Genomic DNA, 113,658 nt, shown 5'->3' on the forward strand with positions numbered 1-113,658 from the left:
TCCAGCTACATGGAATACAAGCTGGCGACCAACGGTGCGACGGTTACGACCGGCTACAGCGTGCTGTCGCTCGACATCACCAACATGACGATGGGCGCTCTGGCAGAAGCCATCTCGGGCGTTGACGCAACGCTTCTGCAGATGACCGACGCTGCTGCCGATCTCGGTGCGCTCAACAGCCGCGTTGAACTGCAGCAGAACTTCGTCCGCGACCTCTCGGACTCGATCGAGAAGGGCGTTGGCCGCCTCGTCGATGCTGACATGAACGAAGAGTCGACCCGCCTGAAGGCTCTGCAGACACAGCAGCAGCTCGGTATCCAGGCGCTCACGATCGCCAACACCAACTCGCAGAACATCCTGTCGCTGTTCCGCTAAGCGAACGACAGGCAAGACGGGCGACTTTTCGCCCCTCTTGCGCACACAGCAGAAAGGTCGCACGCCCAACGGGGTCGTGCGGCCTTTTTCGTTTTGCGCTTCAAACTTTCCCAGGCGTGTCAGGCAGGGTGCGCGATCCGCCTTTAACCTTTCATCCATATTCCCTTATTTTTGTTCACCTTTGTTACCGACTTACTAACGGCGTTAACCATTTGTTAACCACGCAATCGTTACATATTGGTTAAGAGCGAAGGGTCGCCTCCAGGGCAAAACAGGGGCGATTCGCATGATGCCAGTCCCATCGCTGCCGGTTCTGCACTCCGGAATGTCTTCAGAAATTCATTCCGGGCAGGTGACCAATGACCAGCATCATGACCAATACCGCCGCCATGGCGGCGCTTCAGACCTTGCGTTCCATCAATACCGACATGGCCGAGGTCCAGGATCGGATTTCCTCCGGCTACCGCGTGCAGACCGCTGCGGATAATGCCGCCTACTGGTCGATCGCGACCACCATGCGCTCCGACAATGCGGCGCTGTCGACCGTCGAAGACGCACTTGGCCTCGGTGCAGCCAAGATCGACACGGCCTATGCGGCGATGAATTCGTCGATCGACGTCGTCAGCGAGATCAAGCGCAAGCTGGTTGCCGCGCGCGAGCCGGGCGTCGACAAGCTGAAGATCGACAAGGAAATCACTGAACTCAAGAACCAGCTCCTGGCTGCCGCGCAGTCCGCATCCTTCTCCAGCGAAAACTGGCTCTATAACGCGAATGCGGCTTCCGTCGGCACCAAGTCGATCGTTGCCTCGTTCAACCGCGATGCCAACGGCAACGTGTCGGTCACCACGCTCGACTTCGACACGGCGCAATCCATGCTGATCGATACGGCCAACGCGAGCCGTGGCCTCCTGACCAGAAGCTACGACGCCTCGCTGCTCACGTCGCCGGTCGGCACCTCGGCCAAGCTTTTCCACCTGATCGGCGCACCGGTGACCACCCCGAATGCGACCTCGTCGGAAGTCAAGCTGACGGCAGCGACCACCGACGCCCAGATGGACGACATGATCCGCGTCGTCGACCACATCCTCGGCCAGTTGACCGATGCCGGCTCCACGCTCGGCGCCATCACCAAGCGCATCGACATGCAGGAAAGTTTCATCGCCAACCTGATGGATACGATCGACAAGGGTGTCGGTCGCCTGGTCGATGCCGACATGAACGAGGAATCGACGCGCCTCAAGGCACTGCAGACGCAACAGCAGCTCGGCATCCAGGCGCTCTCGATCGCCAATACGAACTCCGAGAACATCCTGCGCCTGTTCCAACAGTAAGGCGCATCGGCGGAGAGTGGCCGGCTGCGCCCGGCGGATCCGCCAAAACGCTTCCGCTTTCCCGGAATGGGGGCGGCAAAGTTTGAGTTCTGCCACGTCGTCGGTCACGGCACCCGGTGGAAACGGTTGGACCGCGCTAATTGCCCTGGCGCGGTCCAACACATTCATTTTCGCACAAGTTTGACCGAATAGCCTTCTCTCGCAGTCCTGTCGCATGACTGCCGGCCAAAATGAATCTTGGCCGCCGCCTGCATCGGATCGCTCCGGGAACGACTAGCCCGAACATCGCCGATGTACGTCAAGAATGTTGGGTTCTTCGCATCCGCGGCTGGACCCGTGGGAGACATGTCAGCAGTGCCAGGAGCCATGGAAATCCGCGCCAGAGGGTGCCGTCTCGTGATCAGACGGGGATTGCCGCATCGCTGCGCCGCCGCGAGTGACCGGTCATGAGTGCGATGCTCTCCCGCTACCTCAAGGATTTCAGCGCGCCGAAAGTCGAGCTGTCGCTGATGCCCCAAAAATATTTCCCCGATCTGGACAGCGACTATGCCGATGGCGACCGCCTCGGCGCGAGGCCAGCCATGCCAGAGATTGACATCGACGCGGAGCGCCGACGCGCCTTCGCAGAAGGCCGCGCCGAGGCGACGGCCGAGCTCGTCTTCGAACACGAGCGCCAGATTGCCGACCTGCAGGCGGCCCATGCGGCCGAGCTCGCGGCCTTGACCCAACGCCTCGAAGCAGAGACCGCCAACCGCCTGGCAGAGCGTTTTGCCGACATGGCCGACAGTCTGGTGGCCGCGCTCGGAGACCAGACCGCTCGGGTTCTTGCGCCGGTCATGGAGGATGCCCTCCTGCAGCGCGCCGTCGCCGATATGGCGCAGATGATTAAGCAGGGCCTGGTGGCCGGCGAAGGTTGCACCCTCGTCGTCAAGGGCCCAACCCAACTCTTCGAGGCGCTGAAGCGCCAGCTCGGGGAGGACATGCCTTTGTTCCGCCACGTCGAAACCGACGACATCGATCTCGCTGTCGAAATGGACGGTGCGATCCTGGTGACACGCATGGCCGCCTGGGCCGATACCGTCCGGAAAGTTCTCGCATGAGCGACGAAAACCATCACAACGGCAAACATGAGATCATTATCGTCAAGCGCCACAACGGTGGCCATGACGGGCATCACGGCGGCTCGTGGAAGATCGCCTATGCCGACTTCATGACGGCAATGATGGCCTTCTTCCTCGTCATGTGGCTGATCAACGCTGCCAACGAGGAAACGAAGGCGGCGATCGCCTCCTATTTCAATCCGGTGCAATTGACCGACCAGAAGCCTGCCGAACGCGGCTTGAAGGATCCGGCGAAGGATGCGCAGGGCGAGGAGACGCAGCAGCGCTCCAAGGTCGATGGCGAGCAGGAAAAGTCCGGTGGGTCGGCCAAGACCGGCGACCAGTTGACGGCGACCTCGGGCGAAGAAACGAAGTATTCCGACGCAGACTTCTTCGAGAACCCCTATTCGGTGCTCTCCGAAATCGCCCGCGAAGTCGGCCAGCAGGCCAACATCAGCGTGAAGGGTGAGGGCGGAGCGGCTCAGTCCGGTCCGGCAACCGGCGCCGACGGCGGCGAAGCCTATCGCGATCCGTTCGATCCGGATTTCTGGACCAAACAGGTCGAACTGACCGAAGCGGGCAATACGACCAAGAGCGACGTGGCGCTCGCCGCGGCATCTGCGATGCAGGCAGGTGGCGCGCCCGCGGTCGACAAGACCGAGGATGAAAAACAGGCGGAGCAGGCGAAGGCAGGAGACGGCACGGACAAAACGGCCGAGAGCGACGCCGGCGACAAGCCGAAGACCGACACGGCCGAGGCGACCGCGGAGAAACAGGCCGAAGAACTCCAGGCCGAGCTCAAGAAGGAGCTTGCCGGTGAGGCTGGCCAGCTGGCGGAAGGCCTCGTCGTAACGCCGGCCGAGGGCGGTCTCATGGTTACGATCAGCGAGCGCACGGACGCGCAGATGTTCGCCATCGGTTCGGCCGTGCCGCAGAAGGAACTGGTACTGGCGATGGAAAAGATCGGCCATCTGCTCGCCGAGCGGCAGGGTGCTGTCGCGATCCGCGGCCACACCGACGGTCGCCCGTTCAAGGACGGCACCTATGACAACTGGCGGCTCTCCGCCGCACGCGCCCAGAGTGCCTATTACATGCTCGTTCGCGGTGGTCTGAAGGAAGACCGCGTCAGCCAGATCACTGGCTTCGCCGACCGGCGGTTGCAGATCCCGGCTGATCCCTATGCGCCGGGCAACCGGCGCATCGAGATCCTGCTGCAATCGGCTCCGGGTTAAACATGATGCTGAGACGCCTGCGATCGATCCTGATGACCTGCTGCGTGCTGGCGACCCCGTTTGCAATCGGGAGCGCCAGGGCGAACGATATCGAGGAACTCGCACCCTTCAAGATGATCCGGTCGCTGCAATATGTGCAGGACTCCGTGGTGCTCGGCGATCACTCCGCGATCGAGATGCAGCGTTTCATGCTCGGGGCGATCGACAAGCGGTTGCGCGCCGCCGATGCCTCGGTGTTTAGCGACCCGCGCAACGTCGATGCGGCGCTTGTCTATGCGATGAGCGGCGGCAATCCCGAGACGCTGAAGTACCTTTCGGATCATGACGTGGCCGGCAATTTCGATTCCCGCGTGACCGAAGCGCTACGGCAGTATCTGAACGGCAAGGGTGGTCTGATCGTCGAGAACCTGTCCAAGGCTGCCCCGGAATATCGAAACGCCCGCATCGGTCCGTATCTCTATCTCATTCTTGGCAATGCGACGTCGCAGCAGGATCCGGTTGCGGCGATGAAGTACTACGACTGGGCGCGTTTGACGGCTCCCGGCACGATCATCGAGGAGGCGGCCTTGCGTCGCTCCGTGTTCCTTGCGGTGCAGGCCAACGCGCCGGACAAGGGCTTTCACTACGCGCTGACCTATGCGCGCCGCTACCTGACGTCTCCCTATGCCAGCCAGTTCGCCGACGTCTTCGTCGAGCTTGCCGTCGCGCATTTCGACGGAGAAGCCCAGGGGCGGATCTCCGAGATTCTCGACTTCATGGACGCGCCGCGCCAGCGCGAGGTCTATCTGCGTGTCGCCCGGCGCGCAGCGATTGCCGGCAAGCAGGCATTGGCGAAACAGGCTTCTGAGCGGGCAGAAGCGCTTGGTGCCGACGGCGCGATGCAGCCGAAAGTGCTCGCCGGTTTCTATGCGGGCCTGGCGTCCGTTCCCTCCAGCGACGTGTTCGCCGCGACAGCGAGCATAGCAGCGATACCGGATGCGGAGCTTTCGCCACGCGACCGCGCGCTGCGTGATGCCGCAAGAGCCGTCGCAGATGCGGTCGTCAGGCCGCCGAATGATGAAAGCCTCACGCAAGCGTTTGCGTCTAAACCCGATAGACCGGTCGAAGCCGACATCTCGGAAGCGGGTGAGGAGACAGGCAGTGGCCTAAGCCCCTTCGGCAATACGCCGATCCCGGTGGCCGCAGCCGAAGGCACGGCGGAAATCGACGCTGGCGCGGCCGGCGATCCCGAACACGACGGGTTCGTGGCGAAGGGGAGGTCGAAGATCGAAGAGATCGATGCTCTCCTGAAGGGAGAAGGGAAATGAGGGCTCTTGATGATAGCCTGCGTGGTCTGCCCCCGGCCCCTGCCGGCAAGGGAAATGGGCGCGCCGGCGGCAAGGAGCAGGCGGATGGCGCCTTGGGCGGTGCCTTCGAGGACGCCGTGGCAAATGCTGGACGGCAGAAGGCGAATGATCAGGCGGGAACCGGCAAAGGCCTCGGCGACACCGCTGCCGGCGACGACACGGAGGCTGGAGCCTTGATCGACAAGGACAACATTGCCAAGAGCGCCGGCAGGCACGGCGCGGCGGCGCGCAGCATTGCCATCGGCCGCGACGAACAGGCACTTGGCGAACACGCGCCCCACGACCGTTTCCCAGCAACGGAACGCGACCTTGGCGCGCGTCGCACGGCGAACAAGGCCGATACGGCCAAGGCGAACGCGGATCCGGCCGGTTTGAGCAACGCGACCGTCCCGGACGAACTCGCAGAGCGCATTGCCGACCTTGCGGAGCGGCTGGCAAAGGCGCAGGCAAACGGCGAAACGACGGCGGCAGGCGACGCCGATGCCGCCAATGGCGAGGGCGGCGAAGCGACGTCGGCATCGAAGATGGATATGGATGACCTGTTGACGCTGCTCGGCGGCGGCCAGGCAGTCGGGCAGGCTCTCGGCGAAACGACCAAGGCCGGCCGTCAGCCGGCGACTGGCACGGGCGAGGCTGCAGGCATGCATGTCGCTGGGACCGGCGAGCACGGCGCCAAGGCCGAAGCTACGGCAGGCGAGGCCGATACGGATCGGCTCTTCCGCTTCGCACGGGCCGACGGCAAGGGACAGGCCGTAACCATGAGCCTTTCCAAGGACGGAGAGGCTGCTTTCGACGGCACCCGTTCGCAGGCTGCCAAGGTCGAGAACGTCACGGTACTTGAGGCTCGGCGCTACCTGGGCATCTCGGTGAATCCGAACACGAGCGCCGTGGCGGACGCGATCGCAGGCGAAGTCGGCGCCAGCCCGTTGCAGCCGAGCGCGGCACTCAGCCAGCCAGGCGCCTGGACCCAGGCCGGCAAGACGCTGAACACGCTGAAGATCCAGCTCCATCCGATCGAGCTCGGTCTCGTCACCGCCACGCTGAGGCTCAAGGACGACGAATTGCAGGTCGAGCTGAAGGTGGAGACCGGCGAAGCGTTCCGGCAGCTGCGCGACGACCAGAGCGAGATGGTGAAGGCCCTGCGTGCGCAGGGCTTCGCGGTCGACCAGGTCAACATCGTGTTCAATTCGGGCGGCGACACGTCCACGGGCGGAGGCTCGCAGGCTCAGGCACAAGCCCAGGCCGGGCAGCAGGGACGCGAGCGGGCTGACGGCAACGCCCAGGGACGTCAGCAGCGACAGGACGACGGCCAGGCTTCGATGGCGGAAAGGTGGGTTGGCAATGGCGGGACGGACGATGCGGCTGCCGGCACTGAGCGCTCTCGCACTGGTCACGTCTACATGTAGTGCCTTGGCCAGCGCCGGCGTCTGCGAACGCGAGATCATGAACGCCGCGGCGAAATACGACATCCCTGCCGGGATACTCTATTCCGTCGGGCTGACCGAAACTGGCCGCAAGGGCTCGCTGCAGCCCTATGCGATGAACATCGAAGGCAAGGCCTATTTTGGCACCAGTGAACAGGACGTTCTCACGCAGTTCGGCAATGCCCGTGCGCAGGGCGCCAAGCTCATCGATCTTGGCTGCATGCAGATCAACTATTACTTCCATGGCGAGCATTTCAGCTCGCCGCAGGAGATGCTTGACCCGCGCAAGAATGTCGAATATGCCGCGCGCTTCCTGGCCAATCTGCACGCCAAGCATGAGACTTGGACCATGGCTGTTGCCCGCTATCACGCGGGCCCGAACAACGACCCGGCGCAGAAGAAATATGTCTGTCGGGTGATCGCGAATCTCGTCGCGACGGGCTACGGCAAGTGGACGCCGAACGCCACGCAGTTCTGTCAATGAACAACCCATAATTGCATTTTTGAAGGCGTTGCCGCATTGTGGCGACAATGCGTGGACAATGTGACGGCAAGCGGATTTGTCGCAGTCCGTTAACTTTTCCACATTATTTTAGTGCCGATGTTAACGGGGTGCCACTAGATATAGATCAAATCGGCGAAACATGGTTAATCAATTATTAATTCCACCCAGTAACTTCCTCTAGTTGTTCATGAATCCTTCGATTCGTACCTCTCGATCAGTGCGGAGCCATACTGATTCGGAGGCGGGCGAATGATCGTAGTGGTTGATGAAAGAGAGCTGGTGAAGGACGGATACACGTCCCTCTTCGGGCGTGAAGGAATTCCCTCGACGGGCTTCGACCCCAGGGAGTTTGGCGAGTGGGTAAATGCGGCGGCTGATTCGGATATCGATGCCGTCGAGGCCTTCCTGATCGGCCAGGGCGACGCCACCTTCACGCTGCCTCGTGCCATCCGCGACCGGTCGATGGCGCCCGTCATCGCCGTCAGCGACACCCCCTCTCTCGAAAATACGCTTGCGCTCTTTGATTGTGGCGTCGACGACGTCGTGCGCAAGCCGGTTCACCCCCGCGAAATCCTCGCCCGCGTCGCCGCAATCCGCCGCCGCCTGAAGGCGATTACCAACTTCACCGACATCGGTCCGATCCGCGTCTTTGCCGATGGCCGTGATCCGGAGATCAACGGCGACGTCTTCGCACTGCCGCGTCGCGAACGGCGGATTCTCGAATATTTGGTCGCGAACCGCGGCCGCCGCGTATCCAAGTCGCAGATCTTCAACGCGATCTACGGGATCTTCGACGAGGACGTCGAAGAAAACGTCGTCGAGAGCCACATCAGCAAGCTGCGCAAGAAACTGCGCAAGAAGCTCGGCTTCGACCCGATCGATTCCAAGCGCTTCCTTGGCTACTGCATCGACTGGAACTGAGCGCCACGCGGTTGAGCGGGCGCCGAACCAAGACAGGTTCACGCAAGGCCCGCTTCCTAGTGTCGCCGTAACAAGGAAATGAGGATCCGATATGAGTCTCTATGGCAGCATGAGAACGGGCGTGTCCGGTATGAACGCCCAGTCCAACCGTCTCGGCACGGTCGCCGAAAACATCGCGAACGCGAACACGACGGGCTACAAGCGCGCCTCAACCGAGTTCTCGTCGATGATCCTGCCTTCTGGCGGCGGCAACTACAATTCCGGCGGCGTCGAGACCCAGGTGCGCTACAGCATCTCGCAGCAGGGCGGCACGAGCTACACGACGTCGGCAAGTGACTTGGCCATCAACGGCGGCGGCTTCTTCATCGTCCAGGGCAATGGCGGCCAGAATTTCCTGACGCGTGCCGGCTCCTTCGTCCCCGACAAGGACGGTAACCTCGTCAACACCGCCGGCTTCACGCTGATGGGTTACGAATACAAGGCCGGCGCTGATCCGACGGTCGTCGTCAACGGCTTTGACGGCTTGACGCAGGTCAAGCTCAAGGACGAAGGCCTGGTGGCCTCCGGTTCGACCAAGGGCGCGATGGAAGCCAACCTGCCGTCGGGTGCAGCGATCGGCGACGAAAAGCCGACCTCGCTCGTCGTCTATGACAGCCAGGGCAACACCCGTATCCTCGATTTCGTCTACAAGAAAACCAACGTCAATGAGTGGTCGCTGGAGATCCGCGACCGGGCGACTTACTCGGCCGGCCCGCCGATCACCGGTGTGATCGGCTCTCAGGTCATGACTTTCGACGCGGCCGGCAAGCGCACCGGCGCGGTCCCTGCCACACTGACGACGACGGCTATCAACAACCTGCCGGGTACCGGCGCCAATCTCGGCGCGCTGACGATCGACACCACTAAGACCACGCAGCTCGGCGGTGACTTCACCAGCACCGGCGGCGGCATCGACGGCAGCAAGCCGAGCAAGATGTCGGGCTTCGAGATCGACAAGGAAGGCATCGTCTACGTCAAGTACGGCGACGGCAACCTCGTTCCGAAGTATCGCATCGCGCTGGCGACCGTGCAGAGCCCGGACAAGCTGCAGCCGGAATCGGGCAACGTCTATTCGCAGGGCACCGATTCCGGCGTCATCGTCACCGGTTTTGCCGGCTCCGGGGCATTCGGCAACATCCAGTCCAAGGCGCTTGAAAACTCCAACGTCGACATCGCCAACGAACTGACCTCGATGATCGAGGCGCAGCGCAACTACACGGCAAACTCCAAGGTGTTCCAGACCGCCTCGGACCTGCTTGACGTGCTGGTCAACCTGAAACGGTAATTGAAAGAGATACGGTCCGCGTCATGTCGCTGTCCTCCGCAATATCCATCGCACAGCAGGCCTTCAGCAATACGGCGCAGCAGACCGCGACCGTGTCGAAGAACATCGCGAATGCGGGCAATGCGGATTATTCGCGTCGTCTCGCTCTCTTGGGCAGCACGCCGAACGGGGCGCAGGTCGTATCCATTTACCGGGCCCAGAACGAGGCGCTGCTCAAGCAGAGCATCGCCAGCATCGGCGAAGCCTCGGGCCAGGCCCGGCTTCGCGACGGGCTGGAACTGCTGAAGTCGGCGCTCGGCGGCAACAACTATGAAACGGCGCCGTCGAAGCTGCTCTCGGACTTCCGCAACAGCCTGCAGACCTTGGCCGCGACGCCGGGAAACAAGACGATCGCGGCGACGGCGGTCTCCGATGCGCAGGATCTCGCCGACTCGCTCAACAAAACCTCCACCACGGTGCAGGACCTGCGCAAGGATGCCGACAAGGAAATCGCCCTTGAGGTCGAGAAGCTGAACGGCTTGCTGGCGGATTTCGAGAAGGCCAACAACGCCGTCAAGTCGGCGACGGCCCTAGGCGGTGATGCCAGCGACGCGCTCGACCAGCGCGACAAGATCCTGAAGCAGGTTTCGGAGATCATCGGCATCTCCACCGTCACGCGCGGCAACAGCGATACGGTGATCTTCACCACCGACGGCACGGTGCTCTTCGAGAACATTCCGCGTCAGGTCACTTTCGCTCCTACCACCACATTCGACGCCACCGTCACAGGAAACAAGATTTTCGTCGATGGCGTGCCGATCGCAGCCGGAACCGGCGCGGACACGACAGCCAAGGGCAAGCTCGCGAGCCTGGTGCAGCTGCGCGACGATATCGCGCCGAAGTTCCAATCGCAGCTGGACGAGATCGCGCGCGGTCTGGTGGAGCTTTTCAAGGAAGGCAACCCGCCGGCTATCGCGTATCAGCCCGGCTTGTTCACCTGGGGAAGTGCTGGCGTTCCGCCAACGGGCACCGTCGTCCCCGGCATGGCGTCCAAGATCACCGTCAACGCCTTGGCCAAAGCGAACCCGTTGCTGCTGCGAGACGGCGGCTTCAATGGCGTGGTGTCGAACCCGGGCGGTGCGGCCAATCCGAGCCCCGGCTATACCGCGCTGCTCGACGGCTTCATCAACAAGATGGGCGAGAACATGTCGTTCGCCCCGTCGACGGGCCTCGATAGCAATAGCAGCCTTTTGAACTTTGCGACCGGCTCGGTCGGCTGGCTCGAGCAGACACGCAAGACGGCCTCGACCGCGGACGACAACAAGCAGGCAATGCTTGCGCGCACCCAGGAAGCACTCAGCAAGCAGACGGGCGTCAGCATCGACGAAGAACTGTCGCTGCTGCTCGATCTCGAACAATCCTACAAAGCATCGGCCAAGCTGGTCAGTACCGTGGATGCCATGATGGCAGCCCTTATGGAAGCCGTGAGGTAATCATGAAGACGTCCTACGTTTCTAATCTGGCGATCCAGAGCGCAATGCGCCTGACGATCCAGCAGAATCAGTCGGAGCTGCTCAAACTCACCCAGGAGCAGACCACCGGCCGCCACTATGACGTTGGCCTGGCGCTTGGTGCGACGGCGTCGCGTTCACTCAACCTTCAGCGCGAGCTGGACCGGCTGAACTCGATGAAGAGCACGAACTCGGTCGTGACCCAGCGTCTCTCCGGTTCGCAGGGCGCGCTCGAGACCATGGCGAAGGCGGCGGAAAAAGTGCGCGACACGCTCGTCACCTACAAGGGCAACGATGCTGCCAGCCAGTTGAAGATCCAGAAGACCGAGATCATGGGCGCGCTGCAGACCTTTACCGCTGCGGCCAACACTTCTTTCAATGGCGAGTTCCTGTTTTCGGGCATCAACACGGATGCCAAGCCGGTTGCCGACTACGACACGACACCGCCGTCGGCCGCCAAGACTGCTTTCGACAATGCACTCTCGACCTTCATGGCTGCGCAGGTTCCGCCGCTGACCGGCATGAACCAGTTCTCCGTCACGCAAATGCAGGACTTCATCAAGAACACCGTCGAACCGATGTTCACCGGACCTGGCTGGGATGCCAACTGGTCCGACGCTTCGAACCAGAACATGACGAGCCGGATCAGCACCAGCGAAGTCATCGAGAGCTCGACCAACGCCAATACCAAGGGTTTCCGGATGTTCGCGGTGGCAAGCGTGATCGCCGCTGAACTGATGGACAAGAACGTAACGCCCGAGGTGCGCTCGGCCATTGGCGTCGCAGCCCTCGACTACGCGGAACAGGGGATTGCCGGCCTCAACGCGGAGCGCAGCTCGCTCGGTATCTCTGAAGCGCGCGTCAAGAAGGCGAATACCTCCATCGAAGCGCAGCTCAAGCTCGTCAACACGCATGTCGCCGACATCGAGGGCGTCGATCCGATCGAGACATCGACCCGGATCAACACGCTAAAGGTGCAGTTGGAAACGTCCTATACACTAACGTCACGACTACAGCAGATGAGCTTGCTCAATTTCCTCTAGTATGGGGAACCGGACAAACATGAAGGATGTCTGAATGTATCAGTTTTCCTATGCCGAGATCATGGAGGACGGCGTCGCCGACTCCAAAAATCGAGAACGGCAGGTACTCGATCGCTCGATCGCGCTCATGGAAGCAGCGAAACAGCAGAAAGGGTATTCGAGAGAGGCCATCGAGGCCATCTACTTCACCCGGCGCCTGTGGATCCGCTTCATCGAGGATCTGCGCGCTCCGGAAAACCAGCTCAACGAAGAGCTGCGCGCCAATCTGATTTCGATCGCCATCTGGATACTCAACGAGACAGAGAAGATCCGCAAACGCGAATCCTCCAACTTCCAGGGCATAATTGACATTACCACCATCATCAGGGATGGACTGAAATGAAGAGCACACTGCGTATTTCGCTGAAGTCGGGCGAACGGATTTTTGTTAACGGTGCGGTGCTTCGCGTTGACCGCAAGGTCGCAGTCGAATTTCTGAACGACGTGACCTTCCTGCTCGAAAACCACGTGCTGCAGCCGGAAGACGCGACGACGCCGCTGAAGCAGCTCTACTTCATCGCGCAGATGATCCTCATCAATCCGGAAGGTGCGGAACAGTCGACCGCCATGTTCCGCAAGTCGGTCGTCATGCTGCTCAATTGCTTCAAGAACGAAGAGATTCTTGCCGAACTGAAGCGCGTCGACGGTCTCGTCACCAACGGCCGCGCATTCGAGGCGCTGAAAGCGATCCGTGGCCTCTACGCGATCGAAGACCGCATTCTCAACACGCAGGAAATCACGCCGGCGACGGTCGAGCAGATTCGCAAGGAGATCGCACCGTGGCGGTAAGCGGCGTCAACAACAACAGCTACACCCCGATCGTTTCCGGCCAGGATTCGGGCGGCGACGCGGCCAAGGCATCGCTCAACTACGAGAGCTTCCTGAAGCTGCTGGTCGCCCAGATGAAAAACCAGGATCCGACGCAACCTATGGATGCGACCCAGCAGATCGCCCAGCTCGCGACCTTTTCGCAGGTGGAACAGACGATCAAGACCAACAAGAACCTCGAGAGCCTCCTCCAGCGCACGTCGCTGAGCGAAGCCGATGCCGTGATCGGACGCACCGTCACCAGCGAGGACGGCAAGACCACTGGCGTGGTTAAGGAAGTGAAACTATACTCTGACGGAATCATTGCGGTGCTGGATAGCGGCAAGGAGCTTGTTATCGGCCCGGGCGTCAAGGTGAAGTGAACCATCCATGAATGAGGCGGATGCCCTCGATATCGTACAGGCCGCGATCTGGACCGTGATCGTGGCCTCGGGGCCCGCCGTACTCGCCGCGATGATCGTCGGCGTCGTCATCGCCTTCATTCAGGCGCTGACGCAGGTTCAGGAAATGACGCTGACCTTCGTGCCGAAGATTCTTGCGGTCATGATCACGGTTGCCGTTTCTGCGCCCTTCATCGGCGCCCAGATCTCCATTTTCACCGACATCATCTTTTCGCGCATCCAATCCGGTTTCTGATCCGCTCGCAGTGCGGGGCGATCTGCACGTGCGGCCGTGAAACCCTCGCGCAAGCTTGGGCCGCTATTTCCATCTCTAAAGTGGGGCAGCGCGTGTGAATGCTGCCTTGTTCTCATGATGAGACGGAAGAGACATGGCACAACAAGCAGCGCTGATCATCCCGAAAGTCGCACCGAAGGGCCGCGACGTCGGCTTTGCGCTCGGCATCGTGATGATCCTGTCGATCCTCTTCCTGCCCATTCCACCGTTCCTGATCGACATGGGGCTGGCGTTTTCGATCGCCTTTTCGGTTCTGATCCTGATGGTCTCGCTGTGGATCCAGCGCCCGCTCGAGTTCTCCTCATTCCCGACGATTCTGCTGATCTCGACCATGGTGCGTCTGGCGCTGAACATCGCCACGACCCGCGTCATCCTTTCGCATGGCCATGAAGGTCATGGTGCTGCCGGTGGCGTCATTTCGGGCTTTGCCAGCCTCGTCATGTCCGGCGATTTCGTCATCGGTCTGATCGTCTTCCTGATCCTGATCACCGTGAACTTCATCGTCATCACCAAGGGTGCGACGCGTATCGCCGAAGTTGGCGCGCGCTTCACCCTCGATGCGATCCCAGGCAAGCAGATGTCGATCGACGCCGACCTCTCGGCCGGCCTGATCGACGAAAAGGAGGCCCAGCGCCGCCGCCGCGAACTCGAAGAGGAAAGCTCCTTCTACGGCTCGATGGACGGTGCCTCGAAATTCGTGCGCGGCGATGCGATCGCCGGCCTCATCATCACCGCGATCAACATCTTCGGCGGCATCATTATCGGCTATCTCCGCCACGGCATGCCGATCGGAGAAGCGGCCGACGTCTTCGTCAAGCTCTCGGTCGGCGACGGTCTCGTCTCGCAGATCCCGGCGCTGATCGTCTCGCTCGCCGCCGGCCTGCTCGTGTCGCGCGGTGGTACTTCGGGTTCGACCGATCAGGCCGTCGTCGGCCAGCTCGGTGGCTATCCGAAGGCGCTGATGGTCGCCTCCGGTCTGATCATTCTCCTGGCGGTCGTCCCCGGCCTGCCGTTCCTACCCTTCGCCGTTCTCGGCGGCGGCATGGCGTTTCTGAGCTGGCTCGTGCCGCGCCAGATCGAAGCGGCCAATGCGGCCCGCCGCGCCGAGGAGGCCGCCAAGGTCCAGCAGACCAAGGAAGGCGAGGCGGATTCCGTCAAATCGGTGCTGAAGACCGCCGAGATCGAGCTTCTCCTCGGCAAACAGGTCTCGACGCGCCTGCTCGGCGCCCACCAGGAACTGGCCTTCCGCGTCGGTAAGATGCGCCGCAAATTCGCCGGGCAATACGGCCTCGTCATTCCCGAAATCAAGGTGTCCGACGACATCAGCATTCCGGACAAGGCCTATCATATCCGTATCCACGGTACGACGATCGCCTCGAACACTGTGCGTGTCGGCGAAGTGCTGGTGGTGACAGGCGGCGGCCGCCGGCCGAGCGTGCCGGGCGACGAGATCCGCGAACCCGCCTTCGGCATGCCGGCGGTTTCTATCCTCGAAACCTTCACCGAAGACCTGAAGCGCGAAGGCTTCCACCCGATCGATAACGTCTCGGTAGTGCTGACGCATTTGAGCGAGGTCATTCGCAACAACCTGCCGCACCTGCTTTCCTACAAGGACGTGAAGGTGCTGATCGAACGGCTCGATCCGGAATACCGCAAGCTTGCCGACGAAATTTGCACCTCGCACATGTCCTATTCCGGCCTGCAGGCCGTGTTGAAGCTGCTGCTTGCTGAGCGCGTCTCGATCCGCAACCTGCACCTGATCCTCGAAGCGGTTGCCGAACTTGCGCCGCATGTGCGCAAGACCGAACAGATCGTCGAGCACGTGCGCGTGCGCATGTCGCAGCAGCTTTGCGGCGACCTCGCCGACAATGGCGTCCTGCGCGTGCTGCGGCTCGGCAACAAGTGGGACATGGTCTTCCACCAGGCACTGAAGCGCGACGCCAAGGGCGAAGTCGTCGAGTTCGACATCGACCCGCGCCATCTGGAAGAATTCAGCGAACAGGCGACCAAAGTTATCCGTGAACATCTCGATCGCGGCATGCCCTTCGTACTGGTAAGTTCGCCCGAATCCCGCTCTTATGTTCGCATGATCATCGAGCGTCTCTTTGCCACTTTGCCCGTGCTCTCGCATGTCGAGCTTGCCAAGGGCCTCGAGATCAAGATCATCGGCTCAGTTTCATGATCACCGACCCGGAGGGCTCGGTGCTTGCGCTGTTCGCGGCCTTTTGCCGGATCGGTGGTTGCATCATGATCATGCCCGGGTTTTCTTCTGCCCGCGTTCCAATGCAGGTCCGGCTGTTCATCGCGGTCGCGGTGTCCATGGCGATCCTGCCGGTCATGTGGACGGACATCTATCCTGAGGTGACCGGCAAGGGGCATACCTACATCTACCTGATCGCCGCCGAGACGGCCGTCGGCGTGGTCATGGGGCTCGTCGCCCGCTACTATGTGCTCGGGCTGCAGTTCGCCGGCGCGGCGATCACCATGTTGATGGGCTTCAGCTCCCCGCCCTCGTCGGATGTGATTGAAGACACGCCGGAAAACCAATTGACCAGCCTCATCAGCTTCGCCGGGTTGATGGTGCTCTTCATGCTCGATTTCCATCACGTGATGATCGAGGCGATCGTGCAATCCTATCGCGCCATGCCGATCGGTACCGCCTTCGATCCGCAGGGCGTGCTGATCACCCTCACGGACTCGCTGGCGCAGACCTTCATGATCATGCTGAGGCTCGCGAGCCCCTTCGTCATCTACGGCCTGCTTTTCAACGTAGCGATCGGCATGGTCAACAAGCTCGCCCCGCAGATCCCGATCTACTTCATTTCGCAGCCCTATCTGATCATGGGCGGCATGTTCCTGCTCTATCTCGGCATCGCCGCAATGCTGCGCCTGTTCGGCGACGGTTTCGCGCCGGTCATGCAGGGAGGATAGCCAGATGAAGACCCGTTCGCAGAAGCTCAAGCGCCTGGTTGCCGTCCAGCGCCATCTCGAGCAGATGGCCGAGGCCGACTATGTCGAGATGGTGCGCCAACGCGAGGCCTTGGCCGAGACGATCGACGTGGTCGTCGATGCCATGGGTTCGGCCCATCCGATGCATCGCATGTTCTCCGGCCACTATTCCTCGCAGGTCGGGCGCCTGGTGCAGAAGGACCAGATGTTGCTCGGCATCCAGCAGACGCATGAAGTGCGGATGCTGAGGGAGCGGGCAAAGGCCGACCGGCTCGAGGAAAACATGAAGGAAGCGCGCCAGTCCGAGGAGCGCGAGGAAGCCGACAACTCCATCTATGACCTGATCGATCAACACGTTACCGGGCAGGCGCCAGCTTCCGGTAAGGTTGACGGGCGATAGTACGCCATCCGGGGATGCTCCGACGGTGGAGCGATGCCGGTCCGACTATTGCCTTTGTGCGTCGCCCTTGGTCGATGCAGGCTCGATTTTGAGAGGATTCGTCATGGCCATCTCTCCGCCCAGCGATCTGGTGATGGATGTCGTGCGCGCCGCCGACCCGACCGAGGTGCAGGAAGCGCAGGCGCGGCTGAAGGCCAATCGTGCGGCTTTCAAGGCGACGAGCCTCGCGGAAAACGGCAACGGTTTCACCGCCGCCGTCAACATCCTCAATTCTTCCGACGGCTCGACCGGGCTCGGCGACATCAACAACCGCGTCGAGCAGAAGAAGATCCCTGAAACCTATCGAAAGTTCGAGGCCATGGTGCTGCAGAACTTCGTGAAGTCGATGTTGCCGACCGACAGCGAGAACGTGTTCGGTAAAGGGAACGCAGGCGATATCTGGAAGAGCATGATGGCCGAGCAGATCGGCGACGTCATCTCGAAGAGCGGCGGCATCGGCATCGCCGATCAGCTGGCGAGCGGCAGCGCGACCGATCGGGTCCAGGCCTCGCTCGATGGCAACAGCCGAAACCTCGCCGCAAGCCTCGTGCAGGAATATGAGCGCAAGACGCTGACCGGCTTTACGCCTGAAGACGACAAGAACAAGCAAGCTTAATTGGGAGTTGATTCATGGAAGCTGTGGCATCCAATGACGTCCGGATCCAGAACGTGCTCGGGCGACTGGAAATGATCCTCGACAACGAGAACAGCCGCATCGGTCTCGACCCGGAATTCGACATCAAGACGTCGAACGCGCACAAGAGTCGTTGCCTCTACGAACTGACGATGTTGCATCGCGACATGTTGCCGGGAGAGACGTCGTCGACCTTCTCCTCGCATGCTCGTCACCTGCGTGACAAGCTGGCGATCAACTCGCAGAAGGTGGAAGCGCATCTCGAAGCGGTGCGCTCCGTCGTCGATCTCCTGAAGACGGCTGCACAGGATGCCGATGCGGACGGCATCTATTCCGAAGCGCAGTTCCGCTATAGCGATTTCTGATGCTCAAGCTCATTCTCACCGGGGTCTGGGTCTGCGCGGTCACGCTCGGATCGGTCTATTTTTCGATGCAAAGCGCTTCGGCGCCCGTCGTCACGGACGGCGAGGCCGCTCGTCGCGCGTCGGAGCAATATGTTCCCGGTGAGATGATCACCATTCCGGTGATCAAGGAAGGCTCGGTCCAGGGCTATTTCCTCACGAAGCTTTCCTTCTCTGCGACCAAGGAGGGGATCAACAATCTCCGTGCTCCGCTCCGGCAGATGGTCACCGACGTGCTTTACGATCTGCTCGTCGGCTCGAAATTCATCGATGTTGCCGATACCGGCACCTTCGATCTGCCAACCTTCAAGACCACGGTGAAGGATGGCCTGAACAAGAAGCTCGGCGAAGAGGTGATCACCGAGGTGCTCGTCGAACAGCTCGAATACCTCACCAAGGACGACGTCAAGCGCGTTGCCAACAGCCAGAACGTGCCGCGGCAGAAGCCGGTTCCGATCGTCGACAAGAATGGCCATGTCGCCAGCGACAAGCTGCCGGAAGGCGCGGTCAAGGCAAGCAGCTCGCATTGACCGGAGAAACGCGAGCGCTTTGTCCGCTCGCTTTCCGACCTCGACCATTTCATTTTTGACGTCGGGGAATTCCGGGCGGAGGCCGCTGCAGGCTTTTCGTGGAAGCGCTCCTGCGAGCGCGACTGCCGTCAGTTTTTCTCCGGCGTGCGGTACTGTTCGTTGACGAGGCCAAATTCGGCCATCAACCGGCCGATCGCCACATAGAAATGATAGAGCCCGGCGCTTGCCAGCCCGCTCTTGCTCCAGAGTTCGATGCCGCGCGGGATCGAAGCGCCGAGCAGCGCCAGCGATTTGCCGAAGGTCCGCATCCGCCCGCCGAAACTTGGGTCGCGTCGATGCTCGAGCATCGTCGAGATCGCGCCATTGCGCAGGCTGCGCGCCCGGATCCAGGATGCGCTCGTGCGGCGCGCCGGCACGGTTTCGGCGACCCAGGCATCCGCCGCCCAGGCGAAGCAGAAGCCCTGTTCCTTGCTGCGGCTGTAGAAATCCGCATCGCCGCCGCCGATGAAATTGAATGCCGGGTCCAGGAACGGCCGCGGCATCATGTCGAGCACCGGCCGGGTAACAAGCACGTTGCCGGAGGAATAGAGGATCGGCACCGGTCCGGTCGTGTCATAGTGGGGCGTGAAAACCGGGTGGCGCTTCCACTTCTGCCCGCCGTCGCCCTCGAAGACCGGGAGCTGCGGCCCGCCGACCATGTCGGCGCCCGTCGTTTCCTGTACCGTGATGAGGCAATCGAGCCACTCGGGTGCCGCGACCTCGTCGTCATCGATGATCGCGATCGCCTTGAGGTTCGGATAGGTTTCGAGCGCCATCGACCAGCCGGCATTGTACGCATGGCAGTTGCCACGCTGATGCGCGACGATGACGATCGATTCGGAGGGATGGCCCAGGAAAAAGTCCTTGGCGGCCTGAGCGCCGGCCAATCCTTCATCGTCGTTCTCCACGACGACCGTGGCGAAGGAGACATCAGGCCTCTGGGAAACAATGGTTTTCAGCGACTTGACGACGTGTTCGGGCCGGCGAAACGTCGGCAGCACGACGACGAGTTCGATGTCGCCGGCGTCCTCCAGCTCTGTCCGGAAGTAGACGGAAATGTCCTGGCCGGTCGACGTCATGGCGAAACCTGTGCAAGCAAAATTGATGTGCAATACAACAAATCTTCCTAAACAGATGCTGAACCCGGACGGCAGATTTTGAAAGGGGGCTTTAAGCGCTCTTTCACCCCATGCTGTTAAAGAAGTGCCCAGCTCCATTCATGACGTGTGGCAAAATGCATCTTGTCCTGGTTTCCTCGCTCGTTCCCGTCGCCAATCCGGCGTCCGGCTTCGACATCGCCAACCGGGCCGTGCTCGACGGCCTTCGTGCGCTCGGTCACCGGGTCAGCGTCATCGGTTTTCTCCAGCCGGGACAAATACCCGCGCTCGATTGCGAGATGCACCTCCTCGGCGAGCTCGAGGTTACCAATGCCAAGGTCGGCACGCTTCGGAAACTGCGCTGGCTCGCGACCGCCTTCCTCAACCGCACGTCGGTTTCATCCGGCAAGATGCTTACGGTATCGGCAAACCGGATCCAGTCGATCCTCGACAGCCTCGCCCCATTCGATGGGTTGGTGCTCAATTCGGTGCAATTGCCGGCCGCGTTCGCGCAGGTCTTCCGACCCTATCCGTCGGTCTATGTCGCCCACAATGTCGAGGCGGATTCCGCCTTCGAGAGTGCCGAGCGGGCAAAGGGCACCATCGAGCGCTTTCTCTTCCGGCGCGAAGCGCAATATCTCGAACACTACGAGCAGCACCTGGCGCACAATGCCGTCGCCGTCTGGACTTTTGCCGAGGCAGATCGTTTCGGTTTCGGCCGTGCCGTCAGTGAGCGTGCCTTCGTTCTGCCGCTGGTAACGGGTTGGGACGCGCCGGCGACCCCGAACGGCGAAGCTGATCAAGACCTCCAGCACGATCTCGGCCTGATCGGCACATGGAGCTGGCGACCGAACAGGCTGGGCCTCGACTGGTTCCTCGCCGAGGTCGTTCCGCATCTGCCGGAGGATATGACGATCGCGATCGCCGGGCAGATGGATGGCGTGCCGACGGTCTCCCATCCCGGTGTCCGCTTCGCAGGCAGGGTGCCGGACGCGCGCGCCTTCGTCACCGAAAGCGCGGTCGTCCCGCTCATCAGCCGTGGCGGCACCGGCGTGCAACTGAAGAGCCTCGAGACCTTCGAGCTCGGCATGCCCTGCGTCGCGACGCAGGCATCGTTGCGTGGCATCGATGCTATCCCCGACAATTGCTCCGCGGCCGATGATCCCGCGGAATTCGCGCGCCTCTTGGTCGACAAGGTTGCCAAGGTGCGGGCCGGCGATCGTCAGCGTCTTGACGGCTCGGTCTTCCACCGTGCCCAGAAAGTGCGGCTGATGCGGGTGATGCGCAATGTGCTGGCGGGCCTTGCGCCTGCGAGCGCTGCGGACGGGCCGTCGCTGCCGCCGGACTTGACGATTCATGAAGGGGGACGATCGTGACGAAAATCGTTGCCACAAAGAACGTTTCTCTATCGCGGCGTCTGATCCTCGGAATGCCGGTCGTCGATCTCGGCTGGACGAAGGCTTTCGCCTTTGCTGCAGAAGCGCTTTCGCGGCCAGGCGGACAAACGGTCCTTGCCTTCCTCAATGCCAACAATGCCAACCTGATGATGCGCGACGGAGAATACCGTGCGGCGCTGGCGCGCCAGGTTGTCTTTCCGGATGGGCACGGCGTCGATATCGCTTCCTATCTTTTTTACGGCCGCATGTTTCCTGCCAATCTGAATGGCACGGACTTCGTGCCGTCGCTGCTGACCTATATCGAAAGACCGCTGCGCATCGCCATGATCGGCGCCAGGCCGAAGGTGCTCGCGCGCGCCGCCGAGAATTTCCAGGCGCACGCACCGTGGCACGAGTTTCTGCCGGTTTCCGATGGTTTTTTCGACCGGGAACGGTCCCGGGAGATTCTCGCTGAAGTCCGTGCGTTGAAGGCCGATATCCTTTTGGTCGCGATGGGCAGTCCGGGCCAGGAGAAATGGGTCGATGCCCATGTCGGCCCCCAGGACGCCCGGCTGGTCATTTCCGTCGGCGCGCTCTTCGACTTCGTCGCGGAGGAGTTTCCGCGGGCGCCAAAATTCCTGCGCCGGCTGCGGCTGGAGTGGTTCTTCCGTCTGGCGATGGAACCGCGGCGCATGTGGCGCCGCTACGTTCTCGGAAACCCGCTTTTCCTGTGCCATGTCCTCTGGCACAAACTGTCTGGACGCTCGCGCGAAACGATCGCCGACACCAACCTTCGAACGGGGACATCGTGAACGGTCCGACCATGCGCACTGCGGTTGTCACAGCGTCCTATGCGAACGATTTCGAGCGTTGCCGGCTCATGTGCGAAAGCATGGACCGCAAGCTTCAGGGCGATTGGAAGCACTATCTGCTGGTCGCCGATTTTGACGTGACGCTCTTTCGGCAACTCGAAGGCGCGCGGCGGGTGGTCGTCAGCGAGGGCGATCTTTTGCCCTGGTGGCTGCATCCGGTTACGGATCCACTATCCGCCGGTCGCAGGAAGGTATGGCTCAGTCCCTTCGGTTTGCCGTTGCGTGGCTGGCATGCGCAGCAGCTTCGTCGCCTGGCGCTCGCGCGGCATATCGACGAGGCGGCGATGTTTGCGGTCGACTCCGACGTCGTGTTCCTGCGTGCCTTCGATCCCGCCAGCCTCTGGCAGGCGGACCGGCTGACGCTCTACCGCAAGGATGGCGCGATCGACGCGCATATGCGCTCCAACCATCTCGAATGGCTCGCCCATTCCGATCGCCTTCTCGGCATCGGCCCCTGTAACCTGCCGGCCAATGACTACATCAACACGCTGATCGCCTGGCGCACGGACACGTGCCGGAAGCTGCTCGACCACATCGAGGCGCAGCACGGCCGCAATTGGGTTCGGGCGATCACGCGGACCCGCGCCTTCTCCGAATGCACGATCTATGGCCGCTTCGTCGACGAGGTACTCGGCGGGGAGGGGCATGTGCCCTCCGATGCCGCGCTCTGTCACGTGCTCTGGTTCGAGGACAGCTACCGGCAGGACCTCTCCGGCCTCAGGGACTTCCTGAAGGATATGGAGCCGCACCAGATCGGCATCGGCGTTCAATCCTTCGTCGGGCACGACCTCGATGACATCCGCAGGGCGGTGGTCGAACTCGCCGCCTGAGGGTTCGACCGGCGTCAGATGACGCGTTCAGCCGGCTTCCGGAGCGCCGTGTAAGTCAGTACGAAGGAGAGGGCGTAGAGCGCGAAGAAGATCGCGTTGAGCGACGGCGCCCAGGCGGTAACATCTGTCGTTGTCCGCAGCAACAGCACCAGCAGAGCCACCTTGACCACGCCGGCGATCAGCAGGTTGAGCATGCGCCGCACCGTCCGGCCCGTCGCATAGAGCAGTTCGGAGTGATACTCGATCAGGTTGCGGAACGAGGGAACGAGAAGGATCATCGCGATGATCGGAGCAGCGGCCGATACGTTGCGGCCGAGGCCGTTCGGGAAGATCCAGAGATAGAGAGCCATGGCCGCCATGGCTGCAAGCGAAGCCAGCGCCACCAGGAGTTCGATCGACAACCTGATCCGCCAGCGCGCGATCGCCTCGGGCGTACGCATGATGCGCTGGACGAGCAGGGTGTTGAACGACCGCACCGGAAGCGCCGTCAGGTCTGCAAGCCGCATCAGGATGGCATAAAGGCCGGAAACCGCCGGACCGCCGATGGCAAGCACGGCGATCTTGTCGAATTCCGACTGAATGTAGAACAGCACCTCGGCACCGGCGACGGAGACGGAATCGGACCAGCGCCGGAAATAGAGCCTGGGCTTCCAGCGCAGCCGGACGCGAGGGTAGAACCACAAAAGCGCCACGACGAGGCCAAGTGCATTCGCAGCCAGGTAGAAATAGGACCAGGCTTCAAGCGTCTTCCAGGATAGGAAAGTGAAGAGCAAGGCAGCACCGGTGCGGATCGCCGTACCGATCACCACGAGCAGCGCCCCGCGCCCGAAACGGCCAAGGCCATTCAGCACGATGACCGCAGTTTCCAGTCCGCGCCAGCAGATGATTTCCGCCAGCATGAAGGCAGAAAAGGCGCTCGCCGTCATGTCCCGGGAAAAAAGGGCGAGGAAGGTGAGGGCGCAGATAATCGCGATCAGCGGCAGCGAGAGCACCGCACCCACCAGGAAGCCGGCGCTGTAGGTCCCGACCAGCAGGGGCTTTACGGTGGCGACCCGGTAGAGCGGCGACATGAAGCCGAAGGCAAGCACGCGCGAGATCATGATGCCGGCCGCTGACGCCGTGGCAAAGAGACCAAAATCGGCGATGACAAGCGTGTTCGCGACGGCGATGAAGTAGACGAGCGACAGCACAAGCCGCCCGGCCGAACCTCCGGTCATGGAGAGGTAGGCGTGGATCAGCGCCTGGTGGCGGAGATAAAGCGCTTTGACGCGATGAGGCACGGCCGACGTTCCAATAGCGCGTCTCCCGGCACGGCCGTCGGAAGCGCTCTATCTCTTTGTTTATGCTGAGTTCCGAGCGCAAGGCGCGTGTCGCATTTGCTGGAACTGCTTTGCTGCCTTCCGTCATAGGCGGGAAAGCTTAATAAGGCGTGAGATCGACCCGTTTGCGTGCGCCGATCCACAGAAATTAACCATTTGTTTTCCATGTTTCCTTAGGTTGGCTTCACTATTCGGAATTCGCCGTCTCGGCAGCCGCGGGATCAGTCATGTTCAACATCGACGACGAGAAACGCCCGGTTCCGCGTGCATCGTTGCTCGATTTCGTAGCCGAGGACACGCGCGGTTCCGCGCGCGCGCAAAAGCCCCGTGCGGTCGGCGCTTCCGCGGCCAATTCTCCTCTGCTCAATCGCCTGTCCGCAGCCGAAGGCCAGTCCGGCCAGTCCGGCGCTCGGGAGGCGACCCGTTCCGCGGCGCAAGCGACTATCGGCGAGAAAGCCTCGAAGGGAGCGAGTGGAGCGGCCAAGCATCGTACCGCCCTGAGCGGCATGGGCGACAGGCTGGTACAATGGTTGGCCGATAGCCGGGACGATGCCCAGGCGGCAGCCGCGCCCGCCACCGACGCACCCGGTGACCGTCCTCTCGTCGACATCAAGACCGTCCTGCGCTCCGTCTGGCAACTGCGCAAGATCATTATTGCGACGACTACGCTCGGTGCTGTGGGCGGCATACTGCTCGCACTTTCCACACCCAGCGTCTACGTCTCCGAAAGCAAGCTCTACATCGATCCGCGCGAGGTGCGGCTGACGGATTCCGATCTGTCAAAACAATCGCTGGCGACCGAAGGCATTCTCGCGCTCGTCGACAGCCAGCTTGAAGTGCTGCGCTCGCGCACCGTCATGGAGAAGGTTGCAACCGGCCTCGACCTCGAGAAGGATCCGGAATTCGCAGGCAAAGCTGGCGGCGACGCGTCCGCCCGCATGCTGAAGAAGCTGAGCGAGGCCATCCAGGTTTGGCGCGACCCGAAGACCTTCATCGTCACGGTCGAGGCGCAGACGCGCGACCCGGAGAAATCTGCGCTCATCACCAACCGGCTGGTCGAAACTTTTCTCGGTGAAGAAACCGCAGCGCAATCCGGCTTCTTCCAGAAAACAACGGTGGCGCTCGACGTCCGCATCAAGGAATTGAAGGCCGAGCTCGATGCGGCCGAGAAGGCGGTCGAGGACTATAAGGCGAGCTACGACATCGTCGGCGCCGGCGGCGAGCTGATCGCTGACAAGCAGCTCCTGAGCCTCAGCGACCAGGTGGCCGCCGCCCGCAACCGCATCGCCGAAGCAAAAGCGAAAGCGGAAGCCTCCGGCAAGGTGCAGCTGAACGATGTTTTGACCGGGGCCTATCCGGAGGAAATCAGCTCGCTGGCGCTGTCCGAACTGCGCAAGCAATTTGCCGCGACCAGGGCGCAATTGAGTGCGCTTGACGCGAGCCTCGGACCACGCCACCCGCAACGGATCGCCACCCAGCAGGCGCTGGAGGCCTCGCGCTCCGAAATCGGCAACGAACTGCGCCGCATTGCCGCCGCGGCCGGCACAGAGCTTGATCGCGCCCAGCGCACCGAGCAGGACCTGCTGCAGCAGCTTGCGGTGCAGAAGGCGCGGCAGATCCATTCTTCCTCCGAATTCGTCGAACTGCGTGAGCTGCAGCGGAAAGCCGCGGCCACCCGCGCAATTTACGAATCCTTCCTCAAGCGCGCCGGCGAAACGCGCGAAGAGGAAAAGCTGACGGCGAAGAACATCCGGGTGATCTCGAAGGCCGAGCCTGCGCTGCAGGCAAAAGGCCCCTCCCGCAAGATCATCGTGATTGCCGCCACCATGGCCGGATTCTTCGCCGGCTTCGGCCTCGGCGTTTTGCTGGGCATCTACCGCAGCATGCGCGGTTTGTTTGCCGGCCCTGGTGCAGAGCCGCAGCGCGATCAGGGTCCGGAACCACCGGAGCCGGAGGATGATCCCAAACCCCCGCAGCGCTCGCAGCCGCAGGCCGATCCCACTCCTGCCAAGTCCGATCTACCGCCGCCGTTCAGCCCTGCGGCGCATCATGCTCAATCGCTGACAGCCGCCTACGCCGCTGCGCGTCGTGGCGAAGCTGAAGGGGCTATGGTCCGGCGCACGCCACCATACGCGGAAGCGGAGAACGATACCGAAATCGCCAAGGTCCAGGAAGATCTTCGAGCGCTGAGAACCCGCGTCGAACACTACTCCCTTCAAAAGCTGGCACGCGGTTAAGCCATCGCCGACGGGTGGGCTCTATTCCCCGACTGTGCGACGTTGCGATCGCTCTCTCATGATTTTGAGCGAAGCCGTCTCTCCTCTCACCCGTGAAAGGAAATGCCGCGCGGTGGAACGAAACATCCGCCAACCTCGCCGCCGCCTCTTGCATTTATGCGTTTGGAACAGCATAGGGCGCTTTGAGGCCATCGCCTTTTCCCGGGCGAACTAGAGTGTGCCGCGTGAACAGGAAGCCAGGAGGAACATGCCGTGACGACTGTGATTGATGGCAAGAAAGTCGCCGCTTCGGTCATCGAGACTGTGAAGGCCGCGACCAAGGCGCTCGAGACGGATGCCGGTGTTCGCGCAGGCCTTGCCGTCGTGATCGTCGGCGACGATCCGGCAAGCCACGCCTATGTTTCCTCGAAGAGCAAGATGGCCAAGGAGTGCGGCTTCCTGTCGATCCAGCACACCCTGTCGGAGGCAACCACGCAGGAAGAACTCGCCGCGCTGGTTGCGGAGCTCAATGCGGATCCCTCCATTCACGGCATCCTCGTGCAGCTGCCGTTGCCGAAGCACCTGAACTCCGAGCCGATCATCCAGTCGATCCTTCCGGAAAAGGACGTCGACGGCCTGCATATCGTCAATGCCGGCAAGCTCGCGACGGGCGATCTCGAAGGCGGTCTCGTCTCCTGCACGCCGGCCGGCGCCATGGTGTTCGTGCGCCAGACACACGGCGATGACCTCTCGGGGCTGAACGCTGTCGTCATCGGCCGTTCGAACCTCTTCGGCAAGCCGATGTCGGCGCTGTTGCTCGCCGCCAATGCGACCGTGACGACGGCGCATTCGCGCACCAAGGACCTGGCCGCCGTCTGCCGCAATGCGGATATCCTCGTTGCCGCCGTTGGCCGCCCAGAGATGGTGAAGGCTGACTGGGTCAAGCCCGGCGCGACGGTGATCGACGTTGGCATCAACCGCGTGCCGGCGCCGGAAAAGGGCGAGGGGAAATCCAAGCTGGTTGGCGACGTCGCCTTTGCCGAGGCCGCCGAGGTCGCAAGCGTGATTACCCCAGTGCCGGGCGGCGTCGGCCCGATGACCATCGCCATGCTGATGGCCAACACCGTGATTGCCGCTCACCGCAAAGCGGGCCGCAGGCCGCCGCGCTTCTAATTCCTGCTCACATCGAATGACGAGACGCGTCGCGATTGCGGCGCGTTTTCATTTTTGCGGAGCGGGCCCGGTCGAGGCGCGCACGATCAGTTCCGCGCGCCAGAGTTCCTGTTCCGGATAGTCGCCCCGTTTCAGGATGCCGCCGATCAGCCGTGTGGCAATCCGGGCTCCGGCCGCCCTGAGCGACGAGCGCGTCGTCGTCAGCGGAACGCTGAAATTCTCGGGCTTCAGCATCGGCAGCACGTCGTCATGGGCGATCAGCGAGATGTCCTCGCCGATTTTCAAGCCCGCCTGATTGATCGCCCGGACCGCGCCGAGCGCCAGCACCGTACTGGAGCAGAGCACCGCGGTCGGCGGCTGCGCATGCTGCAGGAAGCGCTGCATGCTGCGGTAGCCGTGCTCGTCGGTCATCAGCGAATGTTCGACCAGCGCCTCGTCGAGCGTGAGGCCGTGTTCGGTAAGCGCCCTGAGCATTCCCTTCTGGCGGCGGATGGAAAAAGTCAGATACTCCGGGCCATTGATCAGCGCGATCCGTTGATGCCCGAGTTGAATGAGAAGTCGCGCCGCATCGTAGAAGGCACTGGTGTTGTCGATGTCGAGGAAGGGGTAGTCGCGGCTTTCGCCGATCGAGCGCCCGTGGACGAGAAACGGGATCGACAGCGACTTCAGCATGGCGATGCGCGGGTCGTTGGCGCGCATATAGGCAAGGAACAGCGCATCGACATTGCCGCTGGCTGCCAGCCGCCGGAACGTCACTTCCTCGTCCTCCGGCGCACTCGGATTGAGCACGAAATGGAAGTCGTGCTTGACCGCTTCTTCCGCAAGCCCCGCCAGGAACTCGCCGAAGTGCACGTCGGAATCGATACCGGGCGCGATCGGCATGACCATGCCGATGGAGAAGGCTCTGCCGGTGGCCAGTCGCTGGGCGGCGCGGTTCGGCCTGTAGCCGGTCTCGCGCACGGCCTGCAGCACGCGCTGACGGGTCTCGGCATTCACTTCCGGATAGCCGTTCAATGCGCGGCTGACCGTCGTCTGGGACAGGCCGAGCAGTTCCGCAAGTTGCTTGAGATTGACCGCCATGGTCAGGATTCCTCCCAAAGCGCTTTGGATATCCGTATGATTTTTGGTGTTTGGTCCCAGCGCCTCGGGTTGGTGTAGCATCCGTTTTTCGAGCAACAAAGCGGAATTCAACCATTGCGCGGTGCAAAACGTTACCGCAAAGCACAAATTCGTCGCATTGAGGACAGGGATGGGAAATCTCTTGACTCCTCGCGTGTCGCAATGGTTTGTTAGCGAACTCAAAGCGCTTTGAATTTTCGCGCATCATCGTCTGCCCGGTGGGATCCGGGTTCATCTTTGGGAGGAGAAGAACGTGAAGAGATCATTGCTGTTGGGCGTGGCGGCGTTTGCCCTGTTGGCAGGTGCTGCCGGCGCCGCTGACCTCAAGTTCAAGCCGGGCGAGGATTCGAAGTTCAACTGGGCGAGCTTCGAGGAGTTCAAGAAGGGTCATGACCTCAAGGGCCAGACGCTGACGATCTTCGGCCCCTGGCGCGGTGAGGACGAGGCGCTGTTCAAGAGCGTCTATGCCTACTTCACCGAAGCGACGGGCGCCGAGATCAAATATTCGTCCTCGGAAAACTATGAGCAGCAGATCGTCATCGACACCCAGGCCGGCAGCCCGGCCGAAATCTCGGTCCTCCCGCAGCCGGGTCTGATCGGCGATCTCGCCTCCAAGGGTTACCTGACGCCGCTCGGCGACGACACCCAGAAGTGGCTGCTCGACAACTACGCCGCCGGCCAGTCCTGGGTCGATCTTTCGACCTACAAGGGCAAGGACGGCAATGCCGCGCTCTATGCATTTCCCTACAAGATCGACGTGAAGTCGCTCGTCTGGTACTCGCCCGAAAACTTCGAGGACGCCGGCTACGAAGTGCCGAAGACCATGGAAGAGCTGAAGGCGCTGACCGAGAAGATCGCCGCTGACGGCGGCAAGCCATGGTGCATCGGCCTCGGCTCGGGCGGCGCGACCGGCTGGCCGGCGACCGACTGGGTGGAAGACATGATGCTGCGCACCCAGCCGGCTGATGTCTACGACAAGTGGGTCAAGAACGAGATTCCCTTCACCGATCCGGCTGTCGTTGGGGCGATCGACGAGTTCGGCTGGTTTGCCAAGAACGACAAGTTCGTCGATGGCGGCGCTGCAGCCGTTGCCTCCACCGACTTCCGCGACAGCCCGAAGGGCCTCTTTGCCTCGCCGCCGAAGTGCTACCTGCACCACCAGGCGTCGTTCATTCCGTCCTTCTTCCCTGAGGGCACCAAGATCGGCGAGGACGCCGACTTCTTCTACATGCCGCCCTACGAGAGCAAGAAGGAGCTCGGCAATCCGGTGCTCGGCGCCGGTACGCTGGCGATGATCACCAAGGACACGCCGGCCGCGCGCGCCTTCATCGAATTCCTGAAGACGCCGATCGCCCATGAAGTCTGGATGGCGCAGACGAGCTTCCTCACGCCGTACAAGAGCGTCAACGTCGACACCTACGGCAACCCGCCGCTGAAGAAGCAGGGCGAGATCCTGCTCAACGCCACCACCTTCCGCTTCGACGGTTCCGACCTGATGCCGGGCAAGATCGGCGCGGGCGCGTTCTGGACCGGGATGGTCGATTTCGTCGGCGGCAAGTCGTCGGCAGATGTCGCGGATGGCGTGCAGAAGGCGTGGGACGCCATCAAGTAAGAACCGGATGACGGGTGGCGGCGATGCCGCCCGTTGCCGATCCGGGTTCGCTGCAGAGGCGGGCAGAGGAAAAGTGTATGCGGTTTTCCGCTCGCTTCCCGCCTTCGTCTATGAGAAGTGGCGCACCCCAATGAGAACGGCGACAATCGCCAGCCCTGCACGCGACCGTGCACCGAGGGGGAGGGACATGTCATGTTGTTTCAGCTTTTGAAGGCTGCAGGGTTCATGTTGGGCGGGGTCATCGGCTGCGCCGCCTATTTCTGGGGAACCAGTTTCATTCTCGACCTGATGTTCCCGTCGAAGGGAAAATCAGGTGCCGTCGCGTCAAGAAATCTGCGTATCACCAACGCCATCCGTCCGTGGTTGTTTCTGGGACCGGCGCTCCTTGCGCTGACAGTGTATCTTATCTATCCCGTCTTCATGTCGCTCTGGTACAGCGTCCATGATCGCGCCGGACAGAACTTCGTCGGCGTCAGCAACTATGCCTGGATGGTCAACGACGGTGAGTTCCGCCAGTCGATCTACAATAATTTCCTCTGGCTGCTGGTCGTTCCAGCGCTCGCGACCTTCTTCGGCCTGGTCATCGCAGCACTCACCGACCGCATCTGGTGGGGCAACATCGCCAAGACGCTGATCTTCATGCCGATGGCGATCTCGTTCGTCGGTGCCGCGGTCATCTGGAAGTTCATCTACGATTTCCGTCCCGAAGGCGCAGAGCAGATCGGCCTCCTGAACGCCATCGTCGTCGCCTTCGGCGGCGCGCCGCAGGCCTGGATCACGCTGCCCTTCTGGAACAATTTCTTCCTGATGGCGATCCTCGTCTGGATCCAGACGGGCTTTGCGATGGTCATCCTGTCCGCTGCCCTTCGCGGCATCCCTGAGGAAACGATCGAAGCCGCTGTCATCGACGGCGCCAATGGCTGGCAGATCTTCTTCAAGATCATGGTGCCGCAGATCTGGGGCACGATCGCCGTCGTCTGGACGACCATCACCATTCTCGTGCTGAAGGTCTTCGACATCGTGCTGGCGATGACCAACGGCCAATGGCAGAGCCAGGTGCTCGCCAACCTCATGTTCGACTGGATGTTCCGCGGGGGCGGCGACTTTGGCCGCGGTGCGGCGATCGCCGTCGTCATCATGATCCTCGTCATTCCGATCATGGTCTGGAACATCCGCAATGCGGCCAAGGAAATGAAGGGGCACTGAGATGAATCCAGCGACACGCTCACCCCTCATGTGGGTCGTCCACCTCTCGGTCCTTTTGATCGTCGCGCTCTGGACGTTGCCGACCGCCGGCCTGTTGATCTCGTCTCTGCGCGACAAGGATCAGCTCGCCGTTTCCGGCTGGTGGACCGCACTTTCGACCTCGTCGCAGAACACCGTCGTCCGTGCGCCAGGCCCAGAAAGCCAGGTCGAGCGCGAAGGCAAGTTCGTGATCTCCGGCAACCTGCTCGAAGGTCAGCCGGGCCAAATCTCCGCCTTCGGCTTTAACAGCCGCGAGCCGACTGCGTTCAAGGCCGGCGAAACCGCCGAACTCAACGACGGCGAAAAGCTGACCGTTCAGGCCGACGGCAATTTCGAGATCGTTTCCGACAAGAAGATGGAGGGTTCGCGCGGCCAGCGCGTCTTCGTCACCGCGTCTTCGCCGCCGCGCTTTACCTTCGACAACTATGTCGAGGTGTTAAGCGCTGAGGGCATCGGCCGCTCCTTCATCAATTCGCTCACGGTTGCCGTACCCGCGACGATCATCCCGATCATGATCGCGGCCTTCGCCGCCTATGCGCTTGCCTGGATGCCGTTCCCCGGCCGGGCGATCCTGATCGCCGTGGTCGTCGGTCTTCTCGTCGTGCCGCTGCAGATGTCGCTGATCCCGCTGCTGAAGCTCTACAACGGCGTTGGCACGATCCTGGGCGTGCCGGCCAAGACCTATGTCGGCATCTGGCTGGCCCATACCGGGTTCGGCCTGCCGCTGGCGATCTATCTGCTTCGCAACTACATGGCCGGCCTGCCGCGCGAAATCATGGAATCCGCCCGCGTCGACGGTGCCAGCGATTTCGATATCTTCGTCAAGATCATTCTGCCGCTGTCCTTCCCGGCGCTCGCCTCCTTCGCGATCTTCCAGTTCCTGTGGACCTGGAACGACCTGCTGGTGGCGATCGTGTTCCTGGGCGCAGGCCCCGATGAACTGGTTCTGACCGGCCGGCTCGTCAACCTGCTGGGCTCGCGCGGCGGCAACTGGGAAATCCTGACGGCTTCCGCCTTCATTACCATCATCGTTCCGCTGATCGTCTTCTTCAGCTTGCAGCGCTATCTCGTGCGCGGTCTGCTGGCGGGCTCGGTCAAGGGCGGCTGACTATCAAGGACCTCCAGAGAAAATGAGCATGACCGAAATGAGCACTTCCACTTTGCAGCCGGATCGGGACTGGTGGCGCGGCGCGGTGATCTACCAGATCTACCCGCGCTCCTACCAGGACTCCAACGGCGACGGCATCGGCGACCTCAAGGGCATCGTTGCCCGGTTGCCGCACATTGCCGCCCTCGGCGCCGACGCAATCTGGATTTCGCCGTTCTTCACCTCGCCGATGAAGGACTTCGGTTACGACGTCTCCAATTACACCGATGTCGACCAGATCTTCGGCAGCCTTGCCGATTTCGACGCCGTGATCGCGGAAGCGCACCGCCTCGGCATCCGGGTGATGATCGACCTCGTTCTCTCGCATACCTCGGATCAGCATCCCTGGTTCGTCGAAAGCCGCGCAAGCCGGACCAACGCCAAGGCCGACTGGTACGTCTGGGCCGACTCCAAGCCGGATGGCACCCCGCCTAACAACTGGCTGTCGATCTTCGGCGGCTCGGCCTGGGCATGGGATCCGACGCGCCTGCAATATTACCTGCACAACTTCCTGACCTCGCAGCCGGATCTCAACCTGCACAATACGGAAGTTCAGGAAGCGCTGCTTGGTGTCGAGCGTTTCTGGCTGGAGCGCGGCGTCGACGGCTTCCGCCTCGATACCATCAACTTCTACTTCCACGACAAGCAGCTGCGCGACAATCCGGCGCTGGCGCCGGAACGCCGCAACGCCCAGACCGCACCGGCGGTCAACCCGTACAACTATCAGGAACATCTCTACGATAAGAACCAGCCGGAGAACCTGGCATTCCTGAAGCGGTTCCGCGCCGTCATGGACGAGTTTCCGGCGATTGCCGCTGTTGGCGAGGTCGGTGACAGCCAGCGCGGCCTGGAGATCGCCGGCGAATACACTTCCGGCGGCGACAAGATGCAGATGTGCTACGCCTTCGAATTCCTAGCGCCCGATCCGCTGACACCGGCGACCGTCGCCGAGGTTCTCCGCAATTTCCAGAAGGCAGCGCCCGAGGGCTGGGCCTGCTGGGCCTTCTCCAACCACGACGTCGTGCGCCATGTCAGCCGCTGGGGCGCTGGCGTTGCCGATCGCGACGCGCATGCAAAGCTGCTTGCGAGCCTCTTGATGTCGCTGCGCGGCTCGGTCTGCATCTATCAGGGCGAGGAGCTGGCGCTGAGCGAAGCCGAACTCGCCTATGAGGACCTGAAGGATCCCTATGGCATCCAGTTCTGGCCCGACTTCAAGGGCCGCGATGGCTGCCGTACACCGATGGTCTGGGACGGATCCGCGGTCAATGGCGGCTTCGGCAACGCGAAGCCCTGGCTTCCCGTGCCGGCAGAGCACCTCCAACGCGCCGTATCGGCGCAGCAGGGCGACCAGGCGTCGGTGCTCGAGCACTACCGCCGCTTCCTGCATTTCCGCAAGGCGCATCCGGCTTTCGCCAAGGGCGAGATCGAGTTCCTGAACACGGATGGACAGGTGCTCGCCTTCGTGCGCAGCTATGGCAACGAGAAGCTTTTCTGCCTGTTCAACATGAGCGGTACGCCGGCTGCGGCCACGCTGCCGAACGAACCGGTCGCCGCGCTTGAAGGGCACGGCTTTGCAGCCGAGGTGAAGGACAGAACGGTCAACCTGCCGGCCTGGGGCGCGTACTTCGCCCGGTTGGTGTGACGCCGGCTGAACAATGATGAGAGCAAGAACTGACGGGAAGAACCGAAGGGGAGGGTGCAATGACGGGTCTGCTGCTTAAAGATATCCGCAAGTCCTACGGCGCGGTCGATGTCATTCACGGCATCAATCTCGACATCAAGCAGGGCGAGTTCATCGTCTTCGTCGGTCCGTCCGGCTGCGGAAAGTCGACGCTGCTGCGCATGATCGCGGGTCTCGAGGAGATCACCGGCGGCGACATGTTCATCGATGGCGAGCGCGTCAACACCGTGCCGCCGTCGAAGCGCGGCATCGCCATGGTGTTCCAGTCCTATGCGCTCTATCCGCATATGACCGTCTACGACAACATGGCCTTCGGCATGCGGATTGCCAAGGAATCGAAAGAGGAGATCGACCGGCGCGTGCGCGCGGCCGCCGATATCCTGCAGCTCACCAAATACCTTGATCGTCTGCCGAAAGCGCTTTCGGGCGGTCAACGCCAGCGCGTTGCGATCGGCCGGGCGATCTGCCGCGACCCCAAGGTCTTCTTGTTCGACGAGCCGCTGTCGAACCTCGACGCGGCCTTGCGCGTTGCCACCCGCATCGAGATCGCCAAGCTCAACGAGCAGATGGCTGATACCACGATGATCTATGTCACCCACGACCAGGTGGAGGCGATGACGCTCGCCGACCGCATCGTCGTGCTGTCGCAGGGCCATATCGAGCAGGTGGGTGCGCCGCTGGAACTTTACGAGCGGCCGGCCAATCTCTTCGTCGCGCGCTTCATCGGCTCGCCGGCGATGAACATCATCCCCTCGGCGATTACCGCCACCGGCGCGCAGACCACGGTGAAGCTGACCGGCGGCAAGAGCGTCACGCTCGATATAGCCACGGACGCATCGCAGAACGGCAAGATGGCGAGCTTCGGCGTCCGGCCGGAAGACCTGCAGGTCTCCACTGGCGAGGACTTCCTGTTCGAGGGCACGGTCGCCATCGTCGAGGCACTTGGCGAAGTGACGCTGCTCTATATCGAAGGTCTGGTCGACAAGGAGCCGATCATCGCCAAGATCCCCGGCATCCTGCCGGTTCATCGCGGCGACAAGGTGCGCTTCACCGCCGACAAGGCCAAACTGCACCTGTTCGATGCTGACGGTCGCAGCTATCGCGCGTAAGCAATTCCAGGAAAAGTGCGCAGCGGTTTTCCGTCCGGAATTGCGGCCTGGAAGATCAATTCCAGGAAAAGTGCGTAGCGGTTTTCCGTCCGGACTTGCGGCTTGGAAGATCAGTTCCAGGAGAGGTGCGTAGCGGCCCTCCGTCCGGATTTGTCTAACGAACAGATGGTCATCTCGACCCGCCCGTAAAATCGGGCGGGTTTTTTCAATGCAACCTACGGATCAAACCCTCTGTTAAATCTCTGCCGCTAATCTGTTTCAAAAGGGGATAGGAAAGGCATATCGATGAGAGGCGCGGCGCCCGCAATGCAGCAGCACTTCCTGAACAAGGAAGAGTCCTTCATGTACGATCGGGAAGCGAACTTTCCGATGGAGGACACACGGAACGAGGCGCGCATCGAATATACCGAGAAGGGCATGACGCAGCTGAGTTCCCGCCGCTGCGAGATCATCAAGCTCTCCAAAAGCGGCGCCGTCATCAGTATCCTGACGCAGTATCAGCTTCCGCAGAACTTCTATCTCGATATCCCGAGTGCCCGCATCCAGATGGTCGGCTGCCTGCTGAAGCGCGTGCATGCCAACAACGTCATCGAAGCGCGGTTCCTCCGCCTGCTGACCGACCGCGATCTCAATCGGATCTTCGTTTACAGCACCCATCCGAACCATCGCAACCGAACGCTCGATATCTATCGCTGAGGCCGAACGCGGCTTGAGGTGTGGGGCTTGACCGTCCTGTCGGCGCAATGAATGGTTGCGGTCTTCTTCAACAGACTCGGACCGGAACCATGCAGCGACCCTATCGGCTTTCCTGCCATTGCGGCGACATCGCAGTCGAGGTTGACGAGGAGCTTTCTGGCCTCGTCGAATGCAACTGTTCGACCTGCCGGCGCTCCGGCTTCCTTCATTGGAAGGTGGACGCCGCCAAGGTGAAGCTGCTCACCGAGAAACGTCGCCTGTCGAGCTACATCTGGCGCGGTCTCAACGAGGGCCATCACTTCTGCCCGACCTGCTCGACGCCGATCATGCGCGGCGGCTATCCGGACAACAAGATCTCCATCAATGCCCGCTGCATCGAAGGAGTCGATGTATTTACGCTGGAGATCGAGCGCTACGATGGGCGCAATGACATGTTCCCTGGTCCGCTGCCGTAAGCGGGCAGTGAGGGCGGAGAGCTTGCCGCTGCCTCGAAGAAAAGTTCGCTAGAAAAGGGCGCCGCCCCGGCTGAGGAGGCGGCGCTATTTGCGTCCTAGTGGAAGAGAACGCTCGCTCCATGGTCGGCAGCGCCTGCAATCGCCCGGAACGGCGCGAAAAGCTCACGGCCCATGCCGAAATCGTTGTCCGAGAGGTCGGCATGCGCAGGTACCCGCGTCTTCAGCGCGATGTCCTCGACCAGCACCTCGATCGTCCCGGCGACCGCGTCGATGCGCACGATGTCGCCTTCCTGGATGCGGGCGATCGGCCCACCGTCCTTGGCTTCCGGGGTGACGTGGATTGCCGCCGGCACCTTGCCGGAGGCGCCGGACATGCGCCCGTCGGTGAGGATGGCGACGCGCTGGCCGCGATCCTGCAGGATGCCGAGCACGGTCGTCAGCTTGTGCAGCTCCGGCATTCCGTTCGCCTTTGGGCCCTGGAAGCGCACGACGGCGACGAAATCGCCCTCGAGCTTGCCCGCCTTGAAGGCGGCATTGAGCTCGGCCTGGTCGTGGAAGATCTTGGCCGGGGCCTCGATGACGTGGCGATCCGGTTTCACGGCTGAAATCTTGATGACCGCCTTGCCGAGATTGCCGGTCAGCATCTTCAGGCCGCCGGTATGCTGGAAGGGTTGGTCGATGGTCGCAAGCACCTTCGGGTCGGCGCTTTCCTTCGGTGTCGGCACGCGCTCGACGCCGCCGTCGGCTCCAAGCCGAACGTCGATCTTGTAGGCATCGAGGCCCTGGCCGACGACGGTGTGCACGTCATCGTGCAGCAGCCCGCCCCGCAGCAACTGGCTGATCAGGAAGCCCATGCCGCCGGCGGCATGGAAGTGGTTCACATCGGCAAGGCCGTTCGGATAGACGCGCGCGAGTAGCGGCACGATATCCGAAAGCTCGGAGATATCCTGCCAGGTGAGCACGATGCCGGCGGCACGCGCCATGGCGACGAGGTGCATCGTGTGGTTGGTCGAGCCGCCGGTCGCATGCAGGCCGACGACGCCGTTGACGATCGAGCGCTCGTCGATCATCTCGCCGGCGGGGGTGAACTCGTTGCCCATGGCGGTGATCGCCAGCGCCCGCTTGGCGGCTTCCTTCGTCAGCGCGTCGCGCAGCGGCGTGCCGGGATTGATGAAGGAGGCGCCGGGCAGGTGGAAGCCCATGATCTCCATCAGCATCTGGTTGGAATTGGCCGTGCCATAGAACGTGCAGGTGCCCGGCCCGTGGTAGGACTTGGACTCTGCTTCGAGAAGCTCGTCGCGGCCGACCTTGCCTTCGGCGAAGAGCTGGCGCACCCGCGCCTTCTCGTCGTTCGGGAGGCCCGAGGTCATCGGACCTGCGGGCACGAAGATGGCGGGCAGATGGCCGAAGGTCAGCGCCGCAATGACGAGACCCGGTACGATCTTGTCGCAGACGCCGAGATAGACGGTGGAATCGAACATGTTGTGCGACAGGCCGACGCCGGCAGCCATGGCGATCAGGTCGCGCGAGAAGAGCGAGAGCTCCATGCCCGGCTGCCCCTGGGTGACGCCATCGCACATGGCCGGCACACCGCCGGCAACCTGTGCGACGCCGCCCGCTTCGCGCGCCGCATCGCGGATGAGCGCCGGATAGGTCTCGAACGGCTGGTGCGCCGAGAGCATGTCATTATAGGAGGTGATGATGCCGAGATTGGCCACGCGGTCGCCCGCAAGCGCCACCTTCTCGGCGGGGGAACAGACGGCAAACCCGTGCGCTAGGTTGCCGCAGCCGAGCACGCTGCGGTGCGGGCCGCTCGACGCCGCCCGGCGGACGCGGTCGAGATAGGGTTCGCGGTGCGGTTTCGAGCGCTCGACGATGCGAGCGGTGATCGCGGCAATGCGGGAATCGGCGGACATGGCAAATCCTGTTCCGGAGCCTTGAAGCTCCTCATCTTCATCCAGTCATCGGTCCGGAGCGCGGCGAGCTTGGGAGAGCGCAGGTTGCGTCCCGGCATGTTCTCAGAAACACTTTCCCGTTCAGGCGGGAGCGCGCCACCGGCTGAACGTGTCTCCACTTTGATATTGGGCCAATTCAACCCAACAGCAGTCGATCTACGGCGCCCAATAAATCTGCACCGGCGATGCGGCACGGCGCAGCATCGCGCGGATCGGCATGTCCTTCTCGTCGCCGGCCTCTTCAGCCTTGGCGAGAACGGTCTTCTTGCCTTCGCCTTCGATGTGCAGCACCAGAAGCCGCGCATCCTGAAGGCTGGCGAAGGTCAGCGTCAGGCGGGTTTCGCCGGCACCTTCCGCCTCCATGGTGATCACGCCGCGCGGCGTCGCCGGATCGATGGCACGCGCGAGTTGCGATCCGCCCGGGAAGAACGACGCGGTGTGCCCGTCCGTTCCCATGCCGAGAATGGCGACGTCGAACGGCGCGCCGATTGCTGCCGTTTCCCGGCTTGCGATTTCAGCGGCCGCCTCGGCGGTCGGGGCCGCATGGTAGAGCGGCAGGAACTTGGCCGCGGCCGCCTTGTCCTGAAGCAGGTTGCTGGCAACCAGGCCATGGTTGGAGCGATCACTTTCCGGCGGCACGAAACGTTCGTCAACGAGCGTCACGGTTACCTTGTCCCAGGCGATGTCCTTTTTGGACAGCGCCTTGAAGAAAGCCTTGGGGGTCGAGCCGCCGGAGACTGCGATGCTCGCCGAACCGCGTGCTGCAATGCCGGCAGAAAGTGCGCTGCTTACGGCGTCAGCCAAGCCCTCTGCGAGTGCCGCACCGTTTTCAAATGTATGAAGCTCTGTCGTCATGGTCGCACCTATATCGCATCGTTCCAAGTGCGGCCGTCGCGCTCGATCAGCGCGATCGACTGGCTCGGACCCCAGGTGCCGGCGGTATAGCCCTGAACCTGCTGCCCGGTTTCCTCCCAGGCCTTCAGGATCGGGTCGACCCACTTCCATGCGGCCTCGACCTCGTCGCGGCGTACGAACAGCGTCTGGTTGTTGCGGACGACGTCGAAGAGCAGCCGCTCATAGGCGTCGGCATTGCGCACGGCAAATGCCTCGGCAAAGCTCATATCGAGCGAAACGTTACGCAGGCGCATGCCGCCCGGGCCAGGATCCTTGATCATCAGCGACTGCTTCACGCCTTCGTTCGGCTGCAGGCGAATGACCAGCTGGTTGGCGGAGATACGGCCGGCGTTGTTGTCGAAGATCGAGTGCGGAATCTGCTTGAAGGTGATGACGATTTCCGACATGCGGCCGGCAAGGCGCTTGCCTGTACGGATGTAGAAGGGCACGCCGGCCCAGCGCCAGTTGCTGACCTCGGCCTTGATCGCCACGAAGGTCTCGGTGTTCGAAACGCCGCCTTCGAGCTCTTCGAGATAGCCCTTGACCGGACCGCCGGCAGAGGCGCCGGCGCGGTACTGGCCGCGCACCGTCACCTGTTCGACGTTGGACGAGGTGATCGGCTTCAGCGCGCGCAGAACCTTGAGCTTTTCGTCGCGGACCGCTTCCGCGTCCATCGAGGTCGGCGCTTCCATGGCGACGAAGCAGACGAGCTGCAGAATGTGGTTCTGCACCATGTCGCGCAGCGCGCCGGCCTTGTCGTAATAGCCGGCGCGGTTTTCGAGGCCGACGGCTTCCGCCACGGTGATCTGCACGTGGTCGATATGGGCGGAGTTCCACAGCGGCTCGTAGAGCGCATTGGCGAAGCGCAGCGCCATCAGGTTCTGCACCGTCTCCTTGCCGAGATAGTGGTCGATACGGAAGATCTGCTCTTCGCGGAAGACCTTGCCGATCGTGTCGTTGAGCTCGGTCGCCGATGCGAGGTCGCGGCCGATCGGCTTTTCGACGACGATGCGGGTATTCTTGGTGATCAGCTTGTGATCGCGGATGCGTTCGGAAATGTCGCCGAAGATAGCCGGGCCGACAGCGAGATAGAAGGCGCGGATACGCTCCTTGCCCTCTTCGAGGATCTTCTTCAGTGCGTCCCAGCCCTGGTCCGACTTGGCGTCGACGGAAACATAGAACAGGCGCGCGGCGAACTTGGCGACTTCCTCTTCCTTGTACTCGTCCGCCTTCAGATGTTCCTTCAGCGCATCGACGGCGAATTTGCGATAGTCCTCATGGCTCAGTGCTGCGCGCGACGCCCCGATGATGCGGGTCGGCTCGGTGATCTGGCCTTCCAGTTGCCGGTGATAGAGCGCCGGCAACAGCTTGCGCTCCGCAAGATCGCCGGTGCCCCCGAACACCACATAGTCAAATGGTTCGACGGGAATGATCTGGCTGCTCATGGGATATCTCGATCTGTTCAGGTCACGGACACATATAATCTAATCGATTTAAATGCGCTAGGGTGCGGCGCAATAAAATGCCGCCGCGAGGGCTTCTCAGAACCTGTCACGTAATGCGTACCAGCTTAACGCGAGGAAGAGAAGGGCGGAGCGGAACCGCGTACCACCGGGAAAAGCCGGGATTTTCAGGGCTTTCAGCAGATCGAGCTCGGTATCCTTGCCGAGCGCCAGGTCGGCATAGAGCTTGCCGCAATAGTTGGAGAGCATCACGCCGTGGCCGGAATAGCCGCCGATCGAGGTGACGCCGGGCATCACTTCGCGACAGAAGGGCGTGCGCGGCATGGTGATGCCGACCGAGCCGCCCCAGGCATGGGTGATCTCGATATTGGCAAGTTCCGGATAGATCTCGCTGATCTGCCGGCGGATGTGGGTCGAGATATCGAGCGGATTGTCAGCGGTATAGGCCTCGCGGCCGCCGAAGAGCAGCCGCCCGTCCCGCGACTTGCGGAAATAGCGCACGACGAAGCGCGAATCATCGACCGATTCGCCGCCGGGAATGACCTTTGGGTGGTCGGAAAGCACCGTCGTTGCGCCGATGAAGGAGCGGATCGGCATGACGTGGCTGGCGCTCACCGGCTCGAGATTGCCGATATAGGCGTTGCAGGCGACGAGCGCGCGGTCGGCGGTGATCGTGCCGCGGTCGGTGGTGATGACGATCGTGCCGCTTTGGCGCTCGATCTTGGTTGCCTTCGTCTGCTCGAAGAGATTGGCACCGGCAAGGGCGGCCTGTTTCGCAAGGCCGACCAGCAGCTTCATCGGGTGGATATGGCCGGTGCCGGCATCGCGGATGCCGAAGTGGTAGTGGCTCGATCCGAGCCGGCTTGCGGTTTCCTCCCGATCCATGAAGGAGAGATGCGGATAGCCGAAGCGTGTTGCCATCGCTTCCGCATGGTCGCGATAGTCTTTTTCGAAGCTCTTCTTGTGGCCGACCGAGAGCTGGCCGGGCACGAACTCGATGTCGATTTCGTGGGCGCTTGCGAAGTCGAGCACATAGCGCTTGGCATTCTCCGCCATGTCGAAGAGCGCCTGTGCCCGCTCATGACCAAGGCTTGTCTCGGTCTCGTCCGCCCAGGCGCGCTGCCCGGTGCCGAACTGGCCGCCATTGCGGCCAGAGGCACCGTCGCCGAAGCGGCAGGCGTCGATCAAGGTGACGTCGACGCCCTGCCGCGCCAGGTTCCAGGCGGCCTGCAGCCCGGTATAGCCACCGCCGACGATCGCGACGTTGGCTTTCCGCGATCCGGGCATGGCGGGATACTCCGGTCGATCCGGAACGGTCGCCTCATACCAGGAGTAACCGGGCGAGATCGGGCTTTGCCAGGGCATGGAGAACCTCTGAGGTCAGACGTTGAGAAGCAGGAATTCGCGTTCCCAGGGACTGATGACCTGCATGAAGGTTTCGAACTCGCCACGTTTGACGCCGGCATAGATGGCGATGAACTCAGGGCTCAGCACCTCCGCAAGCGATGGTGCCGATTCGAGCAGAGCGACAGCTTCGAGCAGGCCGCGCGGCAGGTCGATCTCGCCCTCGTTGGCCGTGTCCTCGGTCGGTGCCGTCGGCTCCCGCTGTTCGACGATGCCGAGATAGCCGCAGGCAAGCGAGGCCGCGAGCGCCAGGTAGGGGTTGGCATCCGAGCTCGGCAGCCGGTTCTCGATGCGCCGGGCGACCGGTTCCGACACCGGGATGCGGAAGGCGGTCGTGCGGTTGTCGTAGCCCCAGGCGGTATTAACCGGCGCCGACATGTCGGGCGTCAGCCGGCGGAAGGAGTTCACATAGGGCGCCATCATGACCAGCGTGCGCGGCACGTAGTGCTGCATGCCGCCGATGAAGTGGAAGAATTCCTTCGATGCCGATCCATCCGGGTTCGAAAACAGGTTCCGGCCGGTGTTGATTTCGACCACCGACTGGTGGATGTGCATCGCCGAACCCGGCTGGCCCTGCATCGGCTTGGCCATAAAGGTGGCATAGATGCCGTGTTTCAGCGCCGCCTCGCGGATCGTGCGCTTGAACAGGAAGACCTGGTCGGCCAGCTCGATCGGGTCGCCGTGGCGAAGGTTGATCTCGAGCTGCGCCGGTCCCTCTTCATGGATCAGCGTGTCGATCTCGAGACCCTGCTTCTCGGAGAAGTGGTAGATGTCGTCGATCAGCTCGTCGAACTCGTTGATGCCGGCAATCGAATAGCCCTGACCGCCAAGGATCGAGCGACCGGAGCGACCTTTCGGTGGATGCAGGGGATAGTCAGGGTCGTCATTGGTGGCGACGAGGTAGAATTCGATTTCCGGTGCGACGACCGGTTTCCAGCCCTTCTTCTTGTAAAGGTCGACCACGCGCTTCAGGACGTTGCGCGGCGTGTAGCTGATCTGCTCACCCTGCGAACCGACGATGTCGCAGATCACCTGCGCCGTCGGGTCGGTCTCCCAGGGCACGACCGAAAGGGTGGAGAGATCAGGCACGAGCTTGATATCGCTGTCGCGCGAATCGTAGCGGAACTGCCCGGTTTCGTCAGGATATTCGCCCGAGATCGTGTGCCGGTAGACGGCCGAGGGGAGCGCCAGCGAGGTGTTGGACGTGAATTTCGAGGTCGGCATCATCTTGCCGCGAGGCACGCCGGCAAGGTCGGGCGTGATGCATTCGACGTCTTCGATACCGCGGATCTTGAGCCAGTCCGTGGCTTCCTTCCAGGTCTTCACACCGCGGAGGGAGTGCAAGGCGGGGGGTATTTTCGAAGTTTTGCTGATTTTCGTTGTTTGTTGGGCAGCACTTCTCTTGGAGGGCATAAATCACCGGTTTTGGCTTCGGATGACGCATCATAACCACAGATTGGCAATTGGCTAGATGGGCTTGGTCATTGACTTTCTTCTTTGCCACCGGGAAGGAAAGACAAAAGAGCTGGGGTGTTTCGTGGCTGAGAAGAAGGATGTGGTCATCATCGGCGCCGGTGCTGCGGGCATGATGTGCGCCATCGAAGCGGGCAAGCGCGGCCGCCGCGCGGCTGTGCTCGACCATGCCAAGGCACCCGGCGAGAAGATCCGCATCTCCGGCGGTGGTCGCTGCAACTTCACCAATATCCATGCGGGGCCGAAGAATTTCCTTTCGGCCAACCCGCATTTCTGCAAGTCGGCACTGGCGCGTTATACGCCGCGCGATTTCCTGGCCTTGGTCGAAAAGCACGGCATCGCCTGGCACGAAAAGACCCTCGGCCAGCTCTTCTGCGACCACTCGGCCAAGGACATCATCAGGATGCTGCTCGCGGAAATGCGTGATGTGCACGCCGAGTTGCGGCTGGAGACAACGATCGAAAGCGTCGAACGCCACGGGGCGGGCTTCCGCGTCATGACGGATGAGGGGCCTATCGATGCCCAATCGCTCGTCATAGCCAGCGGCGGCAAGTCGATTCCGAAGATGGGTGCGACCGGGCTCGCCTACCGGATCGCCGAGCAGTTCGGCCTTGGCATCGTCGAAACGCGGCCGGGCCTCGTGCCGCTGACCCTCGATCCGGCGCAACTCGAAACGATCGGCGAACTGGCGGGCGTCGCAGCCGACGCCGAAGCCCGGTTCGGCAAGACGGCTTTTCGCGAGGCGGTGCTGATCACCCATCGTGGCCTGAGCGGCCCGGCGATCCTGCAGATCTCTTCCTATTGGCGCGAGGGACAGGAGATCGAGTTGCGGCTGATGCCCGATATCGACATCTCCGCGATCCTCAAGGAGATCCGCCGTACCCACGGTAAGCAGGCGGTGCAGACGGCGCTTGGCGATATCCTGCCGCGCCGGCTCGCACAGTTTTTCGCCGACGGCGCGAAGCTGACCGGCCGTCAGCTTGCCGACCTCTCGGACAAGACGATCAACCAGCTTTCGTCTTCGATCCAGGCCTGGACGATCAAGCCCGCCGGATCGGAAGGCTATCGCACGGCCGAGGTCACGCTCGGCGGCGTCGATACCAAAGGGCTCGATTCCAAGACGATGCAGGCGAAGGCGGTACCGGGGCTCTACTTCATCGGCGAATGCGTCGATGTGACCGGCTGGCTCGGCGGCTACAATTTCCAATGGGCCTGGGCATCGGGCTTTGCTGCCGGGCAGGACGCCTGATCTCCCCGCTTTTGGTGGGTCGTGCTTCAGCGATTGTTAACGGCTCTGATCGAACCTTTATTCTCGTCGGCACAGCCGGCGGTTGGTGTGATCGGATTGTCGCGTAAACGGAAATAACACTGTTTCCTATTTTTTGACTTTCCTCCGCCACGGCATGGCTGCAATATATGTGTGACTGGCAAGCCGGTTCATCCGGGCCGATGGTTGCCGGTGAATGTGACAAGGACAGGATGCCATGAACCAACCACGCCGCCGTCCCCGCGCCATCGCGGTCGCCCGCACCGATGAAAGCCGTCAGCAGAAGGCCGCGATCACGCGCCTCGCCCTCATCGCTTTCTTCGCCGTAGCCGCGCTTGCAGCCCTTCCGGCCCTTTGGTTCTGATCTCAGGCAACCGGCCCTAGACGGCCGGTTCCTCGGGCGCCGTTGAAGCGCCCCGCGCACCTTCGGATTTTCTGCCGCAGGTGAAACGCGCTTATATAAATTTTAATCGTTCAAATTGGATAGTGCGACGATGTGAGTTCGTCAGGTCCACGTTGCCTAGGAGTGGTGACGCGGATCCGCAATGATTGCCGACGGACTTGCGGCGTGCGCCGTATGATTTTCCGAAAAACATCAGCCTGTTTGCGCATCGGGTGGCTCTCGATCGCTCGCACCTTCACGCCCTGTCGTTGAAGGCGGAGACGTCTCGAGCTGCCGGGGGAGGCGAATGCGAGCTGCGAGCCAAGGTGTTTTCAATGTTCATTGATAGAATTCTTGCCCGTTTCAAGATCCAGACGAAGGTGCTCTTTTTCATCCTGCCCTTCGTCGTCAGCATCTGTGCCGTCGGTATCACCGGTCTCTATGCATCCGGCCTGCTTCAGGGCCGCATGGAGATTTCCAACAGCGTGCTGCAGACATTGAGCGGCTTCAAGGATGTCTATGCGGGCATGAACGCCTTCCTGCATTCGACGACCGAGGAAACCAGGCAAGCCGTCCAGTCGAAGATTTCGGCTCAGAAGGACGTGCTTGCGGCGACGGCCGCGCAGGTCGCCGGCCAGAGCGGTCAGGACGAGTTGACGGCCGCAATCGCCGCGACAAACGACATCGAGGCACGCATTGATGGCCTCTGGAAGCTGCATGTCGGCGAGCAGGAGCTGCGCGCAGCGATGGCGGCAAACCTCGACGCGCTGCTGATCGAGCGCTCCAAGATCAACGAGGAATCGAACCGGCTGCAATACGCCGTGCGGAAGAACGAAAACGCTGCCAAGACCATGTTGCGCGAAGCCGAAAAGCTGATGCGCGCCAGCCGCTTCTTCAACGAATTCGGCACCGAGGTCAGCAAGGCGATCACCGTCGACGACAAGCTCAAGGCCGTCAAGGAACGCTTCCCGATGATCGGCCGCACCGAGCGCGACATCTTCCGTCTGCTGCCGAAGGACGAGAAATCGCTTGCCGAAACGATCACGTCGGCTTCGAGCGAGATCGGTTCGCTGCTGAAGGCGCCGGCCGGCCCGGAGACGCTTGCCGGCATCTCCAAATATGTCGACCGTTTCCGCACTGCGAGCTTCCGCCTGGAGGCGGCATCGGTCGGCAAGATGCGTGACGCGACGCGGATCTTCGCCGAACTCGACGAGCAGATCGTCACGACGGAATCGGTACTGACCGCAACCCGCCGGCTCGCCGCGTCGATCACGGACATTCAGATTTCCGCTGCGACTTTCATGGGGCAGACGAACGAAGAGAGCCGCCAGAAGCTGCTCGACAAGTCGCTTGCCGTTCAACAGAACATGGCGACGCTGCGTGGTGTTGCCAGTGACGGCGCTTCCTTCGACAAGATCGCCGATACGCTGATGCCGATCCTGACGGCGATGAAGAAGGATGCCGCAGCGCTCGTCGAAATCACCGTCAAGCGGACCGCCGACTTCGACGCTGCCGGCCAATCGATCGACCAGATCTGGGGCGATCTCACCGGCTTTGCCGAGCAGCAGAAGGTGGCCGCCGGAACAGAACGCCAGGAAGCAAACCAGATCTCGGTGGCCGCAACCGTCGGCGGCGTCGTCATCGCGCTGCTTGCCGGCATTGCTTTGACGCTGACGCTGAAGAAGCCGATCGGTCAGATCACCGCTGCCATGCGGCGCCTCGCCGATGGCCGCCTCGACACGGCGATCGACGGCGACGCCCGTCGTGACGAAATCGGCGACATGGCGCGCGCGCTCGGCGTCTTCAAGGAGAACGCGCTTTCCAAGGTGCGCATCGAGGCCGAGAGCGAAGAGCAGCGTACTCGCGCCGAGATGGAGCGCAGCCGCAACGATCGGGAAAAGCGGGAGCTCGATCGTCAGATCGATCTGGCCGTCAGCGAGCTTGCAGCCGGTCTCGGCCGTCTCGCGCAGGGCGACCTCTCGCGCCAGATCGAGGTTCCGTTCCACGGTCGTCTCGAACAGTTGCGCGAGGACTTCAACGGCTCGCTGATCCGGCTGCAGGACACGCTCTCCCAGATCCGTGCCAATGCGCAGGCGATCCAGGAAAGCGGTTCAAGCATGCATCATGCCGCCGACTCGCTGTCGAAGCGAACGGAAGCCCAGGCGGCATCGCTTGAAGAAACCGCCGCTGCGGTCGACCAGATCACCGTGACCGTTCGCTCTTCGGCCGAGCGTGCCGGCGAAGCCAACCATGCCGTGATCCAGACGAAGCGCAGCGCCGACAGCTCAGCGACCGTCGTCACCAACGCGATCGCCGCCATGGGACGCATCGAGGAGGCCTCGCGCCAGATCGAGCAGATCATCGAGGTGATCGACGACATCGCCTTCCAGACGAACCTGTTGGCGCTGAACGCCGGCATCGAGGCGGCGCGTGCGGGTGAAGCAGGCAAGGGCTTTGCCGTTGTCGCCCAGGAAGTGCGTGAACTGGCGCAGCGTTCGGCAGAGGCCGCGCGCGAGATCAAGGGGCTCATCAACAAGTCGACGAACGAGGTCAATGCCGGTTCGCACCTGGTCAAGGAAACGGGCGAAGTGCTGGCATCGATCAGCGCGCAGATCGTCACCGTCAGCCAGCATGTGGAGATGATCGCGACCGCTAGCCGCGATCAGGCCGTTGCGCTCAACGAGGTCAACGGCTCGGTCAACCAGATGGACCAGATGACACAGCAGAACGCTTCCATGGTCGAGGAAGCCACGGCGACGAGCCGGTCGCTCGCGCACCAGGCCGACACGTTGATGATGCTTGTCGAGCAGTTCCGGCTGGAGCCGCAGGCAGACGACTACAATTACCGGGCCGCCTGAGGCGGCCGGCAATCGAATTCGCTGACGGCGGACGTTCCGCCTTCAGGCGAAGGCACGGCAAACCGGTATCGCCGTGCGACATAACAAGGGCAGGGGCTAACATTGCACCGCGTGGCCGCAGGGCTCCGCGGTGCTCTTTTCTTCAGCGTCAAGGCGCCTCATGCGCCGCTGGGCAATCCTGACGGACAGGGCGTTAAAGAGGCGCCGAAGATATCCCGGCGGCTTCGGATCGAAGTCTTCGTCCCAACGCCGGTTCTTCAAGGCCATGTCGGCGATATAGACCATTGCCATCATTTCCATGGTGATGCTCCTCACTTGGTGGGCATCACGTCTTTTATGCATCCAAAGCAGTTTTACATACACCGGATATCGCGCTATATTTTTCAGTAATGAAAAACCTGGATTGGGATATCTACCGCTGTTTCATGAGCGTGGCGCGCACCGGGGGCCTGACCGGCGCGGCACAGGCGCTCGGTTCGAGCCCGGCCACGGTCGGGCGGCGGATGCTGGAGCTCGAGGAGCGGACGGGCCGCGCCTTATTCCTGCGCAGCCAGACCGGCTATCAGCTCACTGGCGACGGTGAGCTTCTTTTCGAGCAGCTTCAGGAGATGGAGACGGCGGCGCGCCTGGTCGAAAGCTGGCGGCGCGAGGGTGAAGGCGCGACAGTCCGCATCACCGTCGGCACCTGGAATGCCTGGCTTCTTGCCGAGAATTTCCCGGCACTTTGCAGCGAGAGGGATGGTTTCAGCCTGGCGATAACGGTTGGCGAGACACGCGCAAGCCTCGCCTATCGTGAGACCGATATCGGCATCCGTGCTTTCGAGCCCGAGGAAAGCTATCTGGCGGCGAGCCTGATCGGTGACGTCGCCTACGCCGCCTATCGCCAGAAGAACGCAGCGTCAGCTGCCAACAGTCGGTGGGTGGCCGTGGGCGAAGAGGAGGCGATCTCGGCCTATCTTCGCTGGCCTCACCAGCAGGCAGAGGGCAGGATCGTCGCGACGATCACACGGCCGCGTTCGCTCCTGGATCTCGCCCGTGCCGGCGCCGGGTGCGCCGTGCTTCCCTGTTTCGTCGGCGATCTCGATCCGATGCTGGAGCGGGCGGGTGACGAAATCCCGGCGCTCAGGCATCGGCAATGGATCGTGATGAACAACGAGGATCGGCACCGAAAGGAAATCCGCACGGTGGTCGATCGCATGACGAAGCTGTTGCGTAGCCATGCTGACGTCTTTGCCGGAAAACGGCCGCGTCGCGGCTGAGCATGCGCGCGACCGGCCCGCATCCAGAACGACGGGTCGTGGGTTCTGGCGCCTTCGGTCAGCGCATCAGGAGCTTGACCAGGGCGGCCTGAGAATTGACCCGGGTCTTGGAATAGATGCTTTTAAGCTGCGTACGGGTCGTCTCGTAGCTGACGCCGTTGGCATGCGACATTTCCTTCAGCGTCAGGCCGGCAACGACGCCTGACGCGATGCGGATTTCGGCCGGCGTGAGGCCGTAGCTGTCTTTCAGGTGGGTGAGGCGTTGGTCAAAAACCAGCGAGGACGCCGGCTCGACCAGCACCGCGACGGTGGGGCCATCGAGGAGTTCGGTGAAGATACTGGCGCTTCGCCGGACGAGCGTGATCCGAAAGGCGCCATTCTCCGCGGTCCTGACGATGCGAACCTGCGGCTGTGCGGGAGTGCCGACCGGTGAGGCCAGAAGCTCCAGTGCCGCGTTGGCTTCCGGTTCGTCCATGAACAAGCGTCCGCCGATCGTGACGCGAAACGGAGAACCCTTCGCCGCCATGCGTTCGGCGTTGACGTTCATCGAGCGGATGCGAAGATTGTCGCCGACATAAATGACGCCGACGCCGATCGTATCGAGAAGCGTCTGGCCCTCATGCTGCTCGGCCATCATCAGGTCCCGTCGGCGCAGGAAATCGAAGGCGCGTTTCAGATGAGGGGCAAGAAGGGTATATTGATCGGCCGCCTGCCGGTTGAGTTCCTCGTCCGTGGACGATGTACAGGTCGATACGAGCAATGTGCGCGTCGCGCTGCGCACGATGGTGACGCCCACCGTGGTCTCGCAGCCGGTCTGGCCCTTCAGCCAGTCATTGTAGAATTCCGATTTCAGCAAATCCGCGCGCGAGACGATATGCTCGCCGGCGAGACCGCGGCCGACGGGCACGAGGACCGACTTCGGTATCCAGGGATTGATCGCCGCGAAGTGGCTGTTGAACTGGTCGATGGCTTCCGGCGTAAAGCCGGAGACATAGGGCACGCATGACGCCGGCGATGTGAGATCGTGGTAATGGAGCGCCGAGCGCCCGCCGGGCATCGTCGTGGTCAGTCGATCAAGAAAGTCCTGCCAGCTGCAGTCACCAAATGCGGCGCCGTAGATAAACTCCGTCAGTTCGGCCGTATCGGCAGCTCTCGTCGATCGATGCATGCGCACCTCTGCCTAAGGTAGGTTTGGCTAATATAGGCAGGAGCGGGAGGTTCGATCAACCTGAAATAGTGGGTTGCCGGTGATCGTTGCATCGTGAACGATCACCGCGAGCACGGAAAGGCCGGCATCGCTGCCGGCCTTTCTGATCTTGTGCGCCGAGATCTCGCGCTGCAGTTTCAATGATATTCAACGATAAATTGTGCTTCGGACGAAAGATGCAGCGAGCGGACGAAGCGAGACGGATGAAAGCAAGGCCATCCCAAGCGTCACAGCAACGAGTGTCATGGCCTGCCCTGGGTCACGATGACCGGGATCAGGAGGTCGCCCCAGTTGCCTTCACCGCCGTGGTGGCGGGCCGAGCGAACGAGCTCGACCGAAACGCCGGCATCGACGGCTTTCATGACGGACTGGTTGAGGCGGTGCAGGTCGTTGGCGACCATACGGATCGCTGCCTGCTGGTCCGGGGTCATCGCCGAAGACTGTTCCTCGGCCCGTTCCTTGACGCGTGTCTGGACTGTCATTGGACTTCTCCTTGAGGTTCGAGGCTAGAGTGGGATGCGGAAGAGTGTCTGCGGTTTCCGTCCGTGTCCCGCTCTGATTTATGAGGATCGGCAGGAGCGCAGCGGGCAGGGATTGCCGCGCTCCCGCCGGGCTTTCACTCTGCGGCCGGGCGGAACTGGTCGTGCTCGGTCGATTCCTTCATAGCGGTCGTTGAGGATTGGCCACCGGTAATCGCCATCGAAACGGCGTCGAAATAGCCGGTGCCCACTTCGCGCTGGTGTTTGGTTGCGGTGTAGCCGTTGACCTCGGCTGCGAATTCCGCTTCCTGCAGTTCCGAATAGGCGGCCATCTGTCTCGCCTTGTAGCCGCGCGCCAGTTCGAACATGCCGAAGTTCAGCTGGTGGAAGCCGGCAAGCGTGATGAACTGGAACTTGTAGCCCATCGCGCCCAGCTCGCGCTGGAACTTGGCGATCGTCGCGTCGTCGAGGTTCTTCTTCCAGTTGAACGACGGCGAGCAGTTGTAGGCGAGCAGCTTGCCCGGATGCGCCTTGTGTACGCCTTCGGCGAACTTGCGGGCCTGCTCCAGATCTGGCTTGGAGGTCTCGCACCAGATGAGGTCGCAATGCGGTGCATAGGCGATGGCCCGGGCGATGCAGGGCTCCAGCCCGTTCTTCACCTGGTAGAAGCCTTCGACCGTGCGCCCGGCGTCATAGTCGACGAAAGGACGGTCGCGCTCGTCAATATCGGAAGTGAGCAGCTTTGCCGCTTCCGCATCCGTACGGGCGATGACCAGCGTCGCCGTGCCCATGACGTCGGCGGCAAGCCTTGCTGCGTTCAGGTTGCGGATATGGGCGGCCGTCGGGATCAGAACCTTGCCGCCGAGGTGGCCGCACTTCTTTTCAGACGCGAGCTGGTCTTCGTAGTGCACGCCGGCAGCACCTGCCTCGATGAACGCCTTCATGATCTCGAAGGCATTGAGCGGGCCGCCGAAGCCGGCTTCGGCATCGGCGACGATCGGCGCGAACCAGGTGTCGACCGAAAGGCCCTTGCCTTCCGACGTTTCGATCTGGTCGGCGCGCTGCAGCGTGCGGTTGATGCGCTTTGCGAGCTCGGGCGCCGCATTGGCCGGATAGAGCGACTGGTCCGGATACATTGCCGAAGCGGTGTTGGCGTCGGCAGCAACCTGCCAGCCGGAGAGATAGATCGCCTTCAGGCCGGCGCGGACCATCTGCATGGCCTGGTTGCCGGAGAGCGCTCCAAGCGCGTTGACGAAGTCATCCTCGTGAATGAGTTTCCACAAGCGGTTCGCGCCCATTTCGGCCAGCGAATAGCGGATTTCGACCGACCCGCGCAGCCGCTTTACGGTCTCGGCGGTATAGGGGCGTTCGACGCCATCGAAGCGGCCTTGCGGTGCGCTCGGAACCAGCTTGTAAAAATCAGTCATTACATCCTCCTGTCAAAATCGGACATCCATTCGACTTTCGTCGCACGGCGCTTTGTGTTTCGAGTTCATGTGACAGCTTTTACATTGCGCTGCGATATTCGGCTATTGGAAACAATGAAATGGCGCGCTCAAAAGGGTTATCTTGTCTTGCCTTTGACAGAAGCGCGAAGTAAATTTGTAAAAAATGTAAATCGTCGCGTTCGTTGCAGATTGTAAAGGTAGTTACAAATGGCCGAGAACAAGATCTTCGCCGGTCCGCGGGTCAGGCGTATTCGCAACGGTCTCTCGCTGACGCAGACGGCCATGGCCGAGGCCCTCGGCATCTCGCCGTCCTACCTCAATCTGATCGAGCGCAATCAGCGGCCGTTGACTGTTCAGCTGCTTTTGAAACTCGCGTCGGTCTACAAGGTCGATCTCGACGAACTGCAGGGAGAAACCGGTGGCAGCCTCACGCAATTGCGCGAGGTTTTTGCCGATCCGCTGTTGTCAGCCGAACTGCCCGGAGAGCAGGAGCTGATCGAGGTGGCGGAAGCCGCCCCCAATGCCGCCGGCGGTGTCGTCAAGCTCTATCGCGCCTATCGCGAGCAGGCGGCGCGCCTGAAGGACCTCGCCGACCTGCTGGCGGGGCAGGGGCATATGGAGGCGCTTTCGGGCACGCGGCTGCCGATGGACGAGGTGCGCGAAACCTTCGAGGCGCGGCCCAATCATTTTGCTGCAATCGAGGCAGCGGCGGAAGCCTTTCATGAGGCGCTGTCGCCAGGCGATGATCTCGTGGGTGCTCTCAGGAACTGGCTGAAGAAGGAGCATGGCCTGGTGGTGCGCAGCCTGCCGGTGCATGCCATGCCCAATCTGCGCCGCCGTTTCGACCGGCATTCCATGCGCCTCTTCATCTCCGAGCGGCTATCGCCCTATGACCAGCTCCGCGAGATCGCCATGGAGGCCGTATCGATCGCCTGCCATGAGGCGATCATAGCCGAACTCGAGCCTTTGCGTTTCTCGACGGCGGAGGCGCGCCGCATCGCCCGTTTCGAGCTTGCGCGCTATGGCGCGCATGCGCTGATGATGCCCTATGCCGCCTTCCTCGCCGCCGCGCAGCGCGCGAAGTATGATGTCGACGTGCTGCGTGCGCGCTTTCAGGTCTCCTTCGAGCAGGCCGCCAATCGGCTGACCATGCTGCAGCGGCCGGGCGCACAAGGCGTGCCCTTCTTTCTGATGGAGATCGACAATGCCGGCCACCGCTTGCGGCGGGCCGGCGCTTCAGGCTTCCCGCAGGCGAAATTCGGCGGCGGCTGTCCGAAGCTCAATATCCACGCCGCCTTCTCGGTGCCGGGGCAGGTTCTGGTCGATCGTGTCGAAATGCCCGATGGCGCTGCGTTTCTGACGGTGGCGCGCACGCTGGATGGCCCGCAGGCGGCGTTTCAGGAGCGGGTTCGGCGCACGGCCTTGCTCCTCGGTTGCGAAGCGTCCTTCGCTGATGAGGTGGTCTACGGTTCGGCGATGCCGCCGGCGGTCGCGATTGGTGCCGCCTGCCGGCTCTGTGAACGGCAGGGCTGTCTGGCACGCGCCGAGCCGCCGGTCACGCGGCCGCTGGGGCTCGATGAGATGGCGACCGGGCTCAGCGTTTTCGATTTTCAATAGCTGACGGGATGCTGGTTCGGCAGCAGCGGTGCATCCGGCGCGAAGCATTCCGCCGGAAGGCCCGTCGTATAGCCGCGGGTGATATGCGCCTTGTCCGCATAGGCCTTGTTGCGCATCAGGATCGCGTGCAACTCCGGCAGGTTGTAGAACGGCACGCCCGGATAGAGGTGGTGCTCGAGGTGATAGTTGATGTTGTGGGGGGCGAAGAACAGCTTCTCCCAGGCATGCGGATAGACCGTGCGTGAACTCGTGAGTTCGTCGCTATAGTCCATGCTGCCAAAGTGCTCGGCGACGCTGCGTATATAAAGGAACAGGCAGAAGAAAGTGAGGAACGGCACCACCCAGTAGAGCGCCACTTCCCGCCAGATGCCGAGCAGCGTGAAGATCGCCGCGGCGGCCACATAGAAGCCGATGCGCAGCAGCTTGTATTGAAGCGTCGAGCGGTCGTTCTTTCCCATGCGTTTGGCCATGTGCAGCATGTCGCGCAGCGAATTGACCGCAACGAGGTAGCCAAGCAACTGTGTTATGCCGCGAGCAAGCTTCTGCGGGAAGGTGAATTGCGGCATGCCGAGCTTCGCCGTCCAGTCCGGATCCTCGTCGGTATTGGCATGCTGGTGGTGCGCGAGATGGTTCTGGCGATAGCCGTCGACGGTGGCAAGCACCGGCCAGGCGAGCAACAGGTCGCTCATCCAGTCGCTGAGTTTTCTGTTGCGGACGATGCGGTAATGCGCGGCCTCGTGGATCATGCAGCCGTGTGCATGCATGCGTCCGGCGATCAGCACAACGGCGAGCAGATAGACCAGCGGATTGCTGGCATATTCGCTGACGGCGATCGCCGCTGCGATCATCACCCAATCGAAAGCGATTGCGCCCAGCGCCTTGTGCGGCTCGAGCACGGAAAGGCGTTTCAGTTCCTTCGGGTCGATCCTGCGGCTTCGTCCGCCTGTGGCCTTCTCGCCAACGATCTTCTCGCCCATCGCAATACCCAAGCCTTGATGCACAACCGGCCGGAAAATCGCACGGCGATCATGGTTAATCAATTGTAAACGTCGGTCCGTACATGTCGAGCATCGACATGGTTAACTGCGGCGAGCGGTGACGCCCGGTTTAAGCAGCCGCCCGGCGGCTTGCCATAAGTGCCCGATTTTCCTTGGCTTGTGAAAAACTTCGACCGATGCGGCGGCGCCTTTTATTGGCACGAAAGCGCTTGAGGTTATCGAGAAACATGCCTAACCTCCGGCCTGAGCGAAGCGGATTGGACGGTGTCCCGGCATGCCGGGCCCGATACGAAAAATCAAAAGGGGAGTTGTATGTCCAAGCTCATCGTCACAACCCTGGCGGCAGCCGTACTGGCCGGTTCGACCATGCTGGCCTCGGCGCAGGAGCGCGTGGTCAACGTCTACAACTGGTCGGATTACATCGACAGCAGCATTCTGGAAGACTTCACCAAGGAGACCGGTATCAAGGTCGTCTATGACGTCTTCGATTCCAACGAGATCCTGGAGACGAAGCTGCTCGCGGGCGGTTCGGGTTACGACGTGGTCGTGCCGACGGCAACCTTCCTGCAGCGGCAGATCGCCGCCGGCGTGTTCCAGAAGCTCGACAAGTCGAAGCTGCCGAACCTTTCCAATATGTGGGACGTGATCATGGAGCGTACGGCGAAGTACGATCCGGGCAACGAATACGCCGTCGACTACATGTGGGGCACCACCGGCATCGGCTACAATGTCGACAAGATGAAAGCGATCCTGGGCACGGACGAGAAGCCCAACTGGGACGTGATCTTCAAGCCGGAACTGGCGGCGAAGTTCAAGGATTGCGGCATCCACATCCTCGATTCCCCGACCGACGTCATGCCGTCGGCGCTTGCCTATCTCGGCCTCAATCCGGATAGCCACGATGCTGCCGATCTGGAAAAGGCGGCCGAACTCCTGGCAAGCATCCGTCCCAACGTGCGCAAGTTCCATTCGTCGGAATACATCAACGCGCTCGCCAACGGCGACATCTGCCTTGCGGTCGGTTTCTCCGGCGACGTCTTCCAGGCCCGCGACCGTGCGGCCGAAGCGAAGGCCGGCGTGACCGTCGACTATGCGATCCCGTCGCAGGGCGCGCAGATGTGGTTCGACATGTTGGCGATCCCTGCCGATGCACAGCACGTTGAGGAAGCCCATGCCTTCCTCAACTACATGATGAAGCCGGAAGTCGTCGCCAAGGCATCGAACTACGTCTTCTACGCCAACGGCAACAAGGCCTCGCAGCAGTTCCTCGACAAGGCCGTTCTGGAAGATACCGCCATCTATCCGTCGGAAGAGGTGATGCAGAAACTGTTCACGGTGACGCCCTTCGAGGCGAAGGAACAGAGGGTATTGACCCGACTCTGGACAAAGGTCGTAACCGGCCAGTAAGAGCGGAAAACGAATTGCCCGGACCTCAAAATCCGGGCAATTTTCTTAATGGGCGCCGGGGAAAACAAGAGCGCCCAATCGGCTGTATCATTCGGGGATAGATGATGAAGTCTCTCGGCAGTATTCGGCGGTCCTTTGCCCCCTGGGCGGATCCCGCTTCCAAGCCATTCATTTCCGTCAAGAACGTGACAAAGCGGTTCGGCGATTTCACCGCCGTCGACGACCTTTCGCTTGATATCTACACACGCGAGTTCTTTGCGCTCCTCGGCGCGTCGGGCTGCGGGAAGTCGACGCTCCTGCGCATGCTTGCCGGCTTCGAGCAGCCGACGTCGGGTGAGATCATTCTCGACGGGCAGAGCCTCGCCGGCATCCCGCCCTACCGGCGGCCGGTCAACATGATGTTCCAGTCCTACGCGCTCTTTCCGCACATGACGGTCGAGAACAACATCGCCTTCGGCCTCAAGCAGGACGGCATGCCGAAAGCGGATATCGCTGCGCGCGTCGCGCAGATGCTGAAGCTGGTGAAGCTCGAAAAGTTTTCCCAGCGCAAGCCGCACCAGCTTTCCGGCGGCCAGCGTCAGCGCGTCGCGCTCGCCCGTTCGCTTGCCAAGCGGCCGAAGGTGCTGCTCCTCGACGAGCCGCTCGGCGCGCTCGACAAGAAGCTGCGTGAGGAAACCCAGTTCGAACTGATGGACCTGCAGCAGGAACTCGGCCTCACCTTCGTCGTGGTGACCCACGACCAGGAAGAGGCGATGACCATGGCCGACCGCATCGCGGTCATGAGCCACGGCAAGGTCATCCAAGTCGCGACCCCGGCCGAGATCTACGAGGCGCCGAATTCCCGTTTCGTCGCGGACTTCATCGGCGACGTCAACATTTTCGAGGGAGCGGTCGGCGGGGCTGACGGCGGTTATGTGCGCCTTGAAGGCACCAACGGCTTCCCGATCCGCATGGCGTCGCCCGAAAGACCGGCTACAGGCGGCAAGTCCGCCGTCGCCGTCCGCCCGGAAAAGATCCGTGTCAGCCGCCAGCCCCCGGCACACGCGCCCGTCAACGCCGTCCAGGGGGAGATCTGGGATATCGGCTATCTCGGCGACATGACCGTCTTCCACGTGCGCCTGAAGGACGGACGCGTGATCAAGGCGTCGTCGCTGAATGCGGTGCGCGCGGTTGAGGATCCGCTCGGTTACGACCAGGAGGTCTGGATTTCTTTCGGCGAAGACGCCGGCGTCGTTCTGAAGGATTGAGACATGACACGCGTCGCATCCGCTCTCTTCAGCCGCCTCGTCATCATCATCCCCTATGCCTGGCTGCTGTTTTTCTTCCTTATCCCCTTCTTCATCGTCTTCCGCATTTCGCTGTCGCAGACGGCAGTGGCGATGCCGCCCTATACGCCGGTCTTCGATCTCTTTGGCGGCCTGTCCGGAATCCTTGAAAAGGCGCGGGAGTTCTCGCTCGACAATTATGTCTGGCTGACGGAAGACGTCCTCTACTTCAACGCCTATGTATCGAGCGTCATCATCGCGGCGGTTTCGACTGTCCTGACGCTGCTGATCGCCTATCCGGTCGCCTACGGCATGGCGAAGGCACCGAAGACCATTCGGCCGACGCTCTTGATGCTGGTGATCCTGCCGTTCTGGACGAGCTTCCTGATCCGCGTCTACGCCTGGATCGCGATCCTGAAGCCCGAGGGTCTGCTCAATCAGTTCCTGATGAGCATCAACGTCATCGACCAGCCGTTGATCATCCTCAACACCAACTGGGCGATCTATATCGGCATCGTCTATTCCTATCTGCCCTTCATGGTGCTGCCGATCTATTCGTCGCTCGAGAAGATGGATCACACGCTGACCGAAGCGGCACTCGACCTCGGCTGCACGCCGTTTTCAGCCTTCTGGCGCGTGACCTTCCCGCTCTCCTTGGCGGGTGTCGTCGCCGGCTGCCTGCTCGTCTTCATTCCGGCGGTCGGCGAGTTCGTCATTCCCGACCTACTCGGCGGCTCGGAAACGCTGATGATCGGCAAGACGCTCTGGAACGAGTTCAACGCCAACCGCGACTGGCCGGTATCCTCGGCAGTGGCGACGATCCTGCTTCTGATCCTGGTGCTGCCGATCGTCTATTTCCAGAACGCGCAGGCCAAAGCCGACAGCGAGGGGAGGTAGGAGATGGGTACCTGGTCTCGCTTCAACATCGCCTCGATCGTGCTCGGCTTCGGGTTCCTCTACCTGCCGATCGTGCTTCTGGTGATCTTCTCGTTCAACGAGTCGAAGCTCGTCACGGTCTGGGCGGGCTTTTCGACCAAATGGTACACGCAGCTCTGGCACAATCAGGCGCTGCTCGATGCCGCCTGGGTGACGATCCGCGTCGCACTGATCTCGGCGACCTGTGCAACGGTGCTCGGGACGCTGGCGGCGCTGGCGCTCGTCCGCTTCACGCGCTTCCGTGGTCGCATGCTGTTTTCCGGCATGGTCTACGCGCCGCTCGTCATGCCCGAGGTGATCACCGGCCTGTCGCTGCTGTTGCTCTTCGTCGCGATCGGCCTCGACCGCGGCTTCTGGACGATCACGCTGGCGCACATCACCTTCACCATGTGCTTCGTCGCCGTGGTCGTGCAGTCGCGGCTCTTAAGCTTCGACCAGTCGATCGAAGAGGCAGCGCTCGATCTCGGCGCCACCCCGGTCCGCACCTTCTTTGCGATCACGCTGCCGGTTATCGCGCCGGCAGTGTTTTCCGGCTGGGTGCTGGCCTTCACGCTGTCGCTGGATGATCTGGTGATTTCGAGCTTCACGACGGGACCGGGCGCCACGACGCTGCCGATGAAGATCTACAGCCAGGTGCGGCTCGGCGTGACGCCGGAAATCAATGCGATCTGCACGATCCTCATCGGCATTGTCGCAATCGGGGTCGTCGTTGCCTCCATCGTCACCAAGCAGCGTGAAGCGCAGCGCGAGCGCGACGAGCGGGCCGCCTTTGCGCAATCCTGAGCGGGAGAAGCTCCACGCTTGGCGTGAAGCGGCTTTTGTCCGGTTATGAACCGCAAGCCAACGGCCGGTGTCTCGACGCCGGCCGTTTTCAGTTGGGTTCGCCGAGGACCGATAGGGGCGAGATCACCGCATTCGGCCAGGACCCGCCGACGAAGAAGCGCAGCCTTTGTCCGGCATTGAGTGTGTCGATGAACGTGCCGGCGAGTGCCAGGCTGCCGGTGCGATAGGGAATGACGCCATTGACCGAGAGGCTGCCGGTTTTGCCGGTGAAAAGCGCCTGGTTCAGCCGCGCCGACCCCTGGCCGAAACTGGCTTCGATGTCGGCCGTCTGGAAAGCGAAGCTGCCATCGCTCGCCTGAGCCAGCGAGAAGAACTCTCCCGCCCTGACCAGGTCCGCAAAGGCGTTTGCGTCGAAACTGGAGAGGGTGCCGTTGGCGAGCGAGAGCCTGATGCGGCCCGAAGCCTCGGCCGCCTGCTCAGTCCAGAACGGATGCTCGGTCACCAGGTCGAAGTTGACGTTGCCGCGGCCGGACGGGATCGGGCCGGTAAACCCGAAGTCCGCGAGCGCTGCGGCGAGGTCGGCATTTTTCAGGACAAGTTCGAGTTTGCCGCCCTTTGCCAACCCCGCTTCCGAGACGGCGATCCGGCCACTGAGCCGGCCATTGGCATAGGTGCTGTCGGCGATGTCGATGGAAGCGCGCCCATGGTCGATGATGATGCCGGCCGCCACATCCACAAGCCGCAGCGGGCCGACCAATGCCTCCTGCGCCGACAGGCGGACATCGGCACGCCAGGTCCGCGCGAAAGCGTCACCGAGCTGCTTGGCGATGTCGTCAGGCTCCACCGGCAATTGATCGATGAGGGGTTGCAAACCGTTGAGGCCGATGCGGTCGAAGGCGAGCGTGCCCTCAATACGGGGCGTATCGTTGGCTGGCGTGGAGACGTCGAGAACACCGGTCGCGTTGGCGCCGCCCAGAGCAAACTGCAGATCGTCGAGCTTCAGGGAGCTATCACCTGTCGTGACATTGGCGCTGAGGTTGAAACTGCTGTCGGGCAGGGCACGCTCGGCTTTGCCCTCGAACCAGGCCGCCAGCGTTTGCAGGGATGCGGTCGAAAGCTGGAGCCGGCCCGAACTGATCGGTGTTTGTGAGAGACTGCCGACGCCTTCGAAAGAGAGGTTCAATGGCGTTGAGGTCAGCGATGTCCTGAGCGTCGTATCGCGGCCGGCAAGAAGCACCAGCGGTTCGTTGCAGTCGAGCGTCCAGGTTACCAGCTGTCCACCAATGCTGCCCGAGAACTGGGCGCCCAGAGGCTCGGAGAAGGACGGCCACTTGACCGTTCCGGAGATGCCGGAAAATTCACGGGTCTGATTGGTAATGAGATCGATGACCTGCAGGCGTCCGTTTTCGACCGTGACGTCACCGAAGGGCGTATCGTCGCCGGAGGTCGATCGCTCCGGCACAGTCAACCAGTGTGGACGTTGCCAGTTGAGCGTGCCATCCGTCCGCCTTTCCAGCGTGACGACCGGCTCGATCAAGCGGATGTCCTCGAGGTCCGGGTCGCCATCGATGGCTGAAAGCAGGCTGAAGGACGCGGTTATGCTGCCGATATGCACGAGCTTGCGCGATGTGCCATCTGCCGTCTCGATCGTCGCGGAGCGCAGCGTGAGGGTCGGTTCCGGCCAGAAGCTGATCTCGGGATTGCCTGTTATCCGGCTTTTCCCACCTGACCAGGCGTCGAGCATGTGCTCCACCGTCGGGCGCACGTCGGCGGTCGAAATCAGCAGAGGCAGTGCGGCATTGTAGGCGACAGCAAGCCCCACTCCGATCGCTGCGGCCCACAGGAAGTGGTGACGGCTGAGCCGCGACCGCAGGCGTGCGTCGCGCATCTTATGCAGGAAATTCCGTGTCATGTCTGCCCGGTCGCCATCGCTTGGATCTCGCATGTTGGATAGGCCTTCGGTCTTCAGAAATCAAATGCGACGGACAGGAAACAGACAGGTAAATGTCGCCGGCGCGATGCCGAGACGACTGCAGGTACTGTTTATTTTGCGATGCAGCATGGTATAGAGAGCATGGAGTAGGAGTGGAGGAAAGCATGCAAGCAGAGCAGCCATTGTGGGTTCCGAGTCCAGAGATCCGTGCGCATAGCCCAATGGCTGAATTCATCGCCTGGTGCAGCGAACGCTTCGGCAGAACCTTTGCGGATTATGACGCGTTCCATGCATGGTCGGTGGCCGAGCGTGGTGACTTCTGGACCGCAGTCTGGGAGCATTGCAACGTCGTCGGGGAGCGTGGCGCGACTGCCCTCGTCAATGGCGACCGGATGCTCGATGCCCGTTTCTTCCCCGAAGCGAAACTGAACTTCGCGGAGAACCTGCTTCGCGAAACCGGCGATGGCGATGCGCTTGTCTTCCGCGGTGAGGACAAGGTCGACTACCGCCTGTCGTGGAATGATCTGCGTGCTTTGGTGTCGCGACTACAGCAGGCGCTGAAAGCGCAGGGCATCGGCCCGGGCGATCGCGTCGCGGCGATGATGCCGAACATGCCGGAAACCATCGCGCTGATGTTGGCGACCGCCTCGATCGGGGCGATCTGGTCGTCCTGCTCTCCCGATTTCGGCGAGCAGGGCGTTCTCGATCGGTTCGGCCAGATCGCGCCGAAGCTGTTCATCGCCTGCGACGGCTACTGGTATAACGGCAAGCGCCAGGACGTCGACGCGAAGGTGCGCGCGGTCTCCGCGAGCCTTGCAGTGCCGGCGCTGATCATACCCTATGCCGGCGACAGCGCAGCGCTTGCGGCCTCGATCGCGGGCGGCAAGACTCTCGGAGATTTCACCGCGCCGTTCGAGGCGAAGACGCTGACGTTCGAACGGCTTCCGTTCAGCCATCCGCTCTATGTGCTGTTTTCGTCGGGCACAACGGGTGTTCCGAAGTGCATCGTTCATTCGGCCGGCGGCACCTTGCTGCAGCACCTGAAGGAGCACCGATTCCATTGCGGCCTGCGCCGCGGCGAAAACCTCTTCTACTTCACCACCTGCGGCTGGATGATGTGGAACTGGCTGGTCTCGGGCCTGGCGGTCGGCGCCACGCTTTGCCTCTTCGACGGCTCGCCCTTCTATCCCGACGGCAACGTGCTCTTCGACTATGCCGCCGCCGAGAAGTTCGCCGTGTTCGGCACCTCGGCCAAGTACATCGATGCGGTCCGCAAGGGCGGCTTCGTGCCGGCCAAGACCCATGATCTCTCCACCTTGAGGCTGCTCACCTCCACCGGTTCGCCCTTGTCGCCGGAAGGCTTCTCCTTTGTCTACGAAGGCATCAAGTCGGACGTCCAGCTCGCTTCGATCTCTGGCGGCACCGATATCGTCTCCTGCTTCGTGCTCGGCAATCCCTTGAAGCCGGTCTGGCGCGGCGAGATTCAGGGGCCCGGCCTCGGATTGGCGGTCGACGTTTGGAACGACGCGGGGCAATCCGTGCGCGGTGAAAAGGGCGAGCTCGTCTGCACCAAGGCGTTCCCGTCGATGCCGGTGATGTTCTGGAACGACCCGGAGGGCGCCAAGTATCGCGCCGCCTATTTCGAGCGCTTCGACAATATCTGGTGCCATGGCGACTTTGCCGAATGGACCGAACATGGCGGCATCATCATTCACGGCCGCTCCGACGCGACGTTGAACCCCGGCGGCGTGCGCATCGGTACCGCGGAGATCTACAATCAGGTCGAGCAGATGGAGGAGGTCGCAGAAGCCCTCTGCATCGGGCAGGATTGGGAAGACGACGTGCGCGTCGTTCTCTTCGTTCGCCTCGCATCTGGTATCGCGCTTACCGACGATCTGACCAAGGCGATCAAGAACCGCATCCGCATCGGCGCGTCGCCGCGCCACGTGCCGGCGAAGGTGATCGCGGTCACCGACATCCCCCGCACCAAGTCGGGGAAGATCGTCGAGCTTGCCGTTCGTGACGTCGTGCACGGCCGTCCGGTGAAGAACAAGGAGGCGCTCGCCAACCCCGAGGCGCTCGACCTTTTTGCCGGGCTCGAGGCCCTTAAAAATTGAGGGCGCGTTAACTTGTTGGCGCTCCCCGAATTAACCACGCCTTCAGACTTGCTGAAAAATCACTAAAATTGCGGAGCCGCCTGGTAAGGTCTTGTTAGGAATTGGGGGCGCATGGTCATGTCAACTTGAGGCCGGTCGATGTAAGTCGGCGCTCGGCAGCGATGCCGCCGCAGACATGATGTCATCCCTTCTCGAGCACTTGTTGGTTTAGCATTCGATTATCGAGGTGGCCTCCCAGCCACCTTTTTTTTATGCCGTTGCTGCCGTCAGAAACGCGCAGGGGGCTTCCCGATACCTATCAGGATCGGCCTTCGAGAGACCGCGACACGGCAATGACCGGGATCATGCCGGCGATGACGATGATCATGGCGGCGACCGAAGCATCCTCCACCTTCGCCCGCGAGGCATCCTCGTAGACGAGGGTCGCGAGCGTGTTGAAGTTGAAGGGTCGCAGCATGATCGTGGCGGATAGCTCCTTCATCGTTTCGATGAAGACGAGCAGGGCCGCAGTCAGAACGGCTGGGCGCATCATCGGCAGCAACACGGTGCGCAGGGTCTGTCCGCCCGTGCGCCCGAGCGCGCGCGCGGCCATGTCGAGATGCGGAGAGAGCTTCTGGAAGCCGGCTTCGAGCGTGCCTTCCGCCATTGTAAGAAAGCGCACGCTGCAGGCATAAATGATGGCAAAGCCGGTGCCGGTCATCATCAGGCCGGTGGAGATGCCGAAGGTTTCCCGCATGCCGGCGTCGATCGCATTGTCGAGAGCAGCGAGCGGAAAGAGCACGCCGATCGCCAGCACCGTGCCGGGCACACCGTAGCCGAAGGAGGCGAGCCGCCCGGCCGTGTCGGAGACGCGGGAGTGCCCGGTGCGCGCCGCATAGGCCAGCACGAAGCCGAGCAATACCGTGGCCATCGCCGTCGCGCCCGAAACCAGGATGCTGTGGAAGAGCGCGTTCAGAAGGCGAGGCTCCACGAACTGGTCGATCCGCTTCAGGGCAAAATTGCCGAGGATGAAGAACGGCACGGCGAAACCGGAGAGGACGGGCAGCAGGCAGGCGAACATTGCCGCCCATTTCTTCCAGCCGGTCAGCGACAGCCGGACGGCGTCGTGAACCGCCGAGGTCGTCTTCTGGCTGGAAAAGCGCTGGCGGCGGCGTGCGGCCCGTTCGATCATCATCAGGCCGATGACGAAAACCAGCATGATGCAGGCGATCTGGGCGGCGCCCGCAAGACTGCCGCGGTTCAGCCAGGTATCGAAAATCGAGAAGGTCAGCGTCTGCACGCCGAGGAATTCGACGGCACCGATATCGTTCAAGGTCTCCATCGCCACCAGCGTCAGGCCGATCATGATCGCCGGGCGAGCCATCGGGATCTGGATGCGGAAGAACACTTTCAGCGGACCGGCGCCGAGCGTGCGCGCGACGTCCGCAGCCGCCCGTCCCTGCATCAGGAACATCGAGCGGCAGGCGAGGTAGATGTAGGGATAGAGCACCGAGCTCAGCACCAGCACCGCGCCGCCGAGCGAGCGGATATCCGGAAACCAATAGTCGCGGCTCGTCTTGAAGCCGAAGATCAAGCGGATCAGGCTCTGCACCGGCCCGGTGAAGGTGAAGAGCTCACCGAAGGCATAGGCCGCAAGATAGGCGGGGATGGCGAGCGGCAGCACCAGGGCGGCGGAAAGAAATCGGCGAAGCGGAAACTCGCAGCTTGCCACCAGCCAGGCGGTCAGGATGCCGATGATTGCCGTGGTGGCACCGGTCAGCGAAACGAGGAGCAGCGTTCGCCCGGTTGCGCGCGGAATGACGTTTTCCATGAGATGCGGCCAGTTGCCGCCCCCGCCCGAAACAGCGAGCCACGCGATCGCAATGATCGGCATCAGCACGATCACCGACGTCAGGCCGGCCCAGGTCGCCAGGAGAGGATGGGAAAGACCGGTTCCTGCACGTGCAAGACGCCGCTTTGTGCTCTGAGTGGTGGACTGCAATCGATCGATTCCGAAGCGAGACGGCAGGAATGGCTAACCGGTGGCCAGCAAACTGGCCACCGTGAGTCAACATTTCCTTATAACATCCGGTCTCAGTTCGCCAAGACGCGTTGTGACGGGAAGGAGATTTCCACCAGCGTGCCTTCGTTCGGCGCGGAGGTGATCGAGAAGTGTGCCCGGTTCGCTTCGGCCATGGCCTTCGTCAGCGGCAGGCCAAGCCCGGTGCCGTCGCCGCGCTTGCGTGCGCCCGTCGTCACCTGTCGGAATGGCTTCATCGCCTGGTCCAGCTCGTTGCGCGTCATGCCGACGCCGGTGTCGCGGATCCGCAGGATGACGCTGCCGTTCGCCTCGTAGGAGGTCGACACGACGATCTGACCGCCTGAGGGCGTGAAGCGGATGGCATTGGCCAGGATGTTGAGCGCGATCTGCTTGATCGAGCGGCCATCGGCGACGACGTTCGGCACGGCTGCCGAAAGCGAGGTGCGGATGATGACGCGCTGGCTGTTGGCCTGGGGCTGGACGAGAGACACGGCCTCGGAAACCGCCTCGTTGATCTCGACGGCGCCGAAGTCGAGCTCCATCTCTCCGGCTTCGATCTTCGAGATATCCAGGAGATCGTTGACGATATCGAGCACATGGCGGCCGGAGCGGCCGATATCGCCGGCATATTCGATATAGCGCGGGTGGCCGACCGGGCCGAAATGTTCACTCGCCATCATGTCGGAGAAGCCGATGATCGCGTTGAGCGGCGTGCGGATCTCGTGGCTGACGCGGGCTAGGAACTCGGTCTTGTGGGCGTTTGCCGTTTCCGCCGCGCGCTTGGCGTTCCGGAGCTCTTCTTCCGTCCGCTTCCACTGGGTGATGTCGCGGATCACGGCGCAGAAGCCGTTCGATGCCGAAAGCCTTCCGATGGTCATGAACAGAGGGATGAAGCCGCCATTGGCCTCCCGCCCGATCACCTCGCGGCCGTCGTTCAGCACGCTTGCGACGCCGTGGCCGGAAAGGCCGTGCAGGTAGTCGATCACGGCCTTCTGGCTTTCATGGGCAAAGAGCGCCGCGAAGGGTTTGCCGCGGATCTCGGCCTCGTCATAGTTGAAGAGCGCGCTCGCCGAGCGGTTCACCGAGCGGATATCGCCGTCATGGCCGAGAACGACCACGCCATCGGTGGCCGTTTCCAGAATGGATTTGAGCTCGTCGATTTCCGTCTTCAGGCGATCGACCTGTTCGCCGCCTGCCACCGCCTCGTCACTCTTGGCCGGCTGGACGCTTGGCGCGCTTGCCGGCGTCAGTGCCAGCATCAGCGCGCTGTTGCCGCCCCAGCGGATCGAGTGCAGGCGCGCGATGACCGGCCGCAATTGGCCGTCCTTGCGGATCAGCGTCATCGTGCCGTCCGGTTCGCCGTCGATCGCCTCTTCGCCGTTGGCAAACAGCGCGTCTATGCCGCCTTCCTGTGCGAACGCGTCGAGATCGCTATAGGCCGTGAGCCGCAGGAACTCCGGATTGGCATGCAGCAATTGCTCGCCGCGATGGACGAGCATGCCGATCGGCAGGCTGTCGAGGATCTCGCCGCTAAGACCGATGTCGGCCGTTTGCTGCTGGACGTCGGTCTCGCTGGCGGCGTCGCGTGTCTCTGCGTCAAGCTCGGTTTCGCTTCCGCTTGCCGCGACAGGTGCTGCGTCCTCAATTTCCGGCTCGTCCGACGGGGGCTGCAGCGAAGCGGTGTCGTCGTTCTCACCCGCAAGGAGGGGCCCGTCTGTTGCCGCGCTGACTGTTTTGCCGCTTTCCGACGCGGCGTCTTCCTCTTCAGGCGGCTTGCCGAAATTCTCGCCCAGTTGCCGGGCGATCTCGCGAAAGGCCGCCTGTTCGCCGCGTGTCAGCCCGTTCGCCGCGCGGTGCTGCTCAAGCTCGACGACCTTGTCGGAGGTTCGCCGGCCTGGTGTCTCGACGACGCGCAGCACCGGGCGCTCGCCCTGGAAGGGATTCGAGGGGGGCGTGGGCTCTTCGACAAGGCTTTCCTCTTCAGGTGGAAGTTCCGTTGCTTCCGGCACGACCGAGAAAAGCGGCAGGTCTTCGGGTTCGGCAGCGCTGCCTTCGCCCGTGATAGTCTCTGTCGCAGGTTCAGGTGCGGGCGACGGTTGTTCTTCGGCCTGCGGTCCGGCCGCAACCCGGCCTTCGGCCTCAGCCTCGCCGGCTGGACTTTCGCTCTCGGCCCGTTCTGGCAGGGGCTCGTCCGTCTCCGCCTCGGTGAGGCCGAGCGCCAGGCCGTTGGCGTTCTCGTCCTCGACGGCATCGGCCAGGCGCACGATGCCGAAACCGCGGAAGCCGTCGAATTCGCGCGAGCGGGAATAGGTGGGTAAAGCCGCAAGATCGACCGGAACCTTGAGGCTCGTGCCTTGAATGGGCCAGAAAATCGTCTTGCCGGACCAGGTGTCGCGTCGCTGCAGCAGCGTGCCGATCTTGTGGTCGCGGTCGAGGTCGTAGCGTACCGCGACTTCGGTGAAGCTTGCGCCAATCACGTCGGCCGCGCGCGGGCCGACCGCGGTTGCGAATTCCTCGGAGATTTCGCTGAAGCGGCCCTCGGCATCGATTTTCCAGACGAAACGCACCGCACGACCGCCGGGCGTGAAGACGAACTCCGCCGGCTCCCCGGCAGCCTTGTCCACTTCGGTGATTTCGGCCGTTTCGTCTTCGGCTGCCTCGACGACAGCCGCTTCGGCAGCGATTTCAGTGGTCTCGACGCTCAGGTCCTCTGCGTCGGGTTCGTCCGCGGACGGTGCAATTGTCGTCTCGTCGGCGGTACTGGACGGCTCCGGCTCGATGACAGCGTCCGCCAGGACGCCCACTTCATCCGTGACCTCGACACCGTTGTCGATCTGCTGTTCGACGTCCGATGCGTCGGGTTCGTCAGCCGTTTCCAACGGCTCGAGCGGCGCCAGGCTTGCGGCCGGTTCGTCGCCCATTTCGTCGGTTGCCAATTCGGCGTCGGTCGCAATCTCGCTTTCGTCCGGACCCTGATCCTGGACGGGCGGCAACACCGGCGCTTGCTCGGCTGCAGGAGAGTGTTCCTCGGGGTCGAGAGTGCCGAGAATGGTCTCGACGGCAAAGAGCAGGTGCAGCGACGGATCGTCGGCGATCTTGCCGACGGCTGCCGGCAGATGGCCCTTGCGGGTGGCGACCGGCCGTTTGATCAGCCAGTCGTGGTCGCGCGAGACCGCGACGACGAGTTGCTTGCGCGTCTCGTCCGACATGCCGAGGTCGGGAAAACCCGAGGAATGCGCGACAACGGCGCCCTCGCTGTCGAGCACGGCCATGTGGGTGTCGGGGCCGTCCAGGCCGGCGATCATGCGTGCGGCCCGATCTTCGATCGAAAGCGGTGCGCCTGCATGCGGCGCGGTGAAGAGCACGGCATCCTCGTCCGGCCGAACGCGGATCATTTCGACGGCGACATTGAGCGGCGTGCCGCGAAAGCCTGAGTACTTGCGGATCGAAAGCTGGCGGCGATCGCCGACGCGCACGAGTTGCGCGGCTGCGGCGCGCAACTGGCGCAGCGAAAGATCGTTCTGTTCCGGTCCTGCATCGATGAAGTCATAGATCGATCCGGCACCGAAGAACGCGGCGCCCTGATCGTTTGCCCAGAGGATGCGTGCGAAGTCCCGCGAAAACAGGATCGCCGCATCGCCACGGGCGAAATGCTCTCGCACCCGCGCATGCACGGCGATGTCGATGAAAGGATACTGTCTCGCGGGCATGAACGGGCCTATTGACGGATCGCTTACGGGTTAACACTCTATTAATACCCGGCGGATCCGCGGGGGTCCAGCGAGGCCGAAGCTTCGTCCCGGCTTTCACCGCGAAAGGTTAATGCCCGGGTTTTTGTGCGCTGCACAATTTTATTGCAATGCACAAGGAGATCGACTATATAGTGCGCATCAAGCAACGGCGCCTCAGAAGAGGGCCTGACACCAAGGAGCGCTTTCATGGCTACCAAGAAGACCGACGACGTATTTTCCCTTTCCTCGTTCGACCCGGCGAAGATCACCGACAGCTTCCGCGATTTCGCGGAAAAGGGTGCCGCCCAGTCGAAGGAAGCCTATGCCAAGATGAAGACCGCCGCCGAAGAGGCGACGAAGACCGTCGAAGCCACGCTTGAAAGCGCTCAGACCGGCACCGTCGAAATCGGCCTCAAGGCGATCGACGCGCTGCGCACCAATGCGGAAAACTCGCTCTCGCACATGGAAGCGCTGCTCGGCGTGAAGTCGCTCTCCGAGTTTGTCGAACTGCAGACGAGCTTTGTCCGCAAGCAGGCCGAGCTTGCCGTCGAGCAGGCCAAGTCGATGCAGGAAGCGACCAAGAAGGTTGCCGAGAACGTCGCAAAGCCGGGCAAGGAAGCTGCCGAAAAGGCAATGTCCTCCTTCAAGAAGGTCTAAGCCGACCGACTGTGCTGCCTGGCGGGGAGCGACAGACCTTGTCGCCACCGGATCTGCCGGGCGCGCCGAAATCCAAAAAGACCGGATGGGTTGCCATCCGGTCTTTTTGCAGGATAATCTCAAGTTAAGGCTTGCAAAGCGACGGAAGTCTCCGTATGTGAGCCGCCAAGCGACACACATGTCGCGAGCAGTGCGGTTGTAGCTCAGTTGGTTAGAGCGCAGGTTTGTGGCACCTGAGGTCGTAGGTTCGATTCCCACCAACCGTACCATTTCCTTCTTATCTCATTGATATTGAAGCGCTTGCGTAGCAGCCATCGCCGCAAACATCGCGCGCTCAGAACAGCTTGGCCATCGCTCTCAGCGCCACCACGTCATCGACGCCATTCTGGTAAAGCTCGAACAGCCGGACTGCCAGCTCCTTAGCCTCCGATGAGCGGCGCGGAAGATTTCTCTCTCTAATCGCATCCCTGAAGACGTCTTCGATCTTGATGAATTCACCCGGCAGGATTGGCCGGCCCGTAACAGCGACAAGCATCGTTCCATCCTCCTTCCTCAATTCCGTATGCGAACCGCTTCTGGGGCGGGCCGCCTGTTCATCGCGGTCGCCCTGAGCCATCGCACAGGGTTTTTCCGATGGAGCAGAAACGCAGGAAGACAACTCCCTGTTCCTGCCGCTGCGCTACCCAAATCGGGCTAATCGGCTGCATGGCTGCCGCCCGAGGTGGATGAGAGACGGTCCAGTTGGGCCAACTGCCTATGGCGGGTCTCAGGCGTGAACAGGCAAGCCGCAGACCGACCGCAGACTGAATAGACATTGGGGCCATCCGCCGGTAAAATTTTGAGAAAGGATTCTCGGAAGGCGCCGCAATCCATGGCCAACGAATCCATCAAGCGCAGACTCGCCGCCATCCTGGCTGCTGACGTCGTCGGCTACAGCCGGCTGATGGAGCGTGACGAGACGAGCACCTACACGCGGCTCATGGCGCGGTGGAAAGAGGTGCTGGAGCCGCTCGTCGCCACCCACCAGGGCCGGGTCTTCAAGACGACAGGGGACGGCGTGCTCGTCGAATTCTCCAGCGCCGTCAATGCCGTCGAATGCGCCGCAGCACTTCAGCGGGAAATGATGGCCGCAAACAGGGATGTCCCGGCGGATCAGGCGATCGTGCTTCGCGTCGGCGTCAATATGGGCGACATCATGGTCGCCGACAGCGATCTCTATGGTGATGGCGTGAATGTCGCGGCCCGGATCGAGGCGCTCGCCAGACCCGGCGGCGTCGCCATCTCGGATGGTGTTCATGAATATATGCACGGCCGCATCGACCTCCGCTTCACCGACAGCGGTCACCACGAGGTCAAGAACATCGAACGCCCGGTGCACATCTGGAGCTGGTCGCCGGACGAATATGCGGGCGCTTCTGTCGAGGTCGTCGCCGAAACTCCGCCGCAGCTACCGGCTCGGCCCTCGATCGCCGTGCTGCCGTTCGACAACATGTCCGGCGATCCGGAGCAGGGTTATTTCGCCGACGGCATCACCGAGGACATCATCACCGATCTCTCGAAGGTTTCCGGCCTCTTCGTCATCGCCCGCAATTCCTCCTTTGCCTACAAGGGCAAGTCGCCGGATATCCGCAAGGTGAGCCAGGAACTTGGTGTGCGCTATGTCCTTGAAGGCAGCGTGCGCCGCGCCGCCAACCGTATCCGCATCAACGCCCAGATGATCGACGGCACGACGGGCGGTCATCTCTGGGCCGAGCGCTACGACCGCGGCATCGAAGACATTTTCGAGGTTCAGGACGAAGTGACCCGCACAATTGTCACGGCGCTCAAGGTGAAGCTGACGGCCGGCGAGGAAGAGCGACGCGAAAGCCGCGGTAAGGTCGATCCGGAATCCTATGATCTGCTCGTCCGGTCCCGTCAGGCCATTCTGCGGTTCGATGCCGTGTCGTCAGCGGAGGCGCGCAGCATGCTCGAGCGCGCTATCGCCATCGATCCGGGTTTGGCAGCCGCCTACGCGTCCCTCTCGATCATCGCCTTGACCGATTTCATCAACCGATGGAACGGCGGGACGGTGGACAATCTGGAGCGTGCCTTGGAACTGGCGCAGAAGGCTGTTGATACCGACGACAACGAGCCGCATGGCTATCACGCGCTTTCAATCGCGCTCTGCTGGATGCGGCGTTTCGATGAGGCCGAAAGCGCCGCCCAACGGATGATCAAGCTCGATCCCAATTCCGCCGGTGGCCATACCGCCCTCGGCACGATCCGGGACTTTCAGAGCCAGTTCGAAGACGCGCTGCCGTTCTATACGCGGGCTCATCGGCTCGATCCGCAGTTCGACCTGTCGCTGCATTTCCTGGGGCGGACCTTGCTGAACCTCGGCCGCTTCGACGAGGCCGAGATCGCCTTCATGCGCCGGCTGGCGCTGGCGCCGCGATCCGACATGACGCGCTTCTATCTCGCCTGCCTCTATGGTCGCACCGGGCGTCACGAGGAGGCGCGGCGCTATTGGCACGAGGTGTTCGAGGTCAACCCGAACTTCTCCATCGACCACCTCAAACGGGCCTTGCCCTATCGGGACCCTGCCGTGCTCGGCCGCCTCGTGGATGGACTACGGGAAGCCGGCATTTCCCTTTAGATGCGACACCGGACAGCATGCGTTCTGAGACGCTCTGATCCATCGCTTCTGGACCATCGCTCATCAACGAGGGGAAGGGCGCGTGTCAGGAAGTCCATGCGGCCTCGCCGGGGTAGCGTCCCGTGGCGCGATTCACCGTTTACTGCTTGCTCGCGAGCCAATGTGGGACCATTCTCAGGTTGATCCTGGCTATACGCTAAGACGAGAGGTCAGGCCGTGCGCCGCTGTGCGGCCTCTTCTTTATTGGTCCTTCGGGCGAGGAGGTTGACCATGTCTCCACAATATCAGGACCATCCGCTACGACTGGGCGACCAGGCTCCGAACTTTGTGCTGGATGCGATCTCACGCGAGGGCAAGATCGCCCTTGATGATTTTCGCGGCCGTCGTCCATTGTTGGTCGGGTTGTATCGGGGCCTGTTATGTCCCTTCTGCCGTCGCCATGTCGCGGCAATGGCACAGTTAAACCCGGCTTTGCGCGAAAAAGGCGTGGACTCTCTGGCGGTGGTGAACACCCCGGTCGAACGCGCGCGGCTCTATTTCCGCTATCATCCGATCCCCGGCCTTCTTGCTGCATCCGACCCGGAGCGGGCGTCACACCGCGCCTTCGGCTTACCCCTCCTCGAGTTCACGGAGGATGAAACCGACTGGCCACACAAGGTCGGAATGGACCTGGTCAAGACGATGCGGGTCGATCGGCCGGGGGAATTGCCTGAACCGATGGACCCGGCAACCGCCGGCGATCTTCTGAGCGAAAAGGATGGGTACGAAATCACAGACGCCGATCAGCAGGTGAGGACACCCGGTCATATGCAGCTTGTCGGCCATTTTCTGCTCGATCGAGAAGGTGTGGTGCGCTGGAGCTTTACAGAAGTTGAGGACCAGGGTCAAAATATGTGCCAGGCGCTCAATCCCAAGGAACTGATGGCGGCCGCTTCACAAGTCGCACATTGATAGCGAAAATTCGCTCGACGAGGCCGCCGGGTTGCCGACGCGCGATTGTGGCGGATTTCTCCGATTCAGGCGTGTCAGACGAAGATCTGATGTTCCGCCGTCACCAGTTCCTGCAGGAAAGCCACGACTGTGCGCACGCGCACGAGCTCGTGGGCGCTTTCGTGATAGGTGGTCCAGTAGGCGCGGCGGATGGGCGTCAGCCAAGCGGCGCGATGAGCGGTGGACTCGTTCGTGACGAGCTTTCACCAGAAAACTCCATAGAATGTGATATAGATTATGACCCCAAGGGAAATCGCAAGCGATGACCGGATCATGAAGTCAACGAATCTGAATTGATATCCGAAGCTTCCAATGTACGATCTCATGGTTTTCTTCCTTTCTTATTTTGTTTGTGATCGACTATAGCCGTGCTCTGGCCATGTTTGGCAGTTTGTACTTCTCCTCCGAGGGGTGGGCCCAAGGTGTTATTTGATTAATTGGAAACAAGCGCCTTCCCGCGAATAGGCGACATTATTCCGAGCTGCCGGGCTTACGTTTCTGTTTGCAATAGAATGCCCGTGCGGCTGTCAGCAGCGCCTCTTCGTCCAGTGGGTAGAGGCGGAACTCGGTCATGAGAAATTGCGCCAGCCGCTGAATTTGTTGGCCCTGCCGCGATATTCCGCACTCAGCACAAGCCGCGTCAAATACGCGCCGGAGCACGCCAATTTCGGTCTCACTCAATGCCGGGACGATATCATCGGAGTACCCGTGCATAGAGCCTCTCTTTCAATTGTTGAACATCTGCGGGTGCCCCGGGGCGCGTCGCGTTTAAACGGCCTCGTGCAACGCGCTTCGACAGTTTGATTTCACGCGTGTCGCTATCGCCAAACCGCTGCGCACTTTTTGCGCGACATGCTTTAGGGCGTGTTGAGAGTACGCAGAGCCCGCGCCGCATTCTTTTGGCTGAGCCCCGTCATCGTCCATGAACCGATCTTTGCCGGCACGCCCGTGAACACATGGTAGATGGTGTACGACCTGTCGCATTCGACGCGGCGTCCGTATTGATAGAGCCTCATGGATCTGTTGGGCGCCCCGCCTTCCGATTCCCATACACTAATGGCGAGTGCGTGTTCTTCGTCGCTATTTTTCATATCGCGTCCCTAACCTCGGTTTCGGTGTGTGTTCCAATGTTCAAAGCCGTCTGTCTCTCTGGATGGCTTCCTGAAGAAAATCGTCTGAACAGCACCGATGCATCCTTACTTCTGTGATGAGGGCGATAGGTTTCGGTCGCATAGGCCGACATCTTCGTTCGACTTTTGGGGCTAACTGACGAGCCAAGCGGCAAACGCCGTTACCCATCGAATTGCTGTCTCTCCGATTTGGGCGAGAGGGAGATTGCGTGCCTGTCGCGGTCCACTGCGATGAGGCCTTCAAGCTCCTCAGGATCGATGGCAACAAGTCGCATTTGGTATTTGTTCTCGACCGTCGCCGGCAGCTTGATGAGGGTCGCCACGCGGCGATAAGCCAGCCAGGAGATGCCTTCAATCAACTCCTCGTCCTCATCAACTTCGTAGTCGCCCGGGGCCACCATCTCGCAGAGGCCTGGCATCCAGAACGGTTCATCGAAATGGACGGTTCGGTATTTCGTACGGGTAAACATACTGCCCCCTTTCTTATGGCGAACGCCGTTCGCAAGGTTCAGCCAAATCGGGCTGGTCTGGCGCCAATGCAGCGCGAACAACTGCCGTCAAGGATCGATGATTGGTGAGTTTGGCGGTCTGGAGCCTCTGACGAAGCAAAAAGCCAAGCTGGCCTAAGAACGACGTTTAATCTGTATCCGATGATTGAGGCTTTACCAAGATATTTTGGGAGTATTAGACGGACTCATGAAAAATTTCTGGAGAATTCGACGTCAGTTGATATATATAAATCCAGAGAAAGATCAAGAATTATGTATTTCTATAAATATTAGTATCAATAATTAAATATCGAATATTTCACATTAACATCGATTCTTGATTGTTTACATTGACGTTTTTAAAGCGCAAACTGGAAAATCTGGATTGCCATTGGCTCATGGTCCGAGCGCGGGCCTGTAACGATCCCGATAATCACCTGATTAGAGGGAGCAAAGTCATGACACTCGATCGAATTTTTGAATGGACAAGACCCTACGCCATTGGTTTAGGCATTGGGCTTTTCGCGGCGCCGATTGTCGGTTTCAATGCTGGATGGCTTACGACCACGACTGCCAGCACGCGGGCGGCGGAAACCGCTCAGGTGGATGCATTTGCGGGCATCTGTTCAAGCGCAGCAGGACGAATGGCTACTGCCAGAAGCACGGACCTCGCTGCAATCAAAGGCTTCGACAATCGTGCGAAACGCGATGAATTCGTAGCCGCAATCATGACCGATATCCAAGTTCCGGCAGGTCTCGTAGGCAAGGTCGGTACGAATTGCAGTCGCTCATTGTCCTGAGTTGCTGTGGACGCCGTGCACTGGCATCGCAACCAAAATGAAAATTAGGAGGTCGCCGTGAGGAACTTTACTCTCGCTCGATTCTATACGTACGATTTCACCCGACTGTTCGTCGCGCTTGGGTTTACGCTCGCGATAGCCGTGATTGTCTATTCCGCGCTGTTTGGAAGCATCTTTTAGTCGTGTGGATGGCACATGGGCCTTGGTTCCGTATGGAGCCCTGACTGGCACTTCTGGTCGTCTCGTCGCTCATGTGCTACGTACGGTTTGCCTGTCGCCGCGAGGACGCCATCCTCGAGCTAAGCTGGTGCGCGCCGAGGTCTCGGCGAGCGCTAGCTGTCAGCGCAGGTGCGTGCGGTCGGCGAGCAGCGTGCGAATGATCGCGTCAGCATCGCCTTGGAGTGTTCTCATCGGCGGGCGGAGGGGGTGAGATTTTGCATAGTAGTTTGCACCGCAGATGATGCCGATGCAGCTGATAAGCGTTTGAAATCTAAAGAACCTATCGCAGTGTCGTCCCCACGCAACGTTATGCGTTTCCCTCAGATTGTCCCACGCTGACACCCAGTCCGCAGGGCATGCGAACCGGCTTCGTAACTGTTACAACCTTGCCTAATTTTAGCATTCTGTAATTCTCTTTTTTTCACCGGAGGAGAAGCGACATGCTAAGACTAGGTACGCTCTTTCTTGCCACCTTGAGTTTGACGGCAGCTTCGAATTTCAATGCCAATGCGCAGGAAACCACGGGTGAATTGGGTTCGCCCAGCGCAACAACGACGATCGACGGTCGATATCTACCGAACCCGCCGGCGGCGTTCGGTGGAGAAATCGGCCTCGACGCGAAAGCCTCAAAACCCTATTGGCCACCGCAGATCGTCCCCCGAAAGGGCGCCCCGAACATCCTTCTGATCATGACCGATGACGCTGGATACGGCGTTGCGGGCACTTTCGGAGGCGTGATCCCCACGCCGGCACTCGACCGTGTCGCAAACGCGGGGTTGCGCTTTACGCAGTTCCATTCCACCGCGCTCTGCTCGCCGTCGCGCGCCGCGCTTATCACCGGCCGCAATCACCATTCAGCGGGTTTCGGCGTCATCTCCGAGCAGGCAACCGGCTATCCCGGCTATGACTCGATCATCGGCATAGAGAACGCTACGATCGGCGAGATCCTGAAGCAGAACGGCTACGCCACGTCCTGGTTCGGAAAGAACCACAACACGCCCGCTTTTCAGTACAGCGCCGCTGGTCCGTTCGATCAATGGCCGACGGGTATGGGCTTCGACTACTTCTATGGGTTCATGGGTGGCGACACCAATCAATGGGAGCCGTACCTGTTCCAGAACACCACCCAGATTTTCCCCTGGACCGGTAAGCCCGACTACAACCTCATAACGGACACGGCCGACAACGCCATTGATCATATAAAGCAGCTAAATGCGGCAGCACCCGACAAGCCGTTCCTCGTTTACTACGTGCCCGGTGCCACTCATGCCCCCCACCATCCAACCAAGGAATGGATCGACAAGTTCAAGGGCAAGTTTGACATGGGGTGGAACGAGTTGCGCGAGCAGATTTTCGCCAATCAGAAAAAGCTCGGCGTCATTCCCGCCAACACGCAGCTAACCGAATGGCCAGAGAGCCTCCCGAAATGGGATTCTCTCGACGAAGAGAGCAAGAAGCTGTTCGCGCACCAGGCTGAGGTGTTTGCTGCCTACGTGGCCTACTCGGACCATGAGATCGGGCGGGTTATCCAGGCCGTCGATGATCTGGGTAAGCTCGACAACACCCTCGTCATCTACATTGAAGGTGACAACGGCACCAGCGCCGAAGGAAGCGTGCTCGGAACCCCGAACGAACTGATCACGATCGAAGGCATGCAGATGCCGGTCGCAGAGCAGATGGCGTTCTATGATAAATGGGGCTCCAACCAAACCTATCCGCATATGTCGGTTGCCTGGTCATGGGCGTTTGACACGCCGTTCAAATGGACGAAGCAGGTTGCTTCGCACTTCGGCGGCACGCGTCAGGGCATGGCGATGTCCTGGCCCGCACGGATCAAGGAAGCCGGTGGAGTTCGCACTCAGTTCCACCACATGATCGATATCGTTCCTACGATCCTCGAAGCAACAGGCATAACCGCCCCGGTTATGGTCGATGGCGTTGCGCAGAAACCGATCGAAGGCGTGAGCATGGCCTATACATGGGACAATGCCCAAGCCTCATCTGCCCGCAAAACGCAATACTTTGAAATGTTCGGCAATCGCGGCATCTACAGCGATGGCTGGTATGCCTGCACGACACCACCAGCAGCGCCGTGGTTGATGGGCACGACGGCGATGCCGGACGTCGTCGATGGCTATAAATGGGAACTGTACAACCTCACTGAGGACTATTCCCAGAACAACGACCTTGCTGCAAAAATGCCGGAAAAATTGCACCAGATGCAGGAACTGTTTCTGATGGAAGCGGCGAAGTACGACGTCTTCCCATTGGACAACTCGATCCTGGAACGCCTTGAGACGCCACGGCCGAGCGCCACCGCCGGACGGAAGGAGTTCAGCTACGCCGGCGTGATGCCAGGTATTCCGACAAGCAATGCACCCAACGTCATCAACAAATCCTACACGATCACCGCAGAGGTAACCGTTCCCGAAAACGGCGGCGAAGGTATGCTCGTCACCACGGGGGGGCGCTTCGGTGGATACGGGTTCTATCTCCTCAAGGGCAAACCCGTATTTCTGTACAACTTCGTCAATATGGAGCGCTTCCGTTGGGAGGGGCAGGACACCCTTTCATCCGGCAAGCACACGCTGGTGTTCGATTTCAAATCTGACGGACCCGGCATGGGCAAGGGCGGCACTGGCGTCCTGAAGGTGGACGGCAAGGAGGTCGCGAACGCGAAAATACCACACACGATCCCGGCGCTCATGCCTTGGGATGAGACTTTCGATGTGGGCGTCGATACTCGCACAGGTGTAGATGAAACTGATTATCAGGTCCCGTTCGCCTTTAACGGTGAAATCGCAAAGCTTACCGTCAATCTGCAGCCGTAAACCTTAATTTGCGGGCTTTGGGGATTTGCGTCCCAGAGCCCGCAGTTTCAGACTTCAGAGTTTACGATGCGATGTGACGCATGGTGGGCCCGCAGGAATTCTGAAAAGCAAGCAAACTCAGGCACTTCGAAAAATGTGGGACAAAAAACGGCTTCTGGCAACCGTACCATTCTCCTTATTTCTTCTCTTTCTCGTTTGAAGCGCCTCGGTGCGCCGCTCCCGTCGATCGTGCTCGTGCGCCCCGCGGACGCGCCGTCTCTCGTGCATCCTGGCCCGGTCCGGTCTCAGACGAAGATCTGATGTTCCGCCGTTACCAATTCCTGCAGGAAGGTGACCACCGTGCGCACGCGCACGAGGTCCCGGGCGCTTTCGTGATAGGTGGTCCAATAGGCGCGGCGGATCGTCGTTTCCGGCAGGATGCGTTTGAGCTCCGGCGTGTGGCGGGCGATATAGTTGTGCAGGATGCCGATGCCGGCGCTGGAGCGCACGGCTTCCGTCTGGCCGGTGGCGCTGGAGATCTCGAACGAGGCGTCCCAGCTTCGCATGATCTCGGCGGAGAAATTCAGAGATGGCGTGAAGATCAGGTCCTCGACATAGCCGATGCGGCGATGTTCCCTCAGATCGTCAATCGTCTGCGGCGTCCCGTGTTTTTCCAGGTAGTCCGATGAGGCGTAAAGACCGAGCGTGTAATCCGTAAGCTTCGAGGAGACGAGGCGCCCCTGTTCCGGTCGCTCGATGGTGATTGCGATATCGGCCTCGCGCTGCGACAGCGAAAAGGAACGCGGCACCGGCACCAGTTGCAGCTTCAGTTCCGGATAGCGGGCCGTCAGCCGCCCAAGGCGCGGCGCCAGGAACGAGACGCCGAAGCCGTCGGGCGCGCCGATGCGCACTGTGCCGGCGATCGCCGTGTCGATCCGGCCGATCTGCGATTGCGCCGCCAGCATCTCCGTCTCCATCCGCTCGGCTGCCGTCAGGAAGATTTCCCCTTCGGCGGTCAGCTCGCAGCCATTCGGCCGGCGCACGAGAAGCCGGGTCTTCAAGGTTTCCTCGAGCGCCGTCACCCGGCGGCTGAGCGTGGCATGGTTGACGCCGAGCCGCTTCGATGCCGCCAGGATCTGCCCGGTGCGCGCCACGGCTAGAAACATTCTCACATCGTCCCAATTCATAGGCAGATACCTCGTCTCAACACCATGGACTTTAGTTTTTGCACAACGGTTGCTGAATATCGGAAATTGCTTTGTTGAAATCGTAGTGCGATCATGCCGCCACAATCAAGGTCTGGAGGAACCAACCATGTACGAACTCGGTCATTTCATCGATGGCAAGCGCGTCGCCGGCAAGAGCGGTCGCGTCAGCAACATCTTCAACCCGGCAACCGGCGAAGTGCAGGGCACCGTTGCGCTGGCGAGCGAGGCGGAGCTTGCGGCAGCGGTCGAAAGCGCCAAGGCGGCGCAGCCGAAATGGGCGGCCACCAACCCGCAGCGCCGTGCCCGCGTCTTCATGAAGTTCGTCGAGCTCCTGAACACGCATATGAACGAACTCGCCGAGATACTCTCGCGCGAACACGGCAAGACCGTCGAAGACGCCAAAGGTGACCTCGTCCGCGGCCTCGAAGTCTGCGAATTCGTCATCGGCATTCCGCATCTGCAGAAGAGCGAATTTACCGAAGGTGCAGGCCCCGGCATCGACATGTACTCGATCCGCCAGGCCGTCGGCATCGGCGCCGGCATCACGCCGTTCAACTTCCCGGCGATGATCCCGATGTGGATGTTCGCCCCGGCGATCGCCTGCGGCAACGCCTTCATCCTGAAGCCGTCCGAGCGTGACCCGTCCGTTCCGATGCGCCTCGCAGAACTGATGATTGAAGCTGGCCTGCCGGCAGGTATCCTCAACGTCGTCAACGGCGACAAGGGCGCCGTCGACGCGATCTTGACCCATCCGGATATTGCCGCCGTTACCTTCGTCGGCTCGACCCCGATTGCCCGCTACGTCTATGGCACGGCAGCGATGAACGGCAAGCGCGCCCAGTGCTTCGGCGGCGCCAAGAACCACATGATCATCATGCCCGACGCCGATCTCGACCAGGCCGCCAATGCGCTGATGGGCGCCGGCTACGGCTCGGCCGGCGAGCGCTGCATGGCGATCTCGGTTGCCGTCCCGGTCGGTGAAGAAACCGCCAACCGCCTGATTCAGAAGCTGACCCCGATGGTCGAAAGCCTGCGCATCGGTCCCTACACCGACGAAAAGGCCGACATGGGTCCGGTCGTCACCAAGGAAGCCGAACAGCGCATCAGAAGCCTGATCGACAGCGGTGTCGAGCAGGGTGCTGAGCTCGTGGTCGACGGCCGCGACTTCAAGCTGCAGGGCTATGAAAACGGCCACTTCATCGGCGGCTGCCTGTTCGACCATGTCACCCCGGACATGGACATCTACAAGACGGAAATCTTCGGACCGGTTCTCTCGGTCGTTCGCGCCAAGAACTACGAGGAAGCCCTCGACCTGCCGATGAAGCACGAATATGGCAACGGCGTCGCGATCTACACCCGTGACGGCGATGCGGCCCGCGACTTCGCCTCGCGCATCAACATCGGCATGGTTGGCGTCAACGTGCCGATCCCGGTTCCGCTCGCCTACCACTCCTTTGGTGGCTGGAAGTCCTCGTCCTTCGGCGACCTGAACCAGCATGGCCCGGACTCGATCAAGTTCTGGACCCGCACGAAGACCATCACCGAGCGCTGGCCCTCGGGCATCAAGGATGGTGCCGAGTTCGTCATGCCGACGATGAAGTAACGGGACATCAGATCCTCCCGCCTCAGGGCCTCCTTCGGGAGGCCCTTTTTTGTTGCGCGCCGGGGACCTCCCTCGGGAGCTCCTTTCCTGTTGCATGCCATGCTGCGCTGCAACTAATTTGATATCCCCGAGGCGCTGAAAATTGATTCGCGCCTCGGTCGAATATTGCAGGCATTTCGATCGTTCTTTTGCATGGAAGGCTCATCCGGGGGGATAGCCACAGTTCGCTGGGTTCACAAATGACGTCATCCTGTCGCAACGCGGCGCCTGTCTGTTAGCGGGCGGCCGCAAGCTGATTTCATTGAGAGAGGTTTTATCATGGTCGTGGCCGAAACGGCGTCGATGCAAGGGACGTCGACGCAGAGGGTACCGGACAATTTCCACCGCCTGTCGTTCAGCGGTAGCGGAAAAGAGTATTTTGGCATCTGGATCGTCAACGTGCTGCTGACGATCATCACGCTCGGCATCTATTCCGCCTGGGCAAAAGTCCGCCGCAACCGCTATTTCTATGGCAATACTGTGCTGCTCGGGCGCGCCTTCGAATATCATGCGAAGGGCAAGCAGATCCTGATCGGCCGAGTGATCGTGTTCGCCTACCTGATTTTCTACAACGTCATGCTGACCTTCGTGCCGATCGCCGGCATCATCCTTGCGCTGCTGCTGGTGGTCTTCTTGCCGTGGCTGGTCGTCAGGGGCCTGCGTTTCAGCGCCCGCGTCACCAGCTATCGCAATGTGCGGTTCGATTTCGTCGGCGGCGTCGGCGGTGCGTTCCTCGCCTTTATCGTCGGTCCGGTCATCTCGGTTCTGACGCTCGGAATCCTGGTGCCGCTCGCCAGCCGCTGGTCCTACCGCTACATCGGCAGCAACCTGCGTTACGGACAAAGGGCATTTACGACCGATCCTTCGGTCGGTGCGATCTACAAGTCCTGGTTCCTGTCGGCGGCCATCATCGTTGCTGGCCTGCTGATCATCGCCTTTATCGGTTTCCTCAACCTGGCCGTGATCATGACGCTGTTCGACGGTTCCTATGTGGCCACCCCGGAATTGCAGGTTTCGATGATTGCGTTGTTCGTCATCGGCTACATCGCGTTCTTCTCGATCTTCGGGGTCGCGACGCTGTTCTATCGTGCTGGCGTTCGCAACGTCGCCTGGTCGGCAACGACCTTCGACGGCAAGCATCAGCTGACGAGCGATCTGTCGCGGGGCCGTTACGCCTGGATCACGATCACCAACGTGATCGTCACCCTCCTCACACTGGGCCTGATGCGTCCCTGGGCTGCGGTGCGCATGACGCGCTATGTCAATGAACATACGGGTGTACATTTCGAAGGTAATGTCGGCGAGATGTTCGACAAGATCGCCCAGGAAGGTTCGGCCGTTGGTTCGGAGTTCATGGATTTCGAAGGCTTCGACTTTGGCTTCTAGCGTCACAGAGATTGCTGTTGGCGAGTGGCATCCGGCCGGTTCCAGCCGGTCGGCGCCCTCGCGGCTGATCGAAGATGGCGGCGGCGTCAAAGCCTTGGGTGAGGACGGTGTCGAACTTGCAGGCGGCGTGCTTGCCGCCGTCGACATTTCCGCGCGTGTCGGCGCCATTCCGCGTCGTGTCGAGTTTCCCGACGGTTCGCTGTTCGAGACGACCGACAACGACGCCATGGATCGCTTCCTCAAACGGAAGGGAAAAACCAGTCTCGTCCACGAGTGGGAGCGTTTCCACCCGCGCCTGATCGCGGTCGTTTTGGCGACCGTGCTCTGCGGCGTGGCCATCTATCGTTATGCCGTGCCGGCGCTCGTCGAAGTCGCCGTGCTGGTGACGCCGCCGATCGTGCCGAAGATCATGTCGGCAAGCACCTTGGAAACAATGGATCGAACGCTGCTCGACACGTCGGCGCTTTCAGCTGAGCGGCAGAACAAGATCCGTGACGGGTTCAACGCGATCGCGCGCCAGTCCGATCGCGGCGAGGGCGGATATAGGCTCAACTTCCGCAAGGGTGGCACCATCGGCCCGAATGCCTTCGCGCTACCCGACGGCACGCTGATTGTCACCGACGAGCTGATCGAGCTTGCCGGCGACGATACCGAAATGATCATCGGTGTGCTGGCGCACGAGATCGGTCACGTCGAGCTCGAGCATAGCCTGCGGCAGATCTACCGTGCCGCCGGCGTCGCCGGGCTGATCATGATGATCGGCGGCGACATCGGGTCCGGTGCTGAAGACATTCTGGTACAGGGCGCCGGTCTTTTGACGTTGTCCTACTCACGCGGCGCGGAAAGTGCTGCGGACAGGCACTCGGTCGAGTTGATGCAGAAGGCCGGCAGGGATTCGACGGCGATCGCCCGCTTCTTTGATCTGCTCGAAGACAAGCTCGATGACCACGGCGACACCAGCATCCTGTCGACCCATCCCGGCACGCCCGAGCGTCGCAAGGCAATCCTCGACTATGCTGCCCAGTTGCGTGCCGGGGCCCAATGAGCCTGCGGTTCTTGCCGTCCAGCGACCTGAAACGAAAACAGCGGGCCGAGGCCCGCTGTCCGTAACGCGAGTTCGGTTCGCGATCAGTCCTGCGGGCCGTCGTTGTAGCCGACCTTGTCGACCAGTTCCGATGCCTTCTTGCGGTTGGCGGCAATGTCGGCCAACGGCAGCTCGTCGGGCTTGATCGTGCCGAAGGACTTGACCACGTCGGAGGGCTCGGCACCCGGCAGCACCGGATATTCGTAGACCTGCTCGGCGTAGATCTTCTGGGCTTCGCCTTCCGACAGGAATTCCATCAGCTTCAGCGCGTTGTCCTTGTTCGGGGCGTTCTTGGCGAGTGCCATGCCCGAGATGTTGACGTGCGTGCCGCGGTCCTTGGCGTTCGGGAAGAGCACCTTGATGGCGGCAGCCCAATCCTTCTGTTCCGGCTCCTTCTCGTTGGTCAGCATCAGACCGACATAGTAGGTGTTGCCGAGTGCGAGGTCGCATTCGCCGGCGAGAATCGCTTTGGCCTGGTCGCGGTCGCCGCCGTCGGGCTTTTTGGCGAGATTGTTCTTGAGGCCCGTCAGCCACTTCTCGGTTTCGGCTTCGCCATGGTGGGCGATCATCGAGGCGAACAGGCCGATGTTGTAGGAGTGCTGGCCGTCGCGGGTGCAGATCTTGCCCTTCCACTTCGGATCGGCAAGTTCTTCATAGGTGATGTCGTCCTGGGCGACGCGGTCCTTGGAAGCGTAGACGACGCGGCCGCGCGTGGTGAGGCCGAACCAGTTGCCGTCAGGATCGCGGAAATGTGCCGGGATGTCCTTGCTGATCGTCTCGTTGACGACCGGCTGGGTGACGCCTGCGTCCTTGGCTTCGGTCAGGCGGCTGATGTCGACCGTCAGGATCACGTCGGCCGGCGAGTTGGCGCCTTCGGCCTGGATGCGCTCGACGAGGCCCTTGTCGAGGAAGAGCACGTTGGTGGTGATGCCGGTTTCCTTGGTGAAGGCGTCGAGCAGCGGCTTGATCAGATCGGGCTGCCGGTAGGAATAGATATTGACCTCACCGTCGGCCCAGGCGGCGCTCGTCGTAAGCAGGGTTGCCGTCAGGGACAAAACGCCCATCGCTGCTCTTGAAACGGACATCGCTTCCTCCATTTTCTTGTTTGAGCTAAGTTAACAAAAATGCTCATCTTTCTTGACCTCAGCGCCCAGAACAGTCAATCGGGAAACGGTTAACACTCAACAAGAAGTGAATTTTCGAGCTTTTTGGAATTGTTCCAAACTACGATCCGTCCTATATGATGAACTCGTGAACCTCTCGAATGCCGGAGTGAATGATGCGTCTGACGAAACAAACGAACTACGCGGTTCGCATGTTGATGTACTGCGCCGCCAACGGAGAAAAGCTCAGCCGCATTCCCGAAATCGCCAGGGCCTATGGCGTTTCCGAGTTGTTTCTCTTCAAGATCCTGCAGCCGCTGACCAAGGCCGGCCTTGTCGAGACCGTCCGCGGCCGCAATGGCGGCGTGCGCCTGCCGAAGCCCGCATCCGCCATCACCCTGTTCGATGTCGTCAAGGTAACGGAAGACAGCTTCGCCATGGCGGAATGCTTCGAGGCCGGCGAGATCGACTGTCCGCTCGTCGATAGCTGTGGCCTCAATTCGGCGCTCCGCAAGGCGCTCAACGCCTTCTTTGAGGTGCTTCAGGGCTACACGATCGACGACCTCGTCAAGGCGCGTCCCCAGATCAACTTCCTGCTCGGTCTCGAAGAAACGAAGCGTCCGCAGACCACGGCTGCCTGACGATCCAGGGCCTAGTGCATGTCACCTTAAATCGACCTCGTTTTAAGGACAAAGATATGCAGCAAATCAAAGTGCTACAGCGACCTTTGCGCGTCTGATAGAACGCGCGGCGCTGTAGCGGAGCTTCGCTGGGTTCACCCCTGCGGCAGATATTCCCGCAATATGAAATCGATCGCGGTCGGGTCGATTTCCGCCTTGTCGATGCGGAAGTCGGCACCATACTCCTCCAGATTCTGAAAGTAGGGATCGGCGAGCGACGCCGAAATCACCCCGATCGGCCCGATGTAACCCTGGTGCCGAAGCGCCGGCACGGTCTCGCGGAAATCGCGCTGCGGCTGAAGTCGGTTGTCCAGGAGGATCATCGACACCGGCTTGCCCGAGCGCAGGAACTCCAGCGCGCCCTCCATCGTCTGGCAGTAATGCAGCTCGATCTCGATATTGCTCACCTTGCGGATCAAGGCGCGCAGGATCAGGTTTTCAGTCGGATCGTCGTCAACGAGCAGGATGTGAGCTTTTCGCGTCATGACCGATACCCTTGCTGATTTGCAGGCGTCCTGTTCGTTGGGCGTGGTGTAGTGGGATACCACGCATCGGCTGTCACTGGATGATCTGTTCTCGGATCGCCTTCGCCACCATCTGGGTGCGGTTGACGACATCAAGCTTCTTCAGGATCGTTGCGGTGTGGGAATTCACGGTGTGCTCCGACACGGAAACGATGAGAGCGATCTCGCTTGCCGTCTTCCCGTGCGAGATCCACTTGAGAATTTCGGTCTCCCGCGGCGTTAGGCCCATGCCGGTCTTGTTGGCCAGCGCGATGCGATAGAAGTAGTCGAAGGCTGAGACCGCGTCATAGGCGACTTCGACATGCTCGGTGCGGCCGATGTCATCGCCATCACCGAGAAAGAGAACGGCGTAGCGCGCGCCGGTGGCAGCCGCATGCACGGGCACGCTGAGCAGCAGCTCGAAACCGAGCTGCACGAGCAAATTCTGGCTGGTGTCGCAGCCCGGGTCGTCCGTCCGCCAGATGGAGGAAATCGCCGACCGGTGCAGCGTCTTGTAGAAGAGGGAGTCACCGAAGCGGTGGCGCTTGTCGTATTCCTCGGCAAGCCCGGACGGAAGATCATGCAGCACCAGGCGGGTGGACAGCATGCACGCGTCGTTCTCGTTGCCGAGCTGAAGAATGCCGAAATGGCTGAAGCCGAACCTGAGCGCCATCGTGTGGAAGATGCGGAAGAAGTCTACGCGGTTCAGCGCTTTCTCAAGTTCGTCGCGAAGATCGTATCGCCTGTGATTTTCCAGCAAAGCCGCCACGGAATGGCTATCCCCTTGTCGTCGCGCGGCAGTCTATCCGGCGCGCCGGAGCGATCAACCGGCAAAGATCGGCGCCGGCATTGCTGGCAGCAAGCATCATGCCCGTCCCTCGGCAAACCTGCCGAAAGACGGCAAACTGTAAAAGGCGGCTGCCGGTCCCTCCCAAGGACGTCTGGGCACGTCGATTGTCTCCCCCGAGTTTTGTATACATTCTATTGCACAATCCTGTTGGTGATTTCTACCATAGTATCTTGGGATTGACGGAAACCTGTCGGTACCGAATCTCACTCTCGTGAGGCGAATGATCGTGTATTCCGCAGGCCCGCCGTTCGCGCTAGAATAAAGGCGGGCATCCGGGGCGAGACTAGCCCCGGTGGAGGGACGAACAAGGCACGTTGTAAACCCTGCGGAAACAGCCGGGAAGCCTTGGTTCGAAGGTGTCGCGCTGCATTGATTCGTCAGTCGATTCTAAAACAGTGGACAGAGATCCCGGCTCTACCTGCGGGCGAATTTTTCGCATAGACAAATTTATGCGGCGACTTATTGCAATGCGACGCCAAATGTCGTTCCATCCGGCCTTGACCGGGGGGCAACGGCATTCCGCGTCAGGAAAACTCGAGAACAAAAACAAATCTGGGAAGCAAAGCTCATGAAAAAGCTCACTACTCTGTTTGCAGCGACGGCGCTTGCCACGCTGATGGCCGGCTCTGCCTGGTCGAAGACGTTCGTCTATTGCTCGGAAGGTTCGCCTGAGGGTTTTGACCCGGGCCTGTATACCGCCGGCACGACGTTCGACGCGGCGGCACACACGGTCTACAACCGCCTGCTCGAGTTCAAGAAGGGCACGACCGAAGTCGAGCCGGGCCTTGCCGAGAGCTGGACGATTTCCGACGACGGTCTCGTATACACGTTCAAGCTGCGTCCGGGCGTCAAGTTCCAGACGACCGAGTTCTTCACGCCGACCCGCGAGCTGACCGCCGACGACGTGGTGTTCTCCTACGAGCGCCAGCTGAAGGCCGACAATCCGTGGAACAAGTACATCACCGGCGCTTCGTGGGAATACGCAGCCGGCATGGGCTTCCCGGAAGTCATCAAGTCGGTCGAAAAGGTTGACGACCTGACCGTCAAGTTCACCCTGACGCGCAAGGAAGCTCCGTTCCTCGCCAACATCGCAATGCCGTTCGCTTCGATCCTGTCGAAGGAATATGCCGACAAGCTGCAGGCTGACGGCAAGATGGAGCAGATGAACCAGATGCCGCTCGGCACCGGTCCGTTCGCCTTCGTCGCCTACCAGCAGGATGCTGTCATCCGCTACAAGGCGAACCCGGACTACTGGGGCGGCAAGCAGAAGATCGACGACCTCGTCTTCGCAATCACCACCGACGCTTCGGTTCGCTTCCAGAAGCTCCAGGCCGGCGAATGCCACCTGATGCCGTATCCGAACGCTGCCGACGTCGAAAAGATGAAGGCTGACCCGAACCTGAAGGTCATGGAACAGGCCGGCCTCAACGTCGCCTACCTCGCCTACAACACGACCCAGGCTCCGTTCGACAAGCCGGAAGTGCGCAAGGCGCTGAACAAGGCGATCAACAAGCAGGCAATCGTCGACGCCGTCTTCCAGGGCGCTGCCCAGCCGGCCGTCAACCCGATCCCGCCGACGATGTGGTCCTACAACGACAAGCTTGAAGACGACACCTACGAGCCGGAAGCAGCCAAGAAGATGCTCGAGGACGCAGGCGTCAAGGACCTGTCGATGAAGCTCTGGGCAATGCCGGTTTCGCGTCCGTACATGCTGAACGCTCGCCGCGCAGCTGAACTGATGCAGTCGGACTTCGCCAAGGTCGGCGTCAAGGTCGAGATCGTCTCTTACGAATGGGCCGAATACCTCGACAAGTCCAAGGCGAAGGATCGTGACGGTGCCGTCATCCTCGGCTGGACCGGCGACAACGGCGACCCGGACAACTTCCTCGACACGCTTCTCGGCTGCAATGCTGTCGGCGGCAACAACCGTGCGCAGTGGTGCAACCAGGAATTCGACACCCTCGTGAAGAAGGCGAAGGAAACCTCGGATATCGCCGAGCGCACCAAGCTCTACGAAGAGGCCCAGGCCGTCTTCAAGCGCGAGGCGCCGTGGGCGACGATCGACCACTCGCTCTCCGTCGTGCCGATGCGCAAGAATGTCGAGGGCTTCGTTCAGAGCCCGCTCGGCGATTTTGCCTTCGACGGCGTGGACATCACCGAGTAATTTAGTTAACTGATCCTTAAGGGGGCGTTTGCCAAGGGCAAGCGCCCCTCTTTGCATCCACTATAGCGACCCGAGTTCCTCCTGGAGCGCAAAAGGTCGCTGTGGCATTTCGACTTGCTGTATGCTTCGCCGTTAAGTGGGAAAGCATGCAGTGGTGCCAGCGGCGGGATACAATGCCGCGGCAACATGGCGCGGGGTTTAACATGTTCCGATTTCTCTTGGGGCGATTGGCTGTCCTGATACCGACCTTCGTCGGGGTCTCCATCATCGCCTTCTCCTTCATTCGCCTGCTTCCGGGCGATCCGGTGGCGCTGCTTTCGGGCGAGCGCGTCATGTCGCCGGAGCGGCATGCTGAAATTTCACATGCGCTCGGTTTCGACCGGCCGATCGTGGTCCAGTACCTCGACTATCTCTGGGGCGTGCTCCACGGGGATTTCGGTACTTCGATCGTGACCAAGAAGCCGGTCATCGACCAGTTCTTCGAGCTGTTCCCGGCGACCGTCGAGCTTTCGCTCTGCGCGATCCTGTTTGCGATCATCCTCGGCATTCCGGCCGGCGTGATTGCGGCGATCAAGCGCGGCTCGGCCATCGACCAGGCGATGATGGGCACCGCACTCGTCGGCTTCTCCATGCCGATCTTCTGGTGGGGCCTGCTGCTCATCATGCTGGTCTCCGGCATGCTGCAGTGGACGCCGGTCTCGGGCCGTATCTCGCTGATGTACTTCTTCCCGCCGGTTACCGGTTTCATGCTGATCGACTCGCTGCTGTCCGGCCAGGCCGGCGCCTTCAAGTCGGCGGTCAGCCACCTGATCCTGCCGACGATCGTGCTTGGCACCATTCCGCTTGCGGTCATCGCGCGCCAGACGCGCTCGGCGATGCTTGAAGTCCTCTCTGAAGATTACGTCCGCACGGCGCGCGCCAAGGGTCTTTCGACCTTCCGCGTCGTTGGCGTCCATGCGCTGCGCAACGCGTTGATCCCGGTGGTTACCACCATCGGTCTGCAGGTGGGCGTCATGCTCGCCGGCGCGATCCTGACGGAGACGATCTTCTCGTGGCCGGGTATCGGCAAGTGGATGGTGGATTCGGTGTCGCGTCGTGACTACGCCGTCATCCAGGGGGGCCTGCTGGTCATCGCTGCGGTGATCATGGTGGTCAATCTCATCGTCGACCTGCTCTACGGTCTGATCAATCCGCGTATCCGGCACTAAGGAGGGCGTCATGTCTCAAGCTGCTGCAACAAGCGCCGTTTCGACCGATCCGTCCCGCCGGGCGCGACTGGCCGAGTTCTGGTATTATTTCTCCGAGAACCGCGGCGCCGTCATCGGCCTCGTGTTCTTCCTGCTCCTCGTTCTGCTGGCGGTCTTTGCGCCGTGGATCGCGCCCCATGATCCGGTGGCGCAGTACCGTGATGCGGTTCTGGTTCCGCCGATCTGGCAGGAGGGCGGCCGCGCCGGCTACCTGCTCGGTACCGACGCCGTCGGCCGCGACATGCTGTCCCGTCTGATCTACGGCACGCGCTTCTCGCTGTTCGTCGGCGTCATCGTCACGACGTTGTCGCTCGTCGGCGGCATCGCGCTTGGCGTCATCGCCGGCTACTTCCGTGGCTGGGTCGATACCGTCATCATGCGCGTGATGGACATCATCCTCGCCTTCCCGTCGCTGCTGCTCGCCCTGGTGCTTGTGGCTGTTCTCGGACCGGGCCTCGTCAACGCCATGATCGCGATCGCGCTCGTCTTCCAGCCGCACTTCGTGCGCCTGACGCGCGCGGCCGTCATGAGCGAAAAGACCCGTGACTATGTCGTCGCCGCCAAGGTGGCGGGGGCCGGTCACGGCCGCCTGATGTTCAAGACGATCCTGCCCAACTGCATGGCGCCGCTGATCGTCCAGGCGACGCTCTCCTTCTCGAGCGCCATTCTCGACGCTGCAGCCCTCGGCTTCCTCGGCATGGGCGCCCAGCCGCCGACACCGGAATGGGGCACGATGCTCGCCGAAGCCCGCGAGTTCATCAGCAGCCACTGGTGGGTGGTCACGCTTCCGGGTATCGCGATCCTGATCACGGTGCTGGCAATCAACCTGATGGGGGACGGCCTGCGCGATGCTCTCGATCCCAAGCTGAAGAGGTCCTGATCATGGCGCTTCTCGAAATCGAAAACCTGGTCGTCGAATTCCAGACGGCCGCCGGTCCCTTCCGCGCCGTCAACGGCGTCTCCATGAAGGTCCACGAACGCGAGGTTTTGGCGATCGTCGGCGAGAGCGGCTCGGGCAAGTCCGTGTCGATGCTGGCCGCCATGGGACTTCTGCCCTGGACGGCGAAGGTGACGGCCGACAAGCTCACCTTCAACGGCCGCGACCTCTTGGGCATGTCGGCGAACGAGCGACGCAAGATCATCGGCAAGGACATTGCCATGATCTTCCAGGAGCCGATCGCCAGCCTCAACCCGTGCTTCACCGTGGGCTTCCAGATCGAGGAAGTGCTGCGCATCCACATGGGTCTCGACAAGGCCGGTCGCCGCAAGCGGGCGATCGAACTGTTCGAGGCGGTCGGCATTCCCGATCCGGCCGAGCGGCTCGGTCACTTCCCGCATCAGATGTCAGGCGGCCAGTGCCAGCGTGTGATGATCGCGATCGCAATCGCCTGCAACCCGAAGCTTCTGATCGCCGACGAGCCGACCACTGCGCTCGACGTGACGATCCAGAAGCAGATCCTCGACCTGCTGATGAAGCTGCAGGCCGAGCACAAGATGGGCCTGATCATGATCACGCACAACATGGGCGTGGTCGCGGAGACCGCCGACCGGGTGGTCGTTCAGTACAAGGGCCGCAAGATGGAAGAGGCCGACGTGCTGACGCTCTTCGAAAATCCGAAGAGCAACTATACGCGCGCACTTCTGGCGGCTCTGCCGGACAATGCGACCGGCGATCGTCTGCCGACGATCTCCGAACTCTTCGTCGATGAAGGAGCGGCCCAATGAGCGTGATCCTCGAAGCGCGCAACCTGGTGCGTGACTACCATATCCCCGGCGGCCTTATAAAGAAGGCAAAGACCGTTCATGCCTTGAAGGGCGTGAGCTTCAGCGTCGAACAGGGCAAGACGCTGGCGATCGTCGGCGAGAGCGGCTGCGGCAAGTCCACGCTTGGCCGCATCCTCACCTTGATCGACCCGGCGACCTCGGGCGAGCTGTTGATCGAAGGCAAGAAGATCGACATCGCCAAGGGCGACATGACGCCGGAGATGCGCCGCAAGGTGCAGATCGTCTTCCAGAACCCTTACGGCTCGCTCAACCCGCGTCAGAAGATCGGCGACATCCTGATGGAGCCGCTGGTCATCAATACCGATACGCCCGCCGACGAGCGTCGCGATCGGGCGATGACGATGTTGAAGAAGGTCGGTCTCACCGACCTGCACTTCAACCGCTACCCGCACATGTTCTCCGGTGGCCAGCGCCAGCGTATCGCCATTGCGCGCGCGCTGATGCTGAACCCGAAGCTGCTGGTGCTCGACGAGCCGGTATCGGCGCTCGACCTTTCGGTTCAGGCACAGGTCTTGAACCTGCTCGCCGATCTGCAGGACGAGCTCAAGCTGACCTACGTCTTCATCAGCCATGACCTCTCGGTCGTGCGTTACATCGCCGACGACGTCATGGTGATGTATTTCGGCGAAGCCGTCGAATATGGCAGCCGTGACGAGGTCTTCGCCGATCCGAAACACAGCTATACCAGGACGCTGTTTGCCGCGACGCCGCGTGCGGACGTGGAGAGCATCAAGGCACGATTGGCGAAGAAGAAGCAGGCGGCCTGATCCATCACCGCTGATTTTCGCCGAGGAAACAAGAGAAGCCGGGCAGCCACTGCCCGGCTTCTTTGACATCAAGACACGATGGTGTAGAGGTGTCGCGCCGCCTTCACTTCTCGCCTCTGGGCGGCGGGCAGCCGCTTTTCGGCCGGACGACCGTTCGGCCCAACCTCAGGAACACGATCATGGAAATCAAGCGTTTCGAAACCGGCCCCCGTATGAGCCAGGCCGTGGTCTACAACAACACCGTTTACCTCGCCGGCCAGGTCGGCAACGCCGGTGACGATGTCGTGACGCAGACGAAGCAGGCGCTTGCCGAAGTCGACCGTCTTCTGGCGCTCGCCGGCACCGACAAGACCCGCATCCTCTCGGCCACCATCTGGCTTGCCGACATGGCCGATTTCCCGAAGATGAACTCCGTCTGGGATGCCTGGGCTCCGCAGGGCCATACCCCCGCGCGCGCTACCGGCGAAGCCAAGCTTGCGACCCCGGAATACCTCGTCGAGGTCATCGTCGTCGCTGCCGCCTAAGCCCTGCGGTACGGGCTTTTCCGCATCACGCTTTCAGCGCCGTCGGACCTCCTGTCCGGCGGCGTTTTTCGTGGCGCCGCTTGGGTCGCGCAGGGAACCAATTGGCGAGCCCGCACGTTATCGTCCGAACCAAGAATCTGGCCAAAAAACCGGGCCAACCTTTGGGAGGACTGTCTATGCTCTATTGGCTACCACGGGTCTGTGTCCTTCTTTTCGCGGGCGTCCTGATCGCTTTCGGTCTCATTCCGGACACCGCTGCGGGTGTCGCTAACACCTTGCTCGTCATCATTCTCGGCCTCGGTCTGCTCTCGCTGACCCTGCATATCTTTCCACCGGAACGTCATTGATCGAGCGCGATCCAGGCGGCGTGCCGCAATCTGAGGCGAAGCCTGCGGCTGGGCAGTTCGATGTCCTGCCCGCAAGACCGGACGGCAGTCGCGCGTCCGTGCCTGAAGGACAGCGAGGCATGCCTGAGGGACAGCGAGGCGTGATCTTGGAAACCTTGCGGCGAGCCGGTGCTTCACACGAGTACAAGCGCGCAAGACGCATTGTCGAAGAGGAGGCGGCCGTTGCGACGGCGGCGCCGTCGACCGCGCCGCGGCGTGACGGTATCGATCTGATGGTTGCCTGGAGCATCGTCGGCCTCTTCGTCATTGCCGGGTCCGCTGCCATCTACACCATGGAGACGATCCTGCTGCCCATCACGCTCGCGATCGTTGTCGGTATCGTTCTCGGGCGCACGGCTGACGCACTGGCGCGCTATGGTTTGCCGCCGATCTTCGGCGGCCTGCTGCTGGCGATGATTTTCGTGATCGGTCTGTCCTTCCTCGTCAACGCATTGCTCGGCCCGCTGACGGCACTCGCCTCCGAAGCGCCGAAGCTTGCCGAGGGCGTCGTGGCGCGCATCATGCCCTTTGTCGACCGGTTTGAGTGGTTGCGGCTGGCGGTCGCGCGGAGCGTAGGGAACGATGCGATTGCCGATACCGTTATGAAGAACGCCGGACCGATGCTCGCTGCCACCGTCGGGGGACTGACACCGGCCCTCGTACAGACTTTGATCTTTCTCGCAGCGCTCGGTTTGTTTCTGCTTGGCCGGCTGGAACTGCGCAAAGCCATCATTCTCGCCTTTGCCGGCCGCGAGCAGCGCCTCAGCGCCATCCGCATTATGAATGCCATTGAAGATGCACTGGCGCGGTACTTCTCCATCGCCAGCCTGATCTATCTGGCACTCGGAACTGTGACGATGGTCATCGCACTCGTCGGTGGCCTCGCCATGCCGCCGCTCTGGGGCCTGTTTGCTTTTGTCTCAAGCTTCATTCCCTATCTCGGCGTGACGGTGATGACGCTGAGCCTTGTCGTCGGCGGGCTGATGACGCACGAGGTGCTGTGGCTGGCGCTGGCGCCGGCCGTGGCTTTCTTCGTCGTTCACCTGGCCATGGAAAATCTCGCCATTCCGGCCATCCTCGGCAGTGAACTCGAGGTGAATCCGTTTCTGGTGTTCATTGCGATCGTCTTCTGGACCTGGATGTGGGGCGCGGTCGGCGCCATGCTGGCGCTGCCGCTTTCTCTCATCGTCCTTGCAATCGTCGAAGAAATCCGTGAGCAGCCGCCGGAACGGCAACTGCCTGGCTGAAGGGGAAAGATCAGCGCCGAGCCGAGCGGGCGTGCTCGTCGAAGAACAACGCCTGGCTGATCAGAGCCTTCACCATGTCCGGATTGAACGGCTTGGTCACGAGGAAGGCCGGTTCCGGCCGCTTGCCAGTGAGCAGTCGCTCGGGGAAGGCGGTGATGAAGATCACCGGCACCGTCGCCTGCGTGAGGATTTCGTTGACGGCATCGATGCCCGAGCTGCCATCGGCGAGCTGGATGTCGGCGAGCACCATCCTCGGGGATGTCTTGCGATAGAGATCCAGCGCCTCCGTATGGGTGCGGGCGATGCCCGTGACCCTGTGGCCGAGGCTTGTCACCATGTCTTCGATGTCGAGCGCGATCAGCGGCTCGTCCTCGATGATCAGCACATCGGTTGCGACCTGGCGTGAGATGTCTTCCGAGGCAACCGTCAAGAGCTTCGAAAATTCGCCTTGGCTCAGACCCATGATCTCCGCCGCATCGGCGATCGAGAAGCCTTCGACCGAGACGAGCAGGAAGGCTTGGCGCGGCGCAGGCGCGATCAGCGACAGGTTCGCGGCCGCCTGTTGTTCCCAGGCAAAGGGCGAGGCGTTTTCCGTCCGATCAATCGAAATCTTCTCGAACTGCGAGCAGAATAGCTTGTAGAGGCTGATTCGATCGTTCGACGTATCCGGGAAGAGGCCGATGTCTTCGATGAGGGCTTCGAGAACGGCGGCCACATATCCGTCACCCGCGGCCTGCGAACCGGTGACGGCGCGGGCGTAGCGGCGCAGGAAGGGCAGGTGTGGCGCGATCCGGGTCGAAAGGGACATCAACGACTTCCTTAGGTGCAATACGATTCGTTTGTTTTCTGAGGATAGGGGACATCTGGCGGAATACGTGAATGGTTTTGAACACGTTTTTCGGCCTAGAGCAAATCCGGCACACTCGCCAGGCGGTCTTCTGTGCGGATGGTTGGAAAACAACGGAAAGGCCGCAAGCGGCGGTAGATGCGGAACATGGACGACGGGACCGAAAGTGGGGAAGGGCAGGGCGGAGGACCGGGTGTGGCCGCGGAAAATTCGGATGCCCACGGGCTGATCGGCGCCAGATTGAAGGCGCTCTATCAAGCGCTGGAACAGGAGCCGGTTCCTGAGCTCTTCGTCGATCTGCTTGAAAAGCTGGAGAAAGCGGAAGCGGCGGCGGCTGAGTGCGGGCCTTGAGCCTAACCCGCCTTAACGGAAGAAACGGGCCAAGGCCCGTTTCTCCATTGTTCGTGCCGATCAGCAGGCGGCCTCATAGCGGCGGCCGTAGCGGTCGCGATAGATGCAGCGGCCCGGTTCGTTGGCATTCCCGATGAGTGCACCGGCAACGCCGCCGATCGCTGCGCCCACGGCAGCACCTCTGACATTGCCCGTTGCTGCGCCGCCGACAATGGCGCCACCGGTTGCGCCGATTGCCGCACCCTTTTCTGTTTGCGTGCAGGCGGCCAGCGGGAGAATGAGGCTTGCTACGATCAGTATCTTCTTCATGACGCGTTCCTATCCGGTTGCTCTGTTGAACATAGAATCGGTTACTTGAAATTGATTTGTCGGGACTGATGACGAACAGAATGACGACAATGAGGCATCTGTCGCACCCGGTGCCGCGTCATTGGCCAGCTTTGACTTGCTCGCAATGGGCGAGCTACGTGTGGTGTGTCCTTGCCTCCCAGCATCTCCTCCATCGCTCGGCCGCAGTCGCAGCACTTGTTATCGTTGCGAAAACGACGACTGCTGCGTTTTGTTCCATAGCCGCCGGTCCGGCATAGCATCTCTCGCCGGCAGCGACGGCTGCCGGAACGGCGTCCATGCGCATCTGAAGCGCGAGGCATGGGCGCGGCGAACGCGCTACGTGGGCAAAGGTTCCAACAAAAATTAGATCTCGTCCGGTGGAACAGGAGGGCAGTCGTCCCCGTTTGCCGTTCTCAAGTTTGACGTTGGGGAGCATGCCCATGGAACACATAGCTGCCATCATGGTCCTGGTCGGCTGCATGCAGGCCACGGACGCCTGCCGCGAGGTGCCGGCGCCGACCGAGGCGTTCGAAACCGTAGACGAATGCCGCGAACTGCTTTCGCCGGCGATCAAGGCGACCGCCGGGGCCTTCAAGCACGCCTATGGTGCCTGCGCCGAGGTTGACCCGGCTCTGCTTGTCGAGGACGCGACCATCGAATGGCACGTCACTCCTGCGGGCCGCTTGCAGGTCAAGGTGCAGGTCGATGATGGCAGTTACACGGTTGCCGCGCGCCACGACAGCCATGCGAAGACCCGCAACTGAGTTCACGGGCCGCGCGTGTGGCGGCCCATCAAACCGAAAGGCAAAGCAATGAATTGGGATATCGTCGAAGGCAAATGGCATGAACTGAAAGGCAAGGTGCAGGCGCAATGGGGCAAGCTCACCAACGACGATCTCGACGTCATCGATGGTCGTCGGCAGGAGCTTGCGGGGCGTATTCAGGCCCGCTACGGGGTCGCACGCGACGAGGCGGAGCGTCAGATCGACGAGTGGATGTCACGGCGCTAGGAAAAGGGTCGACACAAGCTCGGCAACCAGAGGCGCGTAAAGTTGCAAACAGAAGAAGACAGGCGATGACATAAGAAAAACCGCCCGGCCCTGGCCGCGGCGGCTTTTCAATTGTCTTGCGGAAGCTTGGTTATTTCTTCTGTGCCATCCGTTCGCGCCGGCGAAGTTCTTCGAGAAGATGTTCGAGTTTCGCACTCTGATCTTCGCTGCTATTGACGTAAAGATCGCGCATCGTCTTACCGATGTGAAGATTGCCAGCCTGGAGATCTTTTCTCTCCCGACCCGCTGCAACCGCCGTTTTCCAGATATGTGCTATCGGCATCTTCATTTCGACCCTGCATATTCCATGGAGGAGGAACGTCAGAGTATCCCGAATGTTCCGGGCATTTCCGGTACAAACCGTCTCGATTTGGGACTCTTTTGTCTATCATGGTAAATGAATGGTTAATATCCGTGGGAATGAAGATTTTCTCAGAGCGCATTTCATAAGATATTTGGAACAAAGTGATAGTTGTGGCGTTTGCTTTGCAGTAATCCTGGCAAGGAGAATTGCTATGTTATACTATGCGCTTGTCTTCCTCGTTGTGGCAATCATAGCGGGTGTACTTGGTTTCGGTGGCGTTGCGGGTACCTCGGCGGGTATCGCGCAGGTCCTTTTCTTCCTCTTCCTCGTCTTCCTGGTGATTTCGCTGGTCGCGGGCCTGGTGCGTCGAGGCTGACGGGAGCGGTCGCAAACGCAAGGTAGTTGGACATGGGCGGCGGCAACGTCGCCCTTCTTGCATCCGCAGGTCCGCTCCGTCGGCTCGCCTTGCTTGCCCTTGCAGGCCCGCTTGGCTATTGATGCCGATACCGCCGCTTTTGCCTTGAGGATACCGAAGATCATGAAATCGCTGGAACTGCTCGTCGAGCGGATCATCCTCTCCAGCCGCTCGCTGAAGAAGAAATGACGTTGGCGCCGTGGCTCGAGCAAAGCCGCGGCTTGTCTTGATCGGAAAACGGGGCAGCTGCAAATGAAGACTGACGTAGTGGTTCTCGGCGCCGGCATCGTCGGTATCTCCACCGCCATCCATCTGGCGCGGCGCGGCAAGTCGGTGGTGCTTCTCGACCGTCGCGGCGCCGGCGAGGAAACCTCCTACGGCAATGCGGGCCTGATCCAGCGCGAGGGTGTGTTTCCCTATGGCTTCCCGCATGATTTCGGCGCGCTCTTCCGTTACGCGCTGAACAACACCATCGACGCCCACTACCACCTCCGCGCCCTGCCGGGGCTGGTGCCGTTCCTGGCGCGCTATTGGTGGCATTCGGGCTTTACCCAGCACCAGCGCATCGCCCATCTCTATGCGCCGCTGATCGAGCATTCGATCAGCGAGCACCAGGACCTGATCGCGGCGTCAGGCGCGGGCGATCTCATCCGTAAAGACGGCTGGATGAAGGTTTTCCGCACCGAGAAGCAGCGGGATGCCGCCTACAAGGAGGCGGAAAAGCTTTCGGCCGGCTTCGGCGTCAATCATCAGAAACTGTCTTCAAGCGAACTGAAGACGATCGAACCGTCGATCAAGGCTGATCTCGTCGGCGGTCTGCGCTGGAGCGATCCCTGGTCGATCCGCGACCCGCACAGTCTCAACAAGGCTTATCTCGCCTATTTCCAATCGCTGGGCGGGCGCCTCGTTTCCGGCGACGCAGCCACGACGGAACATATCCTCGAAGGTCCCGGTTGGCGCGTCGCGACACCGGAGGGCCCGCTCGAGACCCGCGAAGTCGTCGTGGCGCTCGGTCCTTGGGCCGACACGGTCACTCGCAAGCTCGGCTACCATATCCCGCTCGCGGTCAAGCGCGGCTACCACATGCACTATGGCATGCAGGAGGGCGCGCAGCTCAACAACTGGGTGCTTGATGCCGAGAAAGGCTATTTCCTGGCGCCGATGCTGCGCGGCATCCGTCTGACGACCGGCGCCGAATTCGCCTGGCGCGATGCGCCGAAGACGCCGGTACAATTGACGCGCGCCGAACGGGTGGCGCGCGAATTCTTCCCGCTTGCCGAACGCCGCGACGAAGAGCCGTGGATGGGCGCGCGCCCCTGCACGCCGGATATGATGCCCGTTATCGGCAGGGCGCCGCGCCACGAAGGCCTGTGGTTTGCCTTCGGCCATGCGCATCACGGCATGACGCTCGGGCCAGTCACCGGCCGGGCACTGGCGGAAGCGATGACCGGAGAAAAGACGGTCATCGACATCGCGCCCTACCGGCCGGAACGCTTCCTCTCTTAGGATCCGCACCCAAGACCAAATTTTCACAAGGCCGGAAGCGTCGCTTCCGGCTTACTTCGTTTCCGTAGAAGGGAAGATGCTTCAGGCGTTGGTGCCACCGTCAATGGTGAATTCGGCGCCGGTGACACTGCGGCCGTCAGGGCCCGCAAGCCAGGCGACAACGCCTGCCACATCGCTTGCCTCGTTGAAGCGGGGGATCGCCATCAGCCCGCGCTGCGGACCGGCAAGCTCGCCATCGGCGGGGTTCATGTCCGTATCCGTCGAGCCGGGATGGACGACGTTGACGGTAATCCCCCTCGGCCCGAGGTCGCGCGCCACCGCCTTGGTAAATCCGACAAGTGCGCTCTTGCTCAGCACATAGAGGCTCATGCCGGGCCAGGGAACGCGGGCGGCAAGGTTGCTGCCGATCGAGATGACGCGTCCGCCCTCGGGCATGTGCGCCGCTGCAGCACGCGTTGCAAGGAACACCGCCTTCACATTGACGTCGATCGTCCGGTCAAAGTCGTCCGCAGTCACCTCCGTCACCGTTCCGGCATCGAACACGCCGGCATTGTTGACGAGGATGTCGATGCGGCCGTGCTTCTCGGCAACCGCGCCGACAGCAGCCTCGACTGCGCCCGGATCGCGGTTGTCCGCCTGGATCGCCAGCGCCCTGCCGCCGCCCTTGGTGATCTCCGCCACCAGTGCCTCAGCCTTTGCCTTGGACTGGCTGTAGGTCACCGCGACGGTTGCGCCTTCATCCGCCAGACGTTTTGCGATCGCCGCGCCGATGCCGCGGCTACCACCCGTCACCAGAGCCACCTTGTTTTTCAAACTCGTCACTGGTTTCTCCATATCTGTAGTGATCGATACATATATAAAGGGACGACTTGCCAGTCGCTGTCAAGCGATTTATGTATTGATCGATACAGAAAGGAATTACTCCCATGTCGAGCCGCGGCCGTCCACGCAATTTTTCCCGAGAGGAGGCGCTCGCCAGCGCCATGCGGCTCTTCTGGGACAAGGGCTACGACAACACGTCGCTAACCGATCTGACCCAGGCGATGGGGCTGAAACCGCCGAGCCTCTACGCGGCCTTCGGCAGCAAGGCACAGCTCTTCATCGAGGCGGTCGATCTCTATGGCCGGACGGACGGTGCCGGCATCTGGGATGAGCTGGAAACGGCCCCAACGGCCAAGGCGGCGGTACATGACCTTCTGAGGCGCACCGCCGAGAACTTCACCCGCGGCGGCGAACCGCGCGGCTGCATGGTCGTGCTTTCGGCGCCGCAGATGGCGGGCGGGGATCCGGAGGTCTGTGACGCGTTGAAAGTGCACCGGCTTGAAAAGCAGGTCGCGCTGGAGCGGCGGTTCGAGCGCGGCATTGCGGACGGCGATCTGCCTGAGGGCACGCCGTGCGCTGCAATCGCGGCCTATGTCGCCTCGCTCCAGCATGGAATGTCGATCGAGGCGCGCGACGGCGCAACACGGGAAACCTTGATGGCGATCGCCAACTGCGCCGCCGCTGGCTGGGACGCCATGGTCGCGGCATCGATCAAGCCGAACTGAGCGGCCGAACTGAGCGCTTTTTAAGCGCCAATGGCCGGAGGGAGAGCCCTCCAGCCATGGCCGTCGGTCAACCGTTACTGTGCCGGCTGCGTCATGTTGGGCGTCGTGCCCGGCGTCGAGTTCGGGGTCGAACCCTGCGTTTCGGGCGTCGGGGTACCCTGCTGCGGCGTCGCTTCGGGCGCCGGCTGGGTCGTCGTTTCACCAGAGGGCGCCGTGGTGCTATCGGCCGGCGGAGTAACCCGACCCGTCGTGCCTGGTGTCGCGGTACCCGGTGCCGTCGTGTCCGGAGTTGCCTGACCCGTTGCCGGCTGGTCCGTAGTCGGCGGCGGTGCCGCGGTATCGGCGGTATCCCGGCTCAGTTCAGCCGGCAGCCAGGCGATCAGCGCCAACACCAGACCGGCGAGCAGGATGATGACGATCGGCCAGTTGCTGCGCCCCGACCGGGCCGGAGGCACATCGCTCATCTGCGCTTGCGTCTGCGGCAGAGGCTGCCCTGTCACCGGATCGATCACCGGCTTTTCCTTGAACTCTTCGTGCTGGTTCATTGCGTTCATCCTTTTCTTGGCGTCCTCCTGGCCTCAGGCGACTGCTCCTGAACCTTCCGGGCAGCCGTAGGCAGCGGATTTCGCGCCGTCGCGAAGCGACAAGGGCGCCCGGAGGGCGCGTGGCATAACCGTAAACGCGTGAAAATATGCAATGTTCCGGACGCTACAACCCAAGGGACGCTTGCGCGCTGCCGTCGGCTTTACATCTCCCTTCTCGGCTGCAAGAAATAGTGTGCGCACGGAGGATGGGCGGCATGACCGATACAGCGTTTGGCAAGGGCACTTTTGTCGGCCGCGTCTGGCGTCCCGATCTCGGCGGGCCGTCGCTTGTCACGATCCGCGACGGCGCTCTGTTCGACATCACCTCGAAGGCAACGCCGACGATGCGCGACCTGCTTGAGCTCCCGGATCCGGTCGCGCATGTGCGCTCCGTAGCCGGCGAGCGGCTTGCCTCGCTTGAAGAGTGTCTCGCGCGGAAAGCGGATGCATCGACCCTCCATCTCATCGCGCCCTCGGACCTGCAGGCAGTGAAGGCCTGTGGCGTCACCTTCGCGCGCTCGATGATCGAGCGCGTCATCGAGGAGAGGGCGGCGGGCGATGCGTCCCGCGCCGAAGCGATCCGCAGCCGCGTCACCGCCGTCATCGGTGACAGCCTGCGCAACCTGAAGCCCGGCTCGGCGGAAGCAGCCCGCGTCAAGGCAGCGCTCCAGGAGGAGGGCGTCTGGTCGCAATATCTGGAAGTGGGCATCGGCCCGGATGCCGAAGTCTTCACCAAGGCCCAGGTGCTCTCGGCGGTCGGCCCTGGTGCCGCTGTCGGTCTGCACCCTGCCTCGCGCTGGAACAATCCGGAGCCGGAGATCGTGCTCGCGGTCTGCTCCAGAGGCCAGGTCAAGGGCGCAACACTCGGCAACGACGTCAACCTGCGCGACATTGAGGGCCGCTCCGCGCTGCTTCTCGGCAAGGCTAAGGACAACAATGCCTCCTGCGCCATCGGCCCCTTCATTCGCCTGTTCGACGAAACCTACACGATCGACGATGTCCGCAAGGCCGAGCTCACCCTGCTTGTCGAAGGGGAGGACGGCTACCGGCTCACCGGCCGAAGCTCGATGGCGGAGATCAGCCGCGATCCGCTCGATCTCGTCGCCCAGACCATCGGTCCGCACCACCAATATCCCGATGGCGTCATGCTGTTCATGGGCACGCTCTTTGCCCCTGTCGAAGACCGCGACGAACCCGGCCAGGGTTTTACCCACAAGCTTGGCGACGTGGTGACGATTGCCAATGCCGAACTCGGCCGGCTGACCAACACCGTCAGGCTTTCGACGGAATGCGCGCCCTGGAATTTCGGTGCTGCGGCGCTGATGCGCAACCTCGCGGGACGCGGCCTGCTTTAGCGCGACCGGCCGCTTCCGTTGCCCGACCTATTCCGGTCTCGGGCGGCTATGTCATCTTCCGCATGACCCAGAGAGCGCGGCCGGGGTGGGCGATGTCGGGCACGACTTGAAGCCGCGCATCGTCCTTCAGCCGTTCTGCCTCTGCGGCGTCGAGAAACAGGATCTGCCGATCGGTTTCGTTCGCGTTTGGCGTAATCCACCAGCGCCGATCCTCGCAACAAAGACCGGCTTCCGGATTTTCCTGGATATACTCGATCGCATATTCGGCGTCCGTCTTTCTGCCAGCATCGAACATGGGCCGTCCTCCGCCTGTGATCGCTTGCAAGTGAGCTATTATGCGCCTGCTGCGGAGCTTTGGGCAGCCCGGAAGTGTTCTCCCGCCAATCGCCTCATGCGCCGCACCAGTCTCCGGCGCTTCAACGTCGGCCTTTCCATCCGCCCGGCAGGCGCATAGGCTCGCGAGCCTGAGTTGTCCCTATGTTCTTGGAGTTCCCGTTCCATGCGTGACCTGCACCTGCCTGGCCGCTCCGTCGTCATGGGCCGGCATGGCGCCGCCGCCACGTCGCACGCCCTTGCCACGCTCGCCGCCATCGAGATTCTGCGTCGGGGCGGCAATGCCGCTGACGCCGCGATTGCCGCCTGCGCCGTGCAATGCGTGGTCGAGCCGGGCTCGACCGGCATCGGCGGCGACAATTTCGTTCTCTTCGCCCCCGCCGGCACCAATCTCGCCGATGGCGGTCGGGTCTATGGCCTCAACGGTTCGGGCCGTGCGCCCGAGGGCCTTACCGCAGAACACCTGCTGAAACAGGGACTGAACGAGATCCCGCTCACCTCGGTGCACGCCGTCACCATCCCCGGCGCGGTCGATGCTTGGAGCAAGCTGAACCGGCGTTTCGGTTCCATGCCGCTCGGTGAACTGCTGCAGCCCGCCATCCGCCACGCGGAGGAGGGATTTGCGGTCACCGAAAGGGTCGCCGTCGATTGGAACCGCAACGAAGACAAGCTGAAGGCGGACCCCAACAGCGCCCGCATGTGGTTGAAGGACGGTCGCGCCCTGCGGACCGGTGAGGTCTTCCGCCAGCCCGAGCACGCGAAAGTCCTGCGGGAGATCGCCGCCAAGGGCCGCGATGGTTTCTATTCAGGCTGGGTCGCCGAGGACATGGTGGGCTACCTGCGCAGCCTCGGCGGCATGCACGCGCTCGACGATTTCGCCACGCAGGAGGCCTTCTGGGTCGATCCGATTTCTACGACCTATCGCGGCATAGAACTTCTGGAAATCCCGCCAAGCGGAGTCGGCATTACCACCTTGCTGATACTCAATATCCTGAGCGGCTTCGATCTGAAGAAATACGATCCGGTCGGCGTCGAGCGTTTCCATATCGAAGCCGAGGCGACGAGGCTGGCCTTCCAGGCGCGTGACAGGTATGTCGCCGACCCCGACTTTGCCGATGTGCCGGTACAAAAGCTGCTTTCGGCCGCCTTTGCCGACGAGCTGCGCGACCGCATCGACCTGAAGAAGGCCATGCCGGTGGTTGGTCCAGCCGGTGCCACCACCTATCGCGACACGGTCTACATCAGCGTCGTCGACGAAAAGGGCAACGCCTGTTCCTTCATCAATTCGCTGTTCTGGCCTTACGGCACGGGCATCAGCAGCCCGAAGACCGGCGTTCTGCTGCAAAACCGCGGTGTCGGCTTTCGCGTTGATCCTGCGCACCCCAATTGCGTGGGACCGCGCAAACGCCCGCTGCACACGATCATCCCGGCGATGGCGATGAAGGATGGCAAGCCGTGGCTCTCCTTCGGGGTGATGGGCGGCGGCTTCCAACCGGTTGGGCAGAGCCACGTGCTGACCAACATCGTCGATTTCGGCATGAACGTGCAGGAAGCGATCGACTGCGCCCGCGGCTTCCACCAGATGGGCCGCTTCGAGGCAGAACGCGGCATCCGCGAGGACGTGCTGAAAGGGCTCGCCGCATTCGGCCACGAGATCAAGATGGCCGAGATGCCGCACGGCGGCGGCCAGGCGATCCTGATCGATTCGGTCAACGGCGTGTTGCAGACGGGCTCGGATCCGCGCAAGGACGGCTGCGCCCTGGCTTTCTAGGGCTAGCGGACTGCCGTTGGTCACACCGCGCATGAAAAGGTGCGATGATGCTGGGCCGCGGGCGCTCGTTTCGCCATAAATTCGGTTCTATCGCAGGAAGAGTTTGGCTGGGGAACCTGGATTCGAACCAGGACTAACGGAGTCAGAGTCCGCTGGTCTACCGTTAACCTATTCCCCAAGGTCGCTGGCGGGCGCTGCCCGTCGCGTCGGTGTGGCGGGCTTATAAACAAAAGCGCGGCCAATGCAAATACCTTTTGCCAAAAAAATGCGATCTCGATGTGGCGGCCGGATTTTTGCGCCGATTTGCCGGTGCCGACGGTACGTCGTGGTGCCGCGCATTTGTGGGCGAACGGCATAGGTGAGCGTGCCGAACAAAAGAGGCTGATCGGGATCGCCGTCTGCAATGTTGGCGGTATGCGGGCTTAGCCCTTGGCGGCGCAGTCAAAAACAGTTTGGCGAATGGGGCTGGCGCTGGTACAGTCGCGCCAACGAAAATCGAGAGAGCGCCTTGAGCGGCCCCTGGGCTTGCGCGGCGCCATGGTTGAGACAAGTGAAAGACCCCGATCACGGCGAAAAGCCGTCCGAATCCGGGGCGTCGGCAGCAGGCCGCAGTGATGGATCGAAGCTCGGTCCGCGCAACGGCAAGGGCAAGCGGAAACGACGCAAGTCGTCTGCTTCGCCGTCTGCAATTGCCAGCCAGCCCGGCACTGCCGGCATGGCAGGGCGTCCCGCAGGAGAGAACGAGGCGGAACCGGCGCGCAAGCGCAAACGGCGTCGTCGTTCGAAATCCGCAAAACAACAGGCCGCAGTCGCGTCCGCGCCGCAGGGCGGCAGCGCGCAACTCGTTGAGTCGTCGCTCGGCGAGCGCAAGGGCCACAAGCGCAGCAAGAAGGCGCGGCATCGCCGTGGGCTCCAGGGGCGTCCGCTCACGAGCGGCGAGCGCCAGCCGGCCCAGCAAAGGGCTGCCGATGGCGGCAATGGGCGATCGGGGCCCTCCGCCTCCAACGGGCAGACGGCGTCACAGCAGCGGCCGGGCCAGCGCGCCGATCAACCGCGCGCGCCCTATGTTGCCGCCAGCGAACCGCCGGCGCCGCTTTATGCCGCGCTTGACCTCGGCACCAACAATTGCCGGCTTTTGATCGCTCAGCCGACGCGCCCCGGCCAGTTCCGGGTGGTCGACGCCTTTTCGCGCATCGTTCGCCTGGGCGAGGGGCTCGGTGCCAGCGGCCGGTTGTCAGACGAGGCGATGGAGCGCGCGGTCGAAGCGTTGAAGATCTGCGCCTCGAAGCTCGGTGCCCGCACGATTCGCCGCAGCCGCCTGATCGCGACGGAGGCCGCGCGCGCCGCCGAAAACGGCGAAAGCTTCCTTGAGCGGGTGGCGCGGGAGACCGGCCTTGATCTCGAGATCATCAACCGCGAAACCGAAGCGCGGCTTGCCGTCTCCGGCTGCTCGTCGCTCGTCGATCGCGAGACCCGTTCGGTCGTGCTCTTCGATATCGGCGGCGGCTCGTCCGAGATCGCCGTCATCCGCATCGGCGATTCCAGGTCGAACCGGCTTGCCAATCACATCACCCACTGGACCTCGCTGCCGGTCGGCGTCGTCACGCTCTCGGAGCGCCATGGCGGCCAGCACGTGACGCCGGCAAGCTTCGAGGCGATGGTGCAGGAGGTCGAAGGCATGCTCTCCCGCTTCGACAGCCCACCGGTCGAGGCGCTGGCAAACGGCGCCTCCGGCAGCGGCTTCCACCTGATCGGCACATCCGGCACGGTCACGACACTTGCCGGCGTGCATCTCGACCTGCCGCGTTATGATCGCCGCCGCGTCGATGGGTTGTGGCTCACCGACGACGAAGTCTCCGCCATGCAGGCGCGCCTGCTCTCCTGGGATTTCAATGCGCGTGCCGCCAATCCCTGCATCGGTCCGGATCGTGCCGACCTGGTGCTGGCCGGCTGTGCGATCCTCGAAGCGATCCGCCGCCGCTGGCCGTCGACGCGCATGCGTGTCGCCGATCGCGGCCTGCGCGAAGGGCTGCTCACCGATATGATGGCGGATGATGGAGCCTGGCGCCGCTCGCGGCCGCGCCGTCACCAGCGCGGCGCCAACGCCGGCAGCCAGGAAGGAAACAAGGCATGACGAAACCCCCTGTTGGCGGCAACCGCAGCGGCCGCAAGCTTGGCCAGAAGGTCAAGAAGGGCAAGCTCAAGGCATCCTCCCGCCGCTGGCTGGAGCGCCACATCAACGATCCCTATGTGCAGCGCGCCCAGCTCGAGGGCTATCGCGCCCGTGCGGCGTTTAAGCTTTTGGAGATCGACGAGAAGCACAAGATCCTGACCGGCGCCCGCCGCATCATCGACCTCGGTGCCGCCCCCGGAAGCTGGACGCAGATCGCCGCCAAGGTCACCAATTCGACCGACGCCGATCCGCGCGTCGCGGCGATCGATTTCCTCGAAGTGGACCCGATCCCGGGCGTGCGTATCCTGCAGATGGATTTCCTCGATCCCGAAGCGCCGGGGAAGCTCATGGAAGCCATCGGCGGTACGCCGGATCTGGTGATTTCGGACATGGCGGCACCGACGACCGGACACCGCCAGACCGACCACCTGCGCACCATGCATCTCTGCGAAGTCGCGGCCTATTTCGCCGTCGACGTGCTTGCCGAAGGTGGGCATTTCCTGGCGAAGACCTTCCAGGGCGGCACGGAGCGCGAACTGCTCAATATGCTCAAGCAGAATTTCCGCCAGGTCATCCATGTGAAGCCGGCATCGTCGCGGTCCGAATCGGTCGAAATGTTCCTGCTCGCCAAGGGCTTCAAGGGGCGCCAGAAGGCCGGAAACGAAACGGAAACCGAAGACGAGGCGGCGGAATAGCATGCTGCTCTACGTGACCGTCGGCACAAACGATCTGGAACGCGCCGGCGCGTTCTATGACGCGGTGTTGCCGGCGCTCGGCTATCACCGCCAACGGCAGGACGAGACCGAGATCGGTTACGGTGCTGCGGGCGACCGCATCCGCTTCTGGGTGGTGACGCCCTTCAATCGCGCGCCCGCCACCTATGGCAACGGCGTGAGCATCGCGCTTGACGCCGAGACGCGCTCAGCCGTCGATGCCTTCCACGCGGCAGCCCTTGCCAATGGCGGTATCGATGAGGGCGCACCGGGGCTTCGCCCGTTCCACGCGAACTTCTACGGCACCTGGGTTCGCGATCTCGACGGCAACAAGCTCGCCGCCGTGTGCGAGCGCCCGGAATAGTTCGCGCTATGGCGCCGTCCTTTCGGACGGAGAATCGCCGCGCGTTTCCCTGAAATATCCTTACTTCCCGGCGGCCGACTCGACTTCGCGCACTGGTAGCCGGTGCCCGGAAACCGAGGCGCCGGCGTTCTTCGCCATGGTCAGGAACGGGATCGCCGCGATCAGGTTGGCGCCGGCGATGATCATGAAGGCGGTGTGGAAATCGTCGAGCTGCAGCGGGCCGCCGCTGAGTTTCGTCTCGATTTCCAGGATCGCGCCGGCAACGGCGACGCCGAGCGCCAGGCTGATCTGCTGCAGCACCGCACTCATCGAGGTCGCCTTGCTGGCGTCCGCATCGTCGATATCGGCGAAGGAAAGCGCGTTGACGCTGGTAAAGAAGAAGGAACGGGCGAAGCCTGCAATCAGCAGGATGGTGATCATCACCAGATAGGGCGTCGCCGGCGTGAAGAAGCCATTGGCGAAGGTGGTGATCGCGGCGAGGATTGCGGCGAGGATCAATGTCGTACGGAAGCCGGCGAAGGCAAGCACGCGCCGCGCGTAGAACTTGGTGGTGATGGCTCCGACTGCGCCGATGAAGGTGATGAGACCGGACTGGAACGGATTGAGCCCAAAGCCGACCTGCAGCATCAAGGGCATCAGGAAGGGCACTGCGCCGACCGAGATACGAAAGATCGTGCCGCCGATCGAGGCGGCGCGAAACGCGCTGTCCTTGAAGAGATTGAGATCGAGAACCGGCGCCGGGTGGCGGCGGGCATGACGGATATAGAGCAGAGTCGCGACCACACCGGTCACCACCGAAGCGATGCCGACGATCGGCGGTAGGGCCGGCAGGCTGATCACCGACAGGCCGAAGACGATGCCGGAGGCGGCGATGCCGCCGAGCAGGAAACCGAGAGCGTCGACCGGTGGAGGATCGCGCGGCTCCATTTTGGGCAGATAGATGCCCGAGAGGATGTAGCCGGCGATGCCGACAGGCACGTTGATCAGGAAGATCCAGTGCCAGGAGAAATAGGTGGTGATGAAGCCGCCGAGCGGCGGTCCGGCGAGCGGCCCGACCAGAGCCGGGATCGTCAAAAGCGCCATGGCCGAGACGAGTTCGCTGCGCGGCGTGCCGCGCACCAGCACGAGGCGGGCGACCGGCGTCATCATCGCCCCGCCCATGCCCTGCAGGAAGCGCGAGAAAACGAAGGCGACAAGGCTGTTGGAGATGGCGCAGAAAATGGAACCGGCGATGAAGACGAGGATCGCCGCGCGGAAAATCTTCTTGGCGCCGAAGCGGTCCGCCATCCAGCCGCTAAGCGGAATGAAGATCGCAAGCGACACCATATAGGCGGTCAGCGCCAGCTTGAGCGTGATCGGCCCGACGCCGATGTCGCGGGCGATGGCCGGCAGCGACGTGGAAATCACGGTCGAATCCATCTGCTCCATGAAGAGAGCGACGGCAAGGATCATCGGGACGATACGGTTCATGGAATGTGCTTCGAAGACGGCCAGCGATAGTGAGAAGCTAATGCCGGTGATGGCTTTTGTCGGGGCGAAACCGGTGATTGCGGATCAAAAGCCTGTGATCCCGGCTGGCCTTCGCTGTCAAGACGCTAGTTCTGGCCCAGTTGTCCATGGGGCAACGGGATCCAACAGGGCAACGAAGTGGGATGGACCATGAGTGAGATGTCGATGAAGCGCCGGACCTTGATGGGGGCGGGAACGCTGGGGTGCTGGCTGCGCCATCGTTGATGACGGGCGTTGCGGTGGCTGAGGAAAAGGCGGAAAAGACCGACATGAACGCTAGCCATCCCCCGATCCGATCTCTCAAGCTTGGCGTTTTCAAGCTCGTCGTCGTCAATGACGGCACGCGCGTCACCGAGAAACCGCATGAGATCTATGGCACCAAACAGCCACAGCAGGCGGTTGCGGAACTGCTGCAACAGAACTTTCTGCCGACCGAAGCGCTGGTCAACAGTTTCTCGCCGGTTCTCGTCGATACCGGAACGGATGTCGTGCTCTTCGATACCGGCAGGGGTGAGGGCGGTCGCGAAGCCGGCCTGGGGCGTCTCGTCGAAGGTATCCGCGCCGCCGGCTATGCGCCGGAGCAGGTCTCGGTTGTGGTGGTCACCCATATGCATGGCGATCACATCGGCGGTCTCATGGAGGCCGGCAAGCCGGCTTTCGCCAATGCGCGCTACGTGATGGGCGAAACGGAATATGCCTTCTGGAAGGATACGGCACGCGCCGGCACGCCGGCGGAAAACGGGTACAAGGCGGTGCTGGAGAAGGTGGTGCCGCTGGCGGAGAAGACGACTTTAATCGGCGACGGCGCCGAGGTCGTACCCGGCATCTCGGCCGTCGCCGCCTTCGGTCATTCGCCGGGTCACATGGTGTTCCGCCTCGATTCCGACGGCAAGGGCATGATGCTGACGGCCGATACCGCCAATCACTATGTGCTGTCGCTGCAGCGCCCCGATTGGGAAGTGCGCTTCGACATGGACAAGGCGAAGGCGGCCGAGACGCGCCGCAGGCTCGATATCTGATCGGTATCGAGCCGGATGACGGGCCGCATCTCGCGAAATTGCTGCTCTGCAACAAATATCGGCCGAAGGCGGGACATTTCCCGGCTTTGGCTATTTTCATCCTGACATATCCGTGTTACGAGCCCTCGCCAACTTCCAAGACACGCTTTGAAGTCGCCCGGTGGACAAATCGCAGCCCGTCCCCGGGGGTTTTCGTTATTTGAAGGGAATTGGCCATGGCGCGCATCATCGAAACCGCAACTGGTCTGGAGGCTCTGACCTTCGACGACGTCCTGCTCCTGCCCGGACATTCCGAAGTCATGCCGGGTCAGACCAATATCGCCACCACCATTGCACAGGACATCGACCTCAACCTGCCGATCCTGTCTTCGGCGATGGACACGGTGACTGAAGGGCGCCTTGCAATCGCCATGGCACAGGCCGGCGGCATCGGCGTCATCCACCGCAACCTGACGCCTGCGGAGCAGGCCGAAGAGGTTCGGCAGGTCAAGAAGTTCGAAAGCGGCATGGTCGTCAATCCGGTCACGATCGGCCCCGACGCCAAGCTTGCCGATGCGCTCGGCCTCATGAAGCAGCACGGCATTTCCGGCATCCCGGTCGTCGAGAACGGTGGCGCCGGTGGCCAGAAACAGGGTCGTCTCGTCGGCATCCTCACCAACCGTGACGTCCGCTTCGCTTCCGATCCGAACCAGAAGATCCATGAGCTGATGACCCATGAGAACCTGGTCACGGTCAAGGAAAGCGTCGACCAGCAGGAAGCCAAGCGCCTCCTGCACGCGCACCGCATCGAGAAGCTTTTGGTCGTCGACGCCGACGGTCGCTGCGTCGGTCTCATAACCGTCAAGGACATCGAGAAGGCGCAGCTCAACCCGAACGCCTCGAAGGATGCACAAGGGCGCCTTCGTGCCGCCGCCGCCATCTCCGTCGGTGACGATGGTTTTGAGCGTGCGGAGCGTCTGATCGATGCCGGCGTCGACCTGATCGTCGTCGACACCGCCCACGGCCACTCGCAGCGCGTGCTCGACGCCGTCGCCCGCGTCAAGAAGCTCTCCAACTCCGTTCGCATCATGGCGGGCAACGTCGCCACTGCCGCCGGCACCAAGGCGCTGATCGATGCCGGTGCGGATGCGGTCAAGGTCGGCATCGGCCCGGGCTCGATCTGCACCACCCGCATCGTCGCCGGTGTCGGCGTTCCGCAGCTGGCCGCGATCATGAGCGCCGTCGAAGCTGCCCAGGCGGCCGGCATTCCCGTCATCGCCGACGGCGGCATCAAGTTCTCCGGCGACCTTGCCAAGGCGATCGCTGCCGGCGCTTCGGCCGTCATGATCGGGTCGCTTCTTGCCGGTACCGACGAGAGCCCGGGCGAAGTGTTCCTCTACCAGGGCCGCTCCTTCAAGGCCTATCGCGGCATGGGTTCCGTCGGCGCCATGGCCCGCGGCTCGGCGGACCGCTACTTCCAGGCGGAAGTACGCGACACGCTGAAGCTGGTTCCGGAAGGCATCGAAGGCCAGGTTCCCTACAAGGGGCCGGTTGCAGGCGTGCTCCACCAGCTCGCCGGCGGCCTCAAGGCGTCCATGGGCTATGTCGGTGGCCCGACCATCAAGGAATACCAGGAGCGCGCGCAGTTCGTACGTATCTCCGGCGCCGGCCTTCGCGAAAGCCACGCCCATGACGTGACGATCACCCGCGAAAGCCCGAACTATCCGGGCGCGCAC

General features: G+C 61.8%; 102 protein-coding genes, 2 tRNA genes and 2 pseudogenes (1 of these 106 only partly in view). 74 read left to right on the forward strand and 32 right to left on the reverse strand.

Annotated features, from left to right (window positions below):
- From ACTJKE_RS00005 to ACTJKE_RS00105, 21 genes are all read left to right on the forward strand, one after another.
- On the forward strand, positions 1 to 375 hold a 375-nt coding region (locus ACTJKE_RS00005), incomplete at its 5' end, for a flagellin (protein ID WP_440659894.1).
- A gap of 359 nt (positions 376 to 734) precedes the next feature.
- Entirely contained in the window at positions 735 to 1,706 is a 972-nt protein-coding gene (locus ACTJKE_RS00010; RefSeq protein ID WP_058320502.1) for a flagellin N-terminal helical domain-containing protein, read from the forward strand.
- A 446-nt stretch (positions 1,707 to 2,152) separates the two neighbouring features.
- The gene (locus tag ACTJKE_RS00015; RefSeq protein ID WP_058325386.1) at positions 2,153 to 2,806 is read left to right on the forward strand and encodes a hypothetical protein; all 654 of its coding nucleotides are present in this window, start codon (positions 2,153 to 2,155) and stop codon (positions 2,804 to 2,806) included.
- Positions 2,803 to 4,038 (forward strand): MotB family protein, encoded by a 1,236-nt coding sequence (locus tag ACTJKE_RS00020; RefSeq protein ID WP_058325387.1) that lies wholly within the window; start codon positions 2,803 to 2,805, stop codon positions 4,036 to 4,038. Before ACTJKE_RS00015 ends, ACTJKE_RS00020 begins: the two co-directional genes overlap by 4 nt.
- Positions 4,039 to 4,043: 5 nt before the next feature.
- On the forward strand, positions 4,044 to 5,345 hold the full coding sequence (gene motC / locus ACTJKE_RS00025) for a chemotaxis protein MotC (protein ID WP_058325600.1): 1,302 nt from the start codon (positions 4,044 to 4,046) through the stop codon (positions 5,343 to 5,345).
- Entirely contained in the window at positions 5,342 to 6,790 is a 1,449-nt protein-coding gene (fliK, locus tag ACTJKE_RS00030; RefSeq protein ID WP_058325388.1) for a flagellar hook-length control protein FliK, read from the forward strand. Before motC ends, fliK begins: the two co-directional genes overlap by 4 nt.
- Positions 6,741 to 7,292, forward strand: coding sequence for a transglycosylase SLT domain-containing protein (locus tag ACTJKE_RS00035; RefSeq protein WP_057251064.1), 552 nt, complete (start codon positions 6,741 to 6,743; stop codon positions 7,290 to 7,292). The genes fliK and ACTJKE_RS00035 overlap by 50 nt, the downstream gene beginning before the upstream one ends.
- A gap of 270 nt (positions 7,293 to 7,562) precedes the next feature.
- Positions 7,563 to 8,234 (forward strand): transcriptional activator Rem, encoded by a 672-nt coding sequence (gene rem, locus ACTJKE_RS00040; RefSeq protein WP_058320498.1) that lies wholly within the window; start codon positions 7,563 to 7,565, stop codon positions 8,232 to 8,234.
- 91 nt (positions 8,235 to 8,325) lie between these two features.
- The gene (locus ACTJKE_RS00045) at positions 8,326 to 9,558 is read left to right on the forward strand and encodes a flagellar hook protein FlgE (RefSeq protein WP_058325389.1); all 1,233 of its coding nucleotides are present in this window, start codon (positions 8,326 to 8,328) and stop codon (positions 9,556 to 9,558) included.
- A gap of 23 nt (positions 9,559 to 9,581) precedes the next feature.
- A complete protein-coding gene (gene flgK / locus ACTJKE_RS00050; RefSeq protein ID WP_058325390.1) occupies positions 9,582 to 11,030 on the forward strand; it encodes a flagellar hook-associated protein FlgK in 1,449 nt (482 codons plus the stop codon).
- A gap of 2 nt (positions 11,031 to 11,032) precedes the next feature.
- Positions 11,033 to 12,091 (forward strand): flagellar hook-associated family protein, encoded by a 1,059-nt coding sequence (locus tag ACTJKE_RS00055; protein ID WP_057251057.1) that lies wholly within the window; start codon positions 11,033 to 11,035, stop codon positions 12,089 to 12,091.
- Positions 12,092 to 12,125: 34 nt separating this feature from the next.
- Complete coding sequence (gene flaF, locus ACTJKE_RS00060) at positions 12,126 to 12,473, forward strand: flagellar biosynthesis regulator FlaF (RefSeq protein WP_034800744.1); 348 nt, start codon at positions 12,126 to 12,128, stop codon at positions 12,471 to 12,473.
- A complete protein-coding gene (flbT, locus tag ACTJKE_RS00065; protein WP_025425943.1) occupies positions 12,470 to 12,919 on the forward strand; it encodes a flagellar biosynthesis repressor FlbT in 450 nt (149 codons plus the stop codon). Before flaF ends, flbT begins: the two co-directional genes overlap by 4 nt.
- Positions 12,910 to 13,320 carry a flagellar hook assembly protein FlgD gene (gene flgD / locus ACTJKE_RS00070; protein WP_057251055.1) on the forward strand — a complete coding sequence of 137 codons (411 nt, stop codon included), beginning with the start codon at positions 12,910 to 12,912 and terminating at the stop codon, positions 13,318 to 13,320. Before flbT ends, flgD begins: the two co-directional genes overlap by 10 nt.
- A gap of 7 nt (positions 13,321 to 13,327) precedes the next feature.
- The gene (gene fliQ, locus ACTJKE_RS00075; RefSeq protein ID WP_043624946.1) at positions 13,328 to 13,594 is read left to right on the forward strand and encodes a flagellar biosynthesis protein FliQ; all 267 of its coding nucleotides are present in this window, start codon (positions 13,328 to 13,330) and stop codon (positions 13,592 to 13,594) included.
- A 133-nt stretch (positions 13,595 to 13,727) separates the two neighbouring features.
- Positions 13,728 to 15,815 (forward strand): flagellar biosynthesis protein FlhA, encoded by a 2,088-nt coding sequence (gene flhA / locus ACTJKE_RS00080; protein ID WP_058320495.1) that lies wholly within the window; start codon positions 13,728 to 13,730, stop codon positions 15,813 to 15,815.
- On the forward strand, positions 15,812 to 16,564 hold the full coding sequence (fliR, locus tag ACTJKE_RS00085) for a flagellar biosynthetic protein FliR (protein ID WP_058320494.1): 753 nt from the start codon (positions 15,812 to 15,814) through the stop codon (positions 16,562 to 16,564). Before flhA ends, fliR begins: the two co-directional genes overlap by 4 nt.
- Positions 16,565 to 16,568: 4 nt before the next feature.
- Positions 16,569 to 16,982 carry a hypothetical protein gene (locus tag ACTJKE_RS00090; protein WP_057251049.1) on the forward strand — a complete coding sequence of 138 codons (414 nt, stop codon included), beginning with the start codon at positions 16,569 to 16,571 and terminating at the stop codon, positions 16,980 to 16,982.
- A 103-nt stretch (positions 16,983 to 17,085) separates the two neighbouring features.
- Positions 17,086 to 17,637, forward strand: a complete 552-nt coding sequence (locus ACTJKE_RS00095) for a rod-binding protein (protein ID WP_057251047.1) — start codon at positions 17,086 to 17,088, stop codon at positions 17,635 to 17,637.
- Positions 17,638 to 17,651: 14 nt separating this feature from the next.
- Complete coding sequence (locus ACTJKE_RS00100) at positions 17,652 to 18,020, forward strand: hypothetical protein (protein ID WP_058320491.1); 369 nt, start codon at positions 17,652 to 17,654, stop codon at positions 18,018 to 18,020.
- Positions 18,020 to 18,586 (forward strand): hypothetical protein, encoded by a 567-nt coding sequence (locus tag ACTJKE_RS00105; RefSeq protein ID WP_058325392.1) that lies wholly within the window; start codon positions 18,020 to 18,022, stop codon positions 18,584 to 18,586. Before ACTJKE_RS00100 ends, ACTJKE_RS00105 begins: the two co-directional genes overlap by 1 nt.
- Positions 18,587 to 18,714: 128 nt before the next feature.
- On the opposite strand, the gene ACTJKE_RS00110 is transcribed toward ACTJKE_RS00105, so the two are convergent.
- A complete protein-coding gene (locus tag ACTJKE_RS00110; RefSeq protein ID WP_058325601.1) occupies positions 18,715 to 19,704 on the reverse strand; it encodes a glycosyltransferase family 2 protein in 990 nt (329 codons plus the stop codon).
- Between the two features lie 155 nt (positions 19,705 to 19,859).
- Here ACTJKE_RS00110 and ACTJKE_RS00115 point away from each other — a divergent pair, with 155 nt between their 5' ends.
- Genes ACTJKE_RS00115 through ACTJKE_RS00125 form a run of 3 tightly spaced genes read left to right on the forward strand, consistent with a single transcriptional unit; the run spans position 19,860 to position 22,800 of the window.
- Entirely contained in the window at positions 19,860 to 21,098 is a 1,239-nt protein-coding gene (locus tag ACTJKE_RS00115; protein WP_058325393.1) for a glycosyltransferase family 4 protein, read from the forward strand.
- Positions 21,095 to 21,910 carry a WecB/TagA/CpsF family glycosyltransferase gene (locus tag ACTJKE_RS00120; RefSeq protein WP_244495602.1) on the forward strand — a complete coding sequence of 272 codons (816 nt, stop codon included), beginning with the start codon at positions 21,095 to 21,097 and terminating at the stop codon, positions 21,908 to 21,910. The genes ACTJKE_RS00115 and ACTJKE_RS00120 overlap by 4 nt, the downstream gene beginning before the upstream one ends.
- On the forward strand, positions 21,907 to 22,800 hold the full coding sequence (locus tag ACTJKE_RS00125) for a DUF6492 family protein (protein WP_306341281.1): 894 nt from the start codon (positions 21,907 to 21,909) through the stop codon (positions 22,798 to 22,800). The genes ACTJKE_RS00120 and ACTJKE_RS00125 overlap by 4 nt, the downstream gene beginning before the upstream one ends.
- 14 nt (positions 22,801 to 22,814) lie before the next feature.
- Here ACTJKE_RS00125 and ACTJKE_RS00130 read toward each other — a convergent pair whose 3' ends face one another.
- A complete protein-coding gene (locus ACTJKE_RS00130; RefSeq protein WP_058325394.1) occupies positions 22,815 to 24,080 on the reverse strand; it encodes a lipopolysaccharide biosynthesis protein in 1,266 nt (421 codons plus the stop codon).
- 266 nt (positions 24,081 to 24,346) lie between these two features.
- Between ACTJKE_RS00130 and ACTJKE_RS00135 the strand changes: the two genes are divergently transcribed.
- The gene (locus tag ACTJKE_RS00135) at positions 24,347 to 26,356 is read left to right on the forward strand and encodes a GumC family protein (RefSeq protein ID WP_058325395.1); all 2,010 of its coding nucleotides are present in this window, start codon (positions 24,347 to 24,349) and stop codon (positions 26,354 to 26,356) included.
- A gap of 252 nt (positions 26,357 to 26,608) precedes the next feature.
- A complete protein-coding gene (folD, locus tag ACTJKE_RS00140; protein ID WP_057251036.1) occupies positions 26,609 to 27,508 on the forward strand; it encodes a bifunctional methylenetetrahydrofolate dehydrogenase/methenyltetrahydrofolate cyclohydrolase FolD in 900 nt (299 codons plus the stop codon).
- Between the two features lie 48 nt (positions 27,509 to 27,556).
- Here folD and ACTJKE_RS00145 read toward each other — a convergent pair whose 3' ends face one another.
- Positions 27,557 to 28,588, reverse strand: coding sequence for a LacI family DNA-binding transcriptional regulator (locus ACTJKE_RS00145; protein WP_057251034.1), 1,032 nt, complete (start codon positions 28,586 to 28,588; stop codon positions 27,557 to 27,559).
- Positions 28,589 to 28,880: 292 nt separating this feature from the next.
- On the opposite strand from ACTJKE_RS00145, the gene ACTJKE_RS00150 reads away from it, so the two are divergent.
- From ACTJKE_RS00150 to ACTJKE_RS00180, 7 genes are all read left to right on the forward strand, one after another.
- Positions 28,881 to 30,239 (forward strand): ABC transporter substrate-binding protein, encoded by a 1,359-nt coding sequence (locus ACTJKE_RS00150; RefSeq protein ID WP_057251032.1) that lies wholly within the window; start codon positions 28,881 to 28,883, stop codon positions 30,237 to 30,239.
- Positions 30,240 to 30,431: 192 nt separating this feature from the next.
- Positions 30,432 to 31,445: a carbohydrate ABC transporter permease gene (locus ACTJKE_RS00155; RefSeq protein WP_093231965.1), complete on the forward strand. Its 1,014-nt coding sequence runs from the start codon at positions 30,432 to 30,434 to the stop codon at positions 31,443 to 31,445.
- A gap of 1 nt (position 31,446) precedes the next feature.
- On the forward strand, positions 31,447 to 32,592 hold the full coding sequence (locus ACTJKE_RS00160) for a carbohydrate ABC transporter permease (RefSeq protein WP_093231966.1): 1,146 nt from the start codon (positions 31,447 to 31,449) through the stop codon (positions 32,590 to 32,592).
- A gap of 22 nt (positions 32,593 to 32,614) precedes the next feature.
- Positions 32,615 to 34,273: a beta-galactosidase BglA gene (gene bglA / locus ACTJKE_RS00165; RefSeq protein ID WP_113511369.1), complete on the forward strand. Its 1,659-nt coding sequence runs from the start codon at positions 32,615 to 32,617 to the stop codon at positions 34,271 to 34,273.
- Positions 34,274 to 34,332: 59 nt separating this feature from the next.
- Positions 34,333 to 35,421: an ABC transporter ATP-binding protein gene (locus ACTJKE_RS00170; protein ID WP_058320484.1), complete on the forward strand. Its 1,089-nt coding sequence runs from the start codon at positions 34,333 to 34,335 to the stop codon at positions 35,419 to 35,421.
- 285 nt (positions 35,422 to 35,706) lie between these two features.
- Positions 35,707 to 36,117: a hypothetical protein gene (locus ACTJKE_RS00175; protein ID WP_057251024.1), complete on the forward strand. Its 411-nt coding sequence runs from the start codon at positions 35,707 to 35,709 to the stop codon at positions 36,115 to 36,117.
- A gap of 89 nt (positions 36,118 to 36,206) precedes the next feature.
- A complete protein-coding gene (locus ACTJKE_RS00180; protein ID WP_058325398.1) occupies positions 36,207 to 36,572 on the forward strand; it encodes a GFA family protein in 366 nt (121 codons plus the stop codon).
- A 95-nt stretch (positions 36,573 to 36,667) separates the two neighbouring features.
- On the opposite strand, the gene edd is transcribed toward ACTJKE_RS00180, so the two are convergent.
- The 5 genes from edd to ACTJKE_RS00205 all read right to left on the reverse strand — a co-directional run bounded on the left by edd (position 36,668) and on the right by ACTJKE_RS00205 (position 43,701).
- Positions 36,668 to 38,488, reverse strand: a complete 1,821-nt coding sequence (gene edd, locus ACTJKE_RS00185; protein ID WP_058325399.1) for a phosphogluconate dehydratase — start codon at positions 38,486 to 38,488, stop codon at positions 36,668 to 36,670.
- Between the two features lie 195 nt (positions 38,489 to 38,683).
- A complete protein-coding gene (pgl, locus tag ACTJKE_RS00190; RefSeq protein WP_057251018.1) occupies positions 38,684 to 39,382 on the reverse strand; it encodes a 6-phosphogluconolactonase in 699 nt (232 codons plus the stop codon).
- A gap of 8 nt (positions 39,383 to 39,390) precedes the next feature.
- On the reverse strand, positions 39,391 to 40,866 hold the full coding sequence (zwf, locus tag ACTJKE_RS00195; protein ID WP_057251016.1) for a glucose-6-phosphate dehydrogenase: 1,476 nt from the start codon (positions 40,864 to 40,866) through the stop codon (positions 39,391 to 39,393).
- A 96-nt stretch (positions 40,867 to 40,962) separates the two neighbouring features.
- Positions 40,963 to 42,249: an NAD(P)/FAD-dependent oxidoreductase gene (locus ACTJKE_RS00200; protein WP_058325400.1), complete on the reverse strand. Its 1,287-nt coding sequence runs from the start codon at positions 42,247 to 42,249 to the stop codon at positions 40,963 to 40,965.
- Between the two features lie 15 nt (positions 42,250 to 42,264).
- Positions 42,265 to 43,701, reverse strand: coding sequence for a glutamine synthetase family protein (locus tag ACTJKE_RS00205; RefSeq protein WP_057251012.1), 1,437 nt, complete (start codon positions 43,699 to 43,701; stop codon positions 42,265 to 42,267).
- A gap of 124 nt (positions 43,702 to 43,825) precedes the next feature.
- Between ACTJKE_RS00205 and ACTJKE_RS00210 the strand changes: the two genes are divergently transcribed.
- The 3 genes from ACTJKE_RS00210 (at position 43,826) to ACTJKE_RS00220 (ending at position 48,268) form a co-directional block, all read left to right on the forward strand.
- Positions 43,826 to 45,010 (forward strand): NAD(P)/FAD-dependent oxidoreductase, encoded by a 1,185-nt coding sequence (locus ACTJKE_RS00210; RefSeq protein WP_058325401.1) that lies wholly within the window; start codon positions 43,826 to 43,828, stop codon positions 45,008 to 45,010.
- A 235-nt stretch (positions 45,011 to 45,245) separates the two neighbouring features.
- Positions 45,246 to 45,392, forward strand: a complete 147-nt coding sequence (locus ACTJKE_RS00215) for a hypothetical protein (protein ID WP_176907103.1) — start codon at positions 45,246 to 45,248, stop codon at positions 45,390 to 45,392.
- 353 nt (positions 45,393 to 45,745) lie between these two features.
- Positions 45,746 to 48,268 carry a methyl-accepting chemotaxis protein gene (locus ACTJKE_RS00220; protein WP_058325402.1) on the forward strand — a complete coding sequence of 841 codons (2,523 nt, stop codon included), beginning with the start codon at positions 45,746 to 45,748 and terminating at the stop codon, positions 48,266 to 48,268.
- Positions 48,269 to 48,364: 96 nt separating this feature from the next.
- Here the strand turns inward: ACTJKE_RS00220 and ACTJKE_RS00225 are convergent, their stop codons facing one another.
- Positions 48,365 to 48,553 carry a hypothetical protein gene (locus tag ACTJKE_RS00225; RefSeq protein ID WP_440691026.1) on the reverse strand — a complete coding sequence of 63 codons (189 nt, stop codon included), beginning with the start codon at positions 48,551 to 48,553 and terminating at the stop codon, positions 48,365 to 48,367.
- A 104-nt stretch (positions 48,554 to 48,657) separates the two neighbouring features.
- Here ACTJKE_RS00225 and ACTJKE_RS00230 point away from each other — a divergent pair, with 104 nt between their 5' ends.
- Positions 48,658 to 49,527, forward strand: coding sequence for a LysR family transcriptional regulator (locus ACTJKE_RS00230; RefSeq protein WP_057251006.1), 870 nt, complete (start codon positions 48,658 to 48,660; stop codon positions 49,525 to 49,527).
- A gap of 58 nt (positions 49,528 to 49,585) precedes the next feature.
- Here ACTJKE_RS00230 and ACTJKE_RS00235 read toward each other — a convergent pair whose 3' ends face one another.
- The 3 genes from ACTJKE_RS00235 to aceA all read right to left on the reverse strand — a co-directional run bounded on the left by ACTJKE_RS00235 (position 49,586) and on the right by aceA (position 52,640).
- Positions 49,586 to 50,695 (reverse strand): helix-turn-helix transcriptional regulator, encoded by a 1,110-nt coding sequence (locus ACTJKE_RS00235; protein ID WP_058325403.1) that lies wholly within the window; start codon positions 50,693 to 50,695, stop codon positions 49,586 to 49,588.
- 281 nt (positions 50,696 to 50,976) lie between these two features.
- The gene (locus tag ACTJKE_RS00240) at positions 50,977 to 51,216 is read right to left on the reverse strand and encodes an SMc00767 family acetate metabolism repressor (RefSeq protein ID WP_034800815.1); all 240 of its coding nucleotides are present in this window, start codon (positions 51,214 to 51,216) and stop codon (positions 50,977 to 50,979) included.
- 134 nt (positions 51,217 to 51,350) lie between these two features.
- Positions 51,351 to 52,640: an isocitrate lyase gene (aceA, locus tag ACTJKE_RS00245; RefSeq protein WP_058325404.1), complete on the reverse strand. Its 1,290-nt coding sequence runs from the start codon at positions 52,638 to 52,640 to the stop codon at positions 51,351 to 51,353.
- Between the two features lie 228 nt (positions 52,641 to 52,868).
- Here aceA and ACTJKE_RS00250 point away from each other — a divergent pair, with 228 nt between their 5' ends.
- Complete coding sequence (locus ACTJKE_RS00250) at positions 52,869 to 54,278, forward strand: helix-turn-helix domain-containing protein (RefSeq protein ID WP_058325405.1); 1,410 nt, start codon at positions 52,869 to 52,871, stop codon at positions 54,276 to 54,278.
- On the opposite strand, the gene ACTJKE_RS00255 is transcribed toward ACTJKE_RS00250, so the two are convergent.
- Positions 54,272 to 55,255 (reverse strand): fatty acid desaturase family protein, encoded by a 984-nt coding sequence (locus tag ACTJKE_RS00255; RefSeq protein WP_058320476.1) that lies wholly within the window; start codon positions 55,253 to 55,255, stop codon positions 54,272 to 54,274. The two genes, ACTJKE_RS00250 and ACTJKE_RS00255, sit on opposite strands and share 7 nt — an antisense overlap.
- Positions 55,256 to 55,588: 333 nt before the next feature.
- Between ACTJKE_RS00255 and ACTJKE_RS00260 the strand changes: the two genes are divergently transcribed.
- From ACTJKE_RS00260 to ACTJKE_RS00275, 4 genes are all read left to right on the forward strand, one after another.
- Positions 55,589 to 56,683, forward strand: coding sequence for a polyamine ABC transporter substrate-binding protein (locus ACTJKE_RS00260; RefSeq protein WP_058325406.1), 1,095 nt, complete (start codon positions 55,589 to 55,591; stop codon positions 56,681 to 56,683).
- Between the two features lie 104 nt (positions 56,684 to 56,787).
- Positions 56,788 to 57,930, forward strand: a complete 1,143-nt coding sequence (locus tag ACTJKE_RS00265; RefSeq protein ID WP_057250995.1) for an ABC transporter ATP-binding protein — start codon at positions 56,788 to 56,790, stop codon at positions 57,928 to 57,930.
- 3 nt (positions 57,931 to 57,933) lie between these two features.
- Positions 57,934 to 58,845 carry an ABC transporter permease subunit gene (locus tag ACTJKE_RS00270; RefSeq protein WP_058325407.1) on the forward strand — a complete coding sequence of 304 codons (912 nt, stop codon included), beginning with the start codon at positions 57,934 to 57,936 and terminating at the stop codon, positions 58,843 to 58,845.
- A gap of 3 nt (positions 58,846 to 58,848) precedes the next feature.
- Complete coding sequence (locus ACTJKE_RS00275; RefSeq protein ID WP_058325408.1) at positions 58,849 to 59,667, forward strand: ABC transporter permease subunit; 819 nt, start codon at positions 58,849 to 58,851, stop codon at positions 59,665 to 59,667.
- A gap of 88 nt (positions 59,668 to 59,755) precedes the next feature.
- Here the strand turns inward: ACTJKE_RS00275 and ACTJKE_RS00280 are convergent, their stop codons facing one another.
- Entirely contained in the window at positions 59,756 to 61,579 is a 1,824-nt protein-coding gene (locus tag ACTJKE_RS00280) for an AsmA family protein (RefSeq protein WP_058325602.1), read from the reverse strand.
- Positions 61,580 to 61,764: 185 nt separating this feature from the next.
- Here ACTJKE_RS00280 and ACTJKE_RS00285 point away from each other — a divergent pair, with 185 nt between their 5' ends.
- Positions 61,765 to 63,717 (forward strand): acetoacetate--CoA ligase, encoded by a 1,953-nt coding sequence (locus tag ACTJKE_RS00285; RefSeq protein WP_113511373.1) that lies wholly within the window; start codon positions 61,765 to 61,767, stop codon positions 63,715 to 63,717.
- A 298-nt stretch (positions 63,718 to 64,015) separates the two neighbouring features.
- Here the strand turns inward: ACTJKE_RS00285 and ACTJKE_RS00290 are convergent, their stop codons facing one another.
- The gene (locus ACTJKE_RS00290; protein WP_065372773.1) at positions 64,016 to 65,698 is read right to left on the reverse strand and encodes an ABC transporter permease; all 1,683 of its coding nucleotides are present in this window, start codon (positions 65,696 to 65,698) and stop codon (positions 64,016 to 64,018) included.
- 92 nt (positions 65,699 to 65,790) lie between these two features.
- On the reverse strand, positions 65,791 to 69,447 hold the full coding sequence (locus ACTJKE_RS00295; RefSeq protein WP_058325410.1) for a PAS domain S-box protein: 3,657 nt from the start codon (positions 69,445 to 69,447) through the stop codon (positions 65,791 to 65,793).
- A 228-nt stretch (positions 69,448 to 69,675) separates the two neighbouring features.
- On the opposite strand from ACTJKE_RS00295, the gene ACTJKE_RS00300 reads away from it, so the two are divergent.
- On the forward strand, positions 69,676 to 70,125 hold the full coding sequence (locus ACTJKE_RS00300) for a phasin (protein WP_057250983.1): 450 nt from the start codon (positions 69,676 to 69,678) through the stop codon (positions 70,123 to 70,125).
- Positions 70,126 to 70,317: 192 nt separating this feature from the next.
- Positions 70,318 to 70,394: transfer RNA gene (locus ACTJKE_RS00305), tRNA-His, on the forward strand.
- Positions 70,395 to 70,459: 65 nt separating this feature from the next.
- Here the strand turns inward: ACTJKE_RS00305 and ACTJKE_RS00310 are convergent.
- Positions 70,460 to 70,660 carry a hypothetical protein gene (locus tag ACTJKE_RS00310; protein ID WP_143032880.1) on the reverse strand — a complete coding sequence of 67 codons (201 nt, stop codon included), beginning with the start codon at positions 70,658 to 70,660 and terminating at the stop codon, positions 70,460 to 70,462.
- Positions 70,661 to 70,996: 336 nt separating this feature from the next.
- Between ACTJKE_RS00310 and ACTJKE_RS00315 the strand changes: the two genes are divergently transcribed.
- Together ACTJKE_RS00315 and ACTJKE_RS00320 are read left to right on the forward strand one after the other, a co-directional pair.
- Positions 70,997 to 72,760: an adenylate/guanylate cyclase domain-containing protein gene (locus ACTJKE_RS00315; RefSeq protein ID WP_058325412.1), complete on the forward strand. Its 1,764-nt coding sequence runs from the start codon at positions 70,997 to 70,999 to the stop codon at positions 72,758 to 72,760.
- A 270-nt stretch (positions 72,761 to 73,030) separates the two neighbouring features.
- Positions 73,031 to 73,711 carry a peroxiredoxin-like family protein gene (locus tag ACTJKE_RS00320; protein ID WP_058325413.1) on the forward strand — a complete coding sequence of 227 codons (681 nt, stop codon included), beginning with the start codon at positions 73,031 to 73,033 and terminating at the stop codon, positions 73,709 to 73,711.
- A gap of 74 nt (positions 73,712 to 73,785) precedes the next feature.
- Here the strand turns inward: ACTJKE_RS00320 and ACTJKE_RS00325 are convergent.
- The 3 genes and pseudogenes from ACTJKE_RS00325 to ACTJKE_RS00335 form a co-directional block, all read right to left on the reverse strand.
- Positions 73,786 to 73,902 (reverse strand): annotated as a pseudogene (locus ACTJKE_RS00325) (LysR family transcriptional regulator); the annotation flags it as partial.
- A gap of 319 nt (positions 73,903 to 74,221) precedes the next feature.
- Positions 74,222 to 74,464, reverse strand: a complete 243-nt coding sequence (locus tag ACTJKE_RS00330; RefSeq protein ID WP_057250975.1) for a hypothetical protein — start codon at positions 74,462 to 74,464, stop codon at positions 74,222 to 74,224.
- 577 nt (positions 74,465 to 75,041) lie between these two features.
- Positions 75,042 to 75,350, reverse strand: coding sequence for a hypothetical protein (locus tag ACTJKE_RS00335; protein WP_058320540.1), 309 nt, complete (start codon positions 75,348 to 75,350; stop codon positions 75,042 to 75,044).
- Positions 75,351 to 75,826: 476 nt separating this feature from the next.
- Here ACTJKE_RS00335 and ACTJKE_RS00340 point away from each other — a divergent pair, with 476 nt between their 5' ends.
- Positions 75,827 to 76,168: a hypothetical protein gene (locus tag ACTJKE_RS00340; RefSeq protein WP_057251108.1), complete on the forward strand. Its 342-nt coding sequence runs from the start codon at positions 75,827 to 75,829 to the stop codon at positions 76,166 to 76,168.
- A 659-nt stretch (positions 76,169 to 76,827) separates the two neighbouring features.
- Positions 76,828 to 79,218, forward strand: coding sequence for an arylsulfatase (locus ACTJKE_RS00345; protein WP_058325414.1), 2,391 nt, complete (start codon positions 76,828 to 76,830; stop codon positions 79,216 to 79,218).
- 284 nt (positions 79,219 to 79,502) lie between these two features.
- Here ACTJKE_RS00345 and ACTJKE_RS00350 read toward each other — a convergent pair whose 3' ends face one another.
- Positions 79,503 to 80,384 carry a LysR family transcriptional regulator gene (locus ACTJKE_RS00350; RefSeq protein ID WP_058325415.1) on the reverse strand — a complete coding sequence of 294 codons (882 nt, stop codon included), beginning with the start codon at positions 80,382 to 80,384 and terminating at the stop codon, positions 79,503 to 79,505.
- A 127-nt stretch (positions 80,385 to 80,511) separates the two neighbouring features.
- On the opposite strand from ACTJKE_RS00350, the gene ACTJKE_RS00355 reads away from it, so the two are divergent.
- The 3 genes from ACTJKE_RS00355 (at position 80,512) to ACTJKE_RS00365 (ending at position 84,478) form a co-directional block, all read left to right on the forward strand.
- Positions 80,512 to 82,008: a CoA-acylating methylmalonate-semialdehyde dehydrogenase gene (locus ACTJKE_RS00355; protein WP_058325416.1), complete on the forward strand. Its 1,497-nt coding sequence runs from the start codon at positions 80,512 to 80,514 to the stop codon at positions 82,006 to 82,008.
- 318 nt (positions 82,009 to 82,326) lie between these two features.
- Positions 82,327 to 83,433 (forward strand): YjgN family protein, encoded by a 1,107-nt coding sequence (locus tag ACTJKE_RS00360; protein ID WP_082663360.1) that lies wholly within the window; start codon positions 82,327 to 82,329, stop codon positions 83,431 to 83,433.
- Positions 83,423 to 84,478, forward strand: a complete 1,056-nt coding sequence (locus tag ACTJKE_RS00365) for a M48 family metallopeptidase (RefSeq protein ID WP_058325417.1) — start codon at positions 83,423 to 83,425, stop codon at positions 84,476 to 84,478. Before ACTJKE_RS00360 ends, ACTJKE_RS00365 begins: the two co-directional genes overlap by 11 nt.
- A gap of 83 nt (positions 84,479 to 84,561) precedes the next feature.
- On the opposite strand, the gene ACTJKE_RS00370 is transcribed toward ACTJKE_RS00365, so the two are convergent.
- Complete coding sequence (locus ACTJKE_RS00370; RefSeq protein ID WP_057250963.1) at positions 84,562 to 85,581, reverse strand: Fe(3+) ABC transporter substrate-binding protein; 1,020 nt, start codon at positions 85,579 to 85,581, stop codon at positions 84,562 to 84,564.
- Positions 85,582 to 85,796: 215 nt separating this feature from the next.
- Here ACTJKE_RS00370 and rirA point away from each other — a divergent pair, with 215 nt between their 5' ends.
- Positions 85,797 to 86,261 (forward strand): iron-responsive transcriptional regulator RirA, encoded by a 465-nt coding sequence (gene rirA, locus ACTJKE_RS00375; RefSeq protein ID WP_057251106.1) that lies wholly within the window; start codon positions 85,797 to 85,799, stop codon positions 86,259 to 86,261.
- Between the two features lie 134 nt (positions 86,262 to 86,395).
- On the opposite strand, the gene ACTJKE_RS00380 is transcribed toward rirA, so the two are convergent.
- Positions 86,396 to 86,785 (reverse strand): response regulator, encoded by a 390-nt coding sequence (locus ACTJKE_RS00380; protein WP_057250960.1) that lies wholly within the window; start codon positions 86,783 to 86,785, stop codon positions 86,396 to 86,398.
- Positions 86,786 to 86,858: 73 nt separating this feature from the next.
- Entirely contained in the window at positions 86,859 to 87,572 is a 714-nt protein-coding gene (locus ACTJKE_RS00385; protein WP_058325418.1) for a helix-turn-helix transcriptional regulator, read from the reverse strand.
- Positions 87,573 to 88,221: 649 nt separating this feature from the next.
- On the opposite strand from ACTJKE_RS00385, the gene ACTJKE_RS00390 reads away from it, so the two are divergent.
- From ACTJKE_RS00390 to ACTJKE_RS00425, 8 genes are all read left to right on the forward strand, one after another.
- Entirely contained in the window at positions 88,222 to 89,817 is a 1,596-nt protein-coding gene (locus ACTJKE_RS00390; RefSeq protein WP_057250957.1) for an ABC transporter substrate-binding protein, read from the forward strand.
- Positions 89,818 to 90,020: 203 nt separating this feature from the next.
- The gene (locus tag ACTJKE_RS00395; RefSeq protein ID WP_057250955.1) at positions 90,021 to 91,025 is read left to right on the forward strand and encodes an ABC transporter permease subunit; all 1,005 of its coding nucleotides are present in this window, start codon (positions 90,021 to 90,023) and stop codon (positions 91,023 to 91,025) included.
- Between the two features lie 10 nt (positions 91,026 to 91,035).
- Positions 91,036 to 91,944 (forward strand): ABC transporter permease subunit, encoded by a 909-nt coding sequence (locus ACTJKE_RS00400; RefSeq protein WP_058325419.1) that lies wholly within the window; start codon positions 91,036 to 91,038, stop codon positions 91,942 to 91,944.
- Between the two features lie 2 nt (positions 91,945 to 91,946).
- Positions 91,947 to 92,789 (forward strand): ABC transporter ATP-binding protein, encoded by an 843-nt coding sequence (locus tag ACTJKE_RS00405; RefSeq protein ID WP_082615831.1) that lies wholly within the window; start codon positions 91,947 to 91,949, stop codon positions 92,787 to 92,789.
- Complete coding sequence (locus ACTJKE_RS00410) at positions 92,786 to 93,616, forward strand: ABC transporter ATP-binding protein (protein ID WP_057250951.1); 831 nt, start codon at positions 92,786 to 92,788, stop codon at positions 93,614 to 93,616. The genes ACTJKE_RS00405 and ACTJKE_RS00410 overlap by 4 nt, the downstream gene beginning before the upstream one ends.
- Positions 93,617 to 93,795: 179 nt before the next feature.
- Positions 93,796 to 94,140, forward strand: coding sequence for a RidA family protein (locus ACTJKE_RS00415; RefSeq protein WP_057250950.1), 345 nt, complete (start codon positions 93,796 to 93,798; stop codon positions 94,138 to 94,140).
- A 176-nt stretch (positions 94,141 to 94,316) separates the two neighbouring features.
- Complete coding sequence (locus tag ACTJKE_RS00420; protein WP_093231984.1) at positions 94,317 to 94,487, forward strand: hypothetical protein; 171 nt, start codon at positions 94,317 to 94,319, stop codon at positions 94,485 to 94,487.
- Between the two features lie 155 nt (positions 94,488 to 94,642).
- Positions 94,643 to 95,773, forward strand: a complete 1,131-nt coding sequence (locus tag ACTJKE_RS00425; RefSeq protein ID WP_373419808.1) for an AI-2E family transporter — start codon at positions 94,643 to 94,645, stop codon at positions 95,771 to 95,773.
- Positions 95,774 to 95,783: 10 nt separating this feature from the next.
- Here the strand turns inward: ACTJKE_RS00425 and ACTJKE_RS00430 are convergent, their stop codons facing one another.
- Positions 95,784 to 96,581, reverse strand: coding sequence for a response regulator (locus tag ACTJKE_RS00430; RefSeq protein WP_057250945.1), 798 nt, complete (start codon positions 96,579 to 96,581; stop codon positions 95,784 to 95,786).
- A gap of 186 nt (positions 96,582 to 96,767) precedes the next feature.
- Here ACTJKE_RS00430 and ACTJKE_RS00435 point away from each other — a divergent pair, with 186 nt between their 5' ends.
- Positions 96,768 to 96,971 (forward strand): NepR family anti-sigma factor, encoded by a 204-nt coding sequence (locus tag ACTJKE_RS00435; RefSeq protein WP_058325604.1) that lies wholly within the window; start codon positions 96,768 to 96,770, stop codon positions 96,969 to 96,971.
- Between the two features lie 60 nt (positions 96,972 to 97,031).
- On the opposite strand, the gene ACTJKE_RS00440 is transcribed toward ACTJKE_RS00435, so the two are convergent.
- The gene (locus tag ACTJKE_RS00440; protein WP_034800856.1) at positions 97,032 to 97,280 is read right to left on the reverse strand and encodes a glycine zipper domain-containing protein; all 249 of its coding nucleotides are present in this window, start codon (positions 97,278 to 97,280) and stop codon (positions 97,032 to 97,034) included.
- A gap of 461 nt (positions 97,281 to 97,741) precedes the next feature.
- On the opposite strand from ACTJKE_RS00440, the gene ACTJKE_RS00445 reads away from it, so the two are divergent.
- Positions 97,742 to 98,065, forward strand: a complete 324-nt coding sequence (locus ACTJKE_RS00445) for a hypothetical protein (protein ID WP_057250943.1) — start codon at positions 97,742 to 97,744, stop codon at positions 98,063 to 98,065.
- A 48-nt stretch (positions 98,066 to 98,113) separates the two neighbouring features.
- Positions 98,114 to 98,311, forward strand: coding sequence for a CsbD family protein (locus ACTJKE_RS00450; RefSeq protein ID WP_057250941.1), 198 nt, complete (start codon positions 98,114 to 98,116; stop codon positions 98,309 to 98,311).
- A 130-nt stretch (positions 98,312 to 98,441) separates the two neighbouring features.
- Here the strand turns inward: ACTJKE_RS00450 and ACTJKE_RS00455 are convergent, their stop codons facing one another.
- Positions 98,442 to 98,639, reverse strand: coding sequence for a hypothetical protein (locus ACTJKE_RS00455; protein ID WP_057250939.1), 198 nt, complete (start codon positions 98,637 to 98,639; stop codon positions 98,442 to 98,444).
- A gap of 226 nt (positions 98,640 to 98,865) precedes the next feature.
- Here ACTJKE_RS00455 and ACTJKE_RS00460 point away from each other — a divergent pair, with 226 nt between their 5' ends.
- Positions 98,866 to 99,030 (forward strand): DUF1328 domain-containing protein, encoded by a 165-nt coding sequence (locus ACTJKE_RS00460; protein WP_065372751.1) that lies wholly within the window; start codon positions 98,866 to 98,868, stop codon positions 99,028 to 99,030.
- 291 nt (positions 99,031 to 99,321) lie between these two features.
- On the forward strand, positions 99,322 to 100,575 hold the full coding sequence (locus ACTJKE_RS00465) for an NAD(P)/FAD-dependent oxidoreductase (RefSeq protein WP_058325420.1): 1,254 nt from the start codon (positions 99,322 to 99,324) through the stop codon (positions 100,573 to 100,575).
- Positions 100,576 to 100,656: 81 nt separating this feature from the next.
- Here the strand turns inward: ACTJKE_RS00465 and ACTJKE_RS00470 are convergent, their stop codons facing one another.
- Complete coding sequence (locus ACTJKE_RS00470; RefSeq protein WP_058325421.1) at positions 100,657 to 101,409, reverse strand: 3-oxoacyl-ACP reductase family protein; 753 nt, start codon at positions 101,407 to 101,409, stop codon at positions 100,657 to 100,659.
- Positions 101,410 to 101,501: 92 nt separating this feature from the next.
- Between ACTJKE_RS00470 and ACTJKE_RS00475 the strand changes: the two genes are divergently transcribed.
- Positions 101,502 to 102,122: a TetR/AcrR family transcriptional regulator gene (locus tag ACTJKE_RS00475; RefSeq protein WP_058325422.1), complete on the forward strand. Its 621-nt coding sequence runs from the start codon at positions 101,502 to 101,504 to the stop codon at positions 102,120 to 102,122.
- A 74-nt stretch (positions 102,123 to 102,196) separates the two neighbouring features.
- On the opposite strand, the gene ACTJKE_RS00480 is transcribed toward ACTJKE_RS00475, so the two are convergent.
- The gene (locus ACTJKE_RS00480) at positions 102,197 to 102,667 is read right to left on the reverse strand and encodes a hypothetical protein (RefSeq protein WP_082663374.1); all 471 of its coding nucleotides are present in this window, start codon (positions 102,665 to 102,667) and stop codon (positions 102,197 to 102,199) included.
- A 254-nt stretch (positions 102,668 to 102,921) separates the two neighbouring features.
- On the opposite strand from ACTJKE_RS00480, the gene ACTJKE_RS00485 reads away from it, so the two are divergent.
- Positions 102,922 to 104,061 carry a fumarylacetoacetate hydrolase family protein gene (locus tag ACTJKE_RS00485; RefSeq protein WP_058325424.1) on the forward strand — a complete coding sequence of 380 codons (1,140 nt, stop codon included), beginning with the start codon at positions 102,922 to 102,924 and terminating at the stop codon, positions 104,059 to 104,061.
- Between the two features lie 46 nt (positions 104,062 to 104,107).
- On the opposite strand, the gene ACTJKE_RS00490 is transcribed toward ACTJKE_RS00485, so the two are convergent.
- Positions 104,108 to 104,356, reverse strand: coding sequence for a hypothetical protein (locus tag ACTJKE_RS00490; RefSeq protein ID WP_057250937.1), 249 nt, complete (start codon positions 104,354 to 104,356; stop codon positions 104,108 to 104,110).
- A gap of 204 nt (positions 104,357 to 104,560) precedes the next feature.
- On the opposite strand from ACTJKE_RS00490, the gene ggt reads away from it, so the two are divergent.
- Positions 104,561 to 106,165: a gamma-glutamyltransferase gene (ggt, locus tag ACTJKE_RS00495; RefSeq protein ID WP_058325425.1), complete on the forward strand. Its 1,605-nt coding sequence runs from the start codon at positions 104,561 to 104,563 to the stop codon at positions 106,163 to 106,165.
- Positions 106,166 to 106,269: 104 nt separating this feature from the next.
- Here ggt and ACTJKE_RS00500 read toward each other — a convergent pair.
- Positions 106,270 to 106,343: transfer RNA gene (locus ACTJKE_RS00500), tRNA-Gln, on the reverse strand.
- Positions 106,344 to 106,715: 372 nt separating this feature from the next.
- Between ACTJKE_RS00500 and ACTJKE_RS00505 the strand changes: the two genes are divergently transcribed.
- Genes ACTJKE_RS00505 through ACTJKE_RS00515 form a run of 3 tightly spaced genes read left to right on the forward strand, consistent with a single transcriptional unit; the run spans position 106,716 to position 109,415 of the window.
- Complete coding sequence (locus ACTJKE_RS00505) at positions 106,716 to 108,299, forward strand: Ppx/GppA phosphatase family protein (protein WP_058320459.1); 1,584 nt, start codon at positions 106,716 to 106,718, stop codon at positions 108,297 to 108,299.
- Positions 108,296 to 109,033 (forward strand): RlmE family RNA methyltransferase, encoded by a 738-nt coding sequence (locus ACTJKE_RS00510; protein WP_058325426.1) that lies wholly within the window; start codon positions 108,296 to 108,298, stop codon positions 109,031 to 109,033. Before ACTJKE_RS00505 ends, ACTJKE_RS00510 begins: the two co-directional genes overlap by 4 nt.
- A 1-nt stretch (position 109,034) precedes the next feature.
- The gene (locus ACTJKE_RS00515; RefSeq protein WP_058325427.1) at positions 109,035 to 109,415 is read left to right on the forward strand and encodes a VOC family protein; all 381 of its coding nucleotides are present in this window, start codon (positions 109,035 to 109,037) and stop codon (positions 109,413 to 109,415) included.
- Between the two features lie 60 nt (positions 109,416 to 109,475).
- Here ACTJKE_RS00515 and ACTJKE_RS00520 read toward each other — a convergent pair whose 3' ends face one another.
- Positions 109,476 to 110,885, reverse strand: a complete 1,410-nt coding sequence (locus tag ACTJKE_RS00520; protein ID WP_058325428.1) for a DHA2 family efflux MFS transporter permease subunit — start codon at positions 110,883 to 110,885, stop codon at positions 109,476 to 109,478.
- 189 nt (positions 110,886 to 111,074) lie between these two features.
- Here ACTJKE_RS00520 and ACTJKE_RS00525 point away from each other — a divergent pair.
- Positions 111,075 to 111,934: pseudogene (locus tag ACTJKE_RS00525) on the forward strand (MBL fold metallo-hydrolase); the annotation flags it as partial.
- A 224-nt stretch (positions 111,935 to 112,158) separates the two neighbouring features.
- Positions 112,159 to 113,658, forward strand: partial view of an IMP dehydrogenase gene (gene guaB, locus ACTJKE_RS00530; protein ID WP_057250925.1) — the 5' portion only. The gene runs 3 nt beyond the window's last position; the window shows 1,500 of its 1,503 coding nt (coding positions 1-1,500); its start codon is at positions 112,159 to 112,161; the stop codon falls past the right edge of the window.

The sequence above is a fragment of the Ensifer sp. 22521 genome, assembly GCF_052044795.1.
GTDB lineage: Bacteria > Pseudomonadota > Alphaproteobacteria > Rhizobiales > Rhizobiaceae > Ensifer.

Coding starts and splice junctions, on each gene's coding strand:
- ACTJKE_RS00010 (WP_058320502.1), top strand. CDS start 735: ATGACCAGCATCATGACCAATACCGCCGCCATGGCGGCGCTTCAGACC.
- ACTJKE_RS00015 (WP_058325386.1), top strand. CDS start 2,153: ATGAGTGCGATGCTCTCCCGCTACCTCAAGGATTTCAGCGCGCCGAAA.
- ACTJKE_RS00020 (WP_058325387.1), top strand. CDS start 2,803: ATGAGCGACGAAAACCATCACAACGGCAAACATGAGATCATTATCGTC.
- motC (WP_058325600.1), top strand. CDS start 4,044: ATGCTGAGACGCCTGCGATCGATCCTGATGACCTGCTGCGTGCTGGCG.
- fliK (WP_058325388.1), top strand. CDS start 5,342: ATGAGGGCTCTTGATGATAGCCTGCGTGGTCTGCCCCCGGCCCCTGCC.
- ACTJKE_RS00035 (WP_057251064.1), top strand. CDS start 6,741: ATGCGGCTGCCGGCACTGAGCGCTCTCGCACTGGTCACGTCTACATGT.
- rem (WP_058320498.1), top strand. CDS start 7,563: ATGATCGTAGTGGTTGATGAAAGAGAGCTGGTGAAGGACGGATACACG.
- ACTJKE_RS00045 (WP_058325389.1), top strand. CDS start 8,326: ATGAGTCTCTATGGCAGCATGAGAACGGGCGTGTCCGGTATGAACGCC.
- flgK (WP_058325390.1), top strand. CDS start 9,582: ATGTCGCTGTCCTCCGCAATATCCATCGCACAGCAGGCCTTCAGCAAT.
- ACTJKE_RS00055 (WP_057251057.1), top strand. CDS start 11,033: ATGAAGACGTCCTACGTTTCTAATCTGGCGATCCAGAGCGCAATGCGC.
- flaF (WP_034800744.1), top strand. CDS start 12,126: ATGTATCAGTTTTCCTATGCCGAGATCATGGAGGACGGCGTCGCCGAC.
- flbT (WP_025425943.1), top strand. CDS start 12,470: ATGAAGAGCACACTGCGTATTTCGCTGAAGTCGGGCGAACGGATTTTT.
- fliQ (WP_043624946.1), top strand. CDS start 13,328: ATGAATGAGGCGGATGCCCTCGATATCGTACAGGCCGCGATCTGGACC.
- flhA (WP_058320495.1), top strand. CDS start 13,728: ATGGCACAACAAGCAGCGCTGATCATCCCGAAAGTCGCACCGAAGGGC.
- fliR (WP_058320494.1), top strand. CDS start 15,812: ATGATCACCGACCCGGAGGGCTCGGTGCTTGCGCTGTTCGCGGCCTTT.
- ACTJKE_RS00090 (WP_057251049.1), top strand. CDS start 16,569: ATGAAGACCCGTTCGCAGAAGCTCAAGCGCCTGGTTGCCGTCCAGCGC.
- ACTJKE_RS00095 (WP_057251047.1), top strand. CDS start 17,086: ATGGCCATCTCTCCGCCCAGCGATCTGGTGATGGATGTCGTGCGCGCC.
- ACTJKE_RS00100 (WP_058320491.1), top strand. CDS start 17,652: ATGGAAGCTGTGGCATCCAATGACGTCCGGATCCAGAACGTGCTCGGG.
- ACTJKE_RS00105 (WP_058325392.1), top strand. CDS start 18,020: ATGCTCAAGCTCATTCTCACCGGGGTCTGGGTCTGCGCGGTCACGCTC.
- ACTJKE_RS00110 (WP_058325601.1), bottom strand. CDS start 19,704: ATGACGTCGACCGGCCAGGACATTTCCGTCTACTTCCGGACAGAGCTG.
- ACTJKE_RS00115 (WP_058325393.1), top strand. CDS start 19,860: ATGCATCTTGTCCTGGTTTCCTCGCTCGTTCCCGTCGCCAATCCGGCG.
- ACTJKE_RS00135 (WP_058325395.1), top strand. CDS start 24,347: ATGTTCAACATCGACGACGAGAAACGCCCGGTTCCGCGTGCATCGTTG.
- ACTJKE_RS00145 (WP_057251034.1), bottom strand. CDS start 28,588: ATGGCGGTCAATCTCAAGCAACTTGCGGAACTGCTCGGCCTGTCCCAG.
- ACTJKE_RS00155 (WP_093231965.1), top strand. CDS start 30,432: ATGTTGTTTCAGCTTTTGAAGGCTGCAGGGTTCATGTTGGGCGGGGTC.
- ACTJKE_RS00160 (WP_093231966.1), top strand. CDS start 31,447: ATGAATCCAGCGACACGCTCACCCCTCATGTGGGTCGTCCACCTCTCG.
- bglA (WP_113511369.1), top strand. CDS start 32,615: ATGAGCATGACCGAAATGAGCACTTCCACTTTGCAGCCGGATCGGGAC.
- ACTJKE_RS00170 (WP_058320484.1), top strand. CDS start 34,333: ATGACGGGTCTGCTGCTTAAAGATATCCGCAAGTCCTACGGCGCGGTC.
- ACTJKE_RS00175 (WP_057251024.1), top strand. CDS start 35,707: ATGAGAGGCGCGGCGCCCGCAATGCAGCAGCACTTCCTGAACAAGGAA.
- ACTJKE_RS00180 (WP_058325398.1), top strand. CDS start 36,207: ATGCAGCGACCCTATCGGCTTTCCTGCCATTGCGGCGACATCGCAGTC.
- edd (WP_058325399.1), bottom strand. CDS start 38,488: ATGTCCGCCGATTCCCGCATTGCCGCGATCACCGCTCGCATCGTCGAG.
- pgl (WP_057251018.1), bottom strand. CDS start 39,382: ATGACGACAGAGCTTCATACATTTGAAAACGGTGCGGCACTCGCAGAG.
- zwf (WP_057251016.1), bottom strand. CDS start 40,866: ATGAGCAGCCAGATCATTCCCGTCGAACCATTTGACTATGTGGTGTTC.
- ACTJKE_RS00200 (WP_058325400.1), bottom strand. CDS start 42,249: ATGCCCTGGCAAAGCCCGATCTCGCCCGGTTACTCCTGGTATGAGGCG.
- ACTJKE_RS00205 (WP_057251012.1), bottom strand. CDS start 43,701: ATGCCCTCCAAGAGAAGTGCTGCCCAACAAACAACGAAAATCAGCAAA.
- ACTJKE_RS00215 (WP_176907103.1), top strand. CDS start 45,246: ATGAACCAACCACGCCGCCGTCCCCGCGCCATCGCGGTCGCCCGCACC.
- ACTJKE_RS00220 (WP_058325402.1), top strand. CDS start 45,746: ATGTTCATTGATAGAATTCTTGCCCGTTTCAAGATCCAGACGAAGGTG.
- ACTJKE_RS00225 (WP_440691026.1), bottom strand. CDS start 48,553: ATGGTCTATATCGCCGACATGGCCTTGAAGAACCGGCGTTGGGACGAA.
- ACTJKE_RS00230 (WP_057251006.1), top strand. CDS start 48,658: ATGAAAAACCTGGATTGGGATATCTACCGCTGTTTCATGAGCGTGGCG.
- ACTJKE_RS00235 (WP_058325403.1), bottom strand. CDS start 50,695: ATGCATCGATCGACGAGAGCTGCCGATACGGCCGAACTGACGGAGTTT.
- ACTJKE_RS00240 (WP_034800815.1), bottom strand. CDS start 51,216: ATGACAGTCCAGACACGCGTCAAGGAACGGGCCGAGGAACAGTCTTCG.
- aceA (WP_058325404.1), bottom strand. CDS start 52,640: ATGACTGATTTTTACAAGCTGGTTCCGAGCGCACCGCAAGGCCGCTTC.
- ACTJKE_RS00250 (WP_058325405.1), top strand. CDS start 52,869: ATGGCCGAGAACAAGATCTTCGCCGGTCCGCGGGTCAGGCGTATTCGC.
- ACTJKE_RS00255 (WP_058320476.1), bottom strand. CDS start 55,255: ATGGGCGAGAAGATCGTTGGCGAGAAGGCCACAGGCGGACGAAGCCGC.
- ACTJKE_RS00260 (WP_058325406.1), top strand. CDS start 55,589: ATGTCCAAGCTCATCGTCACAACCCTGGCGGCAGCCGTACTGGCCGGT.
- ACTJKE_RS00265 (WP_057250995.1), top strand. CDS start 56,788: ATGAAGTCTCTCGGCAGTATTCGGCGGTCCTTTGCCCCCTGGGCGGAT.
- ACTJKE_RS00270 (WP_058325407.1), top strand. CDS start 57,934: ATGACACGCGTCGCATCCGCTCTCTTCAGCCGCCTCGTCATCATCATC.
- ACTJKE_RS00275 (WP_058325408.1), top strand. CDS start 58,849: ATGGGTACCTGGTCTCGCTTCAACATCGCCTCGATCGTGCTCGGCTTC.
- ACTJKE_RS00280 (WP_058325602.1), bottom strand. CDS start 61,579: ATGACACGGAATTTCCTGCATAAGATGCGCGACGCACGCCTGCGGTCG.
- ACTJKE_RS00285 (WP_113511373.1), top strand. CDS start 61,765: ATGCAAGCAGAGCAGCCATTGTGGGTTCCGAGTCCAGAGATCCGTGCG.
- ACTJKE_RS00295 (WP_058325410.1), bottom strand. CDS start 69,447: ATGCCCGCGAGACAGTATCCTTTCATCGACATCGCCGTGCATGCGCGG.
- ACTJKE_RS00300 (WP_057250983.1), top strand. CDS start 69,676: ATGGCTACCAAGAAGACCGACGACGTATTTTCCCTTTCCTCGTTCGAC.
- ACTJKE_RS00310 (WP_143032880.1), bottom strand. CDS start 70,660: ATGCTTGTCGCTGTTACGGGCCGGCCAATCCTGCCGGGTGAATTCATC.
- ACTJKE_RS00315 (WP_058325412.1), top strand. CDS start 70,997: ATGGCCAACGAATCCATCAAGCGCAGACTCGCCGCCATCCTGGCTGCT.
- ACTJKE_RS00320 (WP_058325413.1), top strand. CDS start 73,031: ATGTCTCCACAATATCAGGACCATCCGCTACGACTGGGCGACCAGGCT.
- ACTJKE_RS00330 (WP_057250975.1), bottom strand. CDS start 74,464: ATGCACGGGTACTCCGATGATATCGTCCCGGCATTGAGTGAGACCGAA.
- ACTJKE_RS00335 (WP_058320540.1), bottom strand. CDS start 75,350: ATGTTTACCCGTACGAAATACCGAACCGTCCATTTCGATGAACCGTTC.
- ACTJKE_RS00340 (WP_057251108.1), top strand. CDS start 75,827: ATGACACTCGATCGAATTTTTGAATGGACAAGACCCTACGCCATTGGT.
- ACTJKE_RS00345 (WP_058325414.1), top strand. CDS start 76,828: ATGCTAAGACTAGGTACGCTCTTTCTTGCCACCTTGAGTTTGACGGCA.
- ACTJKE_RS00350 (WP_058325415.1), bottom strand. CDS start 80,384: ATGAATTGGGACGATGTGAGAATGTTTCTAGCCGTGGCGCGCACCGGG.
- ACTJKE_RS00355 (WP_058325416.1), top strand. CDS start 80,512: ATGTACGAACTCGGTCATTTCATCGATGGCAAGCGCGTCGCCGGCAAG.
- ACTJKE_RS00360 (WP_082663360.1), top strand. CDS start 82,327: ATGGTCGTGGCCGAAACGGCGTCGATGCAAGGGACGTCGACGCAGAGG.
- ACTJKE_RS00370 (WP_057250963.1), bottom strand. CDS start 85,581: ATGGGCGTTTTGTCCCTGACGGCAACCCTGCTTACGACGAGCGCCGCC.
- rirA (WP_057251106.1), top strand. CDS start 85,797: ATGCGTCTGACGAAACAAACGAACTACGCGGTTCGCATGTTGATGTAC.
- ACTJKE_RS00380 (WP_057250960.1), bottom strand. CDS start 86,785: ATGACGCGAAAAGCTCACATCCTGCTCGTTGACGACGATCCGACTGAA.
- ACTJKE_RS00390 (WP_057250957.1), top strand. CDS start 88,222: ATGAAAAAGCTCACTACTCTGTTTGCAGCGACGGCGCTTGCCACGCTG.
- ACTJKE_RS00395 (WP_057250955.1), top strand. CDS start 90,021: ATGTTCCGATTTCTCTTGGGGCGATTGGCTGTCCTGATACCGACCTTC.
- ACTJKE_RS00400 (WP_058325419.1), top strand. CDS start 91,036: ATGTCTCAAGCTGCTGCAACAAGCGCCGTTTCGACCGATCCGTCCCGC.
- ACTJKE_RS00405 (WP_082615831.1), top strand. CDS start 91,947: ATGGCGCTTCTCGAAATCGAAAACCTGGTCGTCGAATTCCAGACGGCC.
- ACTJKE_RS00410 (WP_057250951.1), top strand. CDS start 92,786: ATGAGCGTGATCCTCGAAGCGCGCAACCTGGTGCGTGACTACCATATC.
- ACTJKE_RS00415 (WP_057250950.1), top strand. CDS start 93,796: ATGGAAATCAAGCGTTTCGAAACCGGCCCCCGTATGAGCCAGGCCGTG.
- ACTJKE_RS00420 (WP_093231984.1), top strand. CDS start 94,317: ATGCTCTATTGGCTACCACGGGTCTGTGTCCTTCTTTTCGCGGGCGTC.
- ACTJKE_RS00430 (WP_057250945.1), bottom strand. CDS start 96,581: ATGTCCCTTTCGACCCGGATCGCGCCACACCTGCCCTTCCTGCGCCGC.
- ACTJKE_RS00435 (WP_058325604.1), top strand. CDS start 96,768: ATGGACGACGGGACCGAAAGTGGGGAAGGGCAGGGCGGAGGACCGGGT.
- ACTJKE_RS00440 (WP_034800856.1), bottom strand. CDS start 97,280: ATGAAGAAGATACTGATCGTAGCAAGCCTCATTCTCCCGCTGGCCGCC.
- ACTJKE_RS00445 (WP_057250943.1), top strand. CDS start 97,742: ATGGAACACATAGCTGCCATCATGGTCCTGGTCGGCTGCATGCAGGCC.
- ACTJKE_RS00450 (WP_057250941.1), top strand. CDS start 98,114: ATGAATTGGGATATCGTCGAAGGCAAATGGCATGAACTGAAAGGCAAG.
- ACTJKE_RS00455 (WP_057250939.1), bottom strand. CDS start 98,639: ATGAAGATGCCGATAGCACATATCTGGAAAACGGCGGTTGCAGCGGGT.
- ACTJKE_RS00460 (WP_065372751.1), top strand. CDS start 98,866: ATGTTATACTATGCGCTTGTCTTCCTCGTTGTGGCAATCATAGCGGGT.
- ACTJKE_RS00465 (WP_058325420.1), top strand. CDS start 99,322: ATGAAGACTGACGTAGTGGTTCTCGGCGCCGGCATCGTCGGTATCTCC.
- ACTJKE_RS00470 (WP_058325421.1), bottom strand. CDS start 101,409: ATGGAGAAACCAGTGACGAGTTTGAAAAACAAGGTGGCTCTGGTGACG.
- ACTJKE_RS00475 (WP_058325422.1), top strand. CDS start 101,502: ATGTCGAGCCGCGGCCGTCCACGCAATTTTTCCCGAGAGGAGGCGCTC.
- ACTJKE_RS00480 (WP_082663374.1), bottom strand. CDS start 102,667: ATGAACCAGCACGAAGAGTTCAAGGAAAAGCCGGTGATCGATCCGGTG.
- ACTJKE_RS00485 (WP_058325424.1), top strand. CDS start 102,922: ATGACCGATACAGCGTTTGGCAAGGGCACTTTTGTCGGCCGCGTCTGG.
- ACTJKE_RS00490 (WP_057250937.1), bottom strand. CDS start 104,356: ATGTTCGATGCTGGCAGAAAGACGGACGCCGAATATGCGATCGAGTAT.
- ggt (WP_058325425.1), top strand. CDS start 104,561: ATGCGTGACCTGCACCTGCCTGGCCGCTCCGTCGTCATGGGCCGGCAT.
- ACTJKE_RS00510 (WP_058325426.1), top strand. CDS start 108,296: ATGACGAAACCCCCTGTTGGCGGCAACCGCAGCGGCCGCAAGCTTGGC.
- ACTJKE_RS00515 (WP_058325427.1), top strand. CDS start 109,035: ATGCTGCTCTACGTGACCGTCGGCACAAACGATCTGGAACGCGCCGGC.
- ACTJKE_RS00520 (WP_058325428.1), bottom strand. CDS start 110,885: ATGAACCGTATCGTCCCGATGATCCTTGCCGTCGCTCTCTTCATGGAG.